We start from the raw sequence: 115,343 nt of genomic DNA, 5'->3' as shown, positions 1-115,343 counted from the left end.
AATTACCCTGTTGAATTCATGACGGCGCTTCTGACAAGCGAAAAAGAAAATACGGACAAGGTCGTCGAATACGTCAAAGAGGCCAACCGCATGGGCATCACCGTCTTGAATCCGACGGTCAACGAGAGCTATTCCAAGTTCACGGTTGAGAATCAGACGAGCATCCGCTTCGGGCTCCTGGCCGTCAAAAATGTAGGCAAGGGGGCGATAGACTCTATTGTTGAGGCCAGGCAAAAGGATGGGCCGTTTGAGAACCTGGAAGACTTCTGCCAGCATGTGGATCTGAGGCTTGTAAACCGCAAAGTGGTGGAGAGCCTCATTAAATGCGGCGCCATGGATACCTTTAAATTCCGCCGCAGCCAATTGATGACTATCCTGCAGGAGTGCCTGGATTATTCGGCCAAGGCCCATAAAGACCGCAGTTCAGGCCAGATGTCTTTTTTTGATACCGATTTTTCTGCCGACGCCGGCTTTAAGAGATTCCAGGTCAAGGTGCCCGATATCAAGGAATGGCCGGAACTTCAGCTCTTGTCATTCGAAAAAGAGATATTGGGATTTTATATTAGTGGGCATCCCTTGGTGCGGTATGAGCATCTACTGGAGAGGTTTTCTTCCTGTTCGATTTCGAAGTTGTCGGAACTTAAAGACGGACAGGATGTTACCATCGTTGGCTTGATCAATAAGATCAAGATCACGACGACCCGCCAAAAAGCAGAAAAAATGGCCATCCTGAGAGTGGAAGACTTGACAGGTCTTCTCGAAGTTCTTGTTTTCCCAAATACTTATAAACAGGTGTCGCGTTACCTTATTGCCAATAACGTCGTGATGATCAAGGGAAGGCTGTCTCTGCGGGAAGAGATGCCTAAAATCCTGGCTGCCGACGTGACTCCTATTGAAGAGGCCTATCGCGCCATCTCTTCGATATCCATTGATCTGTCTGGCGTTAAGGAAAATATCATGCAGGTATTAAAGGAAAAACTTTCCCTCTCGCCGGGAAATGTACCTGTTTACCTTCATCTGGGTTCCGAAAACAATCGGAAGCTTCGTATCCTGGTCGCCAGGGACCTTTTTGTCCAGCCGAGGCAAGAACTTTTTAATGATATTGAGGAGCTCATCGGCACGCAAAGATTTCAATTGACGATGTAACTCTTTCATGGTACGCTACTTATAAAAATAGAGCTTCCTCACCTCTAGAAAGGAGGGTGATGATCATGACTAAGAAAGACATTGTTTTAAAGATTGCTGACGAGACGGGGATCAAACAGATTGATGTTAAAAAGGTTGTGCAAAAAACCTTTGACCATATTATCGCCAGTCTTGTCCGCGGGGAAAAGGTTGAGTTGCGTAACTTCGGTGTTTTCAAGCTGAAAGAAAGGCGCAGCCGCACAGGAAGGAATCCCAGGACAGGCCAAGTAGTCCCGGTTCCGGCGAGGAAGGTCGTTGTTTTTAAATCCGGCCTGGAGATGAAAAAACTGATTAAATAGTTGTAAGACTTTAGGTTACTCTTTGCTTATACGCTTGTAAATTTCTTCACCGTCCGGCTGAACCGGACGTCTTGAAATTTACGGCCTGGCAAAACAAAGTTTTGCCGAAGCTCGCCTGCCTGCCGGCAGGCAGGAAGTTAACCCCGTAAGGAATAAAATCCATTATACGCGAAGTTAAGGAGAGTGTTATGCCGCAGGTAGGCAAGGTGAAGTGGTTCTCTGCCCCAAAAGGGTATGGTTTTATCGAATGTGAAGATGGGCAGGATGTGTTCGTTCATTTTTCAGCGATCAAAAGCGAAGGGTATAAGACGCTCGAAGAGGGTCAAAAGGTCCAATTCGATATCGTTCAGGGAGAAAAGGGTCCTCAGGCCAAAGATGTCGTGAAGATCTGATCAAAACCAAGTTTTCAATTCAAAGGCGGGCCGCTGTTTGTCCGCCTTTTCAAGCCTTACAAGGCATTTATCTGTCCCATGCTTTTCAAAACCCCACGCGGTACAAAAGATATCCTGCCGCCTGAAACAATCCTTTGGCAGACCATCGAAGGTCAGGCGAAGCGTATTTTTTCCCTTTATGCCTTTCAGGAGATACGGACCCCTGTGATCGAAGAGACAGGGCTTTTTTTACGTTCTCTGGGAGACCTTTCTGACATCGTCCAGAAACAGATGTTCCTTATCAAAAAGGAGAGCGATTCATTTGTTTTGAGGCCGGAGGCCACGGCTTCCGTGATCCGCGCCTATATCGAGAGCGGCACTTACCACACGTCTCCGCTTGTCAAATGGTTTTATATCGGTCCGATGTTCCGTGCCGAAAGGCCCCAGAAGGGGCGTTTGCGCCAGTTCCATCACATAGGGTGCGAAGCCATCGGTTCTTACAGCCCCGGCCTGGACGCCGAGCTGATACGGCTGGCTGTTCATATCCTGCGCGAAGCCGGTATCAGCGGCTTCGAAGTTGCCGTCAATACGCTGGGCTGCGCGAATGATAAAAAACGTCTGGCGATAAACCTCAAGGAAGTCCTTTTGCCGAAGAAGCAAATGTTTTGCGAAGATTGCCAGGGTCGCATGGAGCGCAATGTCTTTCGCGTCCTGGATTGCAAGAATGCGCAGTGCCGGGAGAACGTCGCCGCTTTGTCCATCGACACAGGGCGCGTCTGCCAGGATTGCCGGGATCATTTTGAGTCTGTCAAGAAGGCCCTTGCGGCCTTCGGCGTTACTTTCAGGGTCGATCCGCTTTTGGTCCGCGGCCTGGATTATTATACAAAGACCGTTTTTGAGATCAAGCATCCCGGTCTGGGGGCTCAGGATGCCATCGGCGCAGGCGGCCGCTATGATAATCTGGTCGGAGAGCTGGGGGGGCCAGAAAAAGGGGCAGTCGGGTTTGCATTGGGCGTCGAGAGGATGCTTTTGGCCAGAGGATCCAAGGAGGAGAATGGGGTCGAGGGGTTGGATTGTTATATCATCGGCCTGGGAGATGCGACCGCGGCCAAGTGCCAAGGACTTATGAATACTTTGCGCGAAGCGGGGATTGCGACCGATACGGATTATACAGACGGGTCTTTGAAATCGGCTTTGAGGAAGGCAGGGGCATTGAAAGCCAAGACCTGTGTCATCGTGGGAGACAATGAGCTGGCCAAGGGCGTAGGACTTTTGAAGGATATGATGAAAAGGACCCAGATCGAGGTGCCCCTGGACCGGATCGTCCAGCAGGTAAAGGAAACTTTATGTTGAGGACACATACGTGCGGTGAGTTAAAAAAGGAGCACGCCAGCCAGGTCGTCGTGCTTTGCGGCTGGGTGCATAGGCGCCGCGATCATGGAAAGCTTATTTTTATTGATTTGAGGGACCGTTACGGCTATACGCAGGTGATGTTCAGCCCTAAGGATTCCCCCCAGGCGCACCGTTTGGCGACAGACCTGCGCGCCGAATTCGCTGTGCGTCTCAAGGGCCTGGTGAACCTCCGGCCGAAGAGCAATATCAATCCTGATATTCCGACGGGTGAGATCGAGCTGATCGCCCAGGAGCTCGAAATATTGAATCCGTCTCTGACGCCGCCGTTTGAGATTGCGGACGATCTCGTGTTGTCCGAAGACGTGCGTCTGCCGTATCGGTATCTGGATCTGCGCCGTCCCGCGATGTTCAAGCTTTTGTCCGCCCGGCACCAATTGAACCGTCTGATGCGCGAGTTCCTCAGCAATGAAGGCTTTATTGAGGTGGAGACGCCTATTTTGACCAAGTCTACCCCGGAAGGCGCACGGGATTACCTCGTGCCGTCCCGCGTCAACCCGGGAAAATTTTTCGCCCTGCCGCAGTCGCCGCAGCTTTTTAAACAGCTTTTGATGGTGTCCGGATTCGACCGTTATTTCCAGATCGCCAAATGTTTCAGGGATGAAGACCTGCGGGCGGACCGCCAGCCGGAATTCACCCAGATGGACATGGAGATGTCGTTTGTGGAGGAGGAGGATATATTTTCCATTTCCGAGAAGATGTTTGTTCTTGTTTTGAAGGAGCTTAAAGGCGTGACGCTGACGACGCCGTTCCCGCGCATCAGCTATAAGGAGGCGATGGAGACATACGGCTGCGATAAGCCGGACTTGCGTCGCAACAAAGAGGATGCCGGCGAATTCTCTTTCGTCTGGGTCGTCGATTTCCCTCTTTTCAAATACGACGATGAAGAAAAGAGATGGGACAGCGAGCACCATCCTTTTACGGCGCCTCATCCCGAAGATATCGGTTTGCTTGAGTCCGGGGACCTTGGCCGCATCCGTTCGCGTTCGTACGATCTTGTGCTGAACGGTAATGAGATCTCCAGCGGTTCCATCAGGATCCACGACCAGGCGCTGCAGCACAAGATCTTCGAGATCCTGCGTATCCCGCAGGACGAGATTGATGCCCGCTTCGGGTTTTTGCTTGAGGCTTTCAAATACGGGGCTCCGCCTCACGGCGGCATCGCGTTCGGGCTCGACAGGATCTTGTCGATTTTCTTCGGCACAGAGAGCATCAGGGATATCATTGCGTTTCCTAAAACACAAAAGGCTGTCTGTCCCCTAACACAGGCGCCTTCGGATGTCACCGACAAGCAACTCAAAGAATTGCACATCAGAAGCGTTGCGCCGAAGGGGAAGGAATAAAGGAATTGACTCTGCGCGGCCTAAAGCTCCGCCCTTTAGGGCGGAGAGTGTTGTGGCCGCTTAGAGGTACCCGAAACAGGCCGAGGAATATAGGGGTGACCTTGACTCCTTGTGTAAGCAGCTAACCCAGAAGGGGGAGACCTTTGCATGCCGCAGAAAGCTGCACCCCGCTTTAATAGGATAAGCGGGTGCGTCCCCCTGGACGGCATACCGCCACAGAAAGTGGCGCACTTGCCGGTCCGATGAGGCAGGGTGTGGCTCATCCGATTGAGCCGGGTAATACCGAATAAGCGAAGGGTCTAACCCACAAGGGGGTAGACCTGCGCAATTCCGAATAAGCGAAGGGTCTAACCTACAAGGGGTAGACCTGCGCAATTCCGAATAAGCGGAGGGTCTAATCCCGCCAGAGGCGGAAGGTTAAAGGAAAGAAACGTTACTCCTCGCGTTTGCATCTTGTCAATATCTGGCTGCGACCAGTCCTCGTAGAACTCGGACGGGCATCCAGATATTTCCAAGATACGCTGCCGCAGAAAGTGGCACACCGGCCATCCGATGAGGCCGGGTGGAGGAGTTAACCCAGAAAGGGTAGACCTCCGCATTCCACATAGCGGAGGGTCTAATCCCGCCAGAGGCGGAATTAAGGAGGATGACAATGAAGAAGGGTGCGGTTGGAATATGGGTTGTTGTTTTTGCTCTTGCGGCCGTTTCGGGTTGCGCCCGGGTGCGTACCTACACGGTTGAGAAGGAACGTGTCGATCAGGATTTGAGTTCTGGGAATGCAGGCTATTTGACGGGTGCATCTCATGAAGACCTCCAGGCCGGCAGGAAGCTGACGCGCACGACCTACGTTGCCGAGGTGGAGCTTGGAAAAAAGCCTGGTCAGAGGCCTAAAGGCAAGAAGCCGAAATATGAAAAATGTCCCATGGCCATGGAGAATCAAGAGGGCGCTACCGAAGAGATGACGACGGAAATTCCGGCCATGGCGGCCCCCGCAGGCGCCACAGCACCCAAGGAACCCGTGACGTATACGGTTGCGGCGAACGACACGCTGCAGAAGATATCGATGAAATTTTACGGGACGACCAAGAAGTGGAAAGTGATTTTTGAGGCCAACAAGCAAGCGCTGAAGAGCCCGGACAAGATTTACGCCGGCCAGGTCATCAAAATCCCGCAGGAATGAGAAGGGAAGCCCGGATTGGAATGACCAACAACCAAAGTGTTGTTTGATGATTGGATTTTGGTGATTGGTTATTGTTTGGTGATTGTATCTTGGAATTTGGTTATTTTGTGAGGAAGGGAACATGTTCAGGGTTGTCAGACTGGAGAGCCAGAAGGAAACGCAGGATTTTTTCGGCTTGCACGACGAAAACGCGCGCTTGATTGAACAGGAGTATCATGTCAAGATCTCTTCGCGTCCCGACGGGTTGCGTGTCAGCGGTTCCAACAAAGGGAGGCTTGAGAAGGCGATCCGCGTCATCGAGAATTTCCTCCAGCTTATCCGCACCCACCGGGATGCCGATAAGCGCGAGCTTGAATTGATCATAAGGTCCTTGAGCGGGGCCAAGAAGGAATGGAAGGCATCGGATTTCCGTTTCCCCCAGGATTTCAGGGATGTGGCCAAGAAAGAAAAGGTCGCATCCCCCAAAACAAAAGGACAGCAGGAATATGCGGATGCCATCCGTCGCAACGATATCGTTTTCGGCATCGGTCCCGCGGGAACGGGAAAGACCTATCTGGCCATGGCCATGGCGGTCTCGGAGCTTAATTCCGGCAGGGTCCGCAGGATCATTCTGACGCGTCCGGCCCTCGAGGCAGGGGAAAGCCTTGGTTTCTTGCCCGGAGACATGCATCAGAAACTCTCGCCTTACTTGAGGCCTCTTTACGACGCCCTCTATGACATGATGGAGGCGGAAAAGATCGAGAAGTTCCTGGAAACGGGGATCATTGAGGTTGCGCCCCTGGCTTATATGCGCGGCCGCACGCTTAATGATGCCTTTATTATTCTTGATGAAGCGCAGAATTGCACGCCGGAGCAGTTGAAGATGTTTTTGACCCGTCTAGGATTTGATTCCAAGGCGGTGATTACCGGCGACATCACGCAGAGCGATCTGCCCGGCGGAAAACCGATCGGCCTGGTCCAGGCGCTGGAGCTTCTCAATGATATCCAGGGGATCAAGATCAGCTATTTGACGGGCGAGGACGTTGTGCGCCACGAGCTGGTCCAGAGGGTCATCGAAGCCTATGATAAAGCACAGAGACATAACGATTAAAGATGCGCTTTTCTTTTTCGGCGGGATCGTTTTCCTGGCCTTTTATGGGATCCAGACGGATATTCCTTTGCTGGCGATCCTTATGTTCGCGCTCTTGGCGGTTTATCTGTTGGTCTTGAGCCGGCGATTCGAGGACAAACGGTATAATTTCCTTTCTCTTGGTTTTCTTTTTCTTCTCGGCGCCGCCATGGCGATTTTCTTCAAGGAATACACGGTGCTGTCGCCCTATTATATCCCCGTCGCGGCGGTCGTGATGCTGGTTTCTCTTCTCTATCACGATCTCGAGCTGTCGTTGATATTCGCGGTCCTTTTGAGTTTTTTTGTCGGCATGATCTTCGGGGGAGACATTTATCTGTCGGGCGTCCTTTTCCTCGGGTGCCTCCTGGGCGCCCTCTATGTATGGCAGGCCCGCCGCCGTTCCCGCATCATCACGGCGGGGTTTTTTGTCGGAGCGATCCAGAGCCTGGCCGTGTTGACTTTTTTCCAGCACACCTCTTTAAGGGGGGTTCCGATCGTCCGTTTCTGCATGGCGCCTTTTCTGAACGGCATCATTTCCTCCTTTCTCGTCGCCGGCCTTCTGCCGGTTTTCGAATATCTATTCAGGGTCGTGACTAATATCAGCCTTCTGGAGCTGGCCGATTTCAACCACCCCTTGCTTAAGCGCCTCGTGTTTGAGGCGCCCGGAACCTATCATCACAGCTTGATGGTCGGCAATCTCGCCGAGGTAGCATCCGAGGCCGTGGGGGCCAATGCGCTTCTGGCGAGAGTCGGTGCTTATTATCACGACATTGGAAAGCTGGAAAAACCTGAATATTTCAGCGAGAACCAGGACAAGTGCGCCAGCAAGCATGATACCTTGAGCGCCTCTATGAGCAAGCTGGTCATCATGGAACACGTCAAGGCCGGCGTGGAACTCGCCAGAAAAAACCGGGTGAACAACACGATCACGGCATTCATCCGCCAGCATCACGGCACAAGCCTCGTTTATTATTTCTACCGCAGGGCTTTGGAGTCCGGCGGCGACGAAAGGGAGCTGAGCGAAGAGGTTTTCCGCTATCCCGGCCCCAAGCCCGAGACGAAAGAGACGGCCATCGTACTTTTGGCGGATTCGGCGGAGGCCGCCTGCAGGACCCTCGAGGAGCCGACGGCCGAACGGATCGCCGACATGGTGCATCGCGTCATCAATAACAAGTTCATTGACGGACAACTGGATGCTTGTGATTTGACGTTGAGAGACTTGGAGAAGATCGCGACGATTTTTATCCATATCCTGGGCGCTTTTTACCACTCCCGCATCGATTATCCTGACCAAGGTGAAGCGACGAAAAAACCATAAACGCCTGTTTTGCGCGGCGACCCGCCGGCCATGTCTGGCTGTACTGCGCCGGGGCGTCTGCATTGATATCCGCAACCGTTCACGCAAGGCCGTGCCGCCGGATGGGACGATCCGGCGTGTTGTGGGCCGCGTGCTTGCGGCCGAGGGAGTGCGTAACGCCCATCTCTCCATTCAATTCGTCGATGATGGTTTTATCGAAAAACTGAACCGGCTGTTCAAGGGTGCGTCCCGGCCGACGGATGTTTTGAGTTTCGACCTATCGGGGCAAGGGACGGCTGATTTTGTTTTTGCCGACGTCGTCGTTTCCGTCCAGACGGCCCATCGGACAGCCGCGCGCCTGGACATCAACCCCGCGCAAGAAATCCTGCGTTATGTCATCCACGGCCTATTGCATCTTTTGGGCTACGACGATCTGACGCCGCGCACGCGCCGAAAGATGTGGCGCCGCCAGGAAGAACTCGTGCGCGGTCTTTCGTCTCAACGGTGAATCCGGACCATGATCTGTGCGACGCCCGCAGTCGTTTTAAGGACTTTTGATTTCCGCGAGACCAGCAAGATCGCGGTTTTTTTTACGCGCGATTTCGGCAAGGTCAAAGGGGTCCTCAAGGGGATCCGCCGCGACCCGCGTAAATTCGGTTCCAGCCTGCCGTTATTGTCGCTCAACCACATCGTTTTTTATAGAAAGCGTCATTCCGAGATCCACCTTGTGGGCCAATGCGATCTCCTGGACGACTTTGAGATCAGGGGAGATGATCTAAGGAGCTTCAGCTATGCCCATTTTTGTTCCGAGCTCATGGATCTCTTGATGCCCTTGGAAGACGCCAATCCTGCGGTTTTTGCTTTGGTCCTGGAATTCCTGCGGGCCCTCAAAAAACCTCCCCATGACATGCGCAACGTTTTTATGATCAAGATCCTGGCGCTTTCGGGTTTTAAGCCTCATTTTGATTCCTGCCTTTCTTGTGAAACTCCATTGACCTCCGAGGCCTTTTTTAGCCTTCAGAAAGGCGGCCTCTTGTGCCGCAGGTGTCTTTCGGCCGATTTTGCTTCAGCGGCCGTCCTTCCAGGGACGATCGCCTCCATCCTTTATATTGAGCGGTCGTCGTGGGTCGATTGCCTGCGGTTGAAGCTGATGCCGGGTGTGCGCAGACAGCTTGAAGAGATCTTGCACTGTTTTGTGCGTTTTCATGTCGGAAAGGCCATGAAAACCCGCGAGAAGATCCATGAAATTCTTGACCTTTAGGTTTATTGGCCTTTGTCTATAGAATCGTACGCTTGGAAGCCCGAGTTTTGGCTGTATGCGAGGGCGCGACGACGAAGGCGTATCCGCTGCGATACGCCGAGGAGGAGCAACGAAGCAGATGGACAAAAGACGGGCTTCCCCTTCTGAGCTGGACCCTCCTCAAAGTGGAATGCGGAGGTCCGCCCTTTGTGGGCTGGACCCTCCTCAAAGTGGAATGCGGAGGTCCGCCCTTTGTGGGCTGGACGCTTTTGGGCTGCGACGGCGTCGCTCGTCCTTGGCGTAGTGCTGCGACTACGCTGGCGTCCTCGCTCCTTGTCTCGCACCAAAATCGTCGCAGCCAAGCACGCGATTCTATAGACAAAGGTCAATAACTATGTTATGTTAAGCGGAAAGCAGATGAGGGATCCATGAAAATTGTCGTCGTCGGACCAGGGGCCATGGGGCTGTTGCTCTACGGTTTGCTGTCCAAAACCAGGCACGAAGTCTTGGTCTTGGATAAGAATCCGGCGAGGGCCGCTTTGCTTGCCAAGAACGGCATCCGGATCGAAGGTCTCATGAATGCAAAATTTGCGGACGTCCAGATAACAACGGATGCGACCGCAGGCAGGGATGCCGATTTTTGGTTCGTTTGCGTCAAGTCCTATGATACGAAATCCGTCATTCGTGCCATCTCGTCTCATGTGGGTGCGCAGGGTTTTATCGTATCGTTCCAAAACGGCGCAGGCAATGTTGAGCTCTTGTCGGATGCCTTCGGGGAATCGCGGGTTGTCCTCGCCGTCACCAATCTTGGCGCGACACTTACAGAGGAAGGCGTGAGTCGCTATGCGGGCGAGGGAGATGTGATCCTCGGCCGCGCTGACGGTTCCCTGGGCGCCGAGCTCAAAACGCTGAGAGAGCTTTTCCAGAAAACGAAGCTGGCCGTAAAATTGTCGCGCGACATTCATGCCGTCCTTTGGTCTAAACTCATCATTAACGCCGGCATCAATGCGGTTGCGGCCGTGACGCGCTTGACGAACGGCAGGATCATGGCTTACGAAGGTTCCCGTCGCATCGCCGAGGGCGCCATCACGGAAGCGCACAAGGTCGCCAAGCGCAAACGCATCAAGCTTCTTTATGACGACGTGCTGGCTAAGGCCGAATCCGTCTGCGAGGCGACGGCCGAGAATGTCTCCAGCATGCTCGCCGATGTCCTGCGAAAAAAACCGACAGAGATAGACGCCATCAACGGCGCCATCGTGCGCCAGGCCCAGAGCCTCGGCATTAAAACGCCGGTGAACGCGCTCTTGGTTGATTTGATCAAGACGATAGAATCCAGTTACGCCCAAGAGGTGGAAGTTTAAGGTCCAATCGGGGGGGATGAGGGATGGAGATCATCATAGGTGTTCTGCTTGTCGGGTTTCTCGGCCTGGTGGCCCTGATTTTGAAAACTTCGTCGGATGACGCCCAAAAAGGCAAAGCTGCCGAAGACGCCAAGGCGCGCCGGATAACAGATCTTGAATCCCAGCTTTTGCAGAAAGACGGCGAGTTGAAGAAGCTCATGGAGGACCGCCAGAAGCTTGAGGAAGAATTTTTCAAGGCCAAGGACGACGCAGAGATTTTTAGACGTGAAAATGCCGATCTTCAGCAGAAGGCCAAGCAATCGGACAAATTCAAGGAAGAGCTGGCGGTTTTCAAGGACGAGGTCAAGCAAAAAGACATGATCGCCCAGCAGGAGACGATTGCAAGGCAGAAGATGGAAGGCGAGCTTTCTTTGCGCGAGTCAGAGTTTGAAAAGGTCCAGAAGGAATTGGAAGTTGTTAAGGGCCAGCTCAAAACAAAGAGTGAGATGTTTGACGGCCTCAAGGGGCAGTATAATGAATTGGAGGCCGAGATCCAGAATCTGAGGATGGCCGGTTTGGAAAAGGCCAAGGGGCAGCCGGCACCTAAGACCGAACCACCCAAGCCCGAGCCTCCGAAAACCGAACCTCCTCAAGCCGATCCCCAAAAGATCGAATCCCCGAAAGCCGAGCCGCCCCAGGGAGAAGAAAAACTAAAGACTGAATCTCCAAGACCGGAGCCGCCAAGACCCGAGACGTATTTTAAGCTCGAGGTGCCGAAGCCCGAGGCGGCCAAATCTGAGCCGCCTAAAGCCGAGTCCCCAAAGCCTGAAGCGCCAAAGGTCGGGCCTCTGAAAACGGAACAAACCTCCCTCAGGGCTCCTGACCAGGTGCCGTCCAAAGCGAAAGACGAAACGATTGAGAAAAAATTCGGGATCGATACAGGGATTGAGAAGAAGGATTCCGGGCCGGAAGCTCTCAAGAGCGACGAGATCCCGGGTTTTCCTAAAAGCCAGCAGGTCAAATTGGATATCAAGAAGGGCGTTCCGGGCGATGTGGAATTTTTCAAGGCCGAAACCCCAAAAGCAGAAGAGGAGAAGCCGAAGACGCCGCCGGCCGATGAGCCTTTTAAGTTTACCCCGTTAGAGAAGCCGCCCGCCGGATCAAGAACTGAAGATGTTTCAACGTCGTCGGCGAAAGACAAAAGTTCTCCGGCGGGGTTCACCAACGCCAATAGGCCGGTCCCGCCTGCAGCGCCGCCAGCAGAAAAGAAGGAGGTGGCGGCTGCGCCTTCCGGCGAAAAGCCGGTGGAGAAAACTCCCGATGCGGCACGGGATAAACCCGCGGACGCCTCTCGTGACAAGCAAAAATCGAAAAGAGAGACTCTTATTCCTGGTTTTCAGCCCAAGGCCAAGGAAGACAAGCCAGAATAGACCGTCCTTTCCCGACCCCGGATTTCCCGGGAAATGTCCTCTTGGAAGAGCCGCAAGGATTTCGTATCCGGCTGTTTATCGCTGAAGGTCCCTTTAATGAAAACTAGCAAGATAGAGGATTTTAAATCCGTACTGAATCCAGCCCAATGGGACGCCGTCACGACGATGGAAGGCCCGCTGCTTGTCGTCGCAGGGGCCGGAACAGGAAAGACGAGGGTCATCGAATACCGCTGCCTTTACATGATAGAGAACGGCATTCTTCCGGAGCAGATCCTGTTGTTGACTTTCACGCGCAAGGCGGCGCGCGAAATGCTCGGCCGTGCCTCTTTGCACGATCCCCGGTGCCGCAAGATCGAAGGAGGGACATTCCATTCTTTCGCCTACCGGCTGATCCGGCAATATAAGAGCGTCCTGGGTTTGGGCGATATCATCTCATTTTTGGATGAAGCCGACAGCGCCGACCTCTTGCATCTTCTGGCCGCCAAGGCCGGTTTCCTTGAGGACAAGTCCCGCTTTCCGAAAAAAGACACGCTGCGGGCCGTCCTGAGCATGAGCACGAACCGCAACCAGCCGATCCGGGACGTCCTGGCCAAGGATTATCCGCATTTTGTGCCTTTGTCGGCCCCCCTGGAGGAACTGCGCAAGATGTATACGCAATTCAAGCTGGAGCGCAATCTTATCGATTATGACGACATGCTGATCTATCTCAAATTTTTGCTTGAGAACACCGCTATCAACGAGAAGGCCGCGGCGCATTTCCGGTATGTCATGGTCGACGAATTCCAGGACACCAATAAGATCCAGGCGGATATCGTTTATTCTCTTGGCGCCAGGCACAATAATTGCATGGCCGTGGGCGACGACACGCAGAGCATCTACAGTTTCCGGGGCGCTTATTATAAAAATATGTTCGAGTTCCCCAAGCGTTTTCCCGACACGAAGATCATCAAGCTGGAATACAACTATCGTTCCACACAGCCGATCCTGGATGTGGCCAATGCCGTCATCGAAGGGGAGAAACAGAAATATTCCAAGGTGCTTTTTACGACACAGCCGGGAGACGAGAAGCCCACCTTGTCCTATTTTAAGGACGCGTTCAGCGAGGCCGAATGGGTGGCGCATAAGATCAAGGAATACAGGGATGAAGGGGTGCCCCTGGGTTCCCTGGGGGTGCTCTACAGGTCGAACTACCTGTCGTTGCCGGTTCAGTTGGCCCTCTCCAAGCTTAATATCCCCTTTGCCGTCTTCGGAGGAATGAAGTTCATCGAGACAGCCCATGTCAAGGACGTGATGGCTTTTCTGAAAGCCCATCATAACCCCAAGGATGAGATATCGATCGCCAGGATCCTGATGCTCTTGGACGGGATCGGGCCGCGCACGGCCGAACGCGTCAAGGAGATCATCCTCGGCGCCGACACCCAGCGTCTGGAAGCCGACCTCGCGCTTGTCGTCAAGAGCGCGGAGGCCCGCAGGGAGCTGTTGAAGCTGGCGGAGCTCTTTCGTCTTCTGCCGGGCATTGAGACGATCGAGAAGAAAATCAAGAAAGTCATCCAGTTTTACACGCCTATCTTGAAGAAGAAATTCGACGATTACCCGGCGCGTCAGGAAGACTTGGAAGCGTTTGTTGAGATCTCCAGCGGTTATACGTCGCTTGAACAGTTTCTTGTTGATTTTGTCACGATCGAACCGCCGGAGCGCAGCGTTTTGGAAGCAGAGGGCAAAAAAGAAGACGAGCGTCCCGTCACCTTATCGACGGTCCACTCCGCCAAGGGTCTGGAGTGGGAGGTCGTCTTCGTGATCGCCCTGGTCGACGGCAGCATCCCAGTGTCTTATGCGCTTGACGACGAGGAGGCGATCGAGGAAGAGCGGCGGCTCCTTTATGTGGCGGTCACGCGCGCCAGAAAATATCTGCATTTTTCTCTGCATAACGAGGGCCGCAACGGCGGGATGAGCAGTTTTAACCGGCTGTCGCGTTTTGTCTCGGAGCCGAGGGTATTGGAGAAGATCCGGACCGATTATGCGTGGTATGAAGATGAGGGGTTCGCGCTTGATCAGACCGGAACGCGCCGGATGGATAAGGATGAACTTTATCGTAAACTGACGGATTACTTCGAGATGGACAATGGCAAAGATTATTTTTGATATCGAGACAGTAGGAGCGGAATTAGACGCGTTCGACAAGGGCACGCAGGAGTATCTGCTGAAATTCGCCAAGACAGACGAGGAAGAGCAGGAGGTCCGCGATTCCCTGAGTTTTTATCCTGTGACGGCGCAGATCGTGACGATCGCGATGCTGGAGCTTGAAACGGACAAGGCCTTTGTGTATTACCAGGTCCCCGGCAAGCAGCCTGAGCGGATCATGGAAGGAGAGGCGGAATATTTTTCCGTCCCCAATGAGAAACAGCTCCTGGAGCTCTTCTGGTCCCGTCTCTCGAAATATGATGCTTTCATCACGTTCAACGGCCGCGGTTTCGATTGTCCTTTCATCCTCGTGCGGTCCGCCATCAACCAACTGAAGGCCACGAAGAACCTGATGCCTGACCGTTACCGCTCCAACATGCATATCGACCTGATGGAGAAGCTGACGTTTTTAGGCGCTGTCCGCAGGCGCTTTAGCCTTCACGTCTGGTGTCATGCCTTCGGCATCAAGAGTCCCAAGGAAGACGGCGTGACCGGTCTTGATGTCAAGGCCTTGTTCCATGACGGCCGTCACGGCGACATTGCCCGTTATTGTCTCAGGGATGTCTTTGCGACGCGGGAATTATACCGTTTCTGGGACAAATACATGAATTTCCCCGCCTAACCCGCCGTCCCGTCCGAAAAAACTCGTCTTGTAAAATCCGGATGTTTTCGGTAATATAAAGAGATATGACATTCCAAAAACAGCGTATTTTTTCCATTAAAGAGTCTTATTTTAAGCCTTACGGCCGGATCATCGATTATCCTCGCCGGTCGGCTTCCGGCCGCCGTAATCTATTCAGGATTGTTGTGCGTCAGCCTCATACGGGCTGGAGAATCGCCTATCTTGTTGTGCGTGATAGAGTTATAGATAGACTGGAACAGCATCCGGGTTCCCTGGAAAGCTTTGAGCCGGTCAAGGGGCGCGCGCTTCTTTTTGTGGCCCGCAGGCGCAGAGTCGCGGATATCAGGTGTTTCCTTCTCGACAAGCCTGTTATTCTTAAAAAGGGCCTTTGGCACGGTGTCGTGGCCTTGGGAGAAGAAACGGACATCAAGATAACAGAAAACGCTTCTGTCAAGTGCGTGTATTGGAAGCCCGGCATAAGAATGGGTCGCATATGAATGAGGAAGCTTCCTACGAGTTGTATTTGAAAAAATCCGCCGAGCATCACGAAGCTTTGTGTAAACGCTGCGGCGCTTGTTGCGGGCTGTTTGAGAAAGACCCCTGCTCCGAGCTTGTGTGCGGCGAAGACGGCCGCTATTATTGCCGCATTTATGAGGACCGTTTTGGGCTGCGCCGGACGGTTCACGGCAACGAATTCCTTTGCGTTCCCGTGCGCAATGTCATCTCCGGTTCCTGGGCGGGTTCGTATCAGTGTGCATACAAGAGAGAATTGACGGGTTGGCGGGTTTACCCTGTTAAATGAGTCAACGAGTTAGAATCATGAGATCCTATACGGAATATCTCTGGTTTCAGACGAAGAACAGGCAGGAGTTTATCAATATCACGTCCGACGTCGGGGAGATCGTCGCCAAGAGCGGCGTCAAGGAAGGATTGTGCCTGGTGAACGCGATGCACATCACGGCGTCTGTTTTTATCAATGACGACGAATCAGGTCTGCATCGGGATTTCGGCCTTTGGCTGGAGAAGCTCGCCCCTTACGGCAAAGACAGGTATCAGCATAACTTGACCGGTGAAGACAACGCAGACGCGCATCTGAAGAGGACGGTCATGGGCCGGGAGGTCGTTGTGGCCGTCACCAAGGGCAAGCTTGACTTTGGCCCCTGGGAACAGATCTTTTACGGAGAATTCGACGGCCAAAGGAAAAAGAGGATCCTTGTGAAGGTCTTGGGGGAGTGAGGGCGGCGAGCATGGGAATGATGGGTGGAAACGGAGGCCGCGTGCAGAAGATCGAAGATTACCGGGGCGTGGCACAAGCCATCAGGAAGGCCGGAAGGATTGCGGTGTGCGTACATATGTTTCCTGACGGTGACGCCTTGGGATCGATGACAGGGTTGGCGCTGGCGCTCCAACGTCTCAAGAAAGACGTGACATTGTTTTCCCCGAGCGCATTGCCCGCGCGTTACCGTTTCCTGCCTCATTACAGTTCTATTCGTCTCAAGCCTGAGAACAGCTCGCCTTTCGATCTGGCTATTGCCCTTGATTGCGCTTCTTGGGTCCAGCTGGGAAAATTCCATGAGGACGTTTTTCTGAAGGCGAAGCAGGCGGTCGAGATCGATCATCATACCTTTCGCAAACCGTTCGCCAATTTAAAGATCATCGATAAGAAGGCTGCCGCTGTCGGCGAGATCGTCTACCGTCTCGTCCGCATGCTGGGGCTTTCGCCCGACAGGAAGATGGCGGTTTGCCTTCTGGTGTCCATTATCGTGGAGACGGGTTCTTTCAGGCTTCCGACCATTACGGCGGATACCTTCAGGATCTGTGCCGAGTTGATTTCCAGGGGGGTTAATTATTACCAGCTTGTGGAGAAGAGTTATTGGAGCCGTACGCGTCAGGAGGCGATGCTCCTGGGTATTTGTTTTTCGCGCGTCCGTTTTTATAATCGCGGCCGGCTGGCGGTGACCTATGTCAGGGCATCCGACCTCAAGCGGCTGAAGGCGAACGAAGAGGATGTCGATCCCATTGCCGATCAGATAAGGACGCTCAAGGACATCAAGGCGATCCTTTTGTTCCGGCAGATGTTCGACGGCCGGTGGCGTGTCAGTCTCAGGTCCAAGGGGCTCGTCAATGTCGGCCGGATCGCCGAGGAATTCGGCGGCGGCGGCCATCCGGACGTGGCCGGGTGTTTCATTGGCAGGCATGACATGAAACGGTTGATCGGCCGGACGCAAAAGGAACTTTGAAAGGCGGATTCATGGATAACCGTCAGTTGGAACTTATGGAGATCGTCACGCAGTGCTGCGATGTCAAGACGTTCCGTTTTTCCCTGGAAGAGGATGTCCCATATGAGCCGGGACAGTATCTGGTCTTGACGCTCACGATAGCCGGGCGTCCGGTCTCCAAGGCTTTTTCTATTTCGAGTTCTCCGACCGAAAAGGGGTTCATCCAGTTCACGAAGAAACTCAGCAATAGTCCTTTTTCCAGGGCCTTGGAGTCCCTGCAGGTGGGTCAAGCATGCGCTGTGCGGTTCCCTATGGGGAAATTTACATTTACCGGCCAGTATCCCAAGGCCGCATTTTTGATCGGCGGCATCGGTATCACGCCGGTGCGCAGTATTTTCAAATACGCGACGGATATGAAGTTGCCGTCGAGTCTCGTCCTTTTGTATTCCAGCCGCACGCCGGAGTATTTGATCTTCCGTAACGAGTTATCGGCGATGCAAAAGGAGAACGACCGTCTCAGGATCGTCTATACCCTGACGGAATGTTCCGAAAAGATCGAAGGGTGCTTTAAGGGCTATATTGATGACGATCTGGTGCGCCAGGAGATCCAGGATTATCCTGAAAGGATCTTCTATTCCTGCGGTCCGCCTGCCATGGTCGACGCCATGCGCAAGATGCTGATGAACAAGCTTGCCGTCCAGGAAGACAGGATCATCACAGAGGATTTCATAGGTTATTAGCGTGCCGCATCCGGTGCTGCCGCAGGCCGCACGTTATGAGCAGATTGAGAACATGTTTTCTTCTTTGCGCGTCCGCGAGTTTCGGATTTATTGGGTTTCGATGTTTGTTTCTTTGATCGGCAGCTGGGTGCAGACCATGGCCCAGAGCTGGCTGGTGTTCCGCCTGACGCACTCTGCTTTTCTGATGGGTTTGACGGGCTTCCTGAGTTATCTGCCTGTGTCTTTTTTTGCCCTGGCAGCGGGTGTCTATGTTGACCGCAGCGTTAAACGTAACCTCCTGTTGGTGACACAATCCTGTTTTACCATCCTGGCTCTGGTTCTTGCCTTTCTGGTGTGGACGGGGACCGTCAGGATCTGGCATGTCATCATGATGGCCACGATTAACGGTTTTATCCTGAGTTTCGATTCACCGACGAGACAGGCGATGGTCGTGGAGCTTGTGGGCCGTCAGCATTTGATGAATGCGATTGCCTTGAACTCGGCGGCCTTTAATTCCGCCCGCATCATCGGACCGGCTGTCGCGGGCCTCTTGATCGCCCTGATCGGCATGTCGGGATGTTTTTTCGCCAATGCCGTCAGCTATTTGCCTGTCCTGGCGGCGCTGGCGCTGATCAAGCCGCGTCCCGCCGCCGTGCGTAAAAACCAGGCGTCCGTTTTTTCGGATATCCGCGAATCCGTGCTTCTCGTCAGGCATAACCGGTTTCTGCTTTTTTTGCTGGCCCTGGTCGGCTTGGTCAGCACCTTCGGCGTATCCTATGTGGTCTTGATGCCGATCTTTGCGCAGGAAGTCCTCGGCTCCGGCGCCATGGGGTTGGCGATATTGATGTCTTCCAGCGGTGTCGGGGCGCTGATCGGTGTTTTAAACGTCGCCCGGCTGAAGAACGAACTCGCCAGATTTCGTCTGTTGCGCTTGTCTGTGATCGTGTTCTTTTTGTCGGCGATGGCCTTCTCCGTCTCCAGGAACATGTGGGCGTCTTGCATCCTTCTGGTATTGGCAGGGATTGGGATCTCCGGCGGCATGGCCCTGGTCAATTCGATGATCCAGCTTTCTATCCCCGATCACCACAGGGGCCGTATCATGGGATTGTTCATGATGATGTTCATGGGGTTTATTCCTTTCGGCAACCTCCTTTTTGGGTTGCTCGCTCAAGCGTTCGGCGTTCAGGAAGTCGTATTCTTTGCGGCCCTCGCGAGCATATTGGTCTATTGGCCTTTTTCGAGACGGTTCCTGTCGGACAGGCAGGCTTTTGAGGAAAGGGCGTATTCGTGAAGAATGACCTTGTCATAAACCTCTTTCGCGCCATGGCGGATTTTCTTGAAATCAAAGGGGAGAATCCGTTCCGTGTCAGGGCGTACCGTAAAGCCGCGGACAATATCGCGGCCCTGGAGGATGATATCGCCGGCCGCGTCCGGGAAGGCTCTTTGGAAAATATCCCCGGTATCGGCATGGATTTGGCTTCGAAGGTCAGGGAGATTTTAGCCACCGGGACGTTTGCCGAATACGAAAAGATCAAAGAAAGCGTTCCTCGGGGAGTCTTGGAGTTGATGCAGGTTCCGTCCATAGGCCCCAAGAAGGCGAAATTATTCTTTGATACGTTTAAGATCGCCTCTTTGGGGGATCTCGGACGCGCAGCACGCGACGGCAGGCTTTTGAAGCTGCCGGGGATCAGGCAAAAGACCGTCGACAATATTCTCAAGGGGATAGAGCTTTTGGAAAAGGGCAGGGAAGCGATGGATCTCTTGACGGCGAACGCGGCGGCTGTGTCTTTTATCTCTGCGCTCAAGAAACACAGGGAAGTGCAAGAGATCTCTGCGGCCGGATCGTTGCGGCGCATGAAAGATGCGGTGAGAGACGTGGACATCCTTATCGCGTCGAAAGAGCCTCAGGTCATCGCCGATGTTTTTGTAGGGCTTGCGCCTGTCAAAATGGTCCTGGCGCACGGAGCGACGAAGTGTGCCGTCGTGACCCAAGAAGGTGTGCAGGTGGACGCCAGGATCGTGCCTAAAGATGAGTTCGGCGCAGCCCTCTTGTATTTTACCGGTTCCAAAAGCCATAACATCAGGTTGAGGCAGCTGGCCATCAAGAAAGGCTGGAAGATCAACGAATACGGCATCTTTGACAAGAAAGGCAGGCGTCTGGCATCGGCGACAGAAGAAGAGATGTATCGAAAGCTCGGCCTGCCTTTTATTGCGCCGGAATTACGCGAGGACGCGGGCGAAGTGGAGGCGGCCATGGAGGATAGGCTCCCGCGCCTGGTCAAGCTCTCCGATATCCGCGGCGATTTCCATGCCCACACGAATTATTCGGACGGGAAAAACACGGTCCACGAGATGGCGAAGAAGGCGAAGTCTTTGGGATATGAATATCTCTGCCTGACAGACCACTCCGTCAGCTTGAGAGTGGCCCATGGCTTGGATGAGGCCAGATTGAAACAGAAGCGCCGTGAGATCGACCGTGTCAACCGGAGCCTGAAAGGTTTTCGTCTCCTATTCGGCAGCGAGGTCGAGATCGATGCAGAAGGGAATCTTGATTATCCGGACAGGGTCCTTTCGCAGTTCGATATCGTTATTGCGGCTATCCATTCGGGTTTCAAGCAGTCGCAAAGGCAGTTGACGCGGCGGATCGTCCGCGCGTGCGCCAACAAGCGCGTGCATATTGTGGCGCATCCGACAGGCAGGCTCTGGCCGGCGCGAGGGCCTTATGAGATCGATCTGGAAGAGGTTTTTCGCGCGGCGCGCGACACCGGTACCGCCCTCGAGATCAATGCCCATCCCTACAGGATGGATTTGTCCGACATCAACGCCCGGCATGCCGCCGAAAAAGGGGTGCGTCTGGCGGTCGGCACGGATTCCCACGACATATCGCACCTGGACTATATGGCTTACGGCGTGGGGTTGTGCCGCCGCGCCTGGCTTGCTAAAAACAATGTGCTCAACACGCTTGACCTTGAAGCGTTGTTGAAAGTGATTAAAAAATGAATCATAAAAATCATGAGAAACAATAAGAGAAATAAAATGATGTTTTTTTTATCGCGTGATATCCGTCGTTCCATTATTTTCTGTACTCTGTGCCTTGGGATGATGGGGTGCCAGAAGCCGTTATACCAGGAGACGCAATTTATCATGGGGACTTTTGTTGAGGTCAAGTCTCCCGACGTCCGTGCCTCGGCGATCGTGTTCGATGAATTCAAGAAGCTGGAAGCGGTCTTTAATCTTTTCGACCGCGACAGCGAATTGTCGCGGCTGAATGGCAGCCAGAGGGCCGTTGTTTCGGAGCCGTTATTTGACATCATTCAACGGGCCCAGGAATTTTACCGCCGCACGGACGGCGCCTTTGACGTCACGGTGGGGCCTGCAGCCATGCTTTGGAAGAAGGCCATCGCTTCGAAAACATTGCCCGCTCCCGAAGCTGTGGTACAGGCCTTGTCGCTCGCGGGTTCGGATTTCATTTATCTGGACGCAAAGACAAGAGAGGTTGTGCTGCTCAAGAGCGGCATGCGTATCGATCTCGGAGGGATCGCCAAAGGGTTTGCCCTGGATCGGGCTGTCAGGAAGCTCAAAGACGCGCGGATCGATTCTGCCTTGATCAACGCCGGAGGTAATGTCTATTGCCTGGGGAGGAATCGCCGTGCGCTGTGGCGCGTAGGCGTCCAGGATCCTTTCCATGAAGGGAAGGTCGTGGATGAACTCGCGTTGACCAACAAGGCGGCGGCCACCGCCGGTGACTATCAGCAATATGCCGAGATCAACGGCAGGAGATATTCGCACATCATCGATCCTAAAACAGGCTATCCTGTCCAGTCCGGGATTGTCTCGGCGACCGTCGTCACGCCCGATGCCACGGCTTCAGACGTATTGTCGACGGCGTGTGTCGTCCTGGGATTGGAAAAAAGCCGTAAGCTCCTGAGCCGGTTTGCGGACACAAAAGCCGTTTTGGTCGCAGCCGACGGGACGCTCTACAGAATATAATGTTTGAGGGGTCTGGGATACCGCAGCAAGGACGAAGGAGGACATCTTGAAGAAGCAACCGTCTGGGATCCATCATGTGCGTTGTTGGGAATTTTTTCATTGTTCGCCCGAGGCCAGAAAAGAGTGTTTGGTGGGGGAGGTGCAGGAATGGCGCTGTTGGCTGGTAGATATTCCTTGCTGCCGCATGGACCTTAAAACACCCTTGCCCTTGAGCGTCAAAAAGGTCATTTGTAAAACCTGCCCCTTTTATAAGGCATATTATAAAGACAGCGTGTGATATGAGGCGTCGTGATCTGTATGCGTTAGTGATGGGAGTGACGGCGGTTGTCCTATCGGTTTCGCCGGCCCTGGCGGTGTCCAAGAAGTCTTCAAAGAGTTCGGTGACGGCGCAAGGTGTTTATGCCGTAGACTATACAAATAGGAAAGTTCTTTACGCCAGGAATCATCGCAAGAAATTTTATCCGGCGAGCACCGTCAAGCTGCTGACGGCCCTGGTCGTTTTGGACAACAAGGGCCTTCGGGACCCCGTCGAGATTTCTTCCAAGGCCGCCAATGTCGAACCGACAAAGGCGGGATTGCGTCAGGGGGTCGTATACACGACGCAAGACCTCCTGAAAGTTCTTTTGGCGACGTCCGCCAATGACGCTGGCGTGGCGTTGGCGCAGGCGGTTGCCGGTTCGGAAAGCGGATTCGCCGGCCTCATGAACCGCAAGGCGAAGGCGCTCGGCATGAAAGATTCCCATTTCACCAATGCGACGGGTCTGCCGGACCGTTCCCAGGTGACGTCTGCCTACGATATGTCCATTCTGGTGCGCGCAGCTCTCAGCAGCCCGTTCATTAGAAATGTGATGGCCCAAAAGAGCGTAACGATCACGGGTTCCGACGGACGAAAGATCACGCGCGCCAACCACAATAAGCTCCTTTGGCGGCTCAGCAATCCGCGGGTACTGGGCAAGACAGGGTATACGCGCACGGCGGGACATTGCTATGCGGGGATCGCTTATTATGACGACAGGCGCGTGTCGCTCGTCATCCTGAAGAGCCGTAAGCCGTGGGCGGACATCTATGCGCTCCTGGGTATTCCTCGCCGCACAAAACATTGATCATATGCGCCGGCATGCGCCGTGGAAGGCGGGTCGTTTCATGCTCTACGTCATTATCGGCATCGTTTTTATTTTTTTATTTGTGCGCGCCCTGGAATTCCGTTCTTTATATGTTCCGTACAAGGATGTGTCGGTCAGTCCGTCGCAGATCGGCCTGGCCTTTGAGGATGTGATTTTGGTCGCCCCCGACGGCCCGAGATTGTCGTGCTGGTATGTTCCGGGCGTCCAGGAGAGGATCGTCTATTTTTTGCACGGCAACGGCGGCAATATCAGCCACAGGTTGGAGAAGATACGTTTTTTCCATGATCTGGGTTATCCCGTTTTCATCCTGGACTACAGGGGGTATGGAAAGAGCACGGGCCTGCCGTCTGAAAAAGGTCTTTATACGGATGCCCGGGCGGGCTATGATTATTTGACGAAAATCAGGCGGTTCCGTCCGGAGAGCATTGTTCTCTACGGTGAATCCCTGGGCGCTGCTGTGGCCGTAGAACTGGCCAGCCGCCTGCCGACCGGGCCTTTGATCCTCGACGGGCCGTTTACATCCGTTACAGAGATGAGTAAGCGCATCTATCCGTTCTTGCCGTCATTTTTATTGGCGTCCAAATACGATGCGGTAAACAAGATGGCTGCCGTGAAAGGGCCGGTGATGTTCATCCACAGCCGCAACGATGAGATCGTCCCTTTTGAAATGGGCCAGGTGCTTTATGACGGTTATGGCGGCAAAAAGATCTTTGTGGCGACGGCCGGCGGCCACAATGAACATTTTGCGATCCACCAGGAGAGGCTCAAGGATGACGTGAAGCGTTTTTTGTCCGAGGACTGGAGCCCAACGGGCTCAGCCTGGCCTCAAGGCCAAGGGCAGGCCCGTGGTCCTTTTTGATTCGCCCGCGGGGCGACGTCCCGCTCCGCCATGGTTTTGTCTGCAAGACAAAACCAATCCATGGGCCCAGCCTCGCCCGCCCAAGCGGGCAGGGAATTCTGGCAAATGGGATTCACGAATCCGGATTTGAGACTACAAACTAAAAACCATGAGCGGCAAACTTACTGTTCAGGATATCCAAGGTTTCAAGGGCAGGCGGAAGATAACGATGCTGACGGCATACGATTATCCGATGGCCCATGCCATTGAATCCGCCGGTATCGACATGATCCTTGTCGGCGATTCCGTTGCCAACGTGGTCTTGGGTCTTGAGTCCACCAAAGACATGACCATGGACCAGATGATCTATCATGCCTGCGCGGTCAGACGGGGAGCGCCGCATACGTTTGTGATCGGAGATATGCCTTTTGAGGCATATCAAAAAGATGCCGCCAGGAGTGCGGGGAACGCGGCGCGTTTCGTCCATGAAGCCGGCTGTGACGCCGTCAAGCTTGAGTGGTTTGACTGCGCTCTTGAGGCCGCAGAATCGGTGATCCGGTCAGGGATCCCTGTCATGGGGCATGTGGGTTTGACGCCGCAGACCGCCGACAAGCTGGGCGGTTTCAAGGTGCAGGGTAAGGATGCTTCAGCGGCGCGCGCCCTCATCCGTCAGGCCCTGGATTTTGAAAAAGTTGGATGTTTTGCCGTTCTTTTGGAATGCGTCCCCGATCGGGTGGCGCGCCTGGTCACGGAAACCCTTTCGGTGCCGACCATCGGCATCGGCGCAGGTCCCTCTTGCGACGGTCAAGTCCTCGTGACGCACGACATGCTTGGTCTCTTTGAGCGCTACAAGCCGAGGTTCGTCAAGGCGTATGCCCGGATGAACCAGGACATGATCAAGGCCTTTGAGGTCTTTAAGGATGAAGTCCGGGATGGGAAATTCCCGGCTGACGAGCATATTTTCAAGATCAAAGAGGAAGAATTTAAGAATATTCGCCGCGCAGAAGATGACGGAGGCGCTTAGAAGACATATATGAGCCTTTCAAGGGCTTCTTTGTGTGAAATTTTATTCTCGCGCGGACTGTTTTAACTTGACACGGCCTTGTTTTTAGAGTAAAAATAGTATCTTCCTGACTGCCGCCGTTGTAGGCAGGCGTGCCGCAAGGCATGAAAGCCCCAAAGACGCACCTCTTTTTAAATACGTTTATTCCATGGCAGATGCATCCTTAATGGACAAGATTGTTTCTCTCTCTAAGCGCAGAGGGTTTATCTTTCAGAGCTCGGAGATCTACGGCGGCCTGGCGAATACCTGGGATTACGGCCCTTTCGGGGTCGAGCTCAAGAATAATCTCAAGCGTGCCTGGTGGACGTCGAACGTTCACCAGCGAGACGACATTTACGGGATGGATGCCGCCATCCTCATGAACCCGAAAACGTGGGAAGCCTCCGGACATCTTCAGAGCTTTGCCGATCCCTTTGTGAAGTGCCCTGCCTGTTCCAACTTTTTCAAGTTTGATAAGATCTGGGATGAAATTTGGAACAGCGATTGGTGTCGCTCTCTCGTGGAGACCATGGAAGGAGCGAAAGATACGGCCGTCCTGATCAAATGGGCCAAGTCAAAAGGCAAAGACCTGGCCCCCAACCTGAGCCTGGTCAAAGAGCCTGCCGTTACGATTTCCTGGATTGCGGAATTGCATCATAAGTTTGCCGGCGTAAATCTGGATTTCAAGAATTTTATGGGACGCATCGCGGCTTCCGCCGACGGGGTTTCCAGGATTCCCTGTCCGTCGTGCGGAGGAATCCTTCCTGAAAATTCCATGCCGGCGAATCTCATGTTGGAGACATATTTTGGTCCCGTCAGGGAGACGGCCCAGAAAGTATACTTCCGGCCCGAGACCGCCCAGGGGATGTTTGTGAATTTTACCAATATCCTGGATTCCCGCCATCCGAAGCTTCCGTTTGGCCTAGCCCAGATCGGCAAGTCCTTCCGCAACGAAATCACCCCTGGGAATTTTATTTTCAGGACCAGGGAGTTCGAACAGATGGAGATCGAGTACTTTGTCCGTCCGGAAGAATCCGATGCGAAGCTCAAAGAGTGGATCGAGGCGCGCTACCAGTGGTACATCGATCTGGGGATCAACAAAGACAATTTACGGATACGGCCGCACGACAAAGGCGAACTGGCTCATTACGCCAAGGCGTGTTCGGACATCGAATACGAGTTTCCGTTCGGCTGGTCGGAGCTTGAGGGCGTTGCCAATCGTGCTGATTTTGATTTAAAACAGCACGCCTCGTTCAGCGGTAAAGATATGACGTATTATGACGATGCCAGCAAACAGCGTTTTTATCCCTATATCATCGAGCCTTCCGGAGGAGTGGACCGCAGTATCCTGGCCTTCCTGGTGGATGCTTATCACGAAGATATCGTCAGAGACGAGAAACGTGTTGTATTGAGGTTTTCCAAGGCTTTGGCGCCGGTCAAGGTGGCCGTGTTGCCGTTATTGCGCAACAGGCCTGAGATCGTGGGGTTGGCAAAAGAATTGAGCCATGACCTCAAGAAAGATATGGTGGCGGTCTACGACGACACGGGGGCCATTGGTAAACTCTATCGCCGGCAGGACGAGGTGGGCACGCTTTATTGCGTGACGGTCGATGTGCAATCTCTGGAAGACAAAAAGGTCACCGTGCGCGACCGCGATACGATGCAACAGGAGCGCGTCGAGATTTCGCAACTCAAAACATATTTGCTGGAGAGATTAAAATAATAGCCCCGCATGTGCGTATGGGGAATCGGTTCCACGCGCGTGGCGCATTCGAAAGGAGCGGTAAGGCAGATGAGCAAGAAGAACGTGTATTTTTTTGGAGGCGGCAAGGCAGACGGAAATGAAAGCATGAAGAACCTGCTGGGCGGCAAAGGCGCCAACCTGGCGGAGATGGCGGGTCATCCGTCGCTGAGATTGCCCGTGCCTCCCGGTTTTACGATCACGACCGAAGTTTGTACCTATTATTACCAGAACAAGAAAAAATATCCCGCAGGGCTGAAAGAAGAGGTGGCCAAGGCTTTGAAAAAGGTCGAGGCGATCATGGGCAAGTCTTTCGGCGACCCTTCGGATCCCCTGTTGGTCTCCGTGCGTTCCGGCGCTAGGAAGTCGATGCCGGGCATGATGGAGACGGTCTTAAACGTTGGCTTGACCGAAAAGACGATCCCAGGTTTAATCAAGCAATCCGGCGGCAATCAGCGTTTTGTCTACGATGCTTACCGCAGGTTGATGATGATGTATTCCGACGTCGTCATGGAAAAGGCGGCGGGCATCGAACCCAAGGATGAGATGGGGATCCGCCGGCAACTGGAACGTATCATGGACGCCCGCAAAAAAGAGAGAGGCGTCAAGAACGATGTCGACCTGAACGTCGAGGATCTGAAATATCTTTGCGCGGAATTTAAGAAGAAGATCAGAGAGGTCCTGGGACAGGAGTTTCCCGACGACCCCATGGCCCAGTTGTGGGGCGGTATCGGCGCCGTCTTCTCTTCATGGAACGGCAAGCGTGCGGTCGCTTACAGGAACATCGAGCATATCCCGCATGAATGGGGAACGGCCGTCAACGTCCAGACTATGGTTTTCGGGAATATGGGCAATGATTCGGCGACAGGCGTAGCCTTCACGCGCAATCCCGGCAACGGTGATGCGGCATTTTACGGGGAGTATCTGGTCAACGCGCAGGGCGAGGATGTCGTCGCAGGTATCCGGACGCCGGCGCCCATCAACCAGTATTCGCAGAGTGAGCATAACAAAGACCTGGAGACCCTGGAGCGTAAAATGCCCAAGGTCTATAAGGAGCTTTTCGATATTCAGAAACGCCTGGAGAAACATTACCATGATATGCAGGATATCGAGTTCACGATCGAGAAGGGCAGATTGTTTATGCTTCAGTGCCGTATCGGCAAGAGAAACGGTCCGGCTGCCGTCAAGATCGCGACCGACATGGTGAAAGAGAAGCTTATCGATAAGACGACGGCAGTCAGCCGTGTGACGCCGGAGCAGCTGGATGAGCTCTTGCATCCGATCATCAATCCTGCCGAAGAAAAGGCGAACAAGCCCATGGCCAAAGGGCTTCCAGCCGGGCCTGGCGCCGCTTGCGGCATGATCGTTTTCACGTCGGCAGACGCGATCCGTTTGTCCAAAGAAGGCAAGAAGGTCATTCTTGTGCGTGAAGAGACGAATCCCGAGGATATCGACGGGATGCGCGCCGCAGAAGCCATCCTGACGGCCAGAGGGGGCATGACGTCCCACGCGGCCCTTGTGGCCCGCGGTTGGGGCAAGTGCTGCGTCGTGGGTTGCTCCGCCTTGGAGATCGACCTGTCGAAAAAAGAGGTGGAGATTGAAGGCGCAGGGGCCCTGCACGAAGGCGAATGGATCACGCTTAACGGCACCAAGGGGCTTGTCTACAAGGGACAGCTGAAGATGATGGATGCCTCGTCCGAAAACGAGATCCTTAATGAATTCCTGAAGATCTGCGACGGCATCCGGACGTTGAATATCCGCACCAATGCCGATACGCCCGAGGACGCCAGGAAAGCCAGGCAGTTTGGGGCCGAGGGCATCGGGTTGTTCAGGACGGAACATATGTTTTACGGCAAGGGTTCCGAAGAACCTCTTTTCAAGCTGCGCAAGATGATCATGTCGTCAAGTCTGGAGGAGAGGCAGAAGGCTGTCGGCGAGCTTTTTGGGCACGTCAAGAGCGACATCAAGGCGACGCTGGAGGCGATGGAAGGCCTGCCGGTGACGATCCGCCTTTTGGATCCTCCGTTGCATGAATTCGTCCCGCATCAACAGCAGGCGCGTGAAACACTGGCCGGCAGCTTGAATATTTCCATGGAAGAGCTGGAGAAGAGGTCGGACAGTCTGGCAGAATCCAATCCGATGATGGGACATCGCGGTGTCCGCCTGGGGGTTACTTATCCAGAAGTGAGCGAAATGCAATTTCGCGCTATCCTGGAAGCGGCGGCCGAGCTCCTGAAAGCAGGCAAGAAGGTCTTTCCGGAGATTATGATCCCCGTTGTCTGCACCGTCAAGGAATTGACGGACCAGTTGGATATCGCCAAGAAAGTCTATGCGGAAGTATTGAACAAGTTCGGTTTGAAGAAGATCGACCATATGTTCGGCACGATGATCGAGATCCCGCGCGCCGCGCTCGTGGCCGACAAGATCGCCGAGGTCGCTTCGTTCTTCTCCTTCGGGACCAATGACCTGACGCAGATGACCTTCGGGTTTTCGCGCGACGACATTGGAGCATTTCTGCCGGAGTATCTTAAGAAGGGGATTCTGGCAGATGATCCGTTCCAGACGATCGACCAGGAAGGCGTCGGTGAGCTGATTGCGACCGGAATCAACCGTGGCCGCAAGACGAACAAAAAGCTCAAAGTCGGCATCTGCGGCGAACACGGCGGCGATCCGCGCTCGATCGGCTTCTGTTACCGCGCAGGGATGAACTACGTCTCGTGCTCGCCGTTCCGCGTGCCGATCGCGCGTCTGGCGGCGGCCCGGGCGGTGCTCGCGAACAAGACAGCCAAAAAGGGAAAAAAGAAATAGATAACTATCAAAGAGTCAGGGTATCAGAGTGTTAAAGAATGCAAAAGAATTCTGCACTATGACACTTTGATACCTTGACTCTCTGACACTGCTTTTTTATGGAAAATATAAAATCCTATATCAAAGAAGTGCGCAAGATCCCTTTGCTGACGGCAAAAGAGGAAGTAGAGCTGTCGAAAAAAGCCCAGCGCGGAGACAAGAAGTCGCGGGACCATATGATCCGCGCCAATCTGCGCCTTGTCATTAACATCGCCAAAAAATACATGTATCTGGGCATTCCCCTCATGGACCTGATAGAGGAGGGCAATGTCGGTCTCATGAAAGCGGTTGAAAAATTCAATCCCAGCAAGGGATTCCGTTTTTCAACCTATGCCGCCTGGTGGATCAAGCAAAGCATCACGCGGTCCGTCTTCGACCAGTCCCGCACGATCCGCATTCCCGTCTATGTCAACGAGCTTTTGTCCAAATATAAAAAGACGAATGAACGGCTGATGGGAAAGCTCAGGCGCGTGCCGACGGATTCCGAGATCGCGCGTTCCATGCGCATGACGTCCGACAAAATTTCCAAGATACGAGGTTACATCAACAAGACGTCGTCCCTGGATGCCCCCATCGATGAAGAAGGCGGCAACGAGATCATTGATCTGATCGAAGACAAGACGACGGCGACGCCGGAAAAGGAAATCGACCAGTTCTTCAATAAGGAGCGTCTGAGCGGTCTTCTGGGCATCGTCAATGAGCGCGAGCGCGATGTCCTGGATTTAAGGTTCGGGCTCAAGGACGGCAAGATCTATACGCTGGCCGACGTGTCCCGCAAGCTCGGCGTTTCGCGTGAACGTGTGCGCCAGATCGAAGAGAACGCCCTGAAGAAGCTCAAGAAGTTTGTCGTCGAACAGGACAAGGAGGCCAGGCTTTAAATGGCAGACTCAAAATTTTATACTTTGGTCATTCCCAGATTCGAAGATGTTTTTCATTCCTTTTTTGCCTCCGAGGTCATCAAAGGGGTCACGGCGGCGGCCAGCAGGCTGAAAGCGGACATCCTTATCCATATCACGGAACGCCATAAGCACGCCGACTGGACCACCAGCGAATCCATCCGCGCCGGATACGTCAAGGGCGTTATCTTTGCGGATATCGACGGCGACAAGAAAAAGCTTTTGGAATTCATGAAATCCGGCATTCCTTGTATTGTCATGAATAATTATTTCAGCGAGGACATCAACTGTATCGCCATCGATAACCGCAAGGCGGCGATGGATGTGGTTGAGTATCTCGTCAAGCTCGGGCATACCAAGATTGCGACGATCGCCGGCGATTTGAATACGCAGGCGGGCGAGGCTCGCCTGGAAGGGTACCGGCAGGCCATGGCCAAGTACGGTTTGGCTATCCCGCGCCAGTATATCCAGGAGGGTTTTTTCCTTCGGACGCCGGCCCGGGCGGCCGCGCGGGTGTTGTTGAATCTCGAAGACAAACCCACCGCTATCTTTGCCGCCAGCGATGTCATGGCGCTGGAGGTCATTGACGAGGCGCGCGCCGAAGGCATGCGTATTCCTTGGGACCTGTCGTTGGTGGGGTTTGACGACAATCCCGTCGCGGGCTATAGCCAGGTGCGCCTGACGACCGTATCTCAGCCGATCGTCGAGATGGGAAGACTGGCCTTGGAGAAATTGAACCAGATCGTGGCAGAGCGGGAAAAACAGCCGGTCAAGGTCGTGCTTCCGACAAAATTGGTCAAGAGGGAATCCACATTGGTGCTGAACAGGCAATAGCTTTTTTCAAGAAATAACCAAGCATCAAGATATCTGCCTGCCGGCCGGCAGGCAATAACCACGTAATCACCAATCACCAAGACTCAATTACCAAGCAATCTGTGTTTTTGGTGATTGAATATTGGAACTTTTTTGGGATTTGTTCATTGGTCATTGGTGATTCATTTCTTAAGAGGGGGGGGGCTCATGGATACTTCGCTAAAAAAATATATCCGTCATATTCCGGATTTTCCAAAGCAGGGCATCCTCTTCTACGACATCACGACGCTCTTGAAGAACAAGGCTGCATTCAAGAAAGCCATTGACGGTCTCGCTAAAATCGCCAAAGGCAAAAAGATCGATTATGTCGTTTCCGTGGAATCGCGCGGATTTATTTTCGGCGCGGCCTTGGCCTATAAATTAGGGGCCGGTTTCATCCCGGTGCGCAAAAAAGGCAAGCTGCCGGCGGAGACGATCTCCGCTGATTATGCCCTCGAGTACGGCACGGATTCCCTCTATATGCATAAGGATGCCTTGAAGACCTCCTCGCGGGTCCTTATCGTCGACGATCTTTTGGCGACCGGTGGGACGGCGGCGGCTGTTTGTTCGATGGCCCGGCAGCTTAAATCCAGGATCGCCGGTATCATCTTTTTGATCGAGCTTTGCGGTCTTAAAGGCCGCGAAAAGCTCAAAGATTATCCTGTTTATTCATTGATACAGTATTAATAAGCGTGTGTGAAGATTACTCAAGGCGGCGCCAGGTAACGGTCAAGGTTACGCTGCCAGTTTGGGCAAGGTTGTTGGGTAACGTGTGAAAAATGATAGAAAGACAGAAAATTAGTTTTTAGACGAACGCCCTGACTGAACTATACTATACGGATTTCTTAACCGTAACCGTAATCCGAATTCGATTTGTTCGCGCGTCAACTCGTAGTCCTGTTAACTGATTCGCCCCCGTAGCTCATCTGGATAGAGCACAGGTTTCCTAAACCTGGTGTGGCAAGTTCGAGCCTTGCCGGGGGCACTTTTCTTTTTCTGCAAGGCGAGAACTTTAAGGGGTGCGGGGAGGCCGTCCCCGCGTTTTAGGGGTGACAGCGACCCCGACGATATGTCGGGGGAGCGCCAGAGGGGCAAAGCCCCTATGGAGAGCGAGGCGGAAGCCGAGCGAAAGTTCTAGTCCGCCTTCGGCGGACGGAGCCTTGCCGGGGGCATTGAATTTTTGCGAAGCAAAAATTCATCCTGAACGACTACAGGTTTATTCAAAACCTTAGCGAAGGATGGATCAATGCAAGGCGAGAACTTAAGGGCGCTGGTCGGCCGAATAAGGCCGACCGTTTAGCAATGAAGCTCCGCCGCAGGTCAAAAATTTCTTGATTTTGTGCGGACGATGTGGTAAAAATATAACGTTGAAAGTTTGATAAAAGCGCAGTAGCTTTAAACCCATATCAACAAGGTCCGGCGAAGCAGCCCCACCTGGAAATAGGTTGGGCTTTTTTATTTAATGACCCCCGAATGCCGGCAAGGTTGCGGTGCCGGCGCGGTACTCACAAAAAAGACAGTACGCCTCAAGGTACCCTGCGGTTTCCCGCGAGGGATTCAGATACACATGCCATTTGATATTCTTTTAGCGTTGATTGTTGGTGTGCCTGTTTTGGGTTCGTTTGTTTTGCCCTTGGCGGGCCGGATCCATGAGCGTCTGCGTCATTCCCTGGCGTTTCTCCTTGTCGCATTTTCCTTCCTTGCTGCCGTCAGATTGTCCTCCGTTGTTTTCTCAGGGCAGGTCGTCCGTTTTTCAGCGTCCATGCCTTTTGGCATGGACCTCAGTTTTACGGCTGACGGTCTTGCCGTTTTCATGGCCCTGGCATCCCTTCTGGTGGGCCTTGTCATCGTTATTTATTCCTTTGATTACATCTCTCATTATGCCAACCGCAACGAGTACGACATGCTGGTCGTGCTTTTTCTCGGCTCGATGATGGGTATTGTCTTTTCATCGAATCTTATTTTCCTCTATATCTTCTGGGAGATGACCGCCATCGTCAGCTGGCGTCTGATCGGCTTTTTCAGAGGCAAGACCGACGTGCAGCGCGCCGACAAGGCCTTTCTTGTGACGTTTGGGGGCGCCCTGGTCATGCTCATCGGTTTTTTGATGTTGTATCAGAAGACCGGTTCTTTTGATCTCGGGGTGATTAAGGAGTATTTTAAGACACAGGCCTTTCCTTCTTTGGCCTTGATTCTGATCCTCTTCGGGATATTCTCAAAATCGGCGACATTACCTTTTCATACATGGCTGGCGGATGCCGGCGTGGCACCGTCGCCGGTGACAGCCCTTCTGCATGCGGCCGTCCTTGTCAAGATCGGCGTCTATGTCTTTGCCAGGTTGTTTATAGCCACTTTTCCCATCGGGGCGGTCTGGCATGTGATCTTGCCATGGGTGGCTGCCGTCAGCAGCATTGTTTCGGCGGGCGCAGCTTTGAGAGAGACGGATTTAAAGAGGATCATCGCTTATTCAACGGTCAGCCAGATCGGTTTTATCTTTTTCGGATTGAGCCTGGGCGTCGAGATCGCTATCGCCGGAGGCCTGCTTTACATCCTCATGCACGGCATGGCCAAGGCCGGCCTCTTTTTGTGTGCAGGCATCATTGAGCAGGGGACAAAGACCAAGGACATTAGCCGGCTTGGCGGGTTGTTTTCGACGATGCCGTTGACCGGCACGGCATTTTTGTTCTGCGCCGCTTCTGTCATGGGTCTGCCGCCGTTCGGCGGGTTCTTCAGCAAATTCCTGATTTTCCTGGGGTGCGTTCAGGGCGGCCAGATGGGGCTCGGTTTCGTTTTTCTTTTTGCTGCCCTGATGACGATCCTTTATCTTTTGCGCGTTTTTACCGTCGTATTTTTCGGCGAGACAAAGATCGCTGCCAGGGAAGGGACGCCTGTCATGGTGGCTTGTGTTCTTGTCTTGGCGTTCCTGTCGCTGGCGGCCGGGATATGGGTACGCTATCCGCTTGACATGGTCCAGCAGGCGACAACACAGATGATCCGGGTGATACCATGATGAATTTATCCCTGCCGTTGCTTGTCCTGGGGCCTTTTCTTGCCGGCTGTGTGGTGATGCTGGCGCCTCAAAGGACGAGGTTCCTTAAACAAGCGCTGGTCCTTGCGGTGACGGCTGCCGACCTTGTTTTGTGCCTGCGGCTTTTCCCCCAAGAGGTGACATTTTTCTGTCCCTGGGGGGCATACGGTATTGATTTTTCTCTGAGGTTTTATCGTTTCAGCGCTTTTATCCTGACGGCCGCCGGCGGGTTTGCTTTTCTCATTGCCATTTATTCATGCGTTTTCACGTTCGCAAAAGAAAAGAGCCGCCTATTCTTTACTTTTTTCCTTTTTTCGCTGAGCCTTGTGAATGGTGCCGTCCTTTCGGACAATCTGATTATCTTGCTCTTTTTCTGGGAGGGGCTGCTTCTGACCGTCTTTGGTCTTATTGCCATAGGGGGTCCGACAGCGTTTAAGACGGGGGTCAAGGCCCTGGTGATCGTTGGAGTTGCAGATCTTTGTATGATGGTCGGCATCGCTTTGGTCGGGCACTTGAGCGGGACCTTTGCGATCTCAAAGATCCAGGTTCCGCTGGGAGGCTTGGGCAGCCTGGCTTTTGTCCTGATGATGATCGGCGCGATCTCCAAGGCCGGATCCATGCCGTTCCACACCTGGATACCGGATGCCAGCCTTGATGCGCCGCTGCCGTTCATGGCGTTTTTGCCGGCCGCCCTTGAAAAACTTTTGGGTATTTATCTTTTGGCGAGGATCTGCCTCGATCTTTTCAGGCTTGTTCCGGAATCCGGCCTGAGCATGGCGTTGATGATCATCGGTTCCGTGACCATCCTGTTGGCTGTCATGATGGCCTTGGTCCAAAAAAATTACAAAAAACTGCTTTCGTATCATGCCATCAGCCAAGTGGGATATATGATCCTGGGGATAGGCACGGCCGTGCCTATCGGTATTGTCGGCGGCCTGTTCCATATGATCAACCACGCCATGTATAAGTCTTGCCTCTTTTTGACATCCGGGGCCGTAGAGCGCCAATCGGGGACGACGGACCTGGAGCGTCTTGGAGGATTGGCCGGAAAAATGCCTGTCACATTCCTGTGTTTTTTTGTCGCAGCCGCGGCCATCTCGGGCGTGCCGCCGTTCAACGGTTTCTTTTCCAAAGAACTCGTTTATGACGGTGCCCTGGAGAGGGGGCTGGTTTTTTATCTGGCGGCTATTTTAGGCTCCTTTTTGACGGCGGCTTCTTTTCTGAAGCTGGGTCATGCCGCTTACCTAGGCCCCAGGAGCGAGACGACCCAGACGGCCAAAGAAGCGCCTGTTTTTATGCTCATACCTATGATTGTTATCGCCGCAGGATGCGTCTTTTTCGGCCTGCATCGTTCTTTTCCCATCGGGCAGTTGGTCCAGCCGGCGGTCGAGAACCATCTCGAGGGACAGGATTTCTCTTTCTTGATGCCCAACACAAAGCTTGTTGCTGTCACGATTATCATGCTTTTGATGGCGTTTGCCAACCATGTCTTCGGCGCCAAAATGAAGGGCAGCGGCTTGAAGGCTGTCGACTATATCCACGACGCCCCTGTTTTGTCGGGGATCTATGATAGGGCGGAAAGGCGATGCTTTGATCCTTATGAATGGGGCAGGGCGATGATGAGAGGTTTCTCATATCTCTTGTGGCGGCTTGACAGGGGGATTGACTGGATTTATAACGCAGGATTTCCTGGCTGCGCCCAGGTTTTGGCACGCACCTTGAAACGGTGGCATTCCGGAAGTTACGTGACGTATCTCGGGTGGTCTCTCGGCGGCCTCTTGATACTGGTCATATTTCTTATGTCGACAAGGAGTTTTTAGTAATGCTTTCTTTATTGATCCTCATCCCTTTGGCGTTTTTGCTTCTGATGAACTTCCTGACTTTAAAAGGCAGGCGGATGGCTTTCGCCGTCGTTATGGCCTTGTCTTTTTTCCAGATATATGCGGTGTTCTGCCCAACTATCATGGCTAACCGTCCTTTACACGGCCTGGCTTCGGTCTTTGACTTCACGCTGGCCGTGGACGGCTTGAGCCGGATCATGCTTTTGTGCATTGCAATCGTCATTTTTATTGCGCTTTTGGTCGCGGCGCCTTTTGTCAAAGAAGAAGATAAGCGTTTTTATTTCGCGGGGCTCATGATCTTGGAACTGATGGGCTTAAACGGCGTAGTCATGGTGAGGGACATTTTCTCCATGTATGTCTTCTGGGAGGTTGCTGCCGCAGCCTCTTTTATCCTGATCGCCCTTCAAAAAAAGAGGGACCCTCTTGAGGGGGCGTTCAAATACCTCATCTTTTCTTCGGTAGCTACGGTTTTTGTACTATCGGCCATCGCGATTATCCTGCTTATCTCCGGAGATACGAGTTTTGCCGCAATCCGCGAAGCCCTGCGGGTGTCGCCGCACAGCTTTTTGATCACTCTTGCGGTGGGTATCTTTCTGGCGGGGTTGTTCATGAAAGCTGGCGTGATGCCTTTTCACGGTTATCTTCCGGACGCTTATGCCTCTGCGCCGGCTCCTGTTTCGATTCTCCTGGCAGGCGTCGTCACCAAGACTTTAGGCGTCTATACGGCGATGCGCATCGTCATCGATCTCTTCGGTTTCAGCGCCTCTCTCCAGAGCATCCTTCTCTGTATTGGCCTTATTTCAGCTATCTTCGGGGCCTTGGCGGCCATGGGACAGAAGGACTTAAAGAGGCTCTTGGCATATTCCAGCATCAGCCAGGTGGGGTATATTTTCCTTGGGTTCGGTTGTGGAACGCCGTTGGGCATCGCTGCCGCCATTTTCCATATTTTCAACCATACGGTGTTTAAATCGCTTCTCTTCGTCAATGCTGCGGCCGTAGAGGACCGGACGGGTTCTCTGGACATGAGCCGGATGTCGGGCTTGGCTTCAAGGATGCCTGTTACAGGGACGACGTCTGTTTTAGCATCGTTGTCCGCTTCAGGCGTTCCGCCATTGGCCGGTTTCTGGAGCAAGCTATTTATTGTTTTGGCCCTGTGGCAGTGCGGCCATTACGGGGTGGCTGCCACTGCGGTCATGGCGAGCCTGTTGACCTTGGCCTATATGCTTTTGTTTCAGCGCAGTGTATTTTTCGGAACGCTGGAGAAAGGTCTTGAAGGCGTTGTTGAGGCGGGATTCGGCCTGACATTGCCTGCGATCATTTTGGCGGTTCTGATCGTAGGCATCGGCTTGTTTTTCCCGTATATCGTGCACACGGTTATTTTCCCTGTGGTGTCTTATTAGAGAAAAGGCAGAGTGAGTATGTTGGCATTGAACATCGATATTGTCGTTTTGTTCCTGATGGCGCTGTCCGCGTTGTGGACGGTCATGACCCGCAGTCTCTTGAGATCTGCGATCGGCTTGGCCTTGACGAGCGCCATGTTGACGATCCTGATGTTCCGTCTTCATGCGCCCCTGGCGGCCGTCTTTGAACTGTCGGTCTGTTCGGGCCTGATCTCCGTCGTTTTTATCGCGACCATCAGCCTGACGCAGCCCATGTCGCAGGAAAAGGTCCTGCAACACATGAAGGACAGGCTTGAAAGGTTCTGGTATCTGCCGATCCTTTTGATCCTTACCGGGATCGTCCTGAGTTTTTTGAATCTTAAATTCAACCTGATCTTGCCTGCGCCGGAGATCGAGAAGGACCCGCGCATCGTCCTCTGGAACCAGAGGCCCCTGGATCTATTGGGCCAGATCATCATGCTGTTGACGGGCGCCTTCGGCATCGTCATTCTTTTCAGGGAGGCTAAAAAGAAATGAGCGCGCAAGCTTTGACCTTATTCTGGCCGTTTTGCCTGTTTATCGTGATCCTCTTCATTATCGGGTTCTATTGCCTGCTTGTGACTTTTAACTTGATCCGCGCCTTGATCGGTCTGGAATTGTTGATTAAGGCTGTTACCTTATTGCTTGTTTTGGTGGGGTATGTTACGCGGCACGAGGCGTTGATCCAAAGTCTGGTCATTACACTTATCGTTATGGAAGTCGTCATTATTGCCGTTGCCGCCGGAATCGTCCTGGGGCTGCATCAGCATAACAAGAGCCTGGACGTCAGGCAATTAAGGAATCTCAAAGGTTGACCTATGGGACGATATCTGTTGGCGCCTCCGGTCGTTTTTGCCATCGTCTTTCTTTTTCTTTTGCTGCTTTCTCGCGGCCTTTCCGTTTTTGCCTTCAAGAGGAAAGATAAAAGAGAAGAAGGGACAGGGAAGGCCTATGCCTGCGGGGAGGATGTGGAAGACCACATGGCTCAGCCGGATTACAGCCAGTTTTTCCCTTTTGCGTTCTTTTTTACGGTCGCGCACGTGGCGACCATGATGATCACGGCCATTCCTTTGGAATCGGTCAATACCCTGATGATGGCGGAGTTATACATCGTCGCAGTCATAGCGGGTTTGTTTATCCTTTTTAGGAGATGAGATGAAGTTCATTCGCAAGATCATCAATTGGGCGCGCATCAAATCACCGTGGATCCTGCATTTCAATTCGGGCGCATGCAATGCCTGCGATATCGAGATTGTTGCCGCCCTGACGCCTCTCTATGACGTGGAGCGTTTCGGGATCCAGCTGAAAGGGACGCCGCGGCATGCGGACGTCCTGGTTTGCTCCGGGCCCGTCACAAAACAGATCCAGGACAGACTTAAGCGTATTTATGACCAAATGCCTGAACCGAAATTTGTGGTTGCCGTCGGAGCCTGCGCATGCGGCGGAGGTGTTTTTAAGGGCTGTTACAATGTGCGCGGCGGCATAGACGAGGTCATCCCCGTTTCTGCCTATATCCCCGGCTGCCCCGCAGGCCCCAAGGCGATCATTGACGGCGTGGTCAAGTTATTGACAAGCCTCGAGGAGGCAGGGAAGCCTCCTGTCCCCGGAGCGAAGAAGCAGGACAAAACCGAAGATGGCGCCGGCACGGACGAACAGGCGAATTCAGGAGATGCCCTATGAGTTGCGAAGAGGATATCAGGCAAAATACGATCAGGCAGTTTGATTTCCTGAAAGATTTTTTTAAGGTCATCAGGCCGCGGCGCCTGTCTGCCGAAGTCGCCCGCGACAGATTCTCGGAAGTTTTTGATTTTCTGGTGCATCAGGAGAAATTCAACATCCTCTGCACGATCACGGGAACAGACGAAGGGGACGACCTCGGATTCATCTATCACCTGGCCCGGGAAGGCGGTATCACGTTGAACCTTAAGACGCGGGCGCCGAAATCAGATCCGGTGATCCGGACGATCACGGCTGTATTTCCCGGCGCAGAGATTTACGAACGCGAGATCGTCGACTTGTTCGGCGCCAAGGTGCAGGGATTGCGCAAGGGAAATCGTTATCCCTTGACGGATGACTGGCCTGCGGATGAACACCCTTTGCGCAAAGACTGGAAGCCGGCGAACGGTTCTGGCGGGGAGATGTAATATGCATAATTCTCATGAACACGAACATGAATTCAAGATCCCTCTCGGGCCCCAGCATCCTGCGTTAAAAGAGCCGGAGAGCTTCAGTATCGCCCTGAAAGGCGAAAAGATCCTCGGCGTCGACATCCGCCTGGGATATAACCACCGCGGCATTGAAAAAGCCTGCGAAGAAAGGACATTCCTTCAGGATGTTTATCTGCTGGAGCGTATCTGCGGCATCTGTTCTCATTCCCATTCCACTGCCTATGTCCAGGCGGTCGAGGAGATTGCCGGGCTGGCCGTGCCGCCGCGCGCCCTCTATATCCGTACTCTCATCGGCGAGCTGGAACGGGTGCACAGTCATTTCTTATGGCTGGGCGTGGCGGGTCACGAGATCGGTTTTGATACGTTGCTCATGTATACGTGGCGCGACCGTGAGATCGTCATGGACCTTTTGGCCCAGTTGACGGGAAACCGCGTCAATTACGGCATCAATACCATCGGCGGCGTGCGGCGTGATATCGCGCCGGAGCAGGGGAAGGATATCCTGGCTGGTGTGGCGACTCTCGAAGAGCGGACCAAGTATTACATCCAGATCGCAACGGAAGAGACAACGATCATCAAGCGGCTCTCCGGCGTCGGCATCATTTCCAAAGAGGATGCGCTCCGTCTCGGCGCTGTGGGGCCTACGGCGCGGGCTTCCGGCGTGGACCGCGACATCCGGCGCGAGGACCCCTATGCCGCCTATGCAGAGCTGGATTTCGATGTCATCACGGACGATCATTGTGATGTCTATGGCCGCACCGTCGTGCGTTTAAAGGAACTGATGGAATCTTTCAAGATCATCCGGCAGATCGTCGCCAGGATCCCCGATGGGCCGATTGCCGTCAGGGCCCCGCGCAAGATCCCTGCCGGAGAAGCCTTCAGCCGTTACGAAGCGCCGAGAGGCGAAGACGTCCACTATGTCAAATCGAACGGCGGGGAAAAACCCGAACGCGTGAAGGTGAGGGCCCCGACCCTGGCAAATGTCCAGACCGTCAAACATATGTTGAAAGACAGGTTTCTTGCCGATATGCCCATCGTCGTTGCCGCCATCGATCCATGTTTTTCCTGCACCGACAGGATGGTGGGTATCCGGCGCCTTGACGGCGAAAAAAAAGAGATACTGGGCTGGGAGAGTTTGAGATCGTTCAGCCTGGGATGGCATCGTGCCAGAGGATTCGATGTCACCATTGCCGAGAAGAGGCTTCACCAACTGATGGAACATTGATGAACGCTTTGTTTCTTATTCTGATATTCCCAGGTTTTCTTTTTCTGGCGCTGTTCGGCTTATTTGCAGAATTCATCGACCGCAAGCTGTACGCCCGCATGCAGAACAGGCAGGGGCCGCCATGGTTTCAGCCTTTGGCGGATTTCATCAAGCTTTTGGGCAAAGAAGACATCGTGCCGGACGAAGCCAACGTGCGGATGTTTCGCCTGATGCCTCTGTTCGCCTTGACGGCGGTCGTTTCATCCATCATCTATATCCCTTTGTGGAAGACCGGGGCCTTGTATTCGTTTTCCGGCGACCTGGTCGTCGTCCTTTATTTATTGACCCTTCCCACGCTGACCTTTTTCATCGGCGGGTGGTATTCGACGTCTCTCTATGCGCGCATCGGTTCTGTCAGGTCGCTGACGCAAATGTTTGCGTATGAAGTGCCTTTGTTCATGGGGCTTTTCTCGCCGGCGCTTTTGGCCGACAGCTGGACGCTCAGCGATATCTCCCGGTTCTATATTGACCACCCCATGTACTGCTTTTTTAACCTTATCGGCTTTGGCGTGGCGCTTGTCGCGCTCCTGGGAAAATTGGAAAAAGCGCCCTTCGATATCCCTGAAGCCGAGACGGAGATCGTCGCCGGCACTTTCACGGAATATTCGGGCCGGCTTTATGCATTTTTTCGCCTCGCCATCGACATCGAGATGGTCGTCGGGGCTTCGCTCCTGGCGGCGGTCTTTTTGCCCTTCGGCCTGAAGGACGAGGCGGCCATCGGGTTTTTGATTTACATTCTTAAAGTTGTTCTCGTTGTGTTCCTTCTGACGCTCGCCCGTACGATCTTTGCGAGGCTGCGCATTGACCAGATGGTAAGATTTTGCTGGAAGTATCTTGTGCCTTTGGCGCTGTTGCAGCTTTTGATCGTCTTATTTTTGAAAGGAGTCCTGTTGCAATGAAACCCGGAAGAATGCTGAAACTTGTCCTGCAGTCCATGTTCAAAAAACCCGCGACCCTGAATTATCCCGCGGACAGGTCCGGCATGCCCAAGGGGTTCCGCGGCAAGATCACGTTCGATCCCTCCAAATGCATCGGCTGCAAGATGTGCATGCGGGATTGTCCGGCCAATGCCATCACCATCAGCAAGATCGATGAAAAGCGCTATGAAGCGGTTTTTGACCTTGGCCGCTGCATTTACTGCGGACAATGCGTGGATTCCTGCCTGAAGAAGGCGCTTACAGCCAGCGCTGAGTTTGAATTGGCGCAGCTGGATAAAAAAAAGCTGAAGGTTATTTTCCATGCAGAATCTCAAGACCCAACTCCAAAAGAAACTTGAAGGTGTCGACCGTCTCGGCATTCTCGGCATAGGTTCGGATTTGAGAGGGGACGACGCCGTAGGATTGTGGGTTGCCAAGGCCTTGGGCCGCAAGTCAAAAACAGCCGGCCCTGTCGAGATACGGGCTTTTTTGGGACATACCGCTCCGGAAAGCCTGACCGGGGAGATAAAAAAATTCAGGCCCACGCACCTTCTGATCGTAGATGCCATCTCCATGGACAGGGCGCCTGGAGAAGCCCGCCTTTTTGACGCGCAGGATATCAGTGAAGGGATATCGTTTTCCACCCACCGCATGCCGCTAAAAATTCTCGCCAGCTATCTGTGCCAATCTTTTCCTTGTTCGATTACGGTCCTGGGCATCCAGCCGCAAGTGACGGATTTTGGCAAAAAGCCTTCCCGGACCGTGCAGGCCGGCGCCAGGACGGTTTGCCGGATGATCAGGGAAATCCTTAGAGTGCGTTGATCGGTCTTGCGGATTTCCTTCCCGTGAATTCGCTTGCAACTTCCTTTATTTAAAATATAATTGGGTGGAGAAGTGTTTTTAGTTGCGCACAAGGGGGTAAGTTATGTTTGATCTGCATACGCATTCCTTATTGAGCGATGGCGAACTGCTTGCTTCTGAGTTGGCCAGGCGCTACGAGGAAAAGGGTTATAAAGCGATTGCCATCACCGACCACGCGGATATCTCCAATCTTAAAAGCGTGACAGCGGCCATTGCCGAATTTTGTCATCATTGGCCTGTCGGCCGCATCAGGGTCATCCCCGGCATTGAATTGACGCATCTGCCTTTGGAGCAATTCCCGGAAGCTGTGAATTTCGCGCGCAAAAACGGTATCCGCTGGATCGTGGCGCATGGAGAGACTTTGGTAGAGCCTGTTTTGCCGGGGACAGTCCGGGCGGCCATTGAAGCCGGGGTAGACCTTGTGGCTCATCCAGGCCTCATCCGCGGGGAAGAGGCAGAGCTGGCCGCCAGAAAAGGAGTCTATTTGGAACTAAGCGCCAGAAAAGGGCATTGCCTGACTAACGGCCACGTGGTTCAGATGGCTTTAAGGCATGGCGCCAAGATGTGCATCAACACAGATGCCCATGCGCCCGGAGACATCCTGCGTAGAGATGAGCTTATGAGCGTTGGGCTTGGTGCAGGCTTGTCTGCGGTCCAATTGACTGATATCCAAAGGGATATGGAAGCTATCGTCCAAAAAATTCTTTGATCCCCTGTCTTGAGAAAGCGTTTTCTTTCCTCGTTTCCCGTCGGAAAATAGTTAAATTTTACCATCCGCTCCCCAGGCCCACCCCGCTTAAAAAAATCTGTTGACAACCCGTTGAAATATATGGTATTTGTAAACAAAGGCTATACCGCCAAAGACGACTTTAATAAGGCGCAAAGGGAGGTGAATACAAGCGAGCCCGAAGTTGTCGAATAAATGGCGATATAACTATAGATGGTAACTCCTAGGCAAGCAGTAGTGTAGCAATGTTCCTAGTTCATATATTATAAAAGGCTAAAGGAGGAAAAGATGAGTAAGCGCTTAGTGGTTCTGTTCTGCGCGCTCTTCGTTTTCGCCGCAGCGGTTCCTGCTTTCGCTGCCGTGCAGAATATTAAAGTGAGCGGTGATATCCTTGCTCGCTACATTGGTCGCAATGATTTCGATCTGACCAAGGGCGATGGGACTAGTAATGAAGACAGGATCAGCGTCTTCAACAGCGTTGTCCGCCTGAGAGTTGATGCAGACCTCACGGATAACGTTGCTGCTACTATCCGTTTGATCAATGAACGGAATTGGAATCAGGTCGGGTCTTCGAATAGCAATGCGACCGACATTGATCTCGACTTGGCTTATGTCACGTTGAAGGAGTTCTTGTATTCTCCATTGACGTTGACAGTCGGCCGTCAGGAACTCCACTTCGGCAATGATATGATCATTGGCGATGGCGTTGGTAATCCTGACAGCAATGCGGTTTCTGGCGGAATCGGTACGAACCAGACCACCAATTATAACGAAGCGGCCGGTTACGGCTCTGTGAATGGTGATTTGGCGTATCGCAAGGCGTTTGATGCGATCAGGGCCACATTGAATTATGATCCGCTCGTTATCGACGTCGTGTATGCGGTTATCGATCATGCTACCGTTACAGGCGCCAATTCAAACGATTGGATCAACCTGTATGGTATCAATGCCGCTTATCAGTTTTCAGATAAGTGGAACACTTTGGCCGAAGGTTACTTCTGGTCAAAGGATAATAGTTCCGAGAAACATACCGGTGTGGACAAGCTTGACAGCGTGCAGACCATTGGTGGCCGCGTCAGCACCATGCCGACCAGCAAGCTGAATCTGCAGCAGGAAATGGCATACCAGTTCGGTAAGAAACTTTCACCGGCTGGCACCTCTACTGTTGAAAGAGATCGCAGTGCATGGGCATCTCAGTCTGTTGTTATGTATACTCCGGGTTGGAAGTACACTCCGTCTTTCGGGTTGATCTACTCCTACTTCTCCGGTGATGCCGACAGAAATAGCGGCAGCAATCCTAACTCTGACAAGAACTACCATGCATGGGATCCGATGTTCGAAAACCAGACCAACGGTCATATCATCAATGCACTCTTCCCGCAGTCTAATGCGCATAACATCGATTTGATGGGCAAATTTTCTCCCATCGAAGATGTGTGGCTGCAGTTGGATTATGTGTACTTGTTGATGGCCAAAGCTCCTTCCAGATCTGGCGTTTTGAACATGAACGATTACGATGGCAACGGTTACTACTTCAACGCTGGCAAGAAAGAGCTCGGTCAGGAGATAGACGTTAATCTGGTTTATAACTACACGGAAGACGTCCAGCTTGGCTTGCTCTGCGGTTGGTTCTTCCCTGGCAAGGCAATTGCCTCGGAAAACGTTACGACCGGTTATAAGCAGGGTGAGACAGCGGCTGAAGCAATCGCTTCCTGCAAAGTTAGCTTCTAGTGCAGAAAGCACTAGGCCTGCGCAATTCCTAATAAGCGCAGGGCCTAACCTAGAAAGCGCAGTTGTTTTACAAGAACCCCTGGGGAAACCCAGGGGTTCTTGTTTTTATCCACGCCTTAATGAGACAAAACAAGTCTAATCCCTGATTGAAGCCGTAATCCTTGATTGAAGCCGAGCTTCAATCAAGATGAGTTGAAAGGAGGGGATTGTTTTGCAATATGGCTTCAGACATGGTAATATATCTTTCATATTTAGGTAAGGCCGATATAAAAATGTTTTTTAATCTGTGCCATCTGCTTCTACAATCTGAGTAATCGTTTTTCCATGGTCTATCTCGCATTTATCCTTCATATGCATCAGCCGTACTACAAGAACCTCCTGACGGGGGAAGCCGAGCTTCCCTGGGTGCGGCTGCACGGCACAAAAGATTATCTCGACATGGCCCTTCTTTTGGATGAATTCCCGGACGTCCACCAGACCTTCAATGTTGTTCCTTCGTTGCTCGAACAGATCGAGGAATATGCCGCGGGCCGGTTATCGGACCGTTTTCTCCGTTTAACCCAAAAACGCGCCTCTGAATTGACTCCTGATGAAAAGCATTTTGTCAGGGAGAATTTCTTTTCGGCAGAACTGAACCGCGTCGTTTCCGTCCACCCGCGATATTATGAGCTGTTTTTAAAAAAACACGAGGATTACGGTTTTTCCGATCAGGATTATTTGGACCTCCAGGTCTGGTTTAATCTTTCGTGGATAGACCCTTATTTCCGCGCCAATATCCCCGAATTGCGCTCTCTTGTGAAAAAAGGCAGGTATTTTACAGAAGAGGAGAAACAAGCCGTAGTCGCCAGGCAATTCAGCATCTTAAAAGAAATCATCCCGGCTTATAAAAGGATGCAGGATGAAGGGAAGATTGAGGTCAGTGTTTCTCCTTATTTTCATCCGATCTTGCCTTTGTTGTTTTCTTCATTTGCCGCGCGCGATGCCAATCCGAATACGCCCCTGCCCAAGACGATCTTTTCCCAGCCGGAAGATGCGATCTGGCATATCCAGGAAGCGGTGAAGTTCTATCGGGAACGTTTCGGCGATGCTGCCGTCGGGATGTGGCCTTCGGAGCAGGCGGTCTCCATGGATATCCTGCCGAGCCTCGTGAAATCGCAAGTGAGCTGGATCGTCACCGATGAGGCGATGTTGTGGAATACGGCAAAAAAGATACACCGGGACGGGCGCGTTCTTTACCGTCCTTATGGCGTCAAGACAAAAAACGGCCCGCTGACAGTTTTGTTCCGCGACAAATACCTTTCGGACCTGATCGGTTTCGAATATCAACATTGGCGCACCACCGATGCCGTGGATAATTTCATGTACCATGTCCTGAAGATCCACGAATATTTCGGCGATGACGATTGTCTTGTCACGGTGGCGCTCGACGGTGAAAACGCCTGGGAATATTACAGAAACGACGGCAGGGATTTTTTAAGGGCGCTTTACCAGCGCATCAGCGAGGCAACTTATATGAAAGCGGTCACGGTGCGGGAATACCTTGCAGGGCATCCCGTGCGCCATTCGTTGCCGTCCCTGGTCACGGGATCGTGGATCCATGGGACATTGAATAAATGGATGGGGCACCCGGCTAAAAATGCGGCATGGGAATGTCTCGCCGAAGCCAGGAGGTCATTGAGCCCGCAGGAGCTTCAGGATGAGCGCATCATGAAACAGGTCCATATTCTGGAAGGCAGCGACTGGTTTTGGTGGTATGGCGATAAAAACGTTGCTTTTGACGAGCTTTACAGGCTTCATTTAAAAAATTTATACCGGATGATAGGACAAGAGCCGCCTGCCTGTTTGAACCAGTCGTTGGATCCCACGTCGCCTTACTAAGAAGACCTATCCCTTTGGGATCGCAGAAGGTTAGCGTTTAGACGCAAAGTCCTTCTGCGGCCGATAAATAGGCAAGAGAACTTATTGACAAGTATCGCATTGATGTTACAATGAAAAAAGAAATTTCCGATCATATCGCGAGCACTTTCTTTGAGAAAAAGAAGAAGCCGCCCCGCAAGAAAGACCGCAAAACTCTCAGCAAACGCATCCTGTTGTTCTTGCTGACGGCCTTATTCATCCTGGCCGCCATAAAAATCGTGACAACGACGAATTTTAGAGGCGTGCAAGTCGGACGCCGGCTGGGTCTCGTCAAGCACGACGGGCCGTTTCGTCTGAGTTACAATTTTTTGAATCGTGCGACGTCAAGGATCGAAACCCTGGCGATCGATATACCCGAGATAGACCTGCGGGAGTATAAATCCGTGCGGTTTTCCCTGCGTATGATGGACGACGATAGCCAGAAAGACGGGATCGTTAAAGTGAGCCTCACAAACAAACGCAAAGAAACCTCCAGCCTGTATATACGCAGCATCGGCCCTTCCTGGAAAATCATCGAGATCCCTCGAGAGAATTTTCATGCATTAAACGATTGGTCTCATCTGGACCAGTTGGCGTTTAGCGTCGAAGAATGGAATTTACGCCGTAAAAAAGGCGTTCTTTTGATAGATGGTGTGGAATTCGTCAAATAGGGTGGATGGGCCAAACCTTAGGACCGGAGGTCGATATGGAGATATTTGCAGTTGCCAATCAAAAAGGCGGATGCGGTAAGACCACGACGGCTTGTAACCTGGCTGCAGCTCTGGCGCTTAACGGCAAGAAGACGCTTTTGATTGACCTGGATCCTCAGGCCCATGCTTCGATGGGGTTGGGAGTCGAGAAAGATATCGGCATCTATGATTGCTTGTCCAAGATCAGCAAGAACAAATGCTCCCTGAAAGACATCATTGTCAATATCGGGCCCAATTTTGACCTGGCGCCGTCCAATATCATGTTGTCGACCATAGACCAGGAATTGTCTGACGAGATCGGCCGCGAATCAAGATTGCAGGACATTTTGAAGGATTTTCAGGGTGCTTATGATTTTTGTCTGATCGATTGTCCTCCGAACCTGGGATTGTTGACGGTGAATGCGATCCGGGCGGCGCATCAGATGATCATCCCCGTCGAGGCGTCCCGTTTTTCGGTGGACGGCGTGCAGAGGCTCGTCGAGATCGTGGATTTGATCAGGGACAGGCTCGGCCATAAAGTGTCCTATCGCGTGCTTGTGAATAATTTCGATTCCCGCCTGCGCCACTCTTTCAATGTTCTTAATCAGATCAAGGAGACCTTTGGGTCGAAGGTCTTCAATACGATCGTGCATATCAACGTAAAGATCAAAGAATCACAATCCGAAGCCAAGACGATTTTCGCCTTCGATAAATACAGCCGCGGGGCCAAGGATTATTTCAGCCTGTCGCGCGAGATCATCTCCGGAGAGGGCGCCTTGATGGAGAAGATCACGGCCGCCATGAAGAAGATCGTCAAAAAGAAGACCCGCGAGCTTTTGCCTGTCGAGTTCCAATTCACAGGTTCTGCGAATGACAGCGTTTATGTCGTCGGCGAATTCAATAACTGGTCCCTGGACGACAGATCGCGCCTCACGAAGGATAACGGCATCTGGAAGACACAGGTCAGCCTGAAACCTGGCAACTATAAATATCGTTTTGTCGTCGACGGAAAATGGACAGAAGATCCTTCGAACCCGATTTCGGAAAAGAATCCGTTTGGCGAGCTTGATTCAATCCTCATGGTCAGCGACGAGGCGTGATTGAGACGGCATGAGCGACCGTAAGGATATTTTCAGCCATCGCCGCAGCATCCGCAAGTATAAACCGGGCGAAGTTTCTAAGACGCTCCTAGAGGAGGCCGTTTGGGCGGCCTCGCAGGCCCCGACAGCCAGAAATGTCCAGCCCTGGGAGTTTGTTGTCGTCACGCAAAGACCCCGCCTCAAGGAACTCTCCGCGATCGTTTCTCCTAATGGCGCTTTTCTTGAATACGCATCGGCATGCATTGTCGTCTTTTGCCATGATACGAAATATTATCTGGAGGATGGCTGCGCGGCCACGACCCAGGCGTTACTGGCGCTCTCGATGGCCGGGCTTGGCGCCTGCTGGATCGCCGGAGACAAAAAGGATTACACCGATAAAGTCAGGGGTTTTCTGGGTGGAGCTCAGGATTTAAAGCTGGTCAGCCTGGTCGCCGTCGGCATGCCTGCCGAAATACCGGCGCCACAAAAGAAAGCGTCGAAAGAAATGATCCACTGGGAGAAATTCTCATGAATAATCTTACGGTCGCTTATCAAGGTGGCATTAAATTCGAGGCTATGGCAGGAAAACACAATCTTACCATTGATCTTCCGCCTGAGAAAGGCGGAACGGACGCAGGGATGGCGCCGCCCGATCTTTTTGTCGCCTCGCTGGGGAGTTGCATCGGCGTGTATGTCGTGCGTTATTGCCAGAATGCCAAGATCGATGCGGAAGGTTGCGTTATTTCCCTTGATTGGCGCCTGAGTGATGACAAAAAATCTATAGCGGCGGTTGAAGTAAAGGTCCGCCTGCCCAAGGCCGATCCCGGCCCGCGTGCCCGCGCGATCCTAGAAGCGGCGCGTTCCTGCCTTATCCATAATACCCTCCATGGCGGCTTGAACGTTGATATCACGCTTGAGTCGGCCCGCTGAGAATGGTTTTTAAAAAATTCTTTAAAACCCTTGGTCGGGTTTTCGGATTTAAAAAACGCAGAAGAAGGCGCGCGACGCAAGGACGAAAGCATGCGCGCAGGCGCATGCGTCCTGTTCCTCGCCGGAGAAACCGTTTTTCTCACAGGAAAATATCCCCCCGAAAGAAGAAGAGAGTCGTAAGACATAAGGCGCGGCGTAGGGCACGAAAACTTCACCGGCGTGCGGCGCTCCGTCCGGCGCTCCGGAAGAAGGCCGTAAAGAAATCCGCCAAGACGCCTTGGGTCTTGGCCGGCGACATCACCCATTATTTTCCGAAGGTAAAAGCCGCAGTTTTCAAGTGCCGGGTTCCTTTGGCGATCGGCGATGCCGTCTGGGTCAAAGGGCGGAATACGGATTTCAGGCAGACGGTCGGCTCCATGCAGATCGATCGAAGACCGATTGAACGGGCAGTCAAGGGGCAGGAAATCGGCCTGGAGGTTTTTAAGGATGTGCACGAAGGAGATGGCATATATTTGGCAAAAACATGACGATTTCAAATATCCAGACACCAAGAAAAATAGCTAATAATGAAGAAATGACCAAATCCCAAGATACAATAACCAAATAAAATCCAACAATCAAATTCCCACATTCAAAGAGAAAAAATCTGTTTGGTCATTTGAATTTGAGATTTGAAATTTGTTTGTATTTTGTATCTTGATGCTTGGGATTTCGAGAGCTAATAATGATGAAATACGATTTAGAAAGAAGAACGACTGAATTCGCCAAATCTGTTATACGGATTTGTAAAAATTTGCAAAGAAATCCCATGAATGATAGATTAATTAGTCAAGTTATCGGCGCATCCGGCTCTGTTGGGGCTAATTACAGAGAAGCCAACGATCCTTTAGGAAAAAAAGATTTTATCCAACGTTTAAAAATTGCTAGGAGAGAAGCTAAGGAAAGTCTGCATTGGTTGGAATTGATCCTTGAGGCCAACGGCCACATGGCAGGTGAAATTGAACCCCTCATGAGAGAGGTAGGAGAACTGAAGAATATTTTATCTGCAATTATTACAAAATCTGAATAAATGTTTTTTGATTTGGGGTTGGGTACTGAGTTCTATTTGGATATTGTTTCTTGGTTATTGGTGATTTATTCCACGCTGGAGTAATCTGATGGAGAAGGTTTATCTTCGGGTTGGTCAGGAACTGGATTATGATACGGTGGCGGCGCATCTGCTTGTGGCAGGCGAATTGATGGGTGATTGTTTCAGTTGCCGGCATGTAGGGATCGATTATTCCCGGGAAAAGTATTGTCCCCAATGCGGCACGGACTTCCGCTATATCACCCTGCGCAAGAATCCCGACGCCATCAAAGGATCCATGATTGCAAGGGTCTGCCAGAAGCGGCCGGACCTGACGTATGTGGAGTATCAGGATGTCAAAGACATAGCCGACAAACACAAAGCCAGAGATCTTTTTTAATCGAGACGCAGAAATCCCCAGCTTTCAAGCCGGGGATGAATGCGGCGAAGATTATCCCGCCGGAAGTTTGCGAAGCAAACTGGCGGGATCATGCAGGAAAGAAACCCCTGGCTTCAGCCAGGGGGAGATTCATAGCATGAAATTCTATCGAGTTTTGCTTGTTGTTTTCATCGTGGGTGCCGCCGCAGGCGGATTCCTGTTTTTTAGCCCTACGCCCTCGGTTCTTTTGGGGCCGACTGAAGCCAGACCAGCGGCCGCTCGCAAAACCGCAGACACCACAAAAACAGTTTTTCCGGCGGGAGAAACGATTTCTTTCGGTGTTTATTCCAATATCATCAAGGTCGGTTCCGGGGTTTTAACGTATGCGGGACGCGATGAAAGCCGGGAGGGCGTCAGCCAGCATGTGAGGCTTCGTGTCGAAACATTTTCGGTCAATGATACTGAAGATGTCTATGGCTCCGAAGATTTCAAATTTCCGCATAAAGTAGAGAGACGTGTCAGGCTTTTCGGCAAACAAGAAGCAATCGAGGAAACATATGCAGCCGGCAGCAAAAGCGTGCTTATCGCAAAGACCACGGATGGCAAGGCTTCGCAGACTGAAACGATTTCCTCCGACACCCCCTTGGAGAATGTTCTCTTGTTGATCTATCGTTTGCGCAATGATCCGGACATGGCTGTCGGAAAAACATATGCAGTCAATCTTCCAACACAAAAATTTGAATTGACCGTGAAATCCAAAACTTCCCTGAAGGTCCCCTTGGGGAGATTTTCTGTCTTCTACATCGAAAGCCAACCTTCCAAATACAAGATCTGGTTGACGGACGACCCAAAACGCATTCCCGTACGCATCCAGGGCCTGATATCCTTCGGCATGTTCTATCTGGCTGCAACGTCTGTTGAAACGCCATAAAAACAGGCTCGAAATCCTGGCTTTCTGTCTGCAAAACAACTCCGTCTGGCCGTCTCTTTTTACCTGATTCTCCAAGGAATTTGACATGCTAAAATTCGTTAAAACCCTTTGAAATAGAAAGACTTTTCTGTTAAACTGACACCTATGCTTTCAGGGAAAAGAGTGCTGATTTTATATATTACGGAGCGGTCCGGACATCATAGCGCCGCCTCTGCCTTGAAGAAGGGATTTGAGATCGTTGATCCATCTGTGACGGTAAAATGCATCAATGCTTTCCGTTATTTTTTTCCCGTCACGGAATGGTTGACGCATAAGGTTTATCTATTTGTCATTAAAAGAGTTCCGTCTATTTGGCGCTTTCTTTATGACCGGCCGTCTTTTGTTAAAAAGAGCGACGGTTTCAAGACGTGGCTGCACCGCAGGGCATTCAATAAGCTGGAAAACCTTTTGGGCGAATTTTCGGCCGATGCCGTTGTGTGCACCCAGGCTTTTCCCTGCGGGATCCTGTCGGCGTATAAACGTGAACGAGGGGGGCGTTTTAAGCTTTACGGGGTCTTGACGGATTTTGCGCCGCATTCATTTTGGGTTTACGATGAAGTTGATTTTTATGTTGTGGCCGGCGAACAGGCCAGCCAGGAGCTTTCTCGTAAAGGCGTGCCGCCCGAGAAGATACGAGTGCTGGGCATCCCTATTGACCCCAAATTCGCCAAAGCCGTTGATGCCGTAGAAATCCGTGCGCAATACGGTCTGGACAAGGATATTCCCGCTGTTTTGGTGATGGGGGGCGGTCATGGACTCGGCCCCATCAAACAGATCATCAAACAGCTGGATGAGTGCGAATTGCCGATGCAGATGATGGTGGTCTGCGGCCTTAACCGCAAGCTCTACAGGTGGATGGTGAACCGGCGTTTCCAAAAACGCGTTCTGACATTTAAATACACGAACGAGATTGAACAATTGATGAGTGCGGCGAATCTCGTGATCACAAAGCCTGGCGGTATTACGACGGCTGAATCCCTTGCCAAAGGCTTGCCCATGGTGATCTTGAATCCCATCCCGGGCCAAGAGGCCAGGAATACGGATTTTCTGATCGATGCCCAGGCGGCACTCAGCGCGGCCGGCGTTTCAGATGTGGTGCCTGCGGTTCGCTGTATTCTGGCGGGAGGCGCGGCCGATGCCGGGACATTATCGAACATGAAAGGGCGCTCGCTGGCAAAGGCGACCTCTTCGTGTGATATCGCGGCCTTTGTCTTGAGTAACAAATGATCGCATATGTCTTTTACCGGATAGGTTATTTTTTTGCGACCTTTTTACCCCTGAAAGCCGCTTACGGGGTGGCGATTGCGCTTTCCTATGCGAAATATTATCTTTCTCCCCGCGACAGGCGCGCGGTCATCAGCAACCTTCTGAAAATTCTTCCTCGCGAACAGCATCATCAGGTCAATAGTTTCGCCAAGCAGGTATTCGTGAATTTCGGCAAATATCTGATCGAATTTTTCCGCGTTAAATATCTCAAAAAGGAAGACATCCGCAAGATCATGACCATCAGCGGCCTTGAATACATTGATGAGGCCCTGAAAAAAGGCAAGGGTGTTATTATCGTCGCAGCCCACCTGGATAATTGGGAATTGGGAGGTGTCTGTATGGCCCTTTTAGGCTATCCCTTTGTGGCGGTGGCTTTGCCGCACCGTCATCCGAAGGTCAACGCTTTGTTCAACAGGCAAAGGGAACGCATCGGGGCGATTGTCGTTCCTTCCCTGGGTATTGCGCTAAGAAGGATATATGAAGCCTTGCATAAAAATCAACTTGTAGCTCTTGTGGGCGACAGGGTTTTTTCAAACAATGGAAAACTGATGGATTTTTTGGGGGAGAAAAAAATGATGCCCCGCGGCCCTGCCATTCTGGCCACCAGGACGGGGGCCGCGATCATTACAGGCTTCGTTGCTCGGGATGAGCACGATCACCATACGCTTACTTTTTCAAGACCGCTGGCCCAAGGGTTGACGGAAGACGAATATATCGAAGCTTATACGCGTTCCATCGAGGCACAGATCAGAAAATATCCCACACAATGGATGATGTTCAGGGAGTTTTGGAAAGAATGAGCGCTTTCGTTTGTCTTATTCCGTCGTTCAACGAGGAAAAAACGATCGGCTGGCTGGTCATGAGCTTGAGGGCCAAGGGGTTCGATGTCACGGCGATCGATGACGGGTCTATAGACCAGACAGCCAGGCTCGCGCACGCCAACGGCGCGGAAGTCATCATTAACGAGCGCAACCTCGGCAAAGGCGCTTCTTTACGCAAGGCCTTTGAGATCCTCAAGGCCCGTGCTTATGAAGGCGTGATCGTCATGGACGGAGATGGCCAGCATTTGCCTTCGGACGTCGACCAGTTTATCCGGTGTTTTCGTGAGAAATCCCCTGGACTTGTGGTCGGCAACAGGATGCATAAGCCCAAGAGGATGCCTTTTATCAGACAGCTGACAAATGCCTTCATGTCTTTTATGATCTCCAGGATGTGCCGTCAGCGCGTTCCCGATACCCAGTGCGGTTTTCGACTTATTTCTATGGATGCCTTGCGGGCGATCTCCCTGAACACAGATCGATATGAAATCGAATCAGAGATGCTTCTGGAAGTCGCGCGCGCGGGGTTCAAGATTGAATCCGTTCCTATCACATCCGTCTATGACGGTCAATACAGCGCGATTCATCCCGTGAAAGACACCGTCAGGTTCTTCAGGTTTATTTTTGGGAAAAAAGATGAGAAATAGCGACGCCAGATACGCCGTTTTACTGGCCGGCGGAGTCGGCAGCAGATTTTGGCCCCAGAGCCGGACGCTCGAACCAAAGCAGTTCCTTCGGCTGGGGAGAGACAAGAGTCTTTTTCGACGTTCCCTGGAGCGTATCCATTCTCTCATTCCGGCTAAAAATATTTATATTGTTACCTCGCCCCTGTATGGGGATATCATAAGATCGGAGACTGCTTCATTCAATATCCCGCTTTCCAACCTGATTTTTGAACCTACCCCCAAAAATACGGCTCCCGCCATAGCTTTGGCTGCCAAGATCATCTTTGATCGTTGCAAGGATGAAGACGCCAGCGTCGCCGTCCTTCCATGTGACCAGCAGATAACGAATAAGAACAGGTTTTCTCTTCTTATACGGCGCGCTTTTGCCAACTGCCGCGACCGTTTTGTCGTTTTCGGGATCCCGCCTCATCGCCCGGCAATGGGATACGGTTATATCAAAGCGCCGTCCAAGGGAAGCTTTGGTCCGGCAAATATCTTGCGTCGTGTTGAGAGGTTCTGCGAGAAACCGGATTTGAAAACGGCCAAAAAATTCCTGAAACAAGGTTCGTATTTCTGGAATAGCGGTATTTTCGTCGGTAGTGTGGGGGTATTTTTGTCGGCCATACGCACGCATCTGCCTTTGCTCTTGAAACAGGTTTCTGCTGCGGCCTCGGCCGAAGGAGAAGAGGGCTTGGCGTCGTGGAACAGGATCCGTCCTGTTTCTTTCGATTACGGTGTAATGGAGAAGACAAGAAATGCAGCCATGATCCCGGCTGACGGGCTTGGTTGGTCGGATCTCGGTAGCTGGCAGGCATGGGACGAGCTTCAGCGCAAAGATAAAAACAGCAATCTCTTGCTCGCCGACATTGTCGATATCGGCAGCCGAGATCTGACGGTGCTCGGACGCGAGCATTTGATAGCCACCATCGGCCTCAAAGGATTGATTGTGGTTGATACGCCCGACGCTCTTTTTATTGCCGATAAAAAGAAGAGTGAAGACGTCAAGCAGGTTGTGGATATCTTGAAAAAGAAAAACAGAGAAGAACATTTTTGTCATGTCACTGTCAAGCGCCCATGGGGGAGCTATACGGTTCTTGAAACAGGGCCGGGTTTCAAGATCAAGCTTGTGGAGGTCCTGCCAGGAAGATCTTTGAGCCTCCAGCTTCATAGGAAACGCAGCGAACACTGGGTCGTGATCCAGGGGCAGGCCACGATCACAAACGGCAAAGGTCGTTACCGTGTCCACAAGAATGAAAGCACATTTATCCCCAAAGGCCATCGCCACCGTCTCGAGAACAGGGAGAAGACTATTTTAAAGATCGTCGAGGTGCAGACAGGCGCAAGTCTTACGGAAACAGACATTGTCAGATTCCAGGACAGTTTCGGCAGAACAAAACCTCACCAGTTTATTTCGGAAAGCCGGGGATGATTCCTATGAAAAAAGCTCTCATTACGGGCATTACCGGGCAGGACGGCTCTTATCTTGCGGAATTTTTGTTGGATAAAGGTTACGAAGTTCATGGCATTATTAGGCGTTCTAGCACTTTCAATACGGGTCGGATTGACCATATCTATGTCGATCCTCACAGTTCCGGGGCCCGCCTTTTTCTGCATTACGGCGATTTGACCGATGCCGAAGTGATTAACCGGCTAATTTACGGCATTAAGCCTCAAGAGGTCTATCATCTGGGTGCTCAAAGCCATGTACGGGTCAGTTTTGACATGCCTGAATACACGGGTAATGTGACGGCCCTGGGTGTGACGCGGCTCCTGGAAGCTATCCGGCATTGCGGTCAGGACATACGTTTTTATCAGGCGTCTTCGAGCGAGATGTTCGGAAAAGCGCCGGCTCCTCAATCAGAAAAAACTTCCTTTGAGCCGCAAAGCCCTTATGCCTGTGCCAAGCTATACGCGTACAACATGGTCAAGAATTACCGGGAGGGGTACGGAATCTTTGCCGCCAACGGCATTCTTTTTAACCACGAGAGCCCCAGGCGCGGCGAGACGTTTGTGACCCGCAAGATCACCCGCGCCGTCGCCAATATTATCTCGCGAAAACAAAAGAAGCTTTTTCTCGGCAACCTTGGGGCCAGGCGGGATTGGGGTTTTGCCCCCGAATATGTTGAAATGATGTGGCTCATTCTTCAGCAAAAGGCCCCAGATGACTTTGTCGTCGGGACGGGGGAAAGCCATTCAGTCCAGGAATTCGTTGAAAAATCATTTGCCTACGCCGGAATTTCTTTAAGGTGGAAGGGAAGAGGCGCAGAAAAAAAGGGCCATGTCGCCTCCCTGAATTCTTCTACAGCGAGACGATCGGGGTTAAAGACTGGAGATATCGTTATCGAGATCGATCCGCATTATTTCCGGCCGACCGAAGTGGATCATCTTGAGGCTGATATTTCTAAGGCCAGGAAGATATTGAAATGGCATCCGCGAGTCGCTTTTGACGAGCTGGTCAAGATCATGGTGGATTATGACATCAAACTTGCAGGCGAAGAACCGCCGGGAGAAGGTATTCGGATATCGAGGAATAAAGATTTTCGATATACCAACCACGATTTTGCGTTATGGGGTCGGGTTAAATGAATAAAAAAAGCGCAGGGATACTGTCGGACCTTTCAAAAAAAAGAGTCGTTGTCACAGGCGGAACGGGTTTCCTGGGTCGTTTCGTCGTAGCGGCATTGAAGCGTTATGGATGCACCCATGTCTATGCTCCGCAAAGCCGTGATTATGACCTGGTCCGGTTCGGGGATGTTGAAAAGCTTTACAAGTATACGCGTCCTCACTGGGTCATCCATCTGGCAGCGAAGGTAGGGGGCATCGGCGCTAACCAGAAAAACCCGGGCAGTTTCTTCTATGACAATCTTATGATGGGAGTCCAGATGATGGAGGTGGGCCGGCGCTGCGGTGTAGAAAAATTTGTGGCTGCAGGAACAATCTGTTCTTATCCGAAATTTACGCCCGTTCCTTTTAAAGAGAAGGATTTGTGGAACGGCTATCCGGAAGAGACCAATGCGCCATACGGTTTAGCAAAGAAGATGCTGCTTGTGCAGGCGCAGGCTTATCGTCAACAGTATGGTTTCGATGCCATTTTTCTCATGCCTGTAAATCTTTATGGACCCGGAGACAATTTCAATCCTGAAAGCTCCCACGTCATTCCGGCCTTGATCAGGAAGTGCTTTGACGCCATGGCAGAGACTGACAGGATAGGCAGGAAACCGCGATTGGTCGTATGGGGGACAGGCAGGCCTACGCGGGAATTTCTTTACGTTGAGGATGCCGCTGAAGGGATTGTTCTGGCCGCGAGCCGTTATTCTAAACCGGAACCGGTGAATCTCGGTTCTGGTTTTGAGATTTCGATCAAGGAACTTGTGAGTTTGATAACACAGTTTACGGGTTTTGACGGTCAGATCGTCTGGGACAGGACAAAACCTGACGGCCAGCCGCGCCGGCGCCTCGACATTTCACGTGCCCGCAAGGAGTTCGGCTTTAAGGCCAAGGTCGATTTCCGGGAAGGCCTGCGGCGGACAGTCTCGTGGTATCGGCAAAATTTTGTGGATAAAAATACCTGACGCCTATGATGAAAAGCAATAATCAGACGCTCCCTTTTCTTCTGGCTTATAATCAGAAAAAGCTGCGCTGGGGCTTTGCTCTGGACGGTTTCCTTAATTTTTTTTCCCGGGGTCATAAGAATGGCTCTTTTGATGAAATCCCGGCAAAAATACTTGTGGTGCAGTCACACCTCATCGGCGATGTCATGATGGCCATACCTCTTTTGCGGGCGCTGCGCAAACGCTATCCTCATTCTAAGATTACCTTTTTAGCGAACGATTTTGCAAAGGAACTCCTGAGGGGGTGTGATTTTATCGATGACATCTTGACGGCGTCTTTCCCCTGGGGTATCAGGAGTTACCATATCAAAAATCTCTGGAAACTTGCAGGCATGGTTTTGTATTTAAGAAGGCAGAAGTTTGATCTGGCCATCGACGCCCAGATTGATTTCCGGAATATTTTTTTCCTGTTTTTAGCCGGGGCGCGACGCAGGCTGGGATACGACATTGTCGGCGGACGTATCTTTTTAACGGATATTCCAGAGTTCCCGCGCGATCTCATTCATCTATTAGAGGGGAGGCTGTCTGTCTTGCGCTATCTGGGGGCGGATATCCATGACAAATCTTACCGGTTATCTATGGATGCTGATGCCGTAAAATGGCTGGATGCGTTTTGGAAAAACAGAGGACTCGCCGGCAGAGAGGTTGTGGCTATCCATCCGGGAGCCAGCACGAAAGAGAAGCTGTGGCGTCCAGAGCGCTTTGTTCGGGTGATCCGCATGCTGCAGGAAGGGCATTATTTGCCTGTTTTAATTGAAGGGCCGCAGGACGCACCTGTGGTCACCGAGATTTTGGATTTGCTTGGAGGCGACATTCTGGTATTAAAAAATTCGTTAGTGCAGATCATGGCTTTTCTTTCGCGTTGCAGGCTGCTTGTTTGTCTGGATAGCGCCGCATCGCACCTTGCTTCGGCTGTCGGGACGCCGGCCGTCGTTCTTTACGGGCCTCAATGGCCGTATTTGGCAAAGCCTTTTGATGACCATATCGTCGCGGTTTGGAATGAAAAAGTAGACTGCCGTCCCTGTGTCTATAAAAAATGCCAGAAACCAGGTCATGAATGTATGGATGGAATCTCCGTTCAAGATGTCTGGTCATCCATAGAGCAATTGATGGACAAGACGGCGGCCATATCATCTCGATGCGCTTCAGGGGCATCGTGAGGATAGCGACACGATGACCCAAAGCGAAAAGAAACTGAATGTGGTGGTTTACAGTATTCATTATTATCCCGAACAGATTGGAATCGGTGTGTTCAATCGCGGGATGGCCGAATATTTGGCGCGCCAGGGCCACGAGGTCACGGTGGTGACGGCTTTCCCGTGGTATCCTTCCTGGAAAGTCGGCCATCCGTATGCCGGCCGCTGGTCTAAGGCAGAATCAGAAGGAGGCGTGACGATCCTACGGTCTTTTGTGCCTTCCCTGAACAAGGTCAACGTCAGAACCCGCGTGATGCACGAGACGGTATTCGCCTTGTCTTCTTGCTGGCGTCTCCTCAAGATCCTTTTTAAAAAAATCGATGCCGTTATCGTTGTATGTCCGCCTCTGCAACTGGGGTTTTGGGCCTGGTTTTTTTGCAGGGTGAAACGCATACCATTTATTTTCCATATTCAGGATTTACAGATTGATGCGGCGGCTGATCTCGGGCTTATCAAAAACAGATTTATTCTGGGTTTCTTGCGCCGTTGGGAACGATTTCTTTTCAGGCGGGCCGCTCTTCTTTCGACCATCAGTGATGGAATGAAGAAACGCATCGAAACCAAAGGCGCTTTCAGGAGACCGGTCCTTTTGTTTCCTAATTGGGTCGATACGCAGTTTCTGAAGCCTGTTTCCCGTGATAATGCTTTTAGAGAGCATTATGGAATCGGCCGTGACAAGTTTATTGTTTTGTATGCCGGCAACATCGGTGAAAAGCAAGGGGTGGATATTTTGGCGGATGCGGCCCTTTTAACAAAAGACCGCAAAGACATTTTATATCTGATAGTCGGCGAAGGGGCCGGTTTGAACCGGCTCAAACAAAGGCTTCAAGATATTGAGCCGGAGCAGATACGCCTTCTGCCTTTGCAGCCCCGCGAGATGCTGCCTTTGATGCTGGGGGCTGCGGATCTCTCGCTCATTATTCAGAAGAAAGGCGTCGGCGATTTTCTTATGCCATCCAAATTGTGGAATATCATGGGGAGTTCCAGGCCTGTGGTGGCTGCTGCTGAAGCCGATTGCGAGCTTGCACGCTGCATTCAAAAAAGCGGCTGCGGCGAGGTTGTGCCTCCGGAAGATCCGAAGCTTTTGGCCGGGGCCATATTGAAATTCTATGATGATCCGGCCCTGCGTGAAAGATGTGGTTCATCCGGCCGTTCTTTTGCCGAAACACATCTGTCCTATGAAAACGTTATGACTGATTTTGAAAAAGTCTTACTAGACCTGAAAAATTGACATGCTGAAGAAACACGCGCAGATACTGATCGGTTGCATCAGATTCACGGATGTCATCCTGGCGATGGCCGCCTGGCTTTTGTCCTATGTCTTGCGTTTTAGGACTGGATGGTTTCTGCCTGCCGATGTGCCACCGATACGTTATTATTTCTTTGTCCTGCCTGTCGTTGCCGTCGTCTGGCCCGTGGTCTTTGACATTTTTCAGATGTATACCCCTAAAAGAAACATATCTCTCTGGCAGGAATTTTTCCAGATCATTAAAGCAACGTTTATGGCGATTCTGGTTCTTTTGTCCTTGAGCTTTTTTTACAGGGACCACGTTTATTCACGCTTGGTTTTCGTATTGTTTTTCTTACTGAGCCTTTGTCTTATTTTTCTTGACCGCATCCTTCTGCGTAAACTCCTCAGGTTCTTGCGCGTCCGTGGCTACAATTTAAAGCATGTCTTGATCGTCGGGGCAGGGGAGACAGGCCAAAGACTTGCCCAAAAGATCGCAGACAGCACTTGGACCGGTTTTTCTCTTATAGGCTGGATTGACGATTATTTGAAGCCCGGCGACACCATTTGCGGAAAGGAAATCCTCGGTAATTGCGCCATGACCGGCGAAATAATCGATCGCTATAAGATCGAGCAGGTTTTTATTGCCTTGCCGATCCGGGCCTATCAGAGGCTCGCCTACTTGTTAAAAAAACTTGAGCAGGAAACCGTTGATGTGCGCATCGCTCCGAATATCTACCAGGCCCTGACGCTCAATGCCAGCATTGAGGATTTTGACGGTATGCCCATCATTAACTTGACGGAGAGCCCTATTTATGGATGGAACAGGGTCCTCAAGCGTATTTTTGATATCGTCGTTTCCGCCTTCGCCCTGGTCTTGACTGCGCCCCTGATGGCTGTCCTTACGGCTTTGGTCAGGATGTCTTCGCCCGGACCCGTTTTTTTCAGGCAAAAGCGATACGGCATTGCCGGTAAGGAATTCTATGTTTATAAGTTACGAAGCATGGTGGTAACAGAACAGGACGTCGCTGATAAATTGCAGGCCAAGAGGGAGGACGGACGCATTACTCCTGTCGGTCGTTTTTTGAGGCGCACCAGCCTTGATGAGTTACCGCAGCTCTACAATGTCCTGCGGGGACAGATGTCCATTGTCGGGCCGCGTCCGCACCCGCTGTATCTCGATGAAAAACATAGACTCCTTCTTGAAACATATATGTGGCGGTATAAAGTCAAGCCCGGCATCACCGGTTGGGCGCAGGTGAATGGCTGGCGGGGAGAGACGGATACGCTGGAAAAAATGAAGAAACGGATCGAACACGACATCTATTACATCGAGCACTGGTCTCTCTGGTTCGATCTGAAGATTCTCTGGTTAACTGTCTGGAAAGGACTATTGAACAAGAACGCTTATTGAGAGTCCGAGCGGATTAAAAAGAGGTGCCTATGCATTGGAATAAAGAGCAGGTTTTCATCACGGGTTGCACCGGTTTATTGGGTTCATGGCTGACTCAAGAACTATTGTTAAAAGGAGCCAGGATAGTCGGTTTGGTGAGGGATTTTGTGCCGGAATCAAAGATTTTTACCGATGGCCTTTCATCCCAAATAACCATTGTGCGTGGGTGTGTCGAGGACTATTCTCTAGTGGAACGGATCCTCAATGAATATGAAATCACGCTTGTTTTTCACCTCGCCGCCCAGACAATTGTCGGCACAGCCAATCAGAGTCCTTTGTCTACCTTTGAATCCAACATCAAGGGGACGTGGTCGCTTTTAGAAGCCTGTCGGCATCACCGGCACGTCAGGCGGATCATCGTAGCATCCAGCGACAAGGCCTATGGGGACCACGGTGGTTTGTCGTACGGCGAAGAGACGCCGCTGGCTGGAAGGAATCCGTATGATGTATCCAAAAGCTGTGCGGATCTGATTGCCCAGATGTACCACCACCATTACAAATTGCCTGTTTGTGTGACGCGTTGCGGCAACCTGTTTGGGGGCGGCGACGTGAATTATAATCGTCTCGTTCCAGGGACCATACGTGCGGCTTATCTGGGTGAAAGGCCTGTCATTAGAAGCGACGGGGAATACGTGAGGGATTATTTCTATGTCAAGGATGCTGCCAGGGCTTACATCCATTTAGCCGAGAAAATGGGAAGCAAAGCCGTTGTGGGACAGGCCTTTAATTTCGGCAATGAGACAAAGATCAAAGTCAAAGAACTTGTGAGAGTTATTCTTGATCTTATGGGGCGAAAGGATTTGAAGCCGCTTATTCTAAATACAGCCAGAGGTGAGATCGTCAATCAGAGTCTTCGCGCGACCAAAGCGGGAAGGCTGTTGGAGTGGAAGTCCCTTTATTCATTGAAGGACGGATTGAAAGAGACTATCGATTGGTACACGTCATACTGGATGCGTCATGACCTTTCAAGAAAAAAAGCTACGCGCTAAAATTTTCAAGCTGGTCAAGGATATCTACCGGCTTAGGGTGCGCAAGAAGCACTTTGTGCCCGGCCAGACACACATTCCATATGCGGGCCGTGTCTATGATGAAAAAGAGATGATCGCCCTTGTAGATTGTTCTCTTGATTTTTGGCTTACGCTGGGCAGATACGGCGATCGGTTTGCCAAGGATATATCTGCCTATTTGAAATGCCGCTACGCCGTATTGACGAACTCGGGATCTTCGGCGAATCTATTGGCTGTTTCAGCCCTGACATCTCCTTTATTGAAAGAGAGGCGGCTGAAACCCGGAGATGAAGTTCTGACTCTCGCGGCCTCTTTTCCAACGACCGTCGCCCCTATTATTCAGAACCGGCTTGTTCCGGTTTTCGTTGATGTGGCTCTGGGAACTTATAATGTCGATCCTGGCTTGCTCGAGAAGGCTATCGGCAAAAAGACGCGTGCGATCATTATGGCACACACGCTCGGCAATCCTTTTGATCTGGCAGCCGTCATGCGGATCGCCAGAAAACACGGGCTATTTCTGATAGAAGACGCGTGCGATGCCTTGGGGGCTACTTACAGGGATAAGCCTGTCGGGACCTTCGGCGACATGGGGACTTTAAGTTTTTATCCTGCGCATCACATCACCACAGGCGAAGGCGGGGCTGTCGTCACTAATGATGGGTTATTCAAGAGGATACTTGAGTCTCTGCGTGACTGGGGCAGAGATTGTTGGTGTGCACCCGGACAGGATAATACCTGCGGTTGCCGCTTTGGCTGGAAAATGGGGTCGTTGCCGAAAGGGTATGACCACAAATACATCTATTCCCATCTTGGATATAATCTTAAGCCCGTTGATATGGCTGCCGCGGTCGGCGTTGCACAACTCAAGAAGTTGCCCGGATTTGTACGCTTGAGACAGAAAAATTTTAGATTGCTTCATGAAGCATTAAGACAATATGAAGAGTATCTGATTTTGCCGCAGGTAACGAAGGGATCTCGGCCAAGCTGGTTTGGTTTCCTGATTGGCGTCAAAAAAACGGCTCCTTTCACGAAAGACGAACTCGTCGCCCATCTTGAGAAAAACCGCATTGCGACCAGGCCGTTGTTTGCGGGAAACATTCTCCGTCACCCGGCTTTTGAAGGCGTGCGCCACAGGGTTTTCAGGAGCCTCAAAAATACTGATTTTGTTATGAACCGGGTTTTTTGGATTGGCGTTTACCCTGGGCTTGACAACAAAATGATCCGATATATCAAGGAATCTTTCTCTGTTTTCATGGCGCCTTTTAAAAAGGGGTAACCATGCGTAAAATCCAGTTTCTGAGTATCGTTGTACCCTGTCACAATGAAAAAGAGGTTCTGGATGCAACTCATCGCCGGCTCCTGCATGTCTGCGAAGGATTGCGTCAATCCAAAAAATGCTCGCAGTTTGAAATTGTTTATGTCGACAACGGTTCAACGGATCAGACGCTTGAAGTCCTGCAACACATCTTTGAGTCAGACAAACACGTCAGAATTATTGCTCTGAGGCGTAATTTCGGTTACCAAGGGTCTCTTTCGGCCGGGTTATTTTATGCTAACGGAGATGCGGTTATCACGATTGATGCCGATCTTCAGGATTCTCCGGAAAAGATAGAAGAAATGGTCGCATATTATGAAAAGGGATACGACCTGGTCTTGGGAGTCAGAGAGGACAGAAAGGCCGACAGTTTGTTTAAACGGTGGTTTTCCCAATCCTACTATAAGTGTTTGCAAGCCATGGGTGTCGAAATCGTTTACAATCACGGCGATTTCAGGCTCATGTCGAAGGAATTGGTAAAGGAGTTTAATGGCCTTCCGGAACGAAACAGGTTTATCCGGGCTATGATACTGCAGCTGGAAAGCAGATACGCTGTTGTTTATTATCGGAGGGAACCACGGAGAGACGGCGTCACAAAATTCAATATCACGTCGCTTTTTTCTTTGGCATTTTCCGGGATTGTTTCATTTACGTACGTTCCTTTGAGAATGGCTTCAATTCTTGGCGGAGTTTTATGCGTCTTTTCCATCGGTGGAGTTATCTGGGTTTTGTATGTCAAAATGGTCCATGATCAGGTGCCCGGTTGGGCCTCGACGCTGTTGCCGATGCTGATTTTGGGCGGCTTTCAATTGTTTTTTCTCGGTCTTATTGGGGAATATATCGGTAGGCTCTATATGGAAGTTAAGCATCGCCCCCTATTTGTCGTCCGCAGCGAATTTAATCATGGAGGCGGCTCTTTTCAAGAGAGGATGGACATATGAATAAAATGCCCAAAATTTCCGAATTTCCTGTGGTGATCCTAGCGGGTGGATTTGGGACCCGTATGAGAGAGCAGACTGAATTTATCCCCAAGCCGATGGTAACGATCGGCGACCGACCCATTCTTTGGCATATCATGAAGATATATGCGCATTATGGTTTTCGTCGCTTTATTATCTGTTTGGGCTATAAGGGGGACATTATTAAAGAGTTTTTTTATCATTATCGTATCCACAATTGCGATTTTACAGTGAAACTTGGCAGCCACGAAGATATCATGATTCATAGCACTCACGATGAAGAGGATTGGGAGGTAACGCTAGTCCAAACGGGTCTTACGGCTATGACAGGCGCGCGCATCAAACGTGTCCAGCCGTATCTGTCAGGCATCGACACTTTCCTGTTGACATATGGAGATGGCGTCGCGGATATCAATCTCGGGGAACTGTTGGAATTCCATTTTAAGCATAGAAAGATTGCAACAATAACGGGTGTAAGGCCCCCGGCAAGATTCGGCGAGTTGGTTGTAAAAAATCATCGCATCAGCCGGTTCAGCGAGAAACCCCAGATATCCAGCGGTTTTATCAACGGCGGTTTTTTTGTCTTTTCCAAGAAAGTTTTTAAATATTTGTCGGGTGCCGATACGTGTACCCTCGAAAAAGAAGTACTTGAGAACCTCACTCGGGATCGTGAACTTATGATGTATGAGCATCGCGGTTTCTGGCAATGCATGGATACCTTGCGCAATATGGACCTTCTTAATCAGTATTGGCGTGAGGGCCGAGCTCTATGGAAAATCTGGAAAGACGCATGAGTTCATTACTGAAAGGACGTGTCGTTTTTGTGACGGGCGCCGACGGCTTTATCGGCAGCCATTTGACGCAACGTCTCATAGAAGACGGCGCAAAGGTCCATGTTTTTTTAAAAAAGGGCGCAAACCATACGCGTCTGAAAGATGTCGTCTCGCGCCTTGCTGTATGGGAAGGAGATATCCGGAATTTCCGAAAAGTCGTCTCATGTCTTAAGAAAATAAAACCCGCATTCATTTATCATTTGGCCGCATTGCGTAATGCGGCCAGACAGCCGGAATTGATTGAGGAGATGATGGATGTCAACGTCAGGGGAACGGTCAGCCTTCTTACTGCCGCTCTGGAGGCACTGCCGCGTTTGAAATGCTTCATCAATACCGGGACATGTGAAGAATACGGCAATGGCCCCGTGCCTTTTCGTGAGCGTCAGCGTGAAACCCCCGTATCTCCTTATTCCGCCAGCAAGGTGGCCGCGACCTATTATGGTCAAATGATGTTTTCATCCTTCGGCCTCCCCGTAATGACATTAAGGCCCTTTTTGACATATGGACCTCAACAGGACAAGGATATGTTTATTCCCGCATTGATCGCCCACTGTCTGGAACGTAGAGATTTTCCGATGACGGAGGGCGACCAAACACGAGAATTTAACTACGTCAGTGACGTGGTAGATGCTTTTATATGCGCAGCGCGCAGATTCGGGATTTGCCTCGGCGAGGTCATCAATGTCGGCAACGGCCGCGAATATACAATTTTCGATGTCGCACAAAAAGTTGTTAAACTCGTGGGGAATCCTATCTCTTTGCTGAAAGGAGCTATCCCTAAACGGGCCGGAGAGGCTATCAGGTTTTTCAGTGATAACAAGAAGGCTCACATCCTTTTGCGGTGGCGGCCACGGGTAGGTTTGGATGAGGGTCTGAAAAAGACGATCGCGTGGTATCGAAAGAATCGTGGGGATCATGCAGGCATTTGAGTCACAAAAACGTAGTTTTCCCGCCATATTCATACGCGGCGAATATTTTTTTGTAGCTTTGTTTTTTGTTTTGCTTTGGGGCGCCATCCTTGGCGGAAGCGGTTCTTTGTTTTCCGATTATCATTTGGCCGATGACAATGAGATTCTTAGTGTCCAGGAAGATCTTTCAATGAACACGTGGGGAAGCGTATTTACGAAGTGGTTTAGGAAAGATTTGAATGGAAGTCATCGATTCAGACCTTTTTATTTCATTCATAGAGTTTTGTTGACGAAATGGCTCGGCGCAAACTTCACGACGTGGCTGTTTTACGCAGGAGTTCTAGCCGTCTTAACGTCATTCTTACTTTATTACGGATGTCGGTTGACATCATTTTCATGGCTCGATTCTATTCTTTTTGTTTTACTGACTCTACTGGGACCCCAAGCCGTCGTTTGGTGGTCCTTAGGTCCTAACGAGAATATCGCCATGTTACTTCTGGCGGCCTCTTGGGTCTGTATGCTTTTTGCCATTCGCCATCCTCGATACAAATTTTGTTTTCGGAGTACCATGGTCGTTTTCGTCATTCTTTCAGCTTTATCAAAAGAAAGCTTCATCTTGATGATTCCTGCCTTTGTTTATTTGATGGCTTGGTCTTATCGTCTCCACAATGGAACTTCATGGCAAAAAGCATGGATAGCAAATTTTTGGGCCGTTCTTATTCTCTTAATCTTTACAATTTCGGTTTTGTTGATCATCGGAGCCAGCGTAGGATTCGGTGGTTATGGTGCGCAAGGTGGCGGGATTAGTCATTTCGACCTGTCGTTATTCATCAGAGCGGCTATCACGGCCATCGATGTTAGTCTTTCATTTTCTACGATTGGCGCAGGATTGGTCATTTTACTTTGTGCGTTTTTGTTTTTATTTTTTTCTTCAAAAAGAATTGATCGAAGTTTTACCACAAATGCAGTGCCTTCGTTGATTCTATTCGGACTTATCATCGTGCCACAGTTTATGATCTATGCTCGCTGCGGTATCTTTGGTCGGTATATCTTGCCACTCATGTTAGGTTATGCAGGGCTTCTGATATCTTTCCTAGAATTTCTACGAAAAGATGACAGTCGTTTTTCTTTTGAAAGAAAAAACTTGATTAAGATTCTTCTGACTTCCGTAGTGGTTTTTGTTTTGATAGGATATTTGTTCATAAGTCGAAGTTTTTTTGAAAAAATGGATTTTTTACTATTCAAACGTTTTTCTGCTGTAGCCATAGTCATTGTCATGGGAATCTTTATGGCCATTCTTTATTGGGCCGTTTGTGCCACACGACGTAACAAACATGGCTTCTCTTTATATCGATTCGGATTTTGGCTTACTGTGTGTCTTGTTGTTTATAAACTGATGCTGTCATTTGTAGGCGCTAGGGCTTTCGCACAGGAAGGGAGGGAAAACAAGGCTTTGTTCTCATTTTTAGAGGAACACACAGGACCGCAAGATAACATCATGGTCATTAACGATGAAAAAAACTTTAGAGGCGAAGCGGCTTTTGCTATTAAGGAATTCCTGAGAATAAAATGTGGGAGGCCGCAGACATCTTTTTTTGTTCCTCCGACTTTTACTGGAATATGCCCGCAGCATCAAGATGATAAGACTCTGTCTGGCTCGGCCTCTTGTGTCGTTATTTTTAGTATTCATGAAAACGGCATTTTGCAGTGTCCTCCCGCTTGGTTCAAAAGAAAAGAATATGAACGAATTCAAATTGGTTCTTTCATAGTGTATTTTCTCGCAAAGTGAAACATGTCCACCATTTTTTATGTCTTTAGCTAAGGAAAGTTTTATACTCGCCTTACCTGCCATGAGCTTCTAGTATTTATGGCTGCATAAGGAACAGAAAGATGTCCTTAGGAAAATTGGTTATGTATAGCCGATTCAAATCTTCCCACTATAAAAATAAGGAGTAGCCAATGAAATTATGGAATTATATTAAAGAAGAGGCCATTAGCAATTGTCGCAATATGGGATATATTCTTTTTCGCAGGAGGGACCTTAAGCAATTACGAAGCTATATTTTTGCTCGAGCCACCGTTGCCAATGTTGGTCCGGGACTCCCACATATTTTTTATAAGCGCTGGCCGAAGTTAGCGCCCTATCCAAGGGAAATCGAAGTTGAAATTACAACTCGCTGCCATTTAAAGTGCATCCATTGCGAACATACTTATTGGAGTGAAGAAAATCGAGATCTGAGCTTTGACGAATACAAGCATATCCTTAGTCAATTTCCGGGATTGTGGTGGATCAATACGACAGGAGAAGGTTCTTCTTTCCTCAATAAGGACTTTATACGGATTTTGGAATACACAAAGAAGAAGGGGGTTTTTGTAAAATTTGTAGAAAGTTTTACAAACCTTAAAAGAGATGAAATGGAAGCTGTTATAAAATTGGGGGTTGAGCGGATTTACTGTTCTATGGAAGGCGCCACTGCAAAAACATATGAAGAGATACGCCGCGGTGCCTCATTTAATAAAGTCCTAGAGAACCTTAAGATATTTGACGACTTAAAAAAGAAATACCAATCTCCATTGCCGGAAATTTCATTTCGTTATGTTATCATGGGAAACAATTATCAAGAGCTGCCTGATTTTATTCGTTTGATCAAGAAGCTGAATGTCAGCAATACTATTAATATCGTGGGGACCTTGGATTTTAAAGAAATACAACATCTATCTATAAAAAAACGTGATGATTATTTAAAAGAACTTAATCGTATCGCAGATGAATGCGATATCGACATTCCGCTAGGAGACACGATCATGCAGCCACCAATTACCCAGTGTTCGTGCTGGGTGCAACCTTACATTATGATGGGAGGATATGTCATGCCGTGTTGCGGTGTAATGATGGCTAATCGCAGAGATTTTTTAAGGAAGAACTGCCTCGGTAATATTTTTGAAAAACCCTTCACAGAAATCTGGAATTCACCACGATACAAAGCTCTTCGAAATGGAGTTCCTCAAAAAACCGGCACCTTAGATCCGATGTGTATTGGATGTCGTTCTTTTAACACATTAGGACGGGTATGAAATTGATGTAACCATAAGGTTAAAACGGCATGAACAATAAAGACAAAAATTTTGACCGATATCGGGGAAGCGGGATTTTTCGGCAGGTTAAAAAATATTTTGGTTTTGATGCTGCTTCCGCAGTCAAAGTTAGATATCTTTTAGCCCCCCTAAGGTTGTCTAACGTGGCTAAATATTTGATTTTTCGTAATAGACATCCAGAAAATGTTCCCTACTTTCCTATTACTCTCATGGTAGAAGTTAGCACGGTTTGTAACTTGCGGTGTCCTGGTTGTGAACGCGTGCTCTACCAAACCGATCCCGCTCTTGGTGGTCTTCCCAAAAGCAATGTTTCTCTTAAAAACCTTAAAAAGCTCGGGCATATTTTGCCATATATTTACAGCACTTATTTTGTCGGTGGGTTAGGAGAACCTTTCCTTAACCCGGAATTCTGGGACATCCATCATTTTTTTAAGTCTTTCGGCATTAAAACAGGATATTTTACGAATGCCAGTCTGATTGACGAGAATAAGATCAAGACGACTTTTCGGGAAGGGGTGGATAGCGTTTTGATTTCAGTGGATTCCCATTCCCGGCAACGTTATGAAGACATCAAAAAAGGTAGCTCTTTCGACAAGGCTGTCGAGGGCATCCGTTTGTTTTCCCGGTATAGGGCCGCTTATAAGCGACAAGCCTTTCAACTTGGCCTTAATTTTATCTTTAGAAGCGATAATTACGGTGACATCCTTGACTATCTCGATTTTGCCAAAGACCTGGGAATTGATTTTATCAATGCTAGCGGATTTATCGTCCATGTTAAAAAAGAAAAGGATAATAATATATTTGAGATAAACAATGAAGTTAAAGAACAATTATTTAATCAAGCTCACCAGAAAGCCCGTAGGTTAGGAATCCGCTTAAGATTGCCTAATATTAAGCCATTCAGAAATTGCTTGTGTTATCATCTTTGGCACGGCGTTTGTATCTTCTATAATGGCGATGTGTGCGCTTGCCCCTTTTTCAGAACAAGGCGACCCTTTTATTTTCACGCAGACAATGACAAAGTTTTTTATGAAGAACGCATGTATGAAAATACGGTCCTTGGAAACTATCTAAATCAGGATTTTCTTACGCAGATATGGAATGGCCCGCGGGCAAAGGAATTGCGACGCAGCGAATTGGTCGGAGACAAAACAATCAATCCATGTGCTTTCTGCTATTATAAATATGACCTACACTGATAGATTAATCGATATCGTTTTGGTTAGCCCGCCTACGAGAGCTAGCTCACCCATCGTCCCATTCCCTTGTATTTATTTGGCGTCTTATTTGCGACTGAAAGGATTTGATTGTTGTATTGTAGATATTAAGGACGCTGGAAAACAAACGCATATACGCAAGATTGAGCAAGAAACGGTCAGTCAAATTTTAGCTGCCAACTCTTCTTTTGTCGGTTTTACTTGTTTAAGTGCTGAATATTCCTGTGTTTTACGCATGGCTTTAGATTTGAGGAAGCAGGGATATAAAGGAATAGTGATAGTAGGGGGACACCACCCGACATTTTACCCAGGCGATTTTCTTTATCCTCAAAGTCCTTTTGATTTTGTAGTGCTTGGGGAAGGCGAAGAGACACTCGTGGAGCTACTACAGGTTCTTAAGCTCGGTGGACAGGTACACAAAGTCCCAGGGATTGCCTATTATAGAGATGAAGTCGTTATGACGTCAAAAAGAGCCGTTCTTGAAGACCTTGGCATTTTGCCAATGCCTTCCTATGACCTTTTAAATATGGATTTCTATCTCCAGCCGCGGACAAGCATTATCCGTTATAGTATATTTGCTGGAATAGATGTTCAAACGACGCGCGGATGCCCTTGTCAGTGTACTTATTGCGGAAATCCGTCGCTATGGGCGGTTCATACCTACAAGAAACGCTTTCGATGTCGGCCTATACCCAATGTTCTTGATGAGCTAGAATTTCTTTATAACCGCTACCGCATCGATAGTTTTTTTGTTAACGATGACTCTTTTACGGTTTCGGAACAGCGTGTTCGCGACTTTTGCGATGGATTAGTTCATCGAAAACTTGATTCTCTTGTCTGGGGCATGCAAACACGAGTCAACATTTTTACAGAAAAGATGGCACAGATGGTCGCCAGCAGTGGGTGTATACAAGTGGAGTTTGGGGTTGAAAGTGGCTCCGAACGAATCCTAAAATTGATGAAGAAAGGGATAACTCTTAACCAGATTCATAACGCTTATGCTATTTGTAAAAAATACAAGTTAAGAACTTTTGCAAATTTTATGATCAATACGCCGACTGAAACCGAAGAAGATCTTAAAGCAACGATCGCATTAGCTCGTGCGATCAAAGCTACTCATTACGGTTTTTTTGTTACAGTTCCATTGCCAGGAACGATGATTTATCAAGAATATGTGCATCCTCCTTTAAAAAAAGATGAATATGATGTCTATCTTGGAAGTCAGCCTTATAAACGAATTATTGATCCACGCTTCAAATTGAATCACCACCGTCGAAATATCTCTTTTTTGGCTGCTTTTCTGTACGCTCAGTTTACGGCCATACCACTTTATGCAGATCCATTTTTTTCTTTTTTTCGTTATTTTAGAAACTATACTAAATCAGTGCATAGAAAACAGTACCTTAAGGCGGTGTGGACTATTACTTTTTATCGATTTTTCAAACATTTTCTTACTTTTTTGCTGTTACTTGCTTCGGCGACTAAAGATCTTTCCCGCCGTTTCTCGAATCGTGCCGCCAGAATGACTTGATGGCTGTGAGACTGTTGAATTATAGCATATGAATACAAAGAAGGAATTAGAAAAAGAATCTGTGTATGCCGAGGATGGATTAGTGCCTTATCCTATGGCACATAAAGCATTCGTGATTCAAAAAAAACACATATTCTCTAACTTGTTTTGGTTATTTTCTGGAAATGCCTTGGCTGCGATATGTTTTTTTGTAGCAATGGTTCAAGCCGCCAGAATTTTGGGACCGGAAGGTTTTGGCATCGTTGCTTTTGCAGAAATCGTTTTTATGTTTTTTTGGAATCTCAGTAATATGGGTTTGACTTTTCTTGGTGCAAGAAATGTTGCACGATCAATACATGACCGGACCAATTTCTACGTCAATCGGGTAATATCTCTCCGACTTCTATTGTCTTTTTTTAGTCTATGCGTTCTTGCTGTATTTTTATATTTGCTCCATGAACCCTTTTTCGTGAAATCGATTACTTTTGTGTATGGTCTGGCCTTAATTCCTGCCGCTCTATTTCTGGACTGGTATTTTCAGGGTCTAGAAAAAATGGCTTTTGTCGCATTAGCGGTTTTTTTACGCGCCTTTCTTTTTATGATCGGGATTTTCCTTTTTGTGAGAGAAAACCAGCAGCTACTTATCTTCACTTTAATATTTAATATTTCGTGGCTTTGTTCAACATTTTCCTTGTTTATACTCTACAGAAATAGATTTGGCTCCCTCGCTATTGTATGGGATAAGAAATTTTTTCGCAAGACTCTTCGAGACACAGCTCCTCTGGGTTTAAGTCTCCTGATGGCTTGGGTTATCCATTATTTTGATTCAATGTTGTTATTTTTATGGAAAGGGGGGAGTGCAGCCGGTTTGTATAACGCTGCTTACCGACCGATCATTTTGATGATAACTGCATTGACGGTTTACTTTAACGCGTTACTCCCGATCATGTCAAAAGCTGCGCATGAATCATCTCACGCGATGAAAGCGGTGATCTATTGGACAATTCTCACGGGGTTTTTTTTGTTTTTTCCAATCGCTGTTTTAGGAACTTATTGGGCGACTCCTTTGATGATTTTAATTTATGGCCAAGCATTCACTTTGAGCGGTCCTGTTTTTGCAGTTCTTATTTGGTGGCCTCTGTTGATGTTATTGGCTCTAGTGTATTCCCGTTGTCTTTTGTGTTATGATCAACAAGGTCTGATCGGAAAAATTGCTGTGATGACTGCGCTGGCGAATGTCGTTTTAAACTTGATTTTGGTGCCATTTTTGTCGATCAAGGGAGCTGCTTTTGCAAAAGTTGCTGCAGATATTTTGACTTTCTTTTTTTATTTTTATTCCACTAAAAACTTTTTTCCATTTCGGCTTCAAAAAGTGCTGAAGACTTTGGGGTTTTTTGTATTGGGGATGCTGTTTTTATTATTTTTTCCATGGAAATGGCATTGTTATTCTTTAGTGGTGACGGGGCTACTTTTGTATTCAATTATCATCCTTTGTTTGCATGGAATAGTTTTTAAAAAATATCTTCTAGGGGATTTTTGAGGATTTAACTTGAAGTTAGCATCGTTTCTAGGAGGCCAATGGAACAGACACCCTACTCCTGTGCTAGACGTAGGAGGAAAGGGTGCTTGGGATGATTTGATGGTGGATTGTCCTTTTGTTTTTCGCCCCCCAGGAAAAGATGCCTTTTTATTCTACACTGGGCGTAGCACGAAGTCCAATCTCTGGGGAATTGGATTGGCGTATTCTAGAGATTTGATACATTGGATGAAATATCCAGGAAACCCTGTCATATCCTCAAAACATCAGGGGGTTTTGAACCATAATATCGATGCTGTTGCGTGGCTGTCTTATCATAACAATGATTATCTTTTTTTTGAAGCTGTCGAGAAACATGTGAATGGGTTGATGAAGCATTGGGTAAATTGTTGTCCATATTCTTTACAAAGAATAGCTGGGAGTGTTTATAGAAAATTGTATAGATCGCTATCTAAGACCTCCTCTCAGGTCATTCAACATGCAAAGGGAAGGGCTATAGGCATTGCTATCTCCAGGAACAAGATTCATTGGCAATTTGAAACCAGCAATCCTGTTTTTGCGGTTGGTCATAAGCACTCCTGGGATTCTTGCGGAGTCTTCTCACCCTGTGTGCTAAAATTTGGTGAACAGTTTTTTCTGTTTTACGGAGGTTCTGATGGGAAAAAAGTGAGAACGGGGCTTGCCGTTTCAAGAGATCTTTTTTCCTGGCGTAGAAATAGCGAGCCCATTCTTCAACCCGGTTGTCAGGGTGGATGGGATGAAAGTAGTGCTTTAATTGTTAGCATCCTCCCCTTAGAGGATAGCTATGTCGCGTTCTATGAAGGTCAAAATCGTTTTAATGAATATGGAATCGGCTTAGCTTTTTCCCAAGATCTCATAAAATGGGAAAAATACATTGATAATCCCATTCTAACCAAAGGATCTGAAGAGGGGTATGACTCAAAGGTTGTTAACTCGCCGCATGTTTTTATGGATAGTGGACAGGTTTATCTTTTTTATGGTGCCAAGGATTTAAAAAAGAAAGGGCGCTGTCTAATGGCCCGACTCGCTTTATAAAGGAGCGTTTCTATGGTTTATATCCGATGCGATCTTTGTCAGAGCGATCGCTATATTACTATTGAAGCAATGGGACGATTCAGACACCCTGTGACAAATGTCGTCTGTTGCCAATGCGGACTTGTTTTTCAGAATCCGCGTTTAGAGAATGGGGAGTTAAACTCATTTTATGCTAATCATTTTTCAGAAGATCTTTATGGCTTAATAGGCGCCGATTTAATGTCCGTCATAGACGGACACCGTTTTAATTATATCCGTAACTATATTAAAGAAAATTTTTCAGAGTACGATCCTAGAAGGATGAAAATTTTAGAAATCGGATGTGGCCATGGTGGATTAATGAAGCTTTTGGAGAAAGACGGCTATTGTGTAGAAGGAATAGAACCTTCTATCTCATTATGCAAGTCTTCCTGTGACAAAGGATTAAAAGTTTATAATTGCTTTTTAGAAGATTTTGTCTCACGCCATCGTTTTGATCTTGTTTTAGCTTTTCATGTTATAGAGCATACTTCTTCAGCAGTGACCTTCATGAAAAAAATTAACTCTCTTTTAGATGACAAAGGAAGGGTTGTGATTGAAACTCCTGACGTCTGGCATCTTTACGGTGATCCTCACACAGGAAGAGATTATCTATTTCGGAAGGATCATACTTTTACTTTTTCTGAAAATTCTCTTGGTTTTTTAGCTTCCCTTACTGGATTTAATTCACGACCTATCAAGCGACTAACACCGAGGCATATCTGGTTTGAATTCAACCGGGAGGAATCAACTCAGAGGCAAACGCCTTTACTGCAAGATCGCTATGAGGATATCGTCTGTCACGTTTTTAATTATCGGGCTCATTTTAGTTGGCGACAAAGAATTTTAACAACCGAGCGCCTGATCATTCTCCAAAGTTTAATTTTAAAACTTGTTGGGCAAAAAGGGTTGAAAAATATAAAAGCTTTTTTAAGAAAAATCGGTATCTATCGACTCATCGAAAAAATACGCTCTTAGTTTTGGGTGCACTGGATCTATGAAAATTTTGTTAGTTCATCCACAGATGTCATTTTACGGCGGTGCCGAAACCGTCGTCATTCACCTGGCGAATGAACTAAGAAACTCGGGGCAAAACGTGAGTATCTTGACTTTGTCTGTCTGCGATGAAGTCAGGCGTGCGTGTGCGGACATTCCTTTCTATCTGCCGCCGGAGCCCGTGATGCCGGCCCTTCATCACAAGAATCTCGCAGATGGCATCGCCGACTTTATGAAACAGATTTTTCTCTTAAGGGACTTGATCAAAATACATCTGAGCAAAGCCGATGTTGTCCATATTCATAATTTTCCCGCGACGTGGGCCTGCGCCTTGGCCGGGGTGCGCGATGCCGTCTGGATGTGTAACGAGCCTCCCGACTCATGGAATACATTATCCCGTTCACCGTTGCATGCGCTTTTAAATTCTGTCGGGGCGCATATCGACGGTTACCTTGTCCGCAGAACGGCAAAAAGGATATGCGGCGCAGATCGCATCAATGCCGACCGTATCAAGAAAAGATACCGGCATCGGGTGGACATCGTTCCCTACGGCATTGATTTTGATTTTTTTTCCAGGCCTCCTGTTGACAGACAAAGCATTTTGCATAAATACGGGCTTTCAGGCCACTTCGTTATAACTCAGGTCGGTACAGTTACTGTACAAAAGAACCAATTAGAGAGCATTAAGGCCTTATTTTCTGTCAAAAAGGTGTTTGCGCAGACCTGTCTGGTTCTGGCCGGCCCGGAAAACCAGGATTATAGACGGGAACTTGATTCTTTTATCGACGCACACGGCTTAAAAGACAGCGTCTTCTTTTTGGGACCTCTGGCAAGGAAAGATATTGTCGAGCTCTACCACGTCAGCGACCTTGCGCTTTTTCCTGTTAAAACGCAGGGAGGATGGCTTGCTCCGTTTGAAGCACTTTGCGCTGGTACTCCAGTCATCGTTTCAGAGACTATGGGTGCGTCGGATCTTATTAAAACCCATGATCTCGGAATAGTCACCAATGATTATGCCGAGGCTGTCATGGAAATTTATCAAAACAGAAAGAGTTATGCAGAGAAGGCCAGGATTTCCCGCGAATGGGTCGAAAAGAACCTGACATGGGAGAATTTCGCAAAAGAAAATCTAAGGATATTTACGGAAGTATACCGAGACAAGAAGGGGGTTGTATGAAGGTTTTGGTGACTGGGGGTTGCGGTTTCCTGGGGTCGCATGTCTGTGAATTTTATACCCGTAGAGGAGACAGGGTTATCTCGTACGATAATATGACCAAGCATGAATTGGCCCGGACGGGATTTGCGCAAGATGCGGCACGAAGCTACAACTGGGACCACTTAAAAAAGCTCGGCGTCAAGATGGTGAAAGCCGATATCAGGGATTGTAACGTACTTCTTAAATGGTCCAAGGATTGTGATTACATCATTCATACGGCTGCACAGCCGGCGATGACGATCAGCTGGGAAGATCCGCGCCTCGATATCACGACAAATGTCTTAGGGACGTTTAACGTCCTTGAGGCGGCGAGGGCCCTGAAGATCCCCGTTGCCTGTTGCGCCACCGTCCATGTTTACGGTAATAAGATCAACGATACCCTGAAGGAAGATGCGCATAAATATACAAGAATCCCGGCAGGGATCGACGAGAACCATCCGACCCTGGAAGGCGTTCTGACTCCTTTGCACGCCTCCAAGGGCGCGGGAGACATTTATATCAAGACATATATCGATACCTACCATCTGGAGGCTGCAAGTTTTCGTCTCACAGGCATTTACGGCACACGCCAATTTGGAGGCGAAGACCACGGATGGGTGGCTAATTTTTCCATTCGCAGCGTCCTGGAATGGCCCCTGACGATTTTTGGCACCGGCAAACAGGTTCGCGACATCATATATGCGACAGATGTCTGCGAGGCATTCGACGCATTTTATCGAACAAGAAAACCTGGGATTTATAATATCGGTGGCGGTGAAAAAACAGCCATTTCACTTTTGGAATGCATCGACATTATCGCGGAGATCAATAAACAAAAGCCCTCGGTGCGTTTTGAACCCGGTCGGCACGGAGACTTGCAATATTTTGTCTGTAACATCACAAAGGCACAGGAAAACCTTCGTTGGGAGCCAAAAGTGATGCCGCGGGACGGAATCAAGAAGCTCCTGGATTGGATCAAGGAAAACAAAAAGATATTTCAAAAAGAAGGGCGTCGTTAATGAAAGTTTTGATTTTAGCGGGTGGCCGCGGCAAACGCCTGGGCGACATGTCGCAAGCAATCAATAAATGCATGCTGAAAGTCGCAGGTAAACCCTTAATCGAATACAGCCTGGAATGTGCCTATCAGGCAGGTTTTCGCGAAATCGATATTTTGGTCGGCTACAAGGCTGAAGAGATCAGGACGACGTATGGCTCGTCTTTTCGTTCTATTCCTATCCGATACATCGAACAGGAAGAGCAAAGGGGGGTCGTCCACGCCATCGAGTGCGCCAGAGAAGTACTGGATGGGGAAGACTTTATGCTGATGCTAGGAGATGAGCTGCTCATTAATCCTGCTCATCAAAAGATGGTAAAATATTTTTTTCCCCGCAAGGACCTTTTTGGTCTGTGCGGTTCCGTTAAGGTCGGAGACCGAGAGCTGATCCGCAAAACATATGCCGTGATCTCCGGATCCGACAAAAGGATCGTCCGCCTGATTGAAAAGCCGCAGCATCCGCCCAATGATTGGATGGGCACAGGAAATATCCTCATGAGGGCTGGGATATTTGATTATATCCAAAAGACACCCATCAATCAGCAGCGCGGAGAGCGCGAATTGCCCGATTTGATTCAGTGCGCGGTTGATGACGGCCGGATTGTTGAATCTTTTGTGTTATGCGACCATTATGTCAATGTCAACTCAGCCGAAGAGTTAAAAGCGGCTTCGTCTTATTTCGTTCATCTATAACCTATCACGATGAAACAAATCATAGCCTTTAAGATGAAATTGCTGTATTTGTACGGCGCCCTGCTTTATGCCGTTTTGGCGGTGGTTTTTATTTTTTCGCTGCCCGATATCGCCTTGATGACCAAAAATGCAAATCAGTTCCTAGTAGACGGACAGGTCAAACTATACTGGGGATTGCTTTTCGGTCCTGCTTTTATGCTGTTCTCTCTGTATGCCCTTGGACGTGCTTTGATGTCCAAAAGAGATTTCAAAACAAGCGACTGGATCTTTATGGCTTGGCTTGTTGTAGACATTATCGCCTTATCCGTCGGTGTTCTACGAGGGAACAGCCTGCGCTATCTCCTGAGCGATACGTTTGTTTTTGCCGTCATCCCATTAGCTTATTTTCTTGTTAAAAACCAAATCAAGGATTACGCTCAAGTCAAAAGCTTCTTCTATTTTATGCTGGTCGTTCAGTTTATCATTATTATTTTTCCCGTTGACTGGGGAATTATTCAACCTTACGAATCCGTACCCTTCCGCATAGGCCTGTATGGCTATCACAGCACAGAGGCAGTTGTAACGACATCCTTGATGACTCTCGGGCTTTTGGGCAAACCGTCAAAAAACAGATTTTTATTCCTGGGGTTGTTCGTGATCGCCTTGCTTGTTTCACTGAGCAGGACCAGAACGATTTTCATGATTCAGATATTCTTATCTTTTGTCCTGCTGTTTTTTGTTCATAAAAACAAGTTATTTATCAAAAGAGCTGTCGTAGGCTTCTGCATCATTTCCTTGGGTATCTTTATCACTATGCGCTCGTCCGATCTTTTCAAAAAAGTATATTTTTTCCAAACGCATCATGTATCCATGAAAGCTGGGCAGATGTATTTGTTGGCAAAGGAAATTTTAACTAAACGGTCTACTGACAACAGCCGCTGCAGTAAAAAATCAAAGGGCCCAAGTATTAGTGAAAATAAGCAATTTTTGACGGTTGCGCCGACGACACTCCCAATCAAAATAGAGCATCCAAGATGGACTGTTTATGAAACGGGGGCTTTTGGTAAGGAATCAACAAAATCAAGAATAGGCAGCATTGGTCTATCGCTCAAAAACCAGCGCAACGATGCAGGCCCTTATTATGCACAGTTGCGTATTTCCGATGAATTTGAAAGATTTGCGCTCTCCGGTCACACCTTGACTTTTGGCTGTTGGGTTTATGCTACTGATTCAAGAAAAGTTTATATCGGCATTGTGGACAATGTTAATGGGCACGAGTTTAATTATTCCTCTTACCATTCCGGTTCCGGACGATGGGAATTTTTAACGGTTTCTAAAGTTATACGCAGTAATACTGAGACTGTCAATCTGCAATTGTTCACTCAAGCAGGGAGCATTGCTTTATTCGATGGGGCGATTGTTTTTGATGGTCAGCCAACGGTCAATGAGATGCTTTCTGTTCTTAACGCCGATTCTGATCTGCTTGAGAGATTCCAGACTGATGTCATGAAGGATGTCTCTTTGAATGAGAGATATTTTGAATCAAAAGCGGTTCTCGACAAGTTCAAAAATCAAAACTTTTGGACTTTTCTTTTTGGCTTCGGTAATGGTGCTACAGTCGATCTTTCTCGTACGCCCGATATCACGATGCGGGTCTTCTATAAAGGGATGATTCATGCAGTTCATGCGATCCATTTCCTTCCGTTAGCCCTGCTGTCTCGTCAGGGTGTCATAGGCGTATTGTTTTTTCTTGTTTTTTGTGCCATGATCATCATCAAATTCATCAAGTGGATGCCGTGGTTTAGAAGTGAAGAAGACGATGCCATCATCACCGAGATATTCTTTTTGTCTGTTTTTGTCATTCTGTTGGCCGGTTTTACTGCGACACCGCATTTTTTTTCAAGCATTACTGCAGGATTCAGCATTGGTTTGATTAGTGTTATGGAGCGGCTTAAAGAAGATCACATGCGATGATACATCGTCGCTTAACATATGAAAGATGCCTATGTTTGTTTTGTTGATTAATCCGCCGTGGGAAAAGCCGAGCGACGACAACAGGGCGCGTTTCAAGGTCGTTAGCTGTCTGCCGTCTTTAGGATTAGGATATGTCGCGGCGTCGTTGGAAAAGGCAGGCCTGCAGGTGCGGATTCTTGATCTTAATATTGACCGCATGACCCGCAGGGAGCTTGCGGTTTATTTGGAAAAAATGGACCCTCATCCCCGGTGGTGTGGGATCACATCTGCCGCCACAACGCTTTATGCCGCCCTTGATATTGCGGGGATATGTAAAAAAGCATTCCCGGAAGCCAGGACAGTCCTCGGAGGCGTACAGCCGACTGTGACGCCGGATCTGGTTTTGGCCTGCGAAGATGTCGATTATGTCGTTCGAGGTGAAGGCGAGGAGGCCATGGCGGAGCTGGCCAAGGGGAATCCTTCTGAAAAAACCCTCGGCCTTTCTTTCAGGCAGGGAGGGCGCATCGTGCACAACCCCGATCGTCCGCCGATTGAAAATCTTGATATGATCGCCTTCCCCGCCTACCATCTTTTTTCTATACGCAAATACCATCCCCCCGAGGCCCTTTTTCGCCGCCTGCCGGCTATCAATCTGATCACGTCGAGGGGCTGTCCATTCCGGTGTACCTATTGCGCGACACAGACTATCTGGCCGGGGAAGCTGCGCCTAAGATCCATCGAAAACGTTATCGATGAGCTCAAAATACTGACACAGCGTCACGGAATACGGGAAATCTCATTCTCCGACGATACTCTCGTGACCATCAGGCCCCGTATTGTTCAGTTGTGTGAAGATATTCTTAAAAACAAGATCGACATCACCTGGAGCTGTAATGCGATCGTCAAGTTTATCGACGAGGAAGTACTGGGACTTATGAAAAAAGCGGGGTGCCATCATATATGTTACGGCATCGAGTCTGCCGACGTTCAAATCCTGAAAAACATCAACAAGAACATAGGTCTTGCGGACGCCGAAAGGGCGATCAAATTGACCAAAAAGGCCGGCATCGCCTGCAGAGCGTCTTTTATGTATGGCAACCCAGGCGAGACAGAAGAAAGCATGCGACGGACCCTGGATTTCGCCCTAAAAACGGATCCTGATTTCGCGCTGTTCAACATCACGACACCTTATCCAGGGACGCCGATGTATCAATGGGCCAAACAGAATGATTACCTATTATCCGAAGATTTGTCATTATTTACGGCCTCCAAATGCCTTATGCGCCTTCCGACGGCTTCACCGGAAACCATTGAAGCGGCGACGGCTCATGCCTGGAAAACGTTTTATAAACGACCCCGTTACATGTTAGGGCGGCTGGCCAAGATCCGCAGTTGGTATGATGTTCGGGCTTATGCAAAGGCCTTCATTTCGCTCATGCGATTCGGAAACAAAAAGGCAAGCAAATGAATTTTACCCGCGAGCGGATGATCATATATTGCGATACGGCTTTGGCCGGGCTCCTGTATTTGCTGGTCATTCTGACGCCATTTTCGATAGCCGCTACAAGCATCCTGCCCGCCATCATGGTACTTGTCGTCATTATTAAGAAATCCCTGAAGCCGGATTTTGCAGCATTCAAGGCGCCCGATCTGTTGGTTTTTTATGCCTTTTTGGCTTTTTCGCTTCTGTCTGTAGTCAACAGCGGTCCTTATACAACCAAAACCCTCTCGTTTTTCTTCGGTCGCTGGTTAAAAAATGCATTGATTTTTCTTATGGTACAGGATATTTTAATTAAATATTCCAGGGTTAAAAAAATCGTCTGGTGTTCTTTAGGCACAGGCGTCATATTAAGTCTTGATGGTTTTTTCCAGAAATATTGGGGGTATGATGTTTTCGCGCATCAACCTCTGGTCGATGTCGGCAGGGGGTTATCCGGCATCAGCGCGACCTTCGGAAATTATAACAGTCTCGGCATTGTCCTGGCCGTGCTTCTGCTCTTTGCGATATCTTTGTTGATCCCAAAAAGGTCGTGGGATTGGCCGCGCGCTGTCATGCTTCCGTTGATCGTTCTGTTTGTTTATGGCCTTTACTGGACGTATTCGAGAGGAAGCTGGGTGGCTGTTATCCTTGGAATGCTGGCCATGGTTTTTCTATCAAAGCGCTTCCACATTGCTTTTTTTGTCTTAGCGGCCTTTGTGGGATGTTTATTTCTTTCGCCTCGCGGCTGGGAGCGTTTTCTGTTTATCTTTCAAACAGGCGGCGACCAGGGACGGTATGCCTATTGGAAAATCGCCTGGCACCTCGTTCAGCAACATCCTATTTTGGGAAACGGCCTAGGGACCTTCGGCCCGCGTTTTTTTGCCGAGACCCCCATCTATGGGAAGATGTACGCCCATAATTCTTTTTTGCAGATATGGACGGAGGCCGGCTTCGTGTCGATACTTTCGCTGGTAGTCTTCCTACTTTGGAATTTAGCTAAAAGTATCAGGACATTATGGAAATATTGCGATGCCTATCTCTTGGCTTTATTTTGCGGCATCTTGGGTTGGCTGGTGCGCGCCTTTTTCGACAATGATTTCTATTCGGTTCAGCTCTCGGCATTGTTCTGGTTGCTTCTTGGCACCCTTAGAAGCGCGGAAATCCTTGTGAGGGGCCAACGCGTTAATCCCGTTTGCCAGAATTCCCTGCCCGCTTTGGCGGGCGAGGCTAAGCCCGTGGATGAATGATGGATCGGGACGTCGCCCCACGGGCGAATCAAAAAGGACCCACGGGCTCGCCCTGGCCTCAAGGCCAAGGGCAGGCCCATGGGGCTTCAGTTTTAAACAGTGAAAGGACTCTTCTTATGAAGGTGCGTTTTGTAGATCTTGCGGCGCAATACCGCGAAACAGAAAAAGAAATCTCAAGATTGAACGACGCTCTGATACAACGCAGCGATTATATCCTCGGCCAAGATGTCCGGTATTTCGAAGAATCCTTCGCCTCGTATATCGGCTGTCGGTATGCTATCGGCGTCAATTCGGGAACGGATGCGTTGTTCCTTGGGCTTTTGAGCCTTGGGGTCGGCCGGGGGGATGAAGTTATCGTGCCCGCATATACATACATTGCTTCGGCTTTTGCCGTGACGTATACAGGCGCGAGGCCCGTTTTTGCCGATATTGACGAAGCCACGTTTAATATCGATCCTCAAACAATCGAACGCGTCATCACGAAACGAACCAAAGCCATTATGCCGGTGCATCTCTACGGCCAGGCGGCGGATATGGACCCCATCCGCAAGATAGCGCGAAAACACGGACTTCGCATCATCGAAGACACAGCCCAGGCGCATGGGGCGCAATACCGTGGTCGCAAGGCCGGCTCCATCGGCGATATCGGCGCCTTCAGTTTTTATCCTACCAAGAATCTCGGCGCATTCGGGGATGCAGGCCTGATAGCGACAAACAGCAAGCAGCTGTACCAGAAACTGAAGAAACTTCGTGATTATGGCCGCATATCAAAATATGTGCACGGGTCCATAGGGTTCAATTCACGCCTGGATTCGGTGCAGGCGGTATTTTTAAATGCCAAACTGCGGCACCTCGATGTTTGGAATCAAAAAAGGATCGGCGTGGCCGAAATGTACGACAAATATCTCGGCGATATTCCAGGCATCCGGCTGCCCAGGGTGGCCGGTTACGGAAAACACGTATATCATATTTATGCTATTCGAGTGAAAAACCGCGACAAAGTTTTAGAGGGTCTTATTTCAGCCGGGATCAGCGCGGCCGTGCATTATCCGGTGCCTTTGCATCTGCAGCCTGTTTACAGGCACCTGGGTTATCGCCGCGGAGATTTCCCGGTCGCAGAGAGGGTATGCCGCGACGTGCTTTGTTTGCCGATCCATCCCCATATAACGAAAAAACAGATTATATACGTGGCACAAACACTAAAAAGGCTGGTTAAACATGTCTAAGACAGGGTTGAGCGTTGTGATACTGACAAAAAATGAAGAAGAAAATATCGCCGCTTGTATCAAATCTCTTAAAGGCTGGGCGGACGAAATCATCGTCGTAGACGATATGAGCTCCGATAAAACGGTACCTATCGCCCAGGAGCTGGCGGATAAGGTCCTCATTAAAAAAATGGACGTGGAGGGCACCCATCGCAATTGGGCCTATGCGCAGGCCCGTAATGCCTGGGTCTTGAGCCTTGATGCAGATGAGACCGTGACACCGGAGCTTCAATCGGAGATAACTGCCGCCATCGCTTCAACGGAGCATGCCTGTTTTTCCGTGCCTTTGCGTAACTATATAGGGAACCACTGGGTGCGTTACGGCGGCTGGTATCCGGCGGCCAAGGTAAGGCTTTTCGACAAGAATAAATTCAAATATGAAGATGTCGTCGTCCATCCAAGGGCTTTTGTCGACGGCACCTGCGGCCATCTGAAATGCGACATCGTCCACAAAGGATATCCGGATTTCGGCCACTTTTTAGCCAGCCTCAATCGTCAGACGACGCTGGAAGCTCAGAAATGGATCACGACAAACAGAAAAATGGGTCGCGGCCGGATCGCCTGGAGGGCTATTGACCGCTTCTTCAGACGTTACATCGGAAAGAAAGGCTGGAAAGACGGCTATATCGGTTTCATGGTAGCTTTTTACGATACAATGTATCAGTTGATCAGCTATGCAAAATTCCGCCAGATGCTTGATGAAAAAGAACAAAAAACAGAGAGCAGAGAACAGATTACAGAGCACAGAAAAGACTTATGAAAATTTTAGGGATTGCCGCACCTTTTGGACACGATGCTTCGGCTGCGCTTTTGGTAGACGGCAAAGTTGTGGCGGCTGTTGAGGAAGAACGCTTTTCGCGCAGGAAACACGCTAAAGACGAATGTCCCCGCCAATCCGTTAAATTCTGTTTAGAAACAGCGGGTTTGAAGCCGCAGGACATCGATGCGGTGGCTTTTCCGTGGGCGCTATCGGCGTTACGCCAAAGGCGCTGGGAATATTTTTTTCGTACTTTTGTCTCAAATCCTTCGCGGGCCTATAAGAAATTCTTCCGCAACATGAAGGAGTACAGGGGCCAGGCTGCTTTTATTGCCCGGACCTTGCGTGAAAGCGGATTCGACAAGCATCAGCCTCAAATCCACTGGATCGAACATCACATCGCCCATGCGGCATCGAGCTATTTTCTTTCCGGCTTTAAGACGGCTGCTGTATTGTCCATCGATGGGGGCGGCGAAATCACCTCAACGCTGATCGGCCGCGCCGAGGGCGCAGCCATCAGTAAAATCAAGGAGATCGTAGCGCCGGATTCCCTCGGGAATTTTTATTCGACGATGACCGAATATCTCGGCTTCGAGCGTGAGGATGGCGAATACAAAGTCATGGGCATGGCGCCCTACGGAGATGCCTGGAAGGTTAATCTGGACCATATCCTCTGGTGGAACCCTCGGCGCAGGACTTACAGGTGCAACGACGATTATGTCTGGGTCCCCAGGAGCAAACGGGCCAGGCCGGACAAGGTCTATTCCAGGAAGATGATCAAGGAATTTGGGCCCGAGCGCGAAGGCGACGAGCTTAATGTGCCTTATATCCACATTGCAGCTGCAACCCAGAGAAAACTTGAAGACACAACCATTAGGCTTCTTGAAACGTATTTGGCCCAGGAGCTGAAAAGCCATGGAAATCTGTGTTTTGCCGGCGGTTGCGCTCTTAACGTTTCATTAAATCGCATTTTGTTGAAACATCCACTCGTCAAAAATTTGTGGGTGCAGCCGTCTTCCCATGATGCGGGCGGCTCTATTGGTGCCGCCGCCTATGCCGCCGCCCAGCTTGGAGACAAGATCGCCCCCATGGAACACGTCTATCTCGGCCCTGAATTCACCAACGCCCAGATAGAGCCTGTGCTCAAGGCCTCGGGTTTTCGGTTTGAGAAGTGCGCCGACATCTGCGAGACGGCATCTTCGCTGCTGAAAGACGGCAAGATCGTCGGCTGGTTCCAGGGAAGAATGGAGTGGGGCCCCAGGGCCCTGGGCAACAGATCCATTCTGGGGAACCCGACCATCCGCGGGACCAACGACCGCATCAACGCCATCATCAAGTTCCGCGAGAGCTGGCGACCGTTCTGCCCGTCCATGCTTAAGGAATATGCCTCCGACATCCTGGGATCCGATCACCCCGCGCCTTTCATGACGTTCGCCTTTGACGTGGCGCCCCACTGGAAAGAACGGATCCCCGAGGCCGTCCACGTGGACGGCACCTGCAGACCGCAAGTGGTCGATGAACGCCACAACCCAAAATTCCACCGCCTGATCAGTCTCTTCCACAAAAAGACAAGAGTCCCGGTCGTCATCAATACATCCTTGAACAGGCGCGGAGAACCCATGATCTGCTCGCCGCAAGATGCCATCCTCATGTTCCGGGAATCGGGCCTGGAGTATCTGGCGATAGGGGATTATCTGGTCAAAAAATCATGACGGAACCTAAAAAACGCAGGCACAGCACGACATTCAGGATATTATTTTGCGACGATATCGTGCCGCGTTGCGTTCCATTGACCTATCGTCTTTATCTGTTGGCTGTCAAATGGACAAGATCCCTGGCCAAACGGATACCCAGAAAAAAATCCGGCGCGATAACAAAAACGCAAGAAGAGACATTTATGCAGGAAGCCTGTCTTGGTCCTGCCAAGATCCCTGTCATCAATAAAACGTTTATGGAGCGCGAGACCGATCTTGCCGAAACCCGCACCCATGCCTTAGCCCTTGCTTTAGAAGACCTCCGCACAAGACTCCAGACTTCAGGATTAAGATGCACCTCTGCCGCTGGCAGCTTTAAGGCTAAAGATTTTATATCGGAGAAGGAACGTAACAAACTCTGGGAAAACGCCTGGATCTTGACCCATGCAATGCCGCAGGCCACCGACATCGTGCTGGATTTGGGGGGCGCTTCTACGGTATTCTCTTTCTATGTGGCGTCGCTGGGCTGTTCGACGCACGTCCTTGATTATGACTGGGGGCAGCACGGTTTAATCTACAATGCCAGATATGCGGCGCGCCGCATGGGATGGAACATGCGTCTTTACAACCGCGACCTTGCCCGGCCGTTGCCGTTCCGAAACGAAAGCTTCGACAAAATCTATTGTATCTGTGTCCTGGAGCACCTGCCTCCAGAGGTCCGGCGCAAGACAATGCAGGAAATCAACAGAGTTTTAAAACCCGGTGGGATGGTTGCCGTGACATTCGATTATGATGCGGGACGCAATGACCCGCGGCTGGACAAGGGGTTGCGTTACGGCCTGAAAGACAGACTTTTACGCGATGTCGTCGAGCCGGCAGGCGTGGAGATCGTCGGCAATCAAATCCTTTTCGACAACTGCCCGGACAGTTTTTTTCTGGGCAGTCTTTTCATGAAAAAACCAAACATGCGGAGTTGATTCATGGTCATCCTCGGTATTTGCGGCGCGCTGACACACGACCCATCGGCGGCCCTGATCGTTGACGGAAAGGTCGTTGCTGCGGCCGACGAAGAACGTTTCACGAGAAAAAAACACGCGGAGGGCCAATTGCCGGTCAACGCCATACGCTTTTGCCTTGAGACCGCCGGCCTGACACCCGAGGATATCGACCATGTCGCCTATCCATGGTCGACGAGCATCTATCATCAGCTGAAATGGAGGGTAGCCAGAAGGATTTTATTCAAGAGGACTTCCCGCGCTTTTAAGGTGATCGCACAGGAAAAAAAGAAAAATGAGGCGGCGCTTAAGAAGCTCTACGACACGCTTGCGCAAGCCCATATCGACCGTTCGCGCATCAAGATACACCTGGTAGAGCATCATATGGCCCATGCGGCCAGCGCCTATTATTTTTCCGGTTACGAAGATAGCGCCATCCTCTCTTTGGACGGCGCCGGAGAACTTACCACGTGTCTTTTTGCCGAATCGAGAAATGGAAAAATTGAAAAGTTACACGAGATCGTCTTTTCGGATTCCCTGGGGTATTTTTATTCTACGGTTACGGCGTATCTCGGCTTTGAGATCGGTGACGGCGAGTATAAAGTTATGGGCATGGCGCCCTACGGAGATGCCGGCAAGATCCCCATGTCCCATATCATCTGGCCGAAAGGTAGGGATTTTCGAGTGGCGGACGACTATGTCTGGCCCATCCGGACACAACGCTATCATCCTGATGTTTTGATCCCTAAAAAAATGGTGGAAGATTGGGGGCTGCCGCGCACAGGAGACAGCCTGGCTGAACCCTATATCCACATTGCCGCGGCCACCCAGAAGACTTTTGAGGATATTGTGCTGCATCTCTTGGAAAACCGCCTGCAAAAATCCCTGAAACGCTCAGGCCGTCTTTGTTTCGCAGGAGGGTGCGCCTTAAATGTTTCAATCAACAGAAAACTAATCCAGCATCCTCTGGTCAAACAGCTATGGGTCCAGCCGTCGTCGCACGATTCCGGGACTTCGCTGGGTGCCGCCGCCTACGTCGCCGCCCAGCTTGGAGACAAGATCGCCCCCATGGAACACGTCTATCTCGGCCCTGAATTCACCAACGCCCAGATAGAGCCTGTGCTCAAGGCCTCGGGTTTTCGGTTTGAGAAGTGCGCCGACATCTGCGAGACGGCATCTTCGCTGCTGAAAGACGGCAAGATCGTCGGCTGGTTCCAGGGAAGAATGGAGTGGGGCCCCAGGGCCCTGGGCAACAGATCCATTCTGGGGAACCCGACCATCCGCGGGACCAACGACCGCATCAACGCCATCATCAAGTTCCGCGAGAGCTGGCGACCGTTCTGCCCGTCCATGCTTAAGGAATATGCCTCCGACATCCTGGGATCCGATCACCCCGCGCCTTTCATGACGTTCGCCTTTGACGTGGCGCCCCACTGGAAAGAACGGATCCCCGAGGCCGTCCACGTGGACGGCACCTGCAGACCGCAAGTGGTCGATGAACGCCACAACCCAAAATTCCACCGCCTGATCAGTCTCTTCCACAAAAAGACAAGAGTCCCGGTCGTCATCAATACATCCTTGAACAGGCGCGGAGAACCCATGATCTGCTCGCCGCAAGATGCCATCCTCATGTTCCGGGAATCGGGCCTGGAGTATCTGGCGATAGGGGATTATCTGGCAAGGAAGAATTAAACGCCTTCAGGATCACTTCTTAAAAAATTCAAAAAAACGTCTTTCATTAAGCTGCGCCAAGGCATCTTCAGGCAGAAGCCCTCTAAGGCAGGCGATGTCCTGGCAGGATTTATTATAGCGGAAATACTGATAACAAGGCTGACAAGGGAGCCGCCTGGATAAGACGACGGCATTTTCTCTTGAAGGATAAGGACCGTAAACTTTCGGGTCGGCAGGCCCATAAAAAACGGCCATCGGAATATCCTGGCAGGAAGCGATATGGGCCAGGCCTCCGTCATTTCCGATGAATAAAGCGGCATGTTTGATAATAGCTGCGGCTTCGGCGATGTCCGTTTCTCCGAAAAGAGGGATGATGGGCGCCGATAAACCGGAAAAAAGCTTTTCGAAACGCCGCTCGTCGTCTGTCCCTAGAAGCACGATAGCGCCGGGATCGAAAAAGACCCCCAACAGCTTCAAAAACTGCACAAAATATTCCGGCGGCCATTGTTTGTAATAGGCATCCATGCCCCACGTTGCGCCTCCGCCGGCTGAAACGACAATATAGCGTCCGCCGCTCCAGCCGCCATCTTTTAGAAGTTTCTCCGCCGCTGCTTCGACATTCGAAGAAAGCCTTAACTCCGGCTTTTTGTCGGCAATGTCCAGTCCGATCAAGCCGGCCAAATCGCATACGTATTCAATGACGCTTTTACCGCTGTAGCCCTGCTCAGGAAGGTTCAGAGGTTTGTTAAGAAAGATATTCCTCTTCTTATAATTGAAACCCGCTATGATGGGAATACGCAGGAAGAATTTGGCCCAAAAAGAATATTCGGGCTGCATGGAAAAATCGAAAGCCAGGTCATAATGTCTCGAGGCGCAATGGAAAAGAAGTTTTATTTTTTCACGCAAAACGGCGATCTTGGATATGCGTTTCCATAGGTCCTTGTCGATGACGTGGATTTCATCGACATAGGGACAGAGCTGCATTAGCTGGCGGGTCCTGGGGCCGATGATGACATCGAGGCGTTCTGCATCTCTTTGGAGCTTGAGGGCTTTGAGAAGAGGAAAGATAAAAAGCGTATCGCCGATGCCGTAAGGCTGAACAACAAGAATGCGTTCTTTACGCGCTTGATTTTCCATGCTATTATTTTTATCATTATTACCTGCGATGTCAACCAGTTATTAAAATTGTGTTCTGAAGTCAAAACCCCACCGGCATGAAATTCATATTTCTTGACAGGGACGGCGTTATCAACAAATACCCCGGCGACGGCAAATACGTGACCCGTTTGCGTGATTTCCGTTTTCTGCCCGGGTCTTTACGGGCCGTAAGACTTCTGACACAGGCAGGCTATCGCATCTTTGTGATATCCAATCAGGCTGGTGTCACCAAAGGGCTTTATTCCAAAGAAACGCTGGACAAGATGACAGACCGTATGCTGACCCAGGCAAAGCGGCAGGGAGGCAGGATCGAAAAAGCCCTCTATTGCCTGCATACCGACGCGATGAACTGCGCCTGCAGAAAACCCAAAGACGGCCTCTTAAAACAGGCGACGGCGGGCCAAAAAGCGGATAAAGATAATTCATATTTTATCGGCGACAGCCTAAGAGATGTCAAGGCAGGAAAGCTTTTCGGTTGCAAGACGATCCTTGTGCTTTCCGGCCGCGAGAAGCTCGAAAACGCCGGCGGCTGGGATGTCCTGCCGGATTTCATCGCCAAGAACCTTCTGGACGCCGCCAGACACATCGTCGGCAATAGATACGAACGCGCTTAATGAGACTTTTAGGCCAGACCTTAAAGTCTCATTAAAAAGCTGGATGGATGAGCAAAAATATGCAGGTTGTCATTTTAGCCGGCGGCAGGGGGACGCGCCTGGGCCGCCTGACGGACGACATCCCGAAACCTATGGTGCCCATCCACGGGAAGCCCTTCCTGTATTATGATCTCCAGATGCTTAAGGCGCAAGGATATCGCGATATCCTGATCCTTACAGGTTATCTGGGCAAGCGGATCGAGGAATATTTCAAGGACGGCGTCGGGCTGGACCTGCATATCGCCTATTCTCACGAAGAGACGCCGCTGGGAACAGGCGGCGCCCTCAAGCTGGCCGAGAATAAAATATCCGGCAATTTCATTTTGATGAACGGCGATACGCTCTTTCCGCTTGAACTTCATGAATTAGTCGACTTTTTTTATCGACAAGACAGGATGGGTGCGATCGCCGTCTCAAAAGACCCGTCCTGCCGGCCTGCCTTCAATATCACCACAAATGAGGATGGACTCGTGAAAGCATATCACAAAAAACTTCCATCCTCCGGGGCCAGCTACGCATCCGGCGGGGTCGGAGTCTTTAAGCACGACCTGTTGCAGACAATCCCTGCAGGACGCCCTTGCTCTCTGGAAGAAGACGTCTATGACATCCTTATCCGGAATCACGATCTGGCGGCGTACGTCGCCCAAGGTCCTTTTTACGATATGGGAACGCAGGAACGGCTTAAAATAATCCGGGAGTTTTTGGCCACATGACAGTCGAAGATTCCAAGAAAATACTGATCCTTTATGCCACGGCGGGCTCCGGCCACAAAAAAGCGGCCGAAGCCATTTTCCATAAGGCAAAATCCGCATACCGCAATGTCCATACGGCGGACGTCGTCAAATACATGCCGTTTCTTGTCAGAAAACTTTACTCGGACGGATATACGTTCGTCATCAGCCATCTGCCGTGGCTCTGGGCCGTGATGTATCGTTTAAGCGACAGCCCCCGGCTGTCCTGGATCAATGTGGGCCTGCGGCGTTTCATGGACGTCATGGCCTGCAGGTCCTTTGTGCGTTTTTTGCTTGATGAGGACCCGGACATCATCATCTCCACGCAATTTTTGGCTTCCGAGATCGCCGCCTATGCCAAAATAAAGAAAAGACTGAAGGCCCGCATCATCACCGTCGTCACAGATTACGGCGTCCATAACTTTTGGGTCAACCCCGGTACCGACCTCTATTGCGCGGCTGCCCCTTCGACCAAAGATATCCTGATGAAAAAAGGCATCAGCGAATCGCAAATCGTCGTGACGGGCATCCCCCTGGATGAAAAATTCCTCCATGTCGACGAGGCCGCGGCTGTCCGTAAAAAGCTTGAAGTCAAAGAGGGGGTATTCACCGTTCTGGTCGCCACCGGCGGCATCGGCATAGGCCCTATCGCGGAAATAGCCGACAGGCTCAAGAACGATGCGCAGCTCCTGGTGGTGTGCGGCCACAACAAAAAACTTCATCAGGCCCTTACCGATATGAGGCATCCTCATATCAAAGCCTTCGGTTTCGTGGACAATATGCAGGAACTGATGCGCGTTTCCGATGTCATGGTTACGAAAGCAGGAGGATTGAGCGTCACAGAAGCCTTGAACATGGAACTGCCCATGATCCTCTTTTGTCTTTTGCCCGGCCAGGAAACCATCAATGCCAATACGATGCAGGCCCTGGGCGCAGGCAGGATTGTTTCCGGCCTGGAGGCCATAGAAAAAGAAGTGCTCGATTTTAAAAAGAACGAACAAAAGCTCTATGCCTTCCGCGCTAATTGCCGCGCCTTGGCCCGGCCGGCTTCCACGGTCGATATCGTCAATCTTATCGAAGCCCAACTCTGATAAAAGAACAGCATGAAAAAAATCGCCGAGATAGCAATCCCCGTCTCTTTGGCCCTGGACGAAACATTCGATTATCGTATTCCGGCCCGCTGCCGCAGCAGCCTGGCCGTCGGATGCCGCGTCCGGGTCCCTTTCGGCCGCAGACAACTCATAGGTTATGTGACAGCTTTTAAGCGCACATCTCCCTATGAAAAAAAACTCAAGCCCTTGTCGGAATGCCTCGATCCTCATGGGCCGTTGCTGAACGACCGCCTGATATCGTTGGCGCACTTCCTGAGCCGTGAATATTTTTGTTCCCTGGCCCAAGGGTTTGAAACTGTCCTGCCCCGCCCCCTAAGAATCTCAATGGGCCATATCGCAACGACCGTGTCCGACGATACGCCTTCTTCGCTCGATCCTCTGACACAAGAAGAGACAGCATTCCTGGATCGCTTGGATCCGCGCAAGAATATCTATGTGCTTGAGGATGTGTCCGGCAATGCGCGCTGGAAGGCCTATCTCGCCCTCGTCAAATCTACGCTTGCCCAAGGCAAGGACGCCCTTGTGCTTGTCCCGGATTATGCGATGATCGCCCACGCCCGCGAACAATTAAAAACAGGTATCACGGCCTGCGTCATCTCTTCCCACGAGAAACCGGCTGTTGTACGAAATTCCTGGACAAGAGCGCAGCAGAAAACAGGGGTCCTGGTCATAGGAACACGCAGCGCGATTTTTTCTCCGGTCCGCCGGCCGGGTCTTATCATTGTCGACCAGGAAGGACACTTCGCCTATCGTCAACAGCAGGTTCCCAATTATCACATCCGGGATATCGCGCTCAAAATTGCGCAAGCTGAAGGGACAAAGCTTGTCTTTGGGGCTGTCGTTCCTTCTCTGGAGGCCTTTGCATTGGTGGAACGCCAGGAAGCCTCTTTGTTGAGCTGCGGTGAGCCGCGAACGGCGCCGCGGACCACCGTCGTCGATATGCAGCAGGAATTCGTTCCCAAGGGCCATACAAAAATGGTCTCCAAAGTGCTGGAATTCCGCGTGGCGGAGCTGCTTGAAAAGAAAGAAAAAATGCTTTTCTTCGTGCCCCAGAAGGGATTCTCGACATTTCTTTATTGCCCAAGATGCAAAAAAGCCGTCGAATGCGAACGCTGTAGCTCTCCTGTGGCGTATTACCGCACCATCAAGCGTTTGATCTGCCCGGCATGCCATCTGGAGCAAGAGGCCAGGGACATCTGCCCCACATGTTCAGCGGCTTACGTGCGCTATTCGGGTTTCGGGATTGAAAAAGTCGAGAGCGAGCTGCACAGGCTTTTCCCGTCCGTCAGGGTCGTGCAATTCTCAAAGACTGCCGAGCCGTCGGAATCTTATGATATAATGCTGGCGACGCAGGAAATCCTGGAAGACCCGAATGTCTTCAGGCATTGTTTCGACCGGATCGTCGTGGTTTCGGCGGACCTCATGCTTGGGCGGCCTGATTTTCGCGCAACGGAAGATGCCTTTCGCCGTTTCCTGACATTGTCGCGCATCACCACAGGCGAACTCATCATCCAGACAAAAATGCCCGAACATTATGTCTGGGGATTTCTTAAAACACGGGATACTGCGGGTTTTCTCGAAAAAGAGCTTGAAGAACGGCGCGAACTCAACTTGCCGCCTGTTGTCAGGTTGGGGATCCTGACAATAAGGGCGGCCGCAGAACCCGTTGCCCTGAGCGCGGCGAAAAGAGCTTTTCGGATCCTCAAGACATCCCTTAAACGACACGCGACGGCCGCAGAAATTTTTGAGCCGCAACCCGCCAGGCCGTTTAAGTTGCGCGGGAGTTTCCGCTATCAAATGCTTATCAAATACAAGGAACTCGGGGAAACAGAGAAGGCCCTGCGTCGCATTGTCTGCGGCCGCCGCAGCGGCGTCATCGCAACATTTGACCCGGCCCGGGAATAACACATGATGAACATCGTCTTTTTCGGCAGCGGAAACTTTGCCGTTAAAATCCTGGAAAACATCGACAGGCGCGCGTTTCCCGTGAGCCTTGTCGTGACGCAGCCTGACAGGAAACAAGGGCGCCATCTGCATTTAGGCGCAACACCGGTCAAGACCTTTGCCCTCAATCATGGCCTGAACGTCTTCCAGCCGGAGGATATTAATAACGCCGAATCGCTGGAAAGAATGAAGAAAGAAAATGCGGACGTTTTTCTCGTCGTTTCTTACGGCAGGATCCTTTCGGCCGGACTTTTGGATGTGCCGCGCATCATGGGTATCAATATCCATTCGTCGCTCCTGCCGAAATACAGGGGGGCGGCGCCGGTGAACCGCGCGCTCATCCACGGCGAAAAAACAACGGGAGTTACATTTATCAAAATGAACGCAGGCATGGATTGCGGCGACATCCTTCTGCAAAAAACCTTAAAGATCGGCCGGGATGACACGGCACCCCTCCTGGATGAAAAATTGGCTGTTTTGGCGTCGAAATATATCAATAAGCTCCTCGCCATGATCGAGCAAGGCCGCTGCCGCCTCAAGAAACAACACGAAAAGGCTGTCTCTTACGCCGCTCTTATGCACAAGCAAGATGGATTGATCCGTTGGCAAGAGACTCCCGCGCAGATTTATAATCGCTTTCGGGGATGTTACGGATGGCCGGGCACTTTTACGTACTTTCGGGGAAAGATCCTTAAAATCCTTGAACTGAAACCCGGCCGACCTGTCCGTGGAGCAAGGCCGGGGACGATCGTTAAGGCCGCAGATAATGCCCTGGTTATTGCTTGCAAGCGGGGTACGGTCATCATTACCGAAGTCCTGCCTGAATCCCACCGGAAGATGCCTGTATCCAGCTTCCTGGCCGGACATGACGTCAAAATCGGAAATATCCTGGGGGCTTAAAAATCCAGGCAGGTTTTGTACGGACAGAGCTCGCTTTCGGAGGTTATCGGACCCCCGTCCAAACGCTTAAAAATACTTGCAAGAATGCGGTGATGTGTTAAAATTTCTGAGTTACGTTAAGGGCCCAACGACTAAACGGTCTCATTTTAGAACCGTACCCAGGAAAAGACAATGCCCGAATTAAGAAAAGATCCCGTCATTGGAAGATGGGTCATCATCGCGGTCGAACGCTCCCGCAGGCCGAAAGGTTTTAAGGCCCCTTCGCACAAGGACACAGAGGAAGATTGCCCCTTTTGCGAAGGCAAGGAAGACCAAACGCCCCACGAGATCTTTGCCATCCGCAAAGAGGGAAGCACGCCGGACAAGCCCGGTTGGGACACCCGCGTCGTCCCCAGCAAGCGACCTTTTTTGCGGGTCGAAGGCAGCATCAACAGGCACGGGCGGGGGCTCTATGACGTCATGAGCGGCATAGGCGCCCATGAAGTCATCATCGAAACGCCCAAACACATCGGAAACATCGCCGATCTGGAAGAGACGCAGATCGCCAAAACCGTCACGTGCTGGATCGACCGTTTCGTTGATTTAGGGAGAGACGAACGCTTCAAATACGTCCTGGTCTTTAAAAACTACGGGGTCGCCGCCGGCGCAGGGCATGTCAAACATTCCCGCAGCCAACTGATCGCCACGCCCGTAACACCCAAACGCGTCAAAGAGGAGCTGATCGGGTCCAAAAAATACTATGAATATCATGAGCGTTGTGTTTTTTGCGACCTGGTCCATCAGGAGATCGAGTCGAAAGACAGGATCGTCCTTGACTTCGACGGATTTATCGCCGTCACGGCGTTCGCTTCGCGTTTTCCTTTCGAGGTCTGGATCCTCCCCAAAGAGCACAATTGCGATTTTTCCAGCATGGGCGTCGAAAAGCGCCTCTACTTGGGTAAAGTCTTAAAAAAAGTCTTAACAAAGTTAAAAGTGGCCCTAGACGACCCGGCATACAACATCGTCCTTCATACGGCCCCTTTCCGCAGGAAAAAAGCAAAAACGGGGTACTGGACAACCATCGAAGACGATTATCACTGGCACATAGAGATCATTCCCAGATTAGGCAGCACAGCAGGCTTCGAATGGGGAACAGGGTTTTATATCTGCCCCATCACCCCGGAAGACGCGGCGCAATACCTCAGGGAGGTTGAGGAGTGACAGAGCTCAGGCGAGACCCCATTGTCGGACGCTGGGTCATCATGGAAATGGACCAGCCCATGATACCCAAAGACCTGCACATGACGCCGCATCATTACGAGGATGCGGCCAATTGCCCGTTTTGTTACGGCAACGAATATATGACGCCGCCGGAAATCCAGGCCTTTCGCAACCCAAAAACCGAGAAGAACGCGGCCGGATGGCAGGTGAGGGTGGTGCCCAATAAATTCCCGGCGCTCCAGATCGAAGGTAATCTCGACAGAAGAGGGTTGGGGATCTTCGATATGTCCAACGGCATCGGCGCTCACGAGATCATCATTGAAACCCCTTACCACGAGAAAGACCTGTCCGACCTGGAGCTAGGAGAAATCGGGAACGTCCTCAAGATGTATTGCCTGCGTTCCCTGGACCTCCAAAAAGACAAACGCTTCAAATACCTCATGATTTTCAAGAATTACGGCAGCGGCGCCGGCGCGACACTCGATCACAACCACAGCCAGCTCATCGCCCTGCCCATGATCCCCAAAAACGTGATCGAGGAGCTGAAAGGATCCGGGGCCTATTTTGAGTTCCGGGAACGCTGCATCTTCTGCGATATGATCCGCCAGGAATTGGATGAAAAAGAACGGATCATCACGCAAAACGACCAGTTTATCGCGTTTTGCCCTTTTGCCTCACGCTTCCCTTTCGAGATGTGGGTAATGCCGAAAGAACACCAGTTGTTTTTCCATAACATCTCCGACGAGAGCATTGCCAGCATGGCCGGGATATTAAAAGAAGTGCTCATAAGAATGAAGGCGGTCCTGAACGATCCGCCGTATAATTTTATCATCCATACCTCGCCTATCGACGGGGAAGAACGGCAGGGGTATCACTGGCATATGGAGATCATGCCGCGCCTGAGCCGCATCGCAGGCTTCGAATGGGGAACAGGGTTTTATGCGGTCTCCACGCCGCCGGAAGTCGCGATTAAATACCTGAGGGACGTAAGGATATAAACAATTCCTAATTCTAAAATCCAAATGACGAAAGAAATCCTAATAACTCAATGACGAATGGAAAAATATTTTCGGCATTTAGTCATTCGATATTCATTAGGCATTTGACATTCGGAATTGGATATTAATCAAAAGGAGGAACATCATGGCAGTTAAAGTGGGGATCAACGGTTTTGGAAGGATCGGCAGACTCGTCTTCAGAGCTGCAATTGAAGAGAACACCAAGGATATCGACATCGTCGCCGTCAATGACTTGACCGACGCCAAGACCCTGGCGCATCTGCTCAAATACGATTCGACCTTCGGCAGATTCAAAGGCACGGTCGCGGCCAAAGAAAACGCACTCGTCGTCAACGGCAAGGAGATCAAGGTTTTTTCCCAAAAAGACCCGGCCATGATCCCCTGGAAGGACGCAGGCGTCCAGCTCGTGATCGAATCGACGGGAAGGTTCACGGATGCCGAAAAAGCCAAGGCCCATATCGCCGCAGGGGCGAAAAAAGTCATCATTTCTGCGCCCGCCAAGAACGAAGACGGGACTTTTGTCATGGGTGTCAATGAAGATAAGTACGACCCGGCGAAACACCATATCGTCTCCAACGCCTCCTGTACGACCAACGGTTTGGCGCCGTTGGCCAAGGTCCTCTTGGATAGCTTCGGCATCAAGTACGGCATCATGACGACAATCCATTCCTATACAAATGACCAAGTCATTCTGGATTTTCCGCACAAGGACCTGCGCCGCGCCAGGGCTGCGGCTCTTTCAATGATTCCGACGTCGACGGGTGCAGCGAAGGCCATAGGCCTGGTCATCCCTGATCTCAAAGGAAAGATGGACGGTCTGGCGGTCCGCGTGCCGACACCGGATGTCTCGTTGGTCGACCTGACGGTCGAAGCGGAGAAGACGACCACGGCGGAAGAAGTCATTGCCGCGCTTGAGAAAGCATCACAGACGCCGCGACTCAAGGGCATCCTGTCCGTCTGCAAAGAACCTCTGGTCTCCATCGATTTCCGGGGCGACAAGACATCGTCCATCATCGATGCGGAATCCACGAAGGTCATAGGAAACATGATCAAGGTCTTGGCGTGGTATGACAACGAATGGGGATACTCCTGCCGCGTTGTCGATCTTTGCGCCTATATCATCAAAAAAGGACTATGAACTCCAAGAATCACCGTCTGTTGCCGATGATGGAAATAAAGAGGGACGCTTGTGGTTGCCACAAGCGTCCCTCTTTATTGAAAACAGGATAGACCGTCCCAACCAATGACGTCGTTTCCTAACTACACATATCTGTTGTCAACGATCACCGCCGACCAATGGAAACGCATCGGTATCCACCGGCGGGCAGGCGTTGTCGTTCCGTTATTCTCTGTTTATAGCGCCAAAAGCACAGGGATAGGCGAGCTTCCCGACATCCATCTCCTCGTTGACTGGTGCAAGGCCTGCGGCATGAGCATCATCCAGCTTTTGCCCATGAACGACACAGGTTTCGACTTCAGGCCCTACGATGCCCAGAGCATGTTCGCGCTCGACCCGCTTTATCTGCGTCTGGAAAAACTCAAAGGCGCCGATATCAAGCCTTTCCTGCCGCGTCTTCTCGAAATCAAGGATAAATTCCCTGCCGGCCGTCCGAGGGTCGACTACCAGATTAAAAAAGCCAAGCTCGATCTCCTCTGGGATATCTTCTCATCTATATCTCCTGAGGGGGCGGACGGCTTCGGCTCCTTCTTGAAGGACAACGCCTTCTGGATCGAGGATTACGCGCTCTTCAAGGTCATTAAAGAAAGGAACGGGGGCATGGGTTGGGAAGGATGGCCGGAGGATTTAAAGAACCGCGGGAAAACGGCCCTGCAGGCATTCCGCGAGGCCTACAGGCAAAACATCCTGTTCCATCAATGGCTGCAATGGCAGCTCTTCGAGCAATTCAGGGACGCCAGGAGTTACGCCCAAAAAAACAATGTGCTCCTCATGGGAGACATTCCTTTTCTCGTATCAAGAGACTCAGCCGATGTCTGGTCGCACCAAGACTGTTTCAAACTGGACCTTTCGTCGGGAGCGCCACCGGATCTCCTGTATTCCAAAGGGCAGCGTTGGGGTATGCCGCCGTTCAACTGGGACCGCATCGCGCATCATCGTTACGATTACGTCATCGAAAAACTGAAATATGCCCAGAACTTTTACGACCTCTACCGGATCGACCACGTCGTGGGGATCTTCCGTGTGTGGACCATTCCCTTGTCGGAACCTCCGGAAAACGGCGGCCTCAACGGCGCCTTCGATCCTGCCGACGAGAACACATGGGAAAAACACGGCAAAGACCTCCTGACCCTGATGGTCAAGCACTCCAGCATGCTGGCCTGCGCCGAAGACCTGGGGACTGTGCCGAATTGTTGTTTCAAGGTCCTCAACGAGATGGGCATTCCCGGCATCGACGTGCAGCGCTGGATGCGCGAGTGGGGCAAGAGCTATGCGTTCAAATCCCCCGAAGACTACCGCAAATGCGCCCTGGCGACGATCGCGACGCACGACATGAGCAACCTTTGCGCCTGGTGGGATTTTGAATGCGGGACGGTCGACGAAGCGTTATTCCGCAGAAATTGCGAAAAAAAGAATATCGCTTTCGACCGCATCAAAGAAACACTTTTCGACACGGCGGCGTCGCGCCATGGACGCCTGCGATGGAAACAAGAGATCGATACCGAGGAAAAACTTCTCGGCGTCCTTGAAACGACACCCTCCGAAGCATGGGCCCTCCTGGATATGTACCGGGGATCATTCAAGGAAAAACGGCAGTTCCTTCAATTCCTGGACCTGGAAAAAGAAAACCCGGACAGCTGTTCCACGACCTTCATCAAAAATGCCCTGACAAAAATCCAGGAAAGCGCCTGTATCTTCGGCATCCAATTGATCCAGGACTACCTGGATCTCGACCAGCTCTATGAAGTCGATCCTTGGGAGAACCGCATCAATTTCCCAGGGACGCTCTCTGAAAAAAACTGGACCCTGGTTTTGCCTCTTTCCCTGGATGACATCCTGGCTTTACCCATCAATTCCGTGCTCAAATCCATCAACGAAGCGTGCGGCCGCAGATAAAATCGCAGATATCTTAAACGCAGAACTTCTATCGAACGGCTTTCTCGTAAACTTTTCGGAAAAAATAGGTTAGAAACAAACAAATAATTGCATTTTGTCTTTTTTGATTATATAATTTTAGTATGAGCAAAAAGAAATTGTTTTTCATCGTGGTGGCGGCCTTTTTGGCCGCATGGAATATCCTGGCCCAGGCGCAACAGGACCAGGTGACAATCACGACATATTTTCCATCGCCAAACGGTGTTTTCTCCTACATACGCATGAGCCGTGGCGTCGCCAGCTCGACGCTTGGATATGCCGGCGGCGACGGTTCGTTCGCGTGGGGAGGCGCCAACTCCATGGGGCGGCTGCAAGGCGACCAGGGTTCGTCGATCGAAATCGGCAGAAGCAGTGCTGCACAGCCTTATGTCCGCTTTAACAAAGGCGCCGTGACCACAAGGGTCCAACTCTATAACGACAACAGGCTTTATATTTATGTCTGGAACAACTTTTCCATTTTTAATCTGGACAGGAGTTTATGGAAAGATATCCACTTGCAGAAAATCTATTATTTCTGGGGCTGGCAGAACGGAACCATTGAAAAAGCAAACCTTCAATACCTGTAGTTCGTGGCAACCGGAGGTTGATAAATATATGAAGACGATATTCCTCGCGATAGGCTCGGTCTTGGTTTTATTCACCCTCTCCCAGGCAGCGCTGGCCCAGGAACAGGTCAGGATCACGACATATTATCCTTCACCCTTCGGTGTCTATTCGGACCTGCGCGCCAGCAGGATGGCCGTTGGCAATTCCAGGGCCTTCGGCAACGCCGGGGAACTGACATGGGGAGGGAGCACTTCATACGGCGCCCTCACCAGCGACCAAGGGGCTTCGATCGAGCTGGGAGGCAGCAGCAGCGGTTATACGCCTTACATCGATTTCCACAACGATTCCGGCGATTACGACTCGCGCATCATGCTCGCCAGCGATAACGTCCTGGGAATATACGTCCGCGACCGCGTCGAGATCCGCAACACAAACAACCCAAACAATTATGCGGATATCGCTGTCAAGGACATTTATCTTTGCACATAAAATATTTCATGTCCCGCAAAACTCTTTCGTTCCCCTCGACAACACCCAACCATCAAAGGAGAAGAAATGCCAGAAAAACACATCAAGATCGCGGCTGACCACGCCGAGATCATCCTGAATGCCAAGATATATGCCAAAGAAACGATCTTTGCGGCCGGGTATGTCTTCCTGGACAAGGCTTATATCCTGCTGGACCAGTCAGCGGACAAATTCTTCGTCTATCTGTACCCCCAGAATGAGTCGGCCGATCTGAAAAAACTGGCCATGGAATTTTATAATGAGCTGTTGAATTACGCGCATTACTTCACGCGCGTCAAGGCCAACGCCGATGCCATCAAATCGCTCATGCAGAGGGCCCTGTTCTCAACAGCCCCATCGCTCGTCCAGGAGGCCGAGGAAAAAGAAATCGAAGACCTGATCAAAGAGCTCGAGGAGGAAGAAAAGAATGTTTCCGTTGCAAAAAAAGGGAAAAAATAGTTTCGTTCTCAAGTTCCATAAAGACCTTTACAAACAAGAACCCCTTGACCGCCTCCTCAAAGAGGACAAGGGATGGGTCAAAGAGTTGAAAACCAAAGATAAAAGCTATCGTCACTGCGAATTGAAAAACGCTCAGTTGAAAGACGTCCTTGAATGGGCAAACTACCTGTTTTACCTCAACAAGACTTCGTAGATGAAGTTCCTGTGATCCGCCGGGTCGACCTCAAGGTAGGGTACAAATGTTCCAACGACTGCCTGTTCTGTGTCGTTGCGGACAAGAGGCCTTTCGGCGAGAAGACAACCGGCCAGATCAAGCGCGAGCTCGTCGAATCCTTCCGCGAAGGAAAAACCGATGTGGTCCTGACAGGAGGAGAAGTCAGCATAAGGCCGGACATCGAAGAAATTGTCGCCTTTGCCAAAGCGACAGGTTTCACCGAAATCCAGATACAGACCAACGGCCGGAAATTCGCGGACGAGAATTTCTGCAAACAGATGATACGCGCGGGGATGACGACGTTCGCGCCTGCGCTCCACGGCCCGACGGCGGCCATCCACGACGGCCTCACGCGTTCTCCGGGAAGCTGGCGTCAGACCGTTCTGGGGATCCACAACATGTGCCGCCTGGGGATCAAAACGCTCACCAACACGGTCGTGACAAAACAGAATTACCGTTTTTTGCCCGAACTGGCAGAACTGCTGGTCAAGCTAGGCGTCATCCAGTTCCAGTTCGCTTTTGTCCATATCCAAGGCAACGCCATGATTTACTACAAAAAAATCGTCCCGAAAGCCGGCGCGGCGGCGCCGTTCATCAAGAAGGGACTTGAGATCGGCCTGCGGGCTGGACGGCGCGTCATGGTGGAGGCCGTGCCGTTTTGTCTCCTGGCGCCTTATGAACGCTGCGCTTCCGAATTTTTTATTCCACCGGCTCAATGCAAGGAAATCCACCAAACGGTCGACAATTTCGATATCGTCCGTAAATTCCAGGCCAAAACGAAATTCCCGACGTGCGCGCCGTGCCGCTGGTTTAATCAATGCGAAGGCCCGTGGATCGAATATCCCCGGCTCTTCGGATCCAGGGAATTTCGACCCGTTTAGGAACAGCTCGAATGAAAATCATCTCCGAAAAATTAACCTTAGATGAATTGAAAGGCATGGCAGTCCGCAGGTTCGGAAACCTCGTCAAAGCCGTCGTCGATGTCGACAAGGAACTTCTTGCCGTCGATGCCGAGCTTCATTCCGACCTGGAAGCGATGCTTTTGGATGCGGGGTCAAAACAGAATAGCCTCTGGGGAATCAATCTTTATCCCGACATTCCAGGAGACGACCATATAGAATTTGATTCCATGATCAACATGCGTCCTTCTCAAAACAATAGAAGCCTCGGGGTTGAGGATGAAGGCATGCGCAAAAAAATCATCGCCGTCGTCAGAAAAAGGGTCCAACAATGAACCTGCATCACAAAGAACTTGCGCAGGGGCGATGGGGCCGCCTGCCGTTTTTGGAACAAATGGCCCATATCGGAAGCGAGGTGGAGAGGGCCTTGAGCTGGAAAAAAAAACAAAATCCGGCCTACAGCCAAATGGCATTCGAACGGTCTCTTGAGCTGATCGACTTGACTCTGGACAATGTCTCCGGCAAGGCCCGCCTCAAAGAGCTGGCGCGTTTGCGCGAGGCGATCGTGGATTTCTTTGCCGGTTCCAATCAATTCCGGTCCACAGAGAATGCCTGGAGAAGATATTTTTCTCCGTTCACCTTTGCCGCGCGGCGCCATCTCTAATATGGTGTCTGCGGTCTATTTTCGATTTTCTATTGTTCTTGCGAAATGTGAAGCTCCGCCGGCAGGATCCGGCGGCTTCTATTTTCTTTGTGCACAGCGAGATCCTGCACCGTCCTGAATCGACTGCGAAATGTTCTTCATGGAGCGCTCAGTCTGGTTCAGGGCTGATACAGGATAAAGAAGCGTTAGAGACACTAAACTAGAAACAAGAAAGAGAAACAAAAAGGATCTCATGCCGCCCAAAGCGGAATCATCAAGGAGTGAAATGAAAAAAACGGAAAAAAACACCTGGGCTATCCTGCCTTACAACATCGAACGCATCAAAAACCATTATCTTGTCAGCAATCTCTTCGGTTCCTGGGACATGCTGGATCGCAAGGAATTTGTTCGGCTCGAAAGCAATGACCTAGGGGAACAAACAGGCCTCTTCAAGCGGCTGCTCAAAGCAGGCATCATCGCAGACGAAAACTCCATAAAAAGCCTGATAGAAACGTACAGACGCCTCCACAGCCATCTCTTCAATGACACATCCCTGCACATCGCGGTCGTCACGACACGCTGCAACATGAATTGCCTCTATTGTCAGACAAAAAACAACGCGCCGCAGGATATGACGATCGAAGTCGCCTCAAGGGTCCTGAAATATGTTTTCGACACCCAGAATCCTTATGCCAATATCGAATTCCAGGGGGGCGAACCGCTCCTCAACTGGGACATCATCAAATTCATCACCGAGAACGCCCAACGCATCAATACGGGCAACAAGCACCTCGCCATCAGCCTGGTGACCAACGGCACCCTCCTGGACGACAAAAAAATCTCCTATCTCGCCAAACACAATGTCGGCATCTGTTTCTCTTTCGACGGTCCGGCCTCCGTGCATAACCATAACCGGGTCATCGGATCCGGCAAGGACGCCTATGATATCGTCAAGGACGCCGTCGCAAGGACGAAAAAGATCTACAAACAACACGGCCTGCCGCACAGCGTCAATCTTTTATGCACGATCACGCGCCGCAGTCTGCAGGAACCCGAAAAGATCATCGACGAATACATCTCGCTGGGGAGCGAAAGGATCGCGCTGCGCCCTTTGTCAAGGCTCGGCCTTGCCAAAGATCAATGGGACGCGATCGGATATACGGCCGAAGAATTCCTCGCCTTCTGGACGCAGGCGATGGATCATATCCTGGAATTAAACAAGAAAGGCCTCAAGATCCAGGAACGCCTCTGCGCCGTCATCCTGTCGAAGATCTTCAAAAAGGAAAATCCGGGCTACGTCGACATGATGAGCCCCTGCGGGGCGGGCAGGGCCGTCCTGGCGTATATGCCGAACGGCGACATCTATCCTTGTGACGAGGCGCGCATGGTCGGCGAGAGCATGTTCCGGCTCGGCAATATCCTCAAGGACGATTACCAGACGGTGATGAAGAGCAACAATGTCTTCTGCCTCTGCGAGGCTTCCCTGATGGATCTGTGGGACTACAATACGGCTTTCCTGCCGTGGCTGGGAACATGCCCAGTCCTGAATTACGCGCAAAACAACAGTCTCGTGCCCAAGATCAAGGCATCGGGACTTCATAAAATTTTTACTTTCCAAATCAGATATATTTTTGATAGAATACTGGAAGATGCCAGGAACAAAGAAGTCTTTCTTTCCTGGCTGGCATAGCGGAGGATTCGTGAACCGGTTAGCGGGTGAGCGAGTAAACCGGCTAACCGGCCATACCGGCCCACAGGGCAACCCGTATACAGACATACCGGCCAACAGGTTACCCGGCAAACAGGCTTAACATCTTTTTGGCGGCATTAATTAAGGAGAGCGCATGGGGCCCAAAAAAAAGAGAAAAATCGAAAAAACCCTGCATGAATTTATCAAAGATGAATCCGGTTTTGTTTCCAAGGAAAAAATCCTCAAGATCGGATTGGGGACGATTTCTGCCCTCGGCATCCTGAGCGCTTTCTCCGCCAACCTGATTGCCGGACACACCAACCACAGCTCGCATGCCAACAATCTCGGGATCACGCCATACTCGACGCGTTGCGTCAAGATCGACCACGTCAGCCATTATTCACATTCAAGCCATGGTTCATATTAAGCCTATGAAAAAATTTACCCTTATCCTTTTGTCGCTGACACTGACCGGACTGGTCTTCGGTTTCGCACGAACGGGAGAAACGACCACGCCAGAAGAGCATCTTTCCCAGAGGGCCGTCCCTATCACGCCCGAGCAAGAAAAAGAAATCGAAGCGATCAAGGAAGGCATCAGGAAGAGCTATGATTTTCAATACATCGTGACATTCACGGCGGCGCGCGAAGGCAATCCGGACATGTGCAAAGAATTAAACGAGGGCGGCGAAACCTGCGAAGAATTGGCAAAGGCCCTGATCGTCATCAAAAATGAAGCCGAGGGAAATTGCAACGATGTCAAAAAAGAATACGCCAGGAACATTTGCAATGCCTATAAGACGAACACCTGCCAATCCCTGAAGGAAGCGGCCCATCGGGACATCTGCACGGCATTTTTAACGGATAACCTTCCCCTCGCCAGCCAAGCCCTTGATATCATTGCCGGCAGGCCCCTTGACAGGAACGAATACTACATGCAGATGGGCGTCTTTTTCGGCTATAAATACTATCGCAGCAAACTGGCCTGCGAGAAATTCAGCAAGGGGATCAAAGGCAAGGGCGAGACGGTGTGCGATGTCTTTTTTGATACGCGCAGGCCATCGGAGATCGCCGAACAATACCTAAACGATTTCGCCTATTTCTATGCCGCCAAAAACCACAATTCTCCCGATCTCTGCGAATACATCCAGGATCCAAAGACCAAAACAAAGTGCCTGGACAAAAAAGTCAAGACCCTCTATCAATAACCCCTCGCGTCGCCCTGCCGCCGCATCCTTGAAAAGGTCGTCAAGCGGCAAACCCCTTCATTCTGGAGCTTCTTGAGCGCCGACAAGAAAGTGAAGGTGTCTTGGCGCAAGCGTACGTTCCCCAGCTTTTCGTGATGACTCAACACGCCCACCACCCGACCAGGGCCTTTCATGCGCTTCCAAAGGATATTCATGAACCCGCGCAAGTCAAATGCCTGATCCCCTGCGGGGATAGAAATATCTACGGGAAGGGACAGGACGCGCCCTTGAGGAAAAATCTCTTTTTTGCGGGCGGAAAACATCCCAAAGTCGCACTCTTCCACTATCCGCAATGTCGCCTTGTCGTATCCGTGAAAAGGAGGGACGAAGGCGTCCACAAAGTCGTCCCTAAAAGCTTCTATCATTTTCGACCGCCCCTCAAGAATATCGCGTCTCTGAACAAGATAAGAACGGGAAGGGCCGAATTCATATTTCCCCCTCCCCAGGACCGTCTCATTTTTCAAGCGATGGTCTGCATGACGCCATCCATGCTGGACGATATCGAGCATCTTCGGTTTTTCTTTCTTCCTCTTCCTCAAAAAACGCACAAGGCCCGGCTGCATCTTTGCCGGGATGACGGCATACACGACCGGGATATCATGGTCAAAGCAATAATCAAAAAAAGCGCGGAAAGAGCGGGAGAGACGCCAGACATCGTCATCGCGGACAAAAATGAATTTATTCATGAGACATCCACGGATCTTCGGACCAGATACTGCCTCTGCCGTGCCGGGCCCACAATCGGCTGCCGCCCCTGCACCAATAAACATAGGCGCATTCCCGGCACCTCGGAGACAGATAAGAAAGAGAGCGGAGGGGCGTTAATGCGGAATGACGCCAGGCTTTCAACATATCGGTGCCAAGATCCGTATCGAGGGCATAACTTGGCTTGAAATGCCCTCCGGCATCCATAACAAGACGGCTGTGGCCGTCGTCCCAAAATCCTCCGGTCAATAAGTGACAACTCGCCGCAAGGTCATCCGCCATGCAAAAGGGGACGGGGTTTGCGAACTTGATCGACATATCCCCCCTATAAACACTTAAACGCGCCAGCAGCCTCCTGAAATCATCTCTCGAAACCATGCCCCTCTTTTGAGAAAAGGAGGTGGGCAGAGGCCTGTAGAGCTCCCACCGGCCGACCCCCAAGGATTGCAAAAGACTGAGGTAATCCGGCAGACGTTCAATTAATGTCTGCGTCACGATCGTTCCTGCGCGCAGAGGAAGGTTGCGGCGCGTCAACATGCGAATATGACGCAATTTATCCGCAAAAAATCTTCCGCCGCCTGTCAAATATTCCTCAGTAGCCCCATCGCACCCCTGACACGACACCAGGATATCGTCGAGATGGCATGCCAGGAACTCCGCATCCTCTTGGTTGATCAATGTTGCATTGGTATTCAAAAGCACCTCTAGTCCCATCTTTTTCGCCGTCAGCACAGCCGGCCGGAGGCCGGGATACAACAACGGTTCTCCGCCCGTGAAGCGGACCTGCGGGACCCCTGCCCGCTTCATCGCCTTCATAACGGCGATGACCCGCTCAAGCGCAAGCCGTCTTGAACCCGTAGCATGGAAACACGTCCGGCAACGCAGATTACAACGATCCGTGAGTTCAAAAGCCACCTCCCGCGGCGCATCCTTTTGTGCGGCAGGAACGACACGGCGCTTAGGTCCGAGGCAAGACAGGTGGAAACGGCAGCTCCGGCAACGGCGATCGCGGACTGCATCGCCCGCAGACGACGGAATATGATCCCAGGCATCCGGCATCAGGCAATAGGGCATTTCCCGCACCACGATAAAATACCTGCGCTCAAAGCCGTTAAGCAGCAGATAAGCCAGGGAACGCACCCTGAAAGGATCGGCTCGACCGACGCAAACCTCTATGAGGCGCCCCTCCTTGCGGACCCGTGCACCGGTCAACGTCATTTTTTTCAGCAAAACCGCCAGGACCGGCATGGTCATCTCCAGATATAGTTCATGAGTTTCATGACTCCCTTTAAGAAATGTGTCTGGGTCAGCATGACACCGAGGAACATGTGGGGGGCCAGGATGATCGAATCATCATTCGTCTTTTTCTTCTCAACTTCATCTGCCTGGAAAAAAATGTCCAGAAGGCCAAAAAAGAAAGTCACCAGGATGATCTTTCTGAAGCTGAGCAAAAGGGACGAGAGGACCTCCAGCGGATGAGGAAACAGCCAAAAGCGGATCCCGATACCGCATAATACAACCACAGAAAATAACGCGTAAGACTTGAAAAAACGCAAAATGGAATGCAATCCGGAATAAAGCAGATAGGTCAACAGGATAAAAATGAGAGGCGAGGCATGGGCGCCAAAAAAACCCAAGAGATAGGGGACGACCCAGCTGATGCTCAAAAGGAGCGAAAATGAAATCATCAGCCGCTTCAATGTCTTCAGGGAAAACAACCGCTGGAGGCATTGGGGAAAAGAACGGATCACGTCCTTCAGCGACAAAAGGATAACGGCACCGCAGGCGATCATGATCGTATTGGCAAAGATGACAAAAGCAGAAAACGGCAGGACAGCCCTGTCGGCGGGAAAGGGGACCATCAATGAATAGACAATGAAGAGTTTTGCGTCACCGGCCCCCCAGCAATCGGTAAAATAGAGGATCAGCCCGAAGCTTGCCGCAATGCAGAAGTTTCCGATAAAGAGAACGGGATCTATCTGAACCCCATGGTATACAATAAGATACCCATAAAGGGCCGTTGCGGCAAACAAGGTAAAAACAAGATCCCAGTTCTTGACGATCCCTTTCCTGAGGTCCGAATAACTCGTCCGGACCCCCAGGATCACAAGCAGCGGGACAAAGGAAAGCGTTACGGTTGCAATATCCATTCAATTCTGTTATATATGATAGACAAGCGTGCCAGGAAATCAAATCTCCAACGCATATTATTTTATAAGAATCGAACCTCAACGTCTATCGTTTTCCCATGCCCATCCGGTATGACAGCATGCGCATCGACAGGCTGCTGATCAAATCTTATCAAGAGAGGATCGAGGCCGATCTCAAGAGGATCAACGGCCTCAACGACATCGAAGGCCTCCTCGGAGAGTGGGAAAAGGAATTTGCGCGCTATATCGGCACACGCCGTGCCCTCGCCCTGAATTCGGGAACCGACGCCCTCCAGCTGGCTCTCCAACACTATGGCCTCAAGACAGGCGACGAGGTCATCGTCCCGAACGTGACGTATCCTGCCGTTCCCCTGGCCGTCATCTATGCAGGGGGCTTGCCCGTCCCGGCGGATTGCCGCACGGCAGACTACCAGATGGATGCGGACGCGGTCCGCGGCTTGGTGACCAAGCGCACCAAAGGCATCATTGCCGTGCACATGTTCGGCCGCCCCGCCCCCATAGACAGCATCCTTGCCATCGCAAAAAAACATAAGCTGTTTGTCGTCGAAGACGTCTGCCAGGCGGAAAGCTCCGAATACAAACACAAAAAATTAGGTTCTTTCGGCGACATCTCATGCTTCTCTTTCTCGTACTACAAACCCCTGTCCTCATGCGGAGGCGGAGGAGGCATGCTGTGTTTTAACGACCCGGCCTGCGAAAAAATCGTAGAAATGACAAAAATATGGAAAGACGACGCCTCGCTTCTGAAGGCCGGCCAGAGATACTCCCGCATGTACCTCTGGGACCTGATGGCCGTCAGGACAAAATTCCGCTTTCTCAAGGAAATCATCAAATCGCGGCTCAAGATCAAGGCATTTTACGAAAAAGAGCTGGGCGGCATGAAAAACATCTCTTTCCCGCGCGACGACGCGCGCACCCTGACCATCCCCCAGGTTTTCGTCATGGCCGCGCGCGAACGCGATGCCCTCGGCCAACATCTCAAAAAACGAGGCATCGACTGGCAAAACCCCTACACGCCGCTGCACCGCATGAAAACATTCTCGTCCTTCTGCCGAACGCAGATGCCGAACAGCGATGCCTACAGCGGGGAGGCGCTTCATCTGCCCCTATTCTCTTTCATGAAGGAAAAGGAGGCTGCGTTCGTCGTCGAGGCCATCCGTGAATTTTTCCACGTCCAAAAGACCAGGCCTTCATGAAAAAGCTCTGCGTCTTCTTCCATAACACGGACTCTCTGGGACATGCGCATATCGTTTACACGCTGACCAAAGCGGTGGCATCCCTGAAGAAAACCGATATCATCGCCATCGAGACGGGAACAAAAAAAACGCATCTTTTTCCCATCAGGCGCTTCGCCGACCACCTTTTCCTGCCGCAACAAAAAAGCGGCATCCATTGGAGCCGCGCCCTGTTCAGGGCGCTCAAACATATCCGCCCCGATGTCTTCTTGACGGAACATTATCCTTTTTTCCGCCACCCGGAACACCAGGTTCTCCTGCCCATCCTCAAACAACTGCGTTCCTCAAAAACAACGATCATCTCCAGCACCGTCCATCTCGATTGGACAAACTCCCTGAACCTGTTTTTGCCTCATCACTACGACCTTGTTCTTTATCACTGGCCGCAAGCGCAGATGAATTCGTATGAATCTTACCTGCCCGCTGACGAAAGAAAACTCCTGAAGGCCGTCCTGCGGCAATGCCGGCACAAGCTTGCCGCAACGGGCTTCGTGCATGACGATACGGACTTTAAGGAATGCCGCCAAGGCGCCGGTCCGGGCCTACGTGTTGTCGTGAGCCGGGGAGGACTGCAGGACCATCCGGGCCTCATCCGCAGTTGTCTGCGCGTGGCGTTGAAACGGCCCGACTGGCATTTCGCGATATCGGCGGGGACGGCGGCGCCGCAAGCCCTGAAAAGGAAAGGAGACCGGCAGACCGCCTTGGAATATTTTTCCTGGAAATATCCCGAATTCGAACAATGCCTCAAGGGTGCCGATGTAAGTGTCAACCTCGCCGGTTATAACACCATGGTCCGGCTCCTGCGCTACCGCATACCGTCGCTTATCCTGCCCGCCGCAACGGCCGAGCAACGCTGGAACGCCCGGTTCCTGGCACAATACGCCACGGCAAGAATCTTGTCCGCAAAAGATATCTCGCCGGAAAAACTGGAACGCTCCATCGCAGGGCTCGCGGACAGACGCGGACACCCAAAAACGAGGACCGTTCCTGAAAACTGGTTCCGGGGAGCGGCCCGTTCGGCAGAACTGATCCTGGAACACCTTTGAATATCTTTAATCCCTTGGCCGGAATTCCCTGCCCGCTTGGGCGGGCGAGGCTACACCCGTGGATGGGTTATGCCTGCGGTTTTGGCCGCTAACATGACCATGGCGGTTCGGGACGTCGCCCCACCTGGGCGGATAGAAAAGACCTCACGGGTTATGCCCGTGGGGCTCCAGAAAAACATTATGAGACGCACAATGCCTTCCATAAAATACTGCTGGATATTCATTACAGACCGATGCCAGCTGGACTGCGACTACTGCTTTTTCTCTTCGAAAACACGACGTCAGGACCTTTCCCTGGCACAGGCCAGACAACTGTTAAACATCCTGCCGAAGGACCCAAAGACTGAATTCGTAATCTCCGGAGGAGAACCTCTCCTGCGATGGGATTTCGTAAAAACGCTTGTCCGGGACATCAAAAAAATTAGGCCGAAAAGCTCTATCTTGCTTCAAAGCAATATGCTTCTTTTGACGGAAGAAAAGATGCGATTTCTCAGGTGCCATAACATATCCCTGGAGCCTGGCATTGACGGGAATCCCGAAAGCACCGCCCGCCACAGGAAAGGGACTTCCGCCCAAAACTACCGCCTCATATGCACGAACATAAAAAAGGCCCTGCGCCTGGGAATCGAGGTATTCCCGACCATGACCGTCCATCCGCAAGAAACCCGTTATATGGCGAAGAATTTTGGGTTCTTGTCGTCTCTGGGGGTCTCGCGCATCGATGTCCATCCTGCATTCCTGGCCCCGTGGGACGCGGCCTCGGCAAAGGATTTCATCGACAATTACAGACATCTGGCGGCATTGTCATGCGCGCGCAAGCGCGTCCTTTGTCCCTGCTACAGCCGCCCCATGAGTTACGGCCACGACCTCGTCGTTCTTCCCCACGGAGACGTTCTTGCAAATTGGACCTTCATGGCGTTCCCCAAAGCGATCCGGGACCGGTTTTTTATCCTGAAGCTTGGAACGGACGGCACCGCATACAACGAAGCCGTCTATCAAGGGCTCCTGGCCCATTACCGGGCGCTTTTCAAGAACAGGACGGTCTCGTACCGTGAATTCAGCAACTACAGCGCTGCGCTGGCCATGCGCCTCTGGAAAAGGACGCGGCCAAAGGCCGGCTTGCGTCGCTACCGGGACATCTGCAGGGCCGTTAAAAATATAGACCAGACGTTCCTCATGACACCGCGCCATGCGAAATAAAATCAAAATTCTATTATATTACACCCACAAGGAGAGCCTCGGCCA

Annotated in this window: 113 protein-coding genes and 1 tRNA gene (2 of these 114 running past the window's edge); 110 read left to right on the top strand and 4 right to left on the bottom strand. The window is 50.7% G+C overall.

The genetic code is table 11. The features are described from left to right. From BU251_RS04640 to BU251_RS04210, 87 genes are all read left to right on the top strand, one after another. On the top strand, positions 1-1,146 hold the end of the coding sequence (locus BU251_RS04640) for a DNA polymerase III subunit alpha (protein ID WP_128699729.1). It extends 2,292 nt beyond the left edge of the window; only the last 1,146 of its 3,438 coding nucleotides appear in the window; its start codon lies beyond the left edge, outside the window; the stop codon is at positions 1,144-1,146. A 65-nt stretch (positions 1,147-1,211) separates the two neighbouring features. After that, complete coding sequence (locus tag BU251_RS04635; RefSeq protein WP_228767775.1) at positions 1,212-1,484, top strand: HU family DNA-binding protein; 273 nt, start codon at positions 1,212-1,214, stop codon at positions 1,482-1,484. Positions 1,485-1,672: 188 nt separating this feature from the next. After that, complete coding sequence (locus tag BU251_RS04630) at positions 1,673-1,876, top strand: cold shock domain-containing protein (RefSeq protein ID WP_128699727.1); 204 nt, start codon at positions 1,673-1,675, stop codon at positions 1,874-1,876. A gap of 78 nt (positions 1,877-1,954) precedes the next feature. Next, positions 1,955-3,208, top strand: a complete 1,254-nt coding sequence (gene hisS, locus BU251_RS04625; RefSeq protein WP_128699726.1) for a histidine--tRNA ligase — start codon at positions 1,955-1,957, stop codon at positions 3,206-3,208. Continuing rightward, positions 3,202-4,608, top strand: coding sequence for an aspartate--tRNA ligase (aspS, locus tag BU251_RS04620; RefSeq protein WP_128699725.1), 1,407 nt, complete (start codon positions 3,202-3,204; stop codon positions 4,606-4,608). The genes hisS and aspS overlap by 7 nt, the downstream gene beginning before the upstream one ends. A 652-nt stretch (positions 4,609-5,260) precedes the next feature. Further along, on the top strand, positions 5,261-5,788 hold the full coding sequence (locus BU251_RS09525; protein ID WP_228767774.1) for a LysM peptidoglycan-binding domain-containing protein: 528 nt from the start codon (positions 5,261-5,263) through the stop codon (positions 5,786-5,788). 121 nt (positions 5,789-5,909) lie between these two features. Next, positions 5,910-6,878: a PhoH family protein gene (locus BU251_RS04610; RefSeq protein ID WP_128699723.1), complete on the top strand. Its 969-nt coding sequence runs from the start codon at positions 5,910-5,912 to the stop codon at positions 6,876-6,878. Next, positions 6,850-8,214 (top strand): HD family phosphohydrolase, encoded by a 1,365-nt coding sequence (locus BU251_RS04605; RefSeq protein WP_128699722.1) that lies wholly within the window; start codon positions 6,850-6,852, stop codon positions 8,212-8,214. Before BU251_RS04610 ends, BU251_RS04605 begins: the two co-directional genes overlap by 29 nt. Continuing rightward, complete coding sequence (gene ybeY, locus BU251_RS04600) at positions 8,192-8,701, top strand: rRNA maturation RNase YbeY (RefSeq protein ID WP_164908869.1); 510 nt, start codon at positions 8,192-8,194, stop codon at positions 8,699-8,701. The genes BU251_RS04605 and ybeY overlap by 23 nt, the downstream gene beginning before the upstream one ends. A gap of 9 nt (positions 8,702-8,710) precedes the next feature. Beyond that, the gene (recO, locus tag BU251_RS04595; protein WP_128699720.1) at positions 8,711-9,454 is read left to right on the top strand and encodes a DNA repair protein RecO; all 744 of its coding nucleotides are present in this window, start codon (positions 8,711-8,713) and stop codon (positions 9,452-9,454) included. A 407-nt stretch (positions 9,455-9,861) separates the two neighbouring features. After that, positions 9,862-10,794, top strand: coding sequence for a ketopantoate reductase family protein (locus tag BU251_RS04590; protein ID WP_128699719.1), 933 nt, complete (start codon positions 9,862-9,864; stop codon positions 10,792-10,794). Positions 10,795-10,817: 23 nt separating this feature from the next. Continuing rightward, positions 10,818-12,203, top strand: a complete 1,386-nt coding sequence (locus tag BU251_RS04585) for a hypothetical protein (protein ID WP_128699718.1) — start codon at positions 10,818-10,820, stop codon at positions 12,201-12,203. 96 nt (positions 12,204-12,299) lie between these two features. Beyond that, the gene (locus BU251_RS04580) at positions 12,300-14,345 is read left to right on the top strand and encodes an ATP-dependent helicase (protein WP_164908868.1); all 2,046 of its coding nucleotides are present in this window, start codon (positions 12,300-12,302) and stop codon (positions 14,343-14,345) included. Further along, entirely contained in the window at positions 14,326-15,006 is a 681-nt protein-coding gene (locus BU251_RS04575) for a ribonuclease H-like domain-containing protein (protein WP_128699716.1), read from the top strand. Before BU251_RS04580 ends, BU251_RS04575 begins: the two co-directional genes overlap by 20 nt. 65 nt (positions 15,007-15,071) lie before the next feature. Then, a complete protein-coding gene (locus BU251_RS04570) occupies positions 15,072-15,503 on the top strand; it encodes a hypothetical protein (RefSeq protein ID WP_128699715.1) in 432 nt (143 codons plus the stop codon). Then, positions 15,500-15,808: a hypothetical protein gene (locus tag BU251_RS04565; protein ID WP_128699714.1), complete on the top strand. Its 309-nt coding sequence runs from the start codon at positions 15,500-15,502 to the stop codon at positions 15,806-15,808. The genes BU251_RS04570 and BU251_RS04565 overlap by 4 nt, the downstream gene beginning before the upstream one ends. A 17-nt stretch (positions 15,809-15,825) precedes the next feature. Further along, on the top strand, positions 15,826-16,242 hold the full coding sequence (locus BU251_RS04560; RefSeq protein WP_128699713.1) for a secondary thiamine-phosphate synthase enzyme YjbQ: 417 nt from the start codon (positions 15,826-15,828) through the stop codon (positions 16,240-16,242). An 11-nt stretch (positions 16,243-16,253) separates the two neighbouring features. After that, a complete protein-coding gene (locus tag BU251_RS04555) occupies positions 16,254-17,246 on the top strand; it encodes a DHH family phosphoesterase (protein ID WP_128699712.1) in 993 nt (330 codons plus the stop codon). A gap of 11 nt (positions 17,247-17,257) precedes the next feature. After that, positions 17,258-17,965, top strand: coding sequence for a ferredoxin--NADP reductase (locus BU251_RS04550; RefSeq protein WP_128699711.1), 708 nt, complete (start codon positions 17,258-17,260; stop codon positions 17,963-17,965). 1 nt (position 17,966) lies between these two features. Further along, on the top strand, positions 17,967-19,235 hold the full coding sequence (locus tag BU251_RS04545; RefSeq protein ID WP_128699710.1) for an MFS transporter: 1,269 nt from the start codon (positions 17,967-17,969) through the stop codon (positions 19,233-19,235). Next, complete coding sequence (gene polX / locus BU251_RS04540; RefSeq protein WP_128699709.1) at positions 19,232-20,944, top strand: DNA polymerase/3'-5' exonuclease PolX; 1,713 nt, start codon at positions 19,232-19,234, stop codon at positions 20,942-20,944. Before BU251_RS04545 ends, polX begins: the two co-directional genes overlap by 4 nt. A gap of 36 nt (positions 20,945-20,980) precedes the next feature. Continuing rightward, on the top strand, positions 20,981-21,934 hold the full coding sequence (locus BU251_RS04535) for an FAD:protein FMN transferase (RefSeq protein WP_164908867.1): 954 nt from the start codon (positions 20,981-20,983) through the stop codon (positions 21,932-21,934). Positions 21,935-21,980: 46 nt separating this feature from the next. Continuing rightward, positions 21,981-22,211: a hypothetical protein gene (locus tag BU251_RS04530; protein WP_128699707.1), complete on the top strand. Its 231-nt coding sequence runs from the start codon at positions 21,981-21,983 to the stop codon at positions 22,209-22,211. A 1-nt stretch (position 22,212) separates the two neighbouring features. Further along, positions 22,213-23,037: a D-alanyl-D-alanine carboxypeptidase family protein gene (locus BU251_RS04525; protein ID WP_128699706.1), complete on the top strand. Its 825-nt coding sequence runs from the start codon at positions 22,213-22,215 to the stop codon at positions 23,035-23,037. Then, positions 23,000-23,917: an alpha/beta hydrolase gene (locus tag BU251_RS04520; protein WP_128699705.1), complete on the top strand. Its 918-nt coding sequence runs from the start codon at positions 23,000-23,002 to the stop codon at positions 23,915-23,917. Before BU251_RS04525 ends, BU251_RS04520 begins: the two co-directional genes overlap by 38 nt. A 208-nt stretch (positions 23,918-24,125) precedes the next feature. After that, entirely contained in the window at positions 24,126-24,920 is a 795-nt protein-coding gene (gene panB, locus BU251_RS04515) for a 3-methyl-2-oxobutanoate hydroxymethyltransferase (protein WP_228767773.1), read from the top strand. Positions 24,921-25,125: 205 nt separating this feature from the next. Then, positions 25,126-26,661: a glycine--tRNA ligase gene (locus BU251_RS04510; RefSeq protein WP_228767772.1), complete on the top strand. Its 1,536-nt coding sequence runs from the start codon at positions 25,126-25,128 to the stop codon at positions 26,659-26,661. Positions 26,662-26,730: 69 nt separating this feature from the next. Further along, on the top strand, positions 26,731-29,487 hold the full coding sequence (gene ppdK, locus BU251_RS04505; RefSeq protein WP_128699702.1) for a pyruvate, phosphate dikinase: 2,757 nt from the start codon (positions 26,731-26,733) through the stop codon (positions 29,485-29,487). A gap of 98 nt (positions 29,488-29,585) precedes the next feature. Further along, positions 29,586-30,404, top strand: coding sequence for a sigma-70 family RNA polymerase sigma factor (locus BU251_RS04500; protein WP_128699701.1), 819 nt, complete (start codon positions 29,586-29,588; stop codon positions 30,402-30,404). After that, positions 30,405-31,256, top strand: coding sequence for a substrate-binding domain-containing protein (locus BU251_RS04495; RefSeq protein ID WP_128699700.1), 852 nt, complete (start codon positions 30,405-30,407; stop codon positions 31,254-31,256). A 186-nt stretch (positions 31,257-31,442) separates the two neighbouring features. Next, the gene (locus BU251_RS04490) at positions 31,443-31,961 is read left to right on the top strand and encodes an adenine phosphoribosyltransferase (RefSeq protein ID WP_128699699.1); all 519 of its coding nucleotides are present in this window, start codon (positions 31,443-31,445) and stop codon (positions 31,959-31,961) included. A 224-nt stretch (positions 31,962-32,185) separates the two neighbouring features. After that, a tRNA-Arg gene (locus BU251_RS04485) sits at positions 32,186-32,259 on the top strand. Positions 32,260-32,841: 582 nt separating this feature from the next. Beyond that, positions 32,842-34,284: an NADH-quinone oxidoreductase subunit 5 family protein gene (locus BU251_RS04480; protein WP_128699698.1), complete on the top strand. Its 1,443-nt coding sequence runs from the start codon at positions 32,842-32,844 to the stop codon at positions 34,282-34,284. Then, positions 34,281-36,122, top strand: a complete 1,842-nt coding sequence (locus tag BU251_RS04475) for an NADH-quinone oxidoreductase subunit 5 family protein (RefSeq protein WP_228767771.1) — start codon at positions 34,281-34,283, stop codon at positions 36,120-36,122. Before BU251_RS04480 ends, BU251_RS04475 begins: the two co-directional genes overlap by 4 nt. 2 nt (positions 36,123-36,124) lie before the next feature. After that, a complete protein-coding gene (locus BU251_RS04470) occupies positions 36,125-37,543 on the top strand; it encodes a complex I subunit 5 family protein (protein WP_128699697.1) in 1,419 nt (472 codons plus the stop codon). Positions 37,544-37,561: 18 nt separating this feature from the next. Then, positions 37,562-38,059, top strand: a complete 498-nt coding sequence (locus tag BU251_RS04465) for a Na(+)/H(+) antiporter subunit B (RefSeq protein ID WP_128699696.1) — start codon at positions 37,562-37,564, stop codon at positions 38,057-38,059. Next, the gene (locus BU251_RS04460) at positions 38,056-38,376 is read left to right on the top strand and encodes an NADH-quinone oxidoreductase subunit NuoK (RefSeq protein ID WP_128699695.1); all 321 of its coding nucleotides are present in this window, start codon (positions 38,056-38,058) and stop codon (positions 38,374-38,376) included. The genes BU251_RS04465 and BU251_RS04460 overlap by 4 nt, the downstream gene beginning before the upstream one ends. Positions 38,377-38,379: 3 nt before the next feature. Then, positions 38,380-38,715, top strand: coding sequence for a hypothetical protein (locus tag BU251_RS04455; RefSeq protein WP_128699694.1), 336 nt, complete (start codon positions 38,380-38,382; stop codon positions 38,713-38,715). A gap of 1 nt (position 38,716) precedes the next feature. Then, entirely contained in the window at positions 38,717-39,241 is a 525-nt protein-coding gene (locus tag BU251_RS04450; protein WP_128699693.1) for an NADH-quinone oxidoreductase subunit B family protein, read from the top strand. After that, complete coding sequence (locus tag BU251_RS04445; RefSeq protein WP_128699692.1) at positions 39,238-39,705, top strand: NADH-quinone oxidoreductase subunit C; 468 nt, start codon at positions 39,238-39,240, stop codon at positions 39,703-39,705. The genes BU251_RS04450 and BU251_RS04445 overlap by 4 nt, the downstream gene beginning before the upstream one ends. A 1-nt stretch (position 39,706) precedes the next feature. After that, a complete protein-coding gene (locus tag BU251_RS04440) occupies positions 39,707-40,954 on the top strand; it encodes a hydrogenase large subunit (RefSeq protein WP_128699691.1) in 1,248 nt (415 codons plus the stop codon). Next, a complete protein-coding gene (locus BU251_RS04435; RefSeq protein WP_228767770.1) occupies positions 40,954-41,892 on the top strand; it encodes a complex I subunit 1 family protein in 939 nt (312 codons plus the stop codon). The genes BU251_RS04440 and BU251_RS04435 overlap by 1 nt, the downstream gene beginning before the upstream one ends. Next, complete coding sequence (locus tag BU251_RS04430) at positions 41,889-42,269, top strand: 4Fe-4S binding protein (protein WP_128699689.1); 381 nt, start codon at positions 41,889-41,891, stop codon at positions 42,267-42,269. Before BU251_RS04435 ends, BU251_RS04430 begins: the two co-directional genes overlap by 4 nt. Further along, positions 42,232-42,732 (top strand): hydrogenase 3 maturation endopeptidase HyCI, encoded by a 501-nt coding sequence (locus BU251_RS04425; RefSeq protein WP_128699688.1) that lies wholly within the window; start codon positions 42,232-42,234, stop codon positions 42,730-42,732. The genes BU251_RS04430 and BU251_RS04425 overlap by 38 nt, the downstream gene beginning before the upstream one ends. 103 nt (positions 42,733-42,835) lie before the next feature. Further along, positions 42,836-43,480, top strand: coding sequence for a histidinol phosphate phosphatase domain-containing protein (locus tag BU251_RS04420; RefSeq protein WP_128699687.1), 645 nt, complete (start codon positions 42,836-42,838; stop codon positions 43,478-43,480). Between the two features lie 306 nt (positions 43,481-43,786). Next, entirely contained in the window at positions 43,787-45,229 is a 1,443-nt protein-coding gene (locus tag BU251_RS04415; RefSeq protein ID WP_128699686.1) for an alginate export family protein, read from the top strand. Positions 45,230-45,553: 324 nt separating this feature from the next. Beyond that, positions 45,554-47,107, top strand: a complete 1,554-nt coding sequence (locus BU251_RS04410) for a glycoside hydrolase family 57 protein (protein ID WP_128699685.1) — start codon at positions 45,554-45,556, stop codon at positions 47,105-47,107. Between the two features lie 110 nt (positions 47,108-47,217). Beyond that, entirely contained in the window at positions 47,218-47,796 is a 579-nt protein-coding gene (locus BU251_RS04405; RefSeq protein WP_128699684.1) for a hypothetical protein, read from the top strand. Between the two features lie 35 nt (positions 47,797-47,831). Further along, positions 47,832-48,914: an AAA family ATPase gene (locus BU251_RS04400; RefSeq protein ID WP_164908866.1), complete on the top strand. Its 1,083-nt coding sequence runs from the start codon at positions 47,832-47,834 to the stop codon at positions 48,912-48,914. 10 nt (positions 48,915-48,924) lie between these two features. Next, a complete protein-coding gene (locus BU251_RS04395; RefSeq protein ID WP_128699682.1) occupies positions 48,925-49,425 on the top strand; it encodes a nitroreductase family protein in 501 nt (166 codons plus the stop codon). Continuing rightward, a complete protein-coding gene (locus tag BU251_RS04390) occupies positions 49,422-49,823 on the top strand; it encodes an OsmC family protein (RefSeq protein ID WP_128699681.1) in 402 nt (133 codons plus the stop codon). The genes BU251_RS04395 and BU251_RS04390 overlap by 4 nt, the downstream gene beginning before the upstream one ends. A 284-nt stretch (positions 49,824-50,107) precedes the next feature. Then, a complete protein-coding gene (locus BU251_RS04385; protein ID WP_128699680.1) occupies positions 50,108-50,350 on the top strand; it encodes a translation elongation factor-like protein in 243 nt (80 codons plus the stop codon). 197 nt (positions 50,351-50,547) lie between these two features. Continuing rightward, a complete protein-coding gene (locus BU251_RS04380; protein ID WP_128699679.1) occupies positions 50,548-50,892 on the top strand; it encodes a four helix bundle protein in 345 nt (114 codons plus the stop codon). 88 nt (positions 50,893-50,980) lie between these two features. Then, positions 50,981-51,289, top strand: coding sequence for a hypothetical protein (locus tag BU251_RS04375; protein WP_128699678.1), 309 nt, complete (start codon positions 50,981-50,983; stop codon positions 51,287-51,289). A 136-nt stretch (positions 51,290-51,425) separates the two neighbouring features. Beyond that, a complete protein-coding gene (locus BU251_RS04370; protein ID WP_128699677.1) occupies positions 51,426-52,199 on the top strand; it encodes a DUF3108 domain-containing protein in 774 nt (257 codons plus the stop codon). Positions 52,200-52,361: 162 nt separating this feature from the next. Next, positions 52,362-53,465, top strand: coding sequence for an MGDG synthase family glycosyltransferase (locus BU251_RS04365; protein ID WP_164908865.1), 1,104 nt, complete (start codon positions 52,362-52,364; stop codon positions 53,463-53,465). Further along, the gene (locus BU251_RS04360) at positions 53,462-54,304 is read left to right on the top strand and encodes a lysophospholipid acyltransferase family protein (protein WP_128699675.1); all 843 of its coding nucleotides are present in this window, start codon (positions 53,462-53,464) and stop codon (positions 54,302-54,304) included. Before BU251_RS04365 ends, BU251_RS04360 begins: the two co-directional genes overlap by 4 nt. Then, the gene (locus BU251_RS04355; RefSeq protein WP_164908864.1) at positions 54,301-54,969 is read left to right on the top strand and encodes a glycosyltransferase family 2 protein; all 669 of its coding nucleotides are present in this window, start codon (positions 54,301-54,303) and stop codon (positions 54,967-54,969) included. The genes BU251_RS04360 and BU251_RS04355 overlap by 4 nt, the downstream gene beginning before the upstream one ends. Continuing rightward, positions 54,959-56,416, top strand: coding sequence for a mannose-1-phosphate guanylyltransferase/mannose-6-phosphate isomerase (locus BU251_RS04350; protein WP_128699673.1), 1,458 nt, complete (start codon positions 54,959-54,961; stop codon positions 56,414-56,416). The genes BU251_RS04355 and BU251_RS04350 overlap by 11 nt, the downstream gene beginning before the upstream one ends. A gap of 5 nt (positions 56,417-56,421) precedes the next feature. After that, positions 56,422-57,573 (top strand): GDP-mannose 4,6-dehydratase, encoded by a 1,152-nt coding sequence (gmd, locus tag BU251_RS04345; RefSeq protein ID WP_128699672.1) that lies wholly within the window; start codon positions 56,422-56,424, stop codon positions 57,571-57,573. After that, positions 57,570-58,559 (top strand): GDP-L-fucose synthase family protein, encoded by a 990-nt coding sequence (locus BU251_RS04340; RefSeq protein ID WP_128699671.1) that lies wholly within the window; start codon positions 57,570-57,572, stop codon positions 58,557-58,559. The genes gmd and BU251_RS04340 overlap by 4 nt, the downstream gene beginning before the upstream one ends. A gap of 5 nt (positions 58,560-58,564) precedes the next feature. Continuing rightward, complete coding sequence (locus BU251_RS04335) at positions 58,565-59,758, top strand: glycosyltransferase family 9 protein (RefSeq protein WP_128699670.1); 1,194 nt, start codon at positions 58,565-58,567, stop codon at positions 59,756-59,758. 13 nt (positions 59,759-59,771) lie between these two features. Next, positions 59,772-61,025 (top strand): WcaI family glycosyltransferase, encoded by a 1,254-nt coding sequence (locus BU251_RS04330; RefSeq protein ID WP_128699669.1) that lies wholly within the window; start codon positions 59,772-59,774, stop codon positions 61,023-61,025. A 1-nt stretch (position 61,026) separates the two neighbouring features. Beyond that, positions 61,027-62,436 carry an undecaprenyl-phosphate glucose phosphotransferase gene (locus tag BU251_RS04325; RefSeq protein WP_128699668.1) on the top strand — a complete coding sequence of 470 codons (1,410 nt, stop codon included), beginning with the start codon at positions 61,027-61,029 and terminating at the stop codon, positions 62,434-62,436. A gap of 29 nt (positions 62,437-62,465) precedes the next feature. Next, entirely contained in the window at positions 62,466-63,464 is a 999-nt protein-coding gene (locus BU251_RS04320; RefSeq protein ID WP_128699667.1) for a GDP-mannose 4,6-dehydratase, read from the top strand. Then, positions 63,433-64,758 (top strand): lipopolysaccharide biosynthesis protein RfbH, encoded by a 1,326-nt coding sequence (gene rfbH / locus BU251_RS04315; protein ID WP_128699666.1) that lies wholly within the window; start codon positions 63,433-63,435, stop codon positions 64,756-64,758. The genes BU251_RS04320 and rfbH overlap by 32 nt, the downstream gene beginning before the upstream one ends. Before the next feature lie 2 nt (positions 64,759-64,760). Further along, a complete protein-coding gene (locus tag BU251_RS04310) occupies positions 64,761-65,738 on the top strand; it encodes a glycosyltransferase family 2 protein (RefSeq protein WP_128699665.1) in 978 nt (325 codons plus the stop codon). Then, a complete protein-coding gene (gene rfbF, locus BU251_RS04305) occupies positions 65,735-66,550 on the top strand; it encodes a glucose-1-phosphate cytidylyltransferase (protein ID WP_228767846.1) in 816 nt (271 codons plus the stop codon). Before BU251_RS04310 ends, rfbF begins: the two co-directional genes overlap by 4 nt. Next, positions 66,526-67,518 carry an NAD-dependent epimerase/dehydratase family protein gene (locus tag BU251_RS04300; RefSeq protein WP_128699664.1) on the top strand — a complete coding sequence of 331 codons (993 nt, stop codon included), beginning with the start codon at positions 66,526-66,528 and terminating at the stop codon, positions 67,516-67,518. The genes rfbF and BU251_RS04300 overlap by 25 nt, the downstream gene beginning before the upstream one ends. Further along, on the top strand, positions 67,496-69,286 hold the full coding sequence (locus BU251_RS04295) for a glycosyltransferase family protein (protein ID WP_128699663.1): 1,791 nt from the start codon (positions 67,496-67,498) through the stop codon (positions 69,284-69,286). The genes BU251_RS04300 and BU251_RS04295 overlap by 23 nt, the downstream gene beginning before the upstream one ends. Before the next feature lie 170 nt (positions 69,287-69,456). Then, the gene (locus BU251_RS04290) at positions 69,457-70,572 is read left to right on the top strand and encodes a radical SAM protein (RefSeq protein WP_128699662.1); all 1,116 of its coding nucleotides are present in this window, start codon (positions 69,457-69,459) and stop codon (positions 70,570-70,572) included. Positions 70,573-70,601: 29 nt separating this feature from the next. Next, the gene (locus BU251_RS04285) at positions 70,602-71,792 is read left to right on the top strand and encodes a radical SAM protein (RefSeq protein ID WP_128699661.1); all 1,191 of its coding nucleotides are present in this window, start codon (positions 70,602-70,604) and stop codon (positions 71,790-71,792) included. Between the two features lie 88 nt (positions 71,793-71,880). Next, complete coding sequence (locus BU251_RS04280; protein WP_164908863.1) at positions 71,881-73,341, top strand: B12-binding domain-containing radical SAM protein; 1,461 nt, start codon at positions 71,881-71,883, stop codon at positions 73,339-73,341. A 28-nt stretch (positions 73,342-73,369) separates the two neighbouring features. Next, the gene (locus BU251_RS04275; RefSeq protein WP_128699659.1) at positions 73,370-74,860 is read left to right on the top strand and encodes a flippase; all 1,491 of its coding nucleotides are present in this window, start codon (positions 73,370-73,372) and stop codon (positions 74,858-74,860) included. A 9-nt stretch (positions 74,861-74,869) separates the two neighbouring features. After that, positions 74,870-75,913 carry a glycoside hydrolase family 130 protein gene (locus BU251_RS04270; RefSeq protein ID WP_128699658.1) on the top strand — a complete coding sequence of 348 codons (1,044 nt, stop codon included), beginning with the start codon at positions 74,870-74,872 and terminating at the stop codon, positions 75,911-75,913. A 12-nt stretch (positions 75,914-75,925) separates the two neighbouring features. After that, positions 75,926-76,909, top strand: a complete 984-nt coding sequence (locus BU251_RS04265; protein ID WP_128699657.1) for a class I SAM-dependent methyltransferase — start codon at positions 75,926-75,928, stop codon at positions 76,907-76,909. A gap of 19 nt (positions 76,910-76,928) precedes the next feature. Beyond that, on the top strand, positions 76,929-78,104 hold the full coding sequence (locus BU251_RS04260) for a glycosyltransferase family 4 protein (protein ID WP_128699656.1): 1,176 nt from the start codon (positions 76,929-76,931) through the stop codon (positions 78,102-78,104). Next, positions 78,101-79,141, top strand: a complete 1,041-nt coding sequence (locus BU251_RS04255) for an NAD-dependent epimerase/dehydratase family protein (RefSeq protein ID WP_128699655.1) — start codon at positions 78,101-78,103, stop codon at positions 79,139-79,141. Before BU251_RS04260 ends, BU251_RS04255 begins: the two co-directional genes overlap by 4 nt. Then, complete coding sequence (locus tag BU251_RS04250) at positions 79,141-79,869, top strand: sugar phosphate nucleotidyltransferase (RefSeq protein WP_128700957.1); 729 nt, start codon at positions 79,141-79,143, stop codon at positions 79,867-79,869. Before BU251_RS04255 ends, BU251_RS04250 begins: the two co-directional genes overlap by 1 nt. 9 nt (positions 79,870-79,878) lie before the next feature. Continuing rightward, positions 79,879-81,822 carry a hypothetical protein gene (locus BU251_RS04245; protein ID WP_128699654.1) on the top strand — a complete coding sequence of 648 codons (1,944 nt, stop codon included), beginning with the start codon at positions 79,879-79,881 and terminating at the stop codon, positions 81,820-81,822. Between the two features lie 31 nt (positions 81,823-81,853). Beyond that, the gene (locus BU251_RS04240; RefSeq protein ID WP_228767845.1) at positions 81,854-83,269 is read left to right on the top strand and encodes a B12-binding domain-containing radical SAM protein; all 1,416 of its coding nucleotides are present in this window, start codon (positions 81,854-81,856) and stop codon (positions 83,267-83,269) included. Continuing rightward, complete coding sequence (locus BU251_RS04235; protein WP_128699652.1) at positions 83,266-84,528, top strand: O-antigen ligase family protein; 1,263 nt, start codon at positions 83,266-83,268, stop codon at positions 84,526-84,528. The genes BU251_RS04240 and BU251_RS04235 overlap by 4 nt, the downstream gene beginning before the upstream one ends. A 116-nt stretch (positions 84,529-84,644) precedes the next feature. After that, positions 84,645-85,754 carry a DegT/DnrJ/EryC1/StrS family aminotransferase gene (locus BU251_RS04230; RefSeq protein ID WP_128699651.1) on the top strand — a complete coding sequence of 370 codons (1,110 nt, stop codon included), beginning with the start codon at positions 84,645-84,647 and terminating at the stop codon, positions 85,752-85,754. Continuing rightward, on the top strand, positions 85,747-86,553 hold the full coding sequence (locus BU251_RS04225) for a glycosyltransferase family 2 protein (protein WP_128699650.1): 807 nt from the start codon (positions 85,747-85,749) through the stop codon (positions 86,551-86,553). Before BU251_RS04230 ends, BU251_RS04225 begins: the two co-directional genes overlap by 8 nt. Further along, on the top strand, positions 86,550-88,262 hold the full coding sequence (locus tag BU251_RS04220) for a carbamoyltransferase family protein (RefSeq protein WP_128699649.1): 1,713 nt from the start codon (positions 86,550-86,552) through the stop codon (positions 88,260-88,262). Before BU251_RS04225 ends, BU251_RS04220 begins: the two co-directional genes overlap by 4 nt. Continuing rightward, positions 88,259-89,221: a class I SAM-dependent methyltransferase gene (locus BU251_RS04215; RefSeq protein WP_128699648.1), complete on the top strand. Its 963-nt coding sequence runs from the start codon at positions 88,259-88,261 to the stop codon at positions 89,219-89,221. The genes BU251_RS04220 and BU251_RS04215 overlap by 4 nt, the downstream gene beginning before the upstream one ends. Positions 89,222-89,224: 3 nt before the next feature. After that, positions 89,225-90,931, top strand: coding sequence for a carbamoyltransferase family protein (locus BU251_RS04210; protein ID WP_128699647.1), 1,707 nt, complete (start codon positions 89,225-89,227; stop codon positions 90,929-90,931). 12 nt (positions 90,932-90,943) lie between these two features. Here BU251_RS04210 and BU251_RS04205 read toward each other — a convergent pair whose 3' ends face one another. Continuing rightward, positions 90,944-92,047 carry a glycosyltransferase family 9 protein gene (locus tag BU251_RS04205; protein WP_128699646.1) on the bottom strand — a complete coding sequence of 368 codons (1,104 nt, stop codon included), beginning with the start codon at positions 92,045-92,047 and terminating at the stop codon, positions 90,944-90,946. A 77-nt stretch (positions 92,048-92,124) separates the two neighbouring features. Here BU251_RS04205 and BU251_RS04200 point away from each other — a divergent pair, with 77 nt between their 5' ends. The 19 genes from BU251_RS04200 (at position 92,125) to BU251_RS04115 (ending at position 108,902) form a co-directional block, all read left to right on the top strand. Further along, positions 92,125-92,682 (top strand): D-glycero-alpha-D-manno-heptose-1,7-bisphosphate 7-phosphatase, encoded by a 558-nt coding sequence (locus BU251_RS04200; RefSeq protein ID WP_128699645.1) that lies wholly within the window; start codon positions 92,125-92,127, stop codon positions 92,680-92,682. Positions 92,683-92,729: 47 nt separating this feature from the next. Further along, positions 92,730-93,434 carry a nucleotidyltransferase family protein gene (locus BU251_RS04195; protein ID WP_128699644.1) on the top strand — a complete coding sequence of 235 codons (705 nt, stop codon included), beginning with the start codon at positions 92,730-92,732 and terminating at the stop codon, positions 93,432-93,434. Beyond that, positions 93,431-94,543 (top strand): MGDG synthase family glycosyltransferase, encoded by a 1,113-nt coding sequence (locus BU251_RS04190; protein ID WP_128699643.1) that lies wholly within the window; start codon positions 93,431-93,433, stop codon positions 94,541-94,543. The genes BU251_RS04195 and BU251_RS04190 overlap by 4 nt, the downstream gene beginning before the upstream one ends. A 12-nt stretch (positions 94,544-94,555) precedes the next feature. Then, a complete protein-coding gene (gene priA / locus BU251_RS04185) occupies positions 94,556-96,469 on the top strand; it encodes a replication restart helicase PriA (protein WP_128699642.1) in 1,914 nt (637 codons plus the stop codon). A gap of 3 nt (positions 96,470-96,472) precedes the next feature. Then, complete coding sequence (gene fmt, locus BU251_RS04180; protein ID WP_128699641.1) at positions 96,473-97,408, top strand: methionyl-tRNA formyltransferase; 936 nt, start codon at positions 96,473-96,475, stop codon at positions 97,406-97,408. A 171-nt stretch (positions 97,409-97,579) separates the two neighbouring features. Beyond that, positions 97,580-98,608, top strand: a complete 1,029-nt coding sequence (locus BU251_RS04175; protein ID WP_128699640.1) for a galactose-1-phosphate uridylyltransferase — start codon at positions 97,580-97,582, stop codon at positions 98,606-98,608. Continuing rightward, entirely contained in the window at positions 98,605-99,606 is a 1,002-nt protein-coding gene (galT, locus tag BU251_RS04170; RefSeq protein ID WP_128699639.1) for a galactose-1-phosphate uridylyltransferase, read from the top strand. The genes BU251_RS04175 and galT overlap by 4 nt, the downstream gene beginning before the upstream one ends. A 145-nt stretch (positions 99,607-99,751) precedes the next feature. Further along, positions 99,752-100,765: a type I glyceraldehyde-3-phosphate dehydrogenase gene (gene gap, locus BU251_RS04165; RefSeq protein ID WP_128699638.1), complete on the top strand. Its 1,014-nt coding sequence runs from the start codon at positions 99,752-99,754 to the stop codon at positions 100,763-100,765. A 105-nt stretch (positions 100,766-100,870) separates the two neighbouring features. Next, the gene (gene malQ / locus BU251_RS04160; protein WP_128699637.1) at positions 100,871-102,700 is read left to right on the top strand and encodes a 4-alpha-glucanotransferase; all 1,830 of its coding nucleotides are present in this window, start codon (positions 100,871-100,873) and stop codon (positions 102,698-102,700) included. Between the two features lie 122 nt (positions 102,701-102,822). Next, a complete protein-coding gene (locus BU251_RS04155) occupies positions 102,823-103,305 on the top strand; it encodes a hypothetical protein (protein ID WP_128699636.1) in 483 nt (160 codons plus the stop codon). Between the two features lie 28 nt (positions 103,306-103,333). After that, entirely contained in the window at positions 103,334-103,774 is a 441-nt protein-coding gene (locus BU251_RS04150) for a hypothetical protein (protein WP_128699635.1), read from the top strand. Between the two features lie 66 nt (positions 103,775-103,840). Further along, positions 103,841-104,251, top strand: coding sequence for a hypothetical protein (locus BU251_RS04145; RefSeq protein ID WP_128699634.1), 411 nt, complete (start codon positions 103,841-103,843; stop codon positions 104,249-104,251). Continuing rightward, complete coding sequence (locus BU251_RS09420) at positions 104,220-104,444, top strand: hypothetical protein (protein ID WP_164908862.1); 225 nt, start codon at positions 104,220-104,222, stop codon at positions 104,442-104,444. The genes BU251_RS04145 and BU251_RS09420 overlap by 32 nt, the downstream gene beginning before the upstream one ends. Positions 104,445-104,455: 11 nt before the next feature. After that, positions 104,456-105,346 carry a radical SAM protein gene (locus tag BU251_RS04140; RefSeq protein WP_164908861.1) on the top strand — a complete coding sequence of 297 codons (891 nt, stop codon included), beginning with the start codon at positions 104,456-104,458 and terminating at the stop codon, positions 105,344-105,346. Positions 105,347-105,357: 11 nt separating this feature from the next. Then, on the top strand, positions 105,358-105,699 hold the full coding sequence (locus tag BU251_RS04135) for a DUF5674 family protein (protein WP_128699632.1): 342 nt from the start codon (positions 105,358-105,360) through the stop codon (positions 105,697-105,699). Then, the gene (locus BU251_RS04130) at positions 105,696-106,028 is read left to right on the top strand and encodes a hypothetical protein (protein ID WP_128699631.1); all 333 of its coding nucleotides are present in this window, start codon (positions 105,696-105,698) and stop codon (positions 106,026-106,028) included. The genes BU251_RS04135 and BU251_RS04130 overlap by 4 nt, the downstream gene beginning before the upstream one ends. Positions 106,029-106,293: 265 nt before the next feature. Then, positions 106,294-107,697 carry a His-Xaa-Ser system radical SAM maturase HxsB gene (gene hxsB / locus BU251_RS04125; protein WP_164908860.1) on the top strand — a complete coding sequence of 468 codons (1,404 nt, stop codon included), beginning with the start codon at positions 106,294-106,296 and terminating at the stop codon, positions 107,695-107,697. Between the two features lie 154 nt (positions 107,698-107,851). After that, a complete protein-coding gene (locus tag BU251_RS04120; RefSeq protein ID WP_128699629.1) occupies positions 107,852-108,124 on the top strand; it encodes a hypothetical protein in 273 nt (90 codons plus the stop codon). A 4-nt stretch (positions 108,125-108,128) separates the two neighbouring features. Beyond that, a complete protein-coding gene (locus BU251_RS04115) occupies positions 108,129-108,902 on the top strand; it encodes a hypothetical protein (RefSeq protein WP_128699628.1) in 774 nt (257 codons plus the stop codon). On the opposite strand, the gene BU251_RS04110 is transcribed toward BU251_RS04115, so the two are convergent. The 3 genes from BU251_RS04110 to BU251_RS04100 are packed head-to-tail and all read right to left on the bottom strand — an operon-like array spanning position 108,896 to position 111,796. Beyond that, the gene (locus BU251_RS04110; RefSeq protein ID WP_164908859.1) at positions 108,896-109,627 is read right to left on the bottom strand and encodes a DUF2334 domain-containing protein; all 732 of its coding nucleotides are present in this window, start codon (positions 109,625-109,627) and stop codon (positions 108,896-108,898) included. The genes BU251_RS04115 and BU251_RS04110 overlap by 7 nt on opposite strands. After that, positions 109,620-110,894, bottom strand: a complete 1,275-nt coding sequence (locus tag BU251_RS04105) for a radical SAM protein (RefSeq protein ID WP_164908858.1) — start codon at positions 110,892-110,894, stop codon at positions 109,620-109,622. The genes BU251_RS04110 and BU251_RS04105 overlap by 8 nt, the downstream gene beginning before the upstream one ends. Before the next feature lie 2 nt (positions 110,895-110,896). Beyond that, a complete protein-coding gene (locus BU251_RS04100) occupies positions 110,897-111,796 on the bottom strand; it encodes an A24 family peptidase (RefSeq protein WP_128699625.1) in 900 nt (299 codons plus the stop codon). A gap of 98 nt (positions 111,797-111,894) precedes the next feature. Here BU251_RS04100 and BU251_RS04095 point away from each other — a divergent pair, with 98 nt between their 5' ends. The 4 genes from BU251_RS04095 to BU251_RS04080 all read left to right on the top strand — a co-directional run. Continuing rightward, a complete protein-coding gene (locus tag BU251_RS04095; RefSeq protein WP_128699624.1) occupies positions 111,895-113,013 on the top strand; it encodes a DegT/DnrJ/EryC1/StrS family aminotransferase in 1,119 nt (372 codons plus the stop codon). Next, positions 113,010-114,098 (top strand): glycosyltransferase, encoded by a 1,089-nt coding sequence (locus BU251_RS04090; RefSeq protein ID WP_128699623.1) that lies wholly within the window; start codon positions 113,010-113,012, stop codon positions 114,096-114,098. The genes BU251_RS04095 and BU251_RS04090 overlap by 4 nt, the downstream gene beginning before the upstream one ends. 69 nt (positions 114,099-114,167) lie before the next feature. Beyond that, positions 114,168-115,298, top strand: a complete 1,131-nt coding sequence (locus BU251_RS04085) for a radical SAM protein (RefSeq protein WP_128699622.1) — start codon at positions 114,168-114,170, stop codon at positions 115,296-115,298. Next, positions 115,288-115,343, top strand: partial view of a glycosyltransferase gene (locus BU251_RS04080; protein WP_128699621.1) — the 5' end (the start) only. The gene runs 1,168 nt beyond the window's last position; 56 of the gene's 1,224 nt are visible here — the first part of the coding sequence; its start codon is at positions 115,288-115,290; the stop codon falls past the right edge of the window. The genes BU251_RS04085 and BU251_RS04080 overlap by 11 nt, the downstream gene beginning before the upstream one ends.

Origin of the sequence: Candidatus Velamenicoccus archaeovorus, from assembly GCF_004102945.1 — a bacterium.
Classification (GTDB): domain Bacteria; phylum Omnitrophota; class Gorgyraeia; order Velamenicoccales; family Velamenicoccaceae; genus Velamenicoccus; species Velamenicoccus archaeovorus.
Note: the sequence above shows the minus strand (reverse complement) of the source record. Positions and strands in the feature narration are given on the sequence as shown.

Bases quoted from the DNA above. Each gene is read 5' to 3' on its own strand.
- BU251_RS04635 (WP_228767775.1), top strand. From the start codon at position 1,212: ATGACTAAGAAAGACATTGTTTTAAAGATTGCTGACGAGACGGGGATC.
- BU251_RS04630 (WP_128699727.1), top strand. From the start codon at position 1,673: ATGCCGCAGGTAGGCAAGGTGAAGTGGTTCTCTGCCCCAAAAGGGTAT.
- hisS (WP_128699726.1), top strand. From the start codon at position 1,955: ATGCTTTTCAAAACCCCACGCGGTACAAAAGATATCCTGCCGCCTGAA.
- aspS (WP_128699725.1), top strand. From the start codon at position 3,202: ATGTTGAGGACACATACGTGCGGTGAGTTAAAAAAGGAGCACGCCAGC.
- BU251_RS09525 (WP_228767774.1), top strand. From the start codon at position 5,261: ATGAAGAAGGGTGCGGTTGGAATATGGGTTGTTGTTTTTGCTCTTGCG.
- BU251_RS04610 (WP_128699723.1), top strand. From the start codon at position 5,910: ATGTTCAGGGTTGTCAGACTGGAGAGCCAGAAGGAAACGCAGGATTTT.
- BU251_RS04605 (WP_128699722.1), top strand. From the start codon at position 6,850: ATGATAAAGCACAGAGACATAACGATTAAAGATGCGCTTTTCTTTTTC.
- recO (WP_128699720.1), top strand. From the start codon at position 8,711: ATGATCTGTGCGACGCCCGCAGTCGTTTTAAGGACTTTTGATTTCCGC.
- BU251_RS04590 (WP_128699719.1), top strand. From the start codon at position 9,862: ATGAAAATTGTCGTCGTCGGACCAGGGGCCATGGGGCTGTTGCTCTAC.
- BU251_RS04585 (WP_128699718.1), top strand. From the start codon at position 10,818: ATGGAGATCATCATAGGTGTTCTGCTTGTCGGGTTTCTCGGCCTGGTG.
- BU251_RS04580 (WP_164908868.1), top strand. From the start codon at position 12,300: ATGAAAACTAGCAAGATAGAGGATTTTAAATCCGTACTGAATCCAGCC.
- BU251_RS04575 (WP_128699716.1), top strand. From the start codon at position 14,326: ATGGCAAAGATTATTTTTGATATCGAGACAGTAGGAGCGGAATTAGAC.
- BU251_RS04570 (WP_128699715.1), top strand. From the start codon at position 15,072: ATGACATTCCAAAAACAGCGTATTTTTTCCATTAAAGAGTCTTATTTT.
- BU251_RS04565 (WP_128699714.1), top strand. From the start codon at position 15,500: ATGAATGAGGAAGCTTCCTACGAGTTGTATTTGAAAAAATCCGCCGAG.
- BU251_RS04560 (WP_128699713.1), top strand. From the start codon at position 15,826: ATGAGATCCTATACGGAATATCTCTGGTTTCAGACGAAGAACAGGCAG.
- BU251_RS04555 (WP_128699712.1), top strand. From the start codon at position 16,254: ATGGGAATGATGGGTGGAAACGGAGGCCGCGTGCAGAAGATCGAAGAT.
- BU251_RS04550 (WP_128699711.1), top strand. From the start codon at position 17,258: ATGGATAACCGTCAGTTGGAACTTATGGAGATCGTCACGCAGTGCTGC.
- BU251_RS04535 (WP_164908867.1), top strand. From the start codon at position 20,981: ATGATGTTTTTTTTATCGCGTGATATCCGTCGTTCCATTATTTTCTGT.
- BU251_RS04525 (WP_128699706.1), top strand. From the start codon at position 22,213: ATGAGGCGTCGTGATCTGTATGCGTTAGTGATGGGAGTGACGGCGGTT.
- BU251_RS04520 (WP_128699705.1), top strand. From the start codon at position 23,000: ATGCGCTCCTGGGTATTCCTCGCCGCACAAAACATTGATCATATGCGC.
- panB (WP_228767773.1), top strand. From the start codon at position 24,126: ATGCTGACGGCATACGATTATCCGATGGCCCATGCCATTGAATCCGCC.
- BU251_RS04510 (WP_228767772.1), top strand. From the start codon at position 25,126: ATGGACAAGATTGTTTCTCTCTCTAAGCGCAGAGGGTTTATCTTTCAG.
- ppdK (WP_128699702.1), top strand. From the start codon at position 26,731: ATGAGCAAGAAGAACGTGTATTTTTTTGGAGGCGGCAAGGCAGACGGA.
- BU251_RS04500 (WP_128699701.1), top strand. From the start codon at position 29,586: ATGGAAAATATAAAATCCTATATCAAAGAAGTGCGCAAGATCCCTTTG.
- BU251_RS04495 (WP_128699700.1), top strand. From the start codon at position 30,405: ATGGCAGACTCAAAATTTTATACTTTGGTCATTCCCAGATTCGAAGAT.
- BU251_RS04490 (WP_128699699.1), top strand. From the start codon at position 31,443: ATGGATACTTCGCTAAAAAAATATATCCGTCATATTCCGGATTTTCCA.
- BU251_RS04480 (WP_128699698.1), top strand. From the start codon at position 32,842: ATGCCATTTGATATTCTTTTAGCGTTGATTGTTGGTGTGCCTGTTTTG.
- BU251_RS04475 (WP_228767771.1), top strand. From the start codon at position 34,281: ATGATGAATTTATCCCTGCCGTTGCTTGTCCTGGGGCCTTTTCTTGCC.
- BU251_RS04470 (WP_128699697.1), top strand. From the start codon at position 36,125: ATGCTTTCTTTATTGATCCTCATCCCTTTGGCGTTTTTGCTTCTGATG.
- BU251_RS04465 (WP_128699696.1), top strand. From the start codon at position 37,562: ATGTTGGCATTGAACATCGATATTGTCGTTTTGTTCCTGATGGCGCTG.
- BU251_RS04460 (WP_128699695.1), top strand. From the start codon at position 38,056: ATGAGCGCGCAAGCTTTGACCTTATTCTGGCCGTTTTGCCTGTTTATC.
- BU251_RS04455 (WP_128699694.1), top strand. From the start codon at position 38,380: ATGGGACGATATCTGTTGGCGCCTCCGGTCGTTTTTGCCATCGTCTTT.
- BU251_RS04450 (WP_128699693.1), top strand. From the start codon at position 38,717: ATGAAGTTCATTCGCAAGATCATCAATTGGGCGCGCATCAAATCACCG.
- BU251_RS04445 (WP_128699692.1), top strand. From the start codon at position 39,238: ATGAGTTGCGAAGAGGATATCAGGCAAAATACGATCAGGCAGTTTGAT.
- BU251_RS04440 (WP_128699691.1), top strand. From the start codon at position 39,707: ATGCATAATTCTCATGAACACGAACATGAATTCAAGATCCCTCTCGGG.
- BU251_RS04435 (WP_228767770.1), top strand. From the start codon at position 40,954: ATGAACGCTTTGTTTCTTATTCTGATATTCCCAGGTTTTCTTTTTCTG.
- BU251_RS04430 (WP_128699689.1), top strand. From the start codon at position 41,889: ATGAAACCCGGAAGAATGCTGAAACTTGTCCTGCAGTCCATGTTCAAA.
- BU251_RS04425 (WP_128699688.1), top strand. From the start codon at position 42,232: ATGCAGAATCTCAAGACCCAACTCCAAAAGAAACTTGAAGGTGTCGAC.
- BU251_RS04420 (WP_128699687.1), top strand. From the start codon at position 42,836: ATGTTTGATCTGCATACGCATTCCTTATTGAGCGATGGCGAACTGCTT.
- BU251_RS04415 (WP_128699686.1), top strand. From the start codon at position 43,787: ATGAGTAAGCGCTTAGTGGTTCTGTTCTGCGCGCTCTTCGTTTTCGCC.
- BU251_RS04410 (WP_128699685.1), top strand. From the start codon at position 45,554: ATGGTCTATCTCGCATTTATCCTTCATATGCATCAGCCGTACTACAAG.
- BU251_RS04405 (WP_128699684.1), top strand. From the start codon at position 47,218: ATGAAAAAAGAAATTTCCGATCATATCGCGAGCACTTTCTTTGAGAAA.
- BU251_RS04400 (WP_164908866.1), top strand. From the start codon at position 47,832: ATGGAGATATTTGCAGTTGCCAATCAAAAAGGCGGATGCGGTAAGACC.
- BU251_RS04395 (WP_128699682.1), top strand. From the start codon at position 48,925: ATGAGCGACCGTAAGGATATTTTCAGCCATCGCCGCAGCATCCGCAAG.
- BU251_RS04390 (WP_128699681.1), top strand. From the start codon at position 49,422: ATGAATAATCTTACGGTCGCTTATCAAGGTGGCATTAAATTCGAGGCT.
- BU251_RS04380 (WP_128699679.1), top strand. From the start codon at position 50,548: ATGATGAAATACGATTTAGAAAGAAGAACGACTGAATTCGCCAAATCT.
- BU251_RS04375 (WP_128699678.1), top strand. From the start codon at position 50,981: ATGGAGAAGGTTTATCTTCGGGTTGGTCAGGAACTGGATTATGATACG.
- BU251_RS04370 (WP_128699677.1), top strand. From the start codon at position 51,426: ATGAAATTCTATCGAGTTTTGCTTGTTGTTTTCATCGTGGGTGCCGCC.
- BU251_RS04360 (WP_128699675.1), top strand. From the start codon at position 53,462: ATGATCGCATATGTCTTTTACCGGATAGGTTATTTTTTTGCGACCTTT.
- BU251_RS04355 (WP_164908864.1), top strand. From the start codon at position 54,301: ATGAGCGCTTTCGTTTGTCTTATTCCGTCGTTCAACGAGGAAAAAACG.
- BU251_RS04350 (WP_128699673.1), top strand. From the start codon at position 54,959: ATGAGAAATAGCGACGCCAGATACGCCGTTTTACTGGCCGGCGGAGTC.
- gmd (WP_128699672.1), top strand. From the start codon at position 56,422: ATGAAAAAAGCTCTCATTACGGGCATTACCGGGCAGGACGGCTCTTAT.
- BU251_RS04340 (WP_128699671.1), top strand. From the start codon at position 57,570: ATGAATAAAAAAAGCGCAGGGATACTGTCGGACCTTTCAAAAAAAAGA.
- BU251_RS04335 (WP_128699670.1), top strand. From the start codon at position 58,565: ATGATGAAAAGCAATAATCAGACGCTCCCTTTTCTTCTGGCTTATAAT.
- BU251_RS04330 (WP_128699669.1), top strand. From the start codon at position 59,772: ATGACCCAAAGCGAAAAGAAACTGAATGTGGTGGTTTACAGTATTCAT.
- BU251_RS04325 (WP_128699668.1), top strand. From the start codon at position 61,027: ATGCTGAAGAAACACGCGCAGATACTGATCGGTTGCATCAGATTCACG.
- BU251_RS04320 (WP_128699667.1), top strand. From the start codon at position 62,466: ATGCATTGGAATAAAGAGCAGGTTTTCATCACGGGTTGCACCGGTTTA.
- rfbH (WP_128699666.1), top strand. From the start codon at position 63,433: ATGACCTTTCAAGAAAAAAAGCTACGCGCTAAAATTTTCAAGCTGGTC.
- BU251_RS04310 (WP_128699665.1), top strand. From the start codon at position 64,761: ATGCGTAAAATCCAGTTTCTGAGTATCGTTGTACCCTGTCACAATGAA.
- rfbF (WP_228767846.1), top strand. From the start codon at position 65,735: ATGAATAAAATGCCCAAAATTTCCGAATTTCCTGTGGTGATCCTAGCG.
- BU251_RS04300 (WP_128699664.1), top strand. From the start codon at position 66,526: ATGGAAAATCTGGAAAGACGCATGAGTTCATTACTGAAAGGACGTGTC.
- BU251_RS04290 (WP_128699662.1), top strand. From the start codon at position 69,457: ATGAAATTATGGAATTATATTAAAGAAGAGGCCATTAGCAATTGTCGC.
- BU251_RS04285 (WP_128699661.1), top strand. From the start codon at position 70,602: ATGAACAATAAAGACAAAAATTTTGACCGATATCGGGGAAGCGGGATT.
- BU251_RS04275 (WP_128699659.1), top strand. From the start codon at position 73,370: ATGAATACAAAGAAGGAATTAGAAAAAGAATCTGTGTATGCCGAGGAT.
- BU251_RS04265 (WP_128699657.1), top strand. From the start codon at position 75,926: ATGGTTTATATCCGATGCGATCTTTGTCAGAGCGATCGCTATATTACT.
- BU251_RS04260 (WP_128699656.1), top strand. From the start codon at position 76,929: ATGAAAATTTTGTTAGTTCATCCACAGATGTCATTTTACGGCGGTGCC.
- BU251_RS04255 (WP_128699655.1), top strand. From the start codon at position 78,101: ATGAAGGTTTTGGTGACTGGGGGTTGCGGTTTCCTGGGGTCGCATGTC.
- BU251_RS04250 (WP_128700957.1), top strand. From the start codon at position 79,141: ATGAAAGTTTTGATTTTAGCGGGTGGCCGCGGCAAACGCCTGGGCGAC.
- BU251_RS04245 (WP_128699654.1), top strand. From the start codon at position 79,879: ATGAAACAAATCATAGCCTTTAAGATGAAATTGCTGTATTTGTACGGC.
- BU251_RS04240 (WP_228767845.1), top strand. From the start codon at position 81,854: ATGTTTGTTTTGTTGATTAATCCGCCGTGGGAAAAGCCGAGCGACGAC.
- BU251_RS04235 (WP_128699652.1), top strand. From the start codon at position 83,266: ATGAATTTTACCCGCGAGCGGATGATCATATATTGCGATACGGCTTTG.
- BU251_RS04230 (WP_128699651.1), top strand. From the start codon at position 84,645: ATGAAGGTGCGTTTTGTAGATCTTGCGGCGCAATACCGCGAAACAGAA.
- BU251_RS04225 (WP_128699650.1), top strand. From the start codon at position 85,747: ATGTCTAAGACAGGGTTGAGCGTTGTGATACTGACAAAAAATGAAGAA.
- BU251_RS04220 (WP_128699649.1), top strand. From the start codon at position 86,550: ATGAAAATTTTAGGGATTGCCGCACCTTTTGGACACGATGCTTCGGCT.
- BU251_RS04215 (WP_128699648.1), top strand. From the start codon at position 88,259: ATGACGGAACCTAAAAAACGCAGGCACAGCACGACATTCAGGATATTA.
- BU251_RS04210 (WP_128699647.1), top strand. From the start codon at position 89,225: ATGGTCATCCTCGGTATTTGCGGCGCGCTGACACACGACCCATCGGCG.
- BU251_RS04205 (WP_128699646.1), bottom strand. From the start codon at position 92,047: ATGGAAAATCAAGCGCGTAAAGAACGCATTCTTGTTGTTCAGCCTTAC.
- BU251_RS04200 (WP_128699645.1), top strand. From the start codon at position 92,125: ATGAAATTCATATTTCTTGACAGGGACGGCGTTATCAACAAATACCCC.
- BU251_RS04195 (WP_128699644.1), top strand. From the start codon at position 92,730: ATGAGCAAAAATATGCAGGTTGTCATTTTAGCCGGCGGCAGGGGGACG.
- BU251_RS04190 (WP_128699643.1), top strand. From the start codon at position 93,431: ATGACAGTCGAAGATTCCAAGAAAATACTGATCCTTTATGCCACGGCG.
- priA (WP_128699642.1), top strand. From the start codon at position 94,556: ATGAAAAAAATCGCCGAGATAGCAATCCCCGTCTCTTTGGCCCTGGAC.
- fmt (WP_128699641.1), top strand. From the start codon at position 96,473: ATGATGAACATCGTCTTTTTCGGCAGCGGAAACTTTGCCGTTAAAATC.
- BU251_RS04175 (WP_128699640.1), top strand. From the start codon at position 97,580: ATGCCCGAATTAAGAAAAGATCCCGTCATTGGAAGATGGGTCATCATC.
- gap (WP_128699638.1), top strand. From the start codon at position 99,752: ATGGCAGTTAAAGTGGGGATCAACGGTTTTGGAAGGATCGGCAGACTC.
- malQ (WP_128699637.1), top strand. From the start codon at position 100,871: ATGACGTCGTTTCCTAACTACACATATCTGTTGTCAACGATCACCGCC.
- BU251_RS04155 (WP_128699636.1), top strand. From the start codon at position 102,823: ATGAGCAAAAAGAAATTGTTTTTCATCGTGGTGGCGGCCTTTTTGGCC.
- BU251_RS04150 (WP_128699635.1), top strand. From the start codon at position 103,334: ATGAAGACGATATTCCTCGCGATAGGCTCGGTCTTGGTTTTATTCACC.
- BU251_RS04145 (WP_128699634.1), top strand. From the start codon at position 103,841: ATGCCAGAAAAACACATCAAGATCGCGGCTGACCACGCCGAGATCATC.
- BU251_RS09420 (WP_164908862.1), top strand. From the start codon at position 104,220: ATGTTTCCGTTGCAAAAAAAGGGAAAAAATAGTTTCGTTCTCAAGTTC.
- BU251_RS04135 (WP_128699632.1), top strand. From the start codon at position 105,358: ATGAAAATCATCTCCGAAAAATTAACCTTAGATGAATTGAAAGGCATG.
- BU251_RS04130 (WP_128699631.1), top strand. From the start codon at position 105,696: ATGAACCTGCATCACAAAGAACTTGCGCAGGGGCGATGGGGCCGCCTG.
- hxsB (WP_164908860.1), top strand. From the start codon at position 106,294: ATGAAAAAAACGGAAAAAAACACCTGGGCTATCCTGCCTTACAACATC.
- BU251_RS04120 (WP_128699629.1), top strand. From the start codon at position 107,852: ATGGGGCCCAAAAAAAAGAGAAAAATCGAAAAAACCCTGCATGAATTT.
- BU251_RS04115 (WP_128699628.1), top strand. From the start codon at position 108,129: ATGAAAAAATTTACCCTTATCCTTTTGTCGCTGACACTGACCGGACTG.
- BU251_RS04110 (WP_164908859.1), bottom strand. From the start codon at position 109,627: ATGAATAAATTCATTTTTGTCCGCGATGACGATGTCTGGCGTCTCTCC.
- BU251_RS04105 (WP_164908858.1), bottom strand. From the start codon at position 110,894: ATGCCGGTCCTGGCGGTTTTGCTGAAAAAAATGACGTTGACCGGTGCA.
- BU251_RS04100 (WP_128699625.1), bottom strand. From the start codon at position 111,796: ATGGATATTGCAACCGTAACGCTTTCCTTTGTCCCGCTGCTTGTGATC.
- BU251_RS04095 (WP_128699624.1), top strand. From the start codon at position 111,895: ATGCCCATCCGGTATGACAGCATGCGCATCGACAGGCTGCTGATCAAA.
- BU251_RS04090 (WP_128699623.1), top strand. From the start codon at position 113,010: ATGAAAAAGCTCTGCGTCTTCTTCCATAACACGGACTCTCTGGGACAT.
- BU251_RS04085 (WP_128699622.1), top strand. From the start codon at position 114,168: ATGCCTGCGGTTTTGGCCGCTAACATGACCATGGCGGTTCGGGACGTC.